Origin of the sequence: Weissella kandleri (assembly GCF_045504165.1) — a bacterium.
Classification (GTDB): Bacteria; Bacillota; Bacilli; order Lactobacillales; family Lactobacillaceae; genus Weissella; species Weissella kandleri_A.
Genome location: NZ_JBJJNY010000002.1, coordinates 55,125 through 170,467, shown reverse-complemented (window position 1 = coordinate 170,467; position 115,343 = coordinate 55,125). Strand labels below are relative to the sequence as shown.

Here is a 115,343-nt window from a genome sequence, read left to right as displayed (position 1 = left end):
TCGTTAATAAACGAATCATAATCATCCCACACATGACCATATAATTCAGGCTCTACAGGAGTAACGTTTTTTCCATGATGTCCATTAAAAAAACTGTCCTTATCAAACATATATTGAATAATAGGCCTTTTCATATAAGCAAAATCTAAAATAGCTGACGAAAAGTCCGTAATTGCTATTTTAGATCTTAAGAACAACTGATTATAACTAAGATCGCTCGTAATAACATGTTCACCATCTAATTGGAATAGATGCTCATATTTCTTGAATTCAGGATGAATTTTAAATATAATTTTAAAATTTTTTTCATCTAAAGCAGTTAGTAATTTTTTATCTTTCAAGAACGAGTTTACTTCTTTATAGTATTCAGTTTTTACAAATTCTTCATCAGTTAAATTTTTATATGGTGCACGCCAAGTAGGCATAAATGCAATCCAATTTTCTCTAGCTATCTTACTGTTTATCAGTAAGTCTTGTCTAGCCATTCCAGTTAATTTAACAACAGACTCGTCATAAAAATATTCAGGCTTAATAAATTCATTGAATTCGTAATTTGCACTTGTAATAATAATATTAAAGTTACGACGACCGATATTCCAAAAAGGACTCAAACTATGCTGTGCTCTAAAAACACCATGTTGTAGAAAAATATAATTCTTATTATTAATAGCAAATTTTCTACCATCAGCTTCTTTGAAATATGGGTTGTATATATTAGGTAAAATATGTGCAGTAACTATAGCATCACATACTGACCATAATAATTTATGCTCACGAGAACCCGCATCAACTACCTTACCAATTTTTGCCACCCGCTTAAAGTCTTCTGACTTTTTAGAAATAACGTAGTACGCATCTATTTCTGGATGATGTTTTGTTACATATTCAAACATAGCCTCTGCATTATCACCTGCGTCCAAACCACGATCTTCAAAAAGCCATGTTAATTTAGTTTTATGCTTCATTTTCAATTTATACATAAATAAGTCAATATAATTTTTCCCAAAAGCAAAATCAAGTAACATATCTTTAGACTCAGATGATTTCTTTAAAATTAAATTATTATGTCTCGTTATCCCCAAATTAACTTTATTTGAAATTTTTTGAATGGAGTTACTATTATTTAATTCAATAGCATTTAAATAATTATTAATAGAATTAACTTTCAATTTTAAAGTTCTAAAATCATCCTCAACATATATTTTAAACGGATTATTATATATATTTTCTTTGTCTTCTATAACAAATTGTACATATTCATAATACCTTATGTTACTATCTTGGTATTTAGGATTATTAACATTACTATTTACAATTTTATTAGGTGTCAATTCTGTATTTCCAATTTTTAACTTATACTGTAAGTAAGAATTTTCCCTAACATACGTTCCAGGAGCACTTATTTCAAAATTAATTTCAAATTGTGATCCTTTCTTATTAATAGTAATAAATCTAGTATGAATATCTTTAGCGTAATTAAAAACAACCACATTACCTCTAGTTAAAGTCATACCATTATTACGAATATTCCAACCTAATTCTTTACCCTTAATATCATACAAGTAATATTTAATAAATTTATCGTCTATATATCTATTTATAACCTGAAAATCAATATACCTAGAGGTTATCTCTTTTTCAACGTCTGATATACTATACTTATTATTTTCACGTATCTTATAATTAAGATATTTGACTAAACTATTTTGCAAAACTAACGGAACATTATCATACGATTTAAATAATTTGTTATAATATTCTTTATTTAAATCAAAGCTTTTAACAGGACCATCTACATTATCTTTCAAAACAACAATATTCATTTTATCTTTTATTGCGTCAGCAAATAAAGTAAAGTCATCAAAATACTTTTCACTAATACTATCATTTCTAACGTATATATTATTAAATAAATCTAACGTTAAATCATTTCTGTGAAAAAGACTAATAATCTTATTTGTTTCTTTAGTATGTTTACTGGTTGCAATAACATCTACATATTTATTTTTTGTTTTAAAATTAGTATAAACTAACTCCAGCATATTTTTTTCCAATTTCTTACTGAAATTATAAAAACTCACCAATTCACCTTTAGACAATTGCAGTGCTTTGTTTTTAAGTACAACTAAATCATTGTTATCTTCAACAACAGTAATATTAATATAATTACTAATTAAATCTTGTTCTTCTTCTGAGAGAACTTTGTCATTATCAGTATTTAATATAATAATTTCTAAATTACTAAATCCTATCGTTTGCTTCTGTAAAGATTGTATTATTGAAAATATAGACGTTTCTGCCATATTTTCAATTATTAAAGACATTTTATATTCGTATCCATCTAAGTTAGGATACATTGTATGCAATAGTCCTTTATATGAATAAAAAGACTTTTGTCTAGATGTCCCATATGCATTAATTAAAGAATTAATTTTATGCGCTTCGATTGATTTATAGCCCAGTTCGTTTTTAAAAAAATAAAGATATTTTCCTCTTGGCAAATCGTTTCTTTTAAAATATTCATCTATTAAACTAATCTTCAATTTAAAATTATTTGTTTCACCCAAATATATATATTTATTATCTTCTAATGTATTTTTTATGTATATTCTTTCTTCTTCATCAAAAATTAATTCATTATTCTTAATATCCAATAATTCCATTTTTCCTAGCCCACCTCTGACAATTATATATATATTTAAATTCCCAATTATTTGTATACTATGACAATTACACAAATAAAAATAGTATATTGTATCTCAAAGATTATAAAACATATTTTATCTCAATCCAATATATTTGAAATCTTTGTTTAAACGTCTTCATTTTCACTTAGTAAATATACTCCTTTTATTTTCCGAAAACAACTTTTAAATGCCCATATATTCCGATTATACATCAGTATATTATTAAATCTGAAATAAATTAAATTTAATGTATTTATACCAAAACATCTAACATGACTACATATTTTTCGGCTAACCTTTAAATAAAATCATAATAAATAAGATTATTATATTAAAAAAATATGATGCTAGATTTCTTATCCAACATCATACCATTTATACGTAATTTATTTGCTATCAATTTCTAAATATGAATTCCAAGACCATCAGCGACTTCAGCTGCGTCCATCACAGCTTCCCCCAAAGTTGGGTGAGGATGAATCGTCAATGAGATATCTTCGGTTGTTAAGCCATTTTCAATCGCCAATGACAACTCGGAGATTAAATCAGAGGCCCCCGGACCGACAATTTGCGCCCCTAACAAGGCATTCGTAGCTTTATCAGTAATCAAACGAATAAACCCTACGCCAGCATCCATCGCTAAGGCTCGTCCATTTGCGGCAAAGGGGAACTTCGTCATTTTAACATCTAATTGCTTAGCCTTTACTGACGCCAAATCTTCACCAGTCGTAGCGAGCTCATAATGCGTGTAGGCCACTGCGGGCAATGAATAGTGTAAATCATGCGCATTTGCTGCTCCACTAATTGCTGCGGCTGCAACCTTGGCTTCGAAACTAGCCTTATGCGCCAACGCTGGACCAGCGACAATATCACCAATTGCATATATATGAGGAACATTAGTTTGCATGCTATCGTTAACTTCCAACAGTCCATGCTCACCAACTTTAATGTCCGTATTATTTAGGCCCAACGTGTCGGTATTAGCTTTACGTCCAACTGATACCAAGAGATAATCACCCGTCACTGTTTGTTCTTTACCATCTACTTCAAAAGTTAAGGTTACATCATCCTCGGTTTGGACAGCTGACTTAGCCATAGCTGAAGTAAAGATTTGTCCACCATGAGCTTTAAAATCATCCAAAACAGGCTTGGTCATTTCTTTATCAAAACCATTTAAAGTATGGTCTAATCCTTCAACAATCGTAACATCAGCTCCTAAGTTCGCATAAGCTCCACCCAATTCTGAGCCAATCACACCACCACCGACAATGATTAAATGCTGTGGAACCTCTGGCAAACTCAGGGCGCCCGTTGAATCGACAATGCGCCCAGTAAATGGGAAGCCAGGAATCTCGACGGGGCGTGATCCCGTCGCAATAATACAATTTTCAAATTGTAATAATTGATGTCCATCTTCTTGAACCACATTTAGGGTTTCATTATCATTAAAACTCGCTTCCCCTTTAATAACATCCACATGATGTTTCTTCAACAACATAGCGACCCCACCAGTTAGCTTTTCAACCACTTGATGCTGTTTCCAATCTTGAGTCTGGGCCCAATCTAATGTTCCCGTCGTAGTTAAACCAAAAGGATTTTCTTCAACGCTATCGCGATAATGGTGACCTACATTAATCAAAGCTTTAGAGGGAATGCATCCAATATTTAAACAAACTCCACCAATTTCATCACGTTCGATAATAGTAACTTTTTGTCCCAGTTCTGCCGCCCGAATTGCGGCGACATATCCACCAGGCCCTGAACCAATCACCACAGTTCCTACTTCTGTCGCTTGTGCTCCCACAACCATGCTTACACCTCCATCAACATAAAGGCCGGATCAGCCAACAATTGCTTTAAGTAATTCAAGGCTTCTTGGGCTAACATTCCATCTATTAAGCGATGGTCATAACTCAACGATAATTTCATATTTTGACCAACGGCCAACTCACCTTCAGCATTTACAATTGGTTCTTGTATAATCGATCCAAGCCCCAAGATAATTGACTCATGCCCATTAATAATCGGTGTAAACCAAGTTCCCCGCGCGGAACCTAAGTTAGAGATAGTCATTGTTGCCCCTTGCATCTGAGCGGGCTTCAAAGTACCTTCACGTACTGCACTAGCCAATTCAGCAATTTCTTTGGCAATCATCATAATTGATTTGCTTTCTGCATGCGCAATAACTGGTACGTATAGTCCAGATGGCGCATTCACCGCAATCCCCATATTGACGGTGTCATGATATACAATCTCGCTCTTGTCCATATCCACAGAAGCATTTAGCTCTGGGAACTTTTGACCCACAGCGGCCATCGCCTTCACTGCATAAGCTAAATAAGTTAGATGAATATCCTGGTTCTTAGCCACGGCCTTAAATTGTTGACGATGATTAACTAACTTTGAGACTTCGACACTATCAAAATTCGTAACAGTTGGAATCGTTTTATTTTGCGTTTCCATTGCGTGCGCGATTGCTTTACGCACACCAGACATTGGCTGACTACCCGCCTTCATACTTGGGGCTGACTGCGCTTCCACCGGTGTTGCAACTACTGGTGTTTCCTTTTCTGGGCCCGTCACTGACTCTGCCATCACTGGTTTGGCATCTAATGCTTCTGGTGCTTCATTGGTAAAGTTTTGAACATCTTGTAACGTAATATGTCCATGCCGTCCCGTAGCTGGCACCTGACTCAAGTCAATCTGGTGCTCAGAAGCATAATGCCGTACAGATGGCATCGCCAACACATTCCCATTCGTAGCTGTATGCACACCAGGCTTAGCTTCAGTCGCTGTTGGCGTAGCCGGATTTGGCACGACTAATTGCTCACTAGCTTGAGAATGGGGCTCCGTCTTAGCTGGTTGAGCAGTTTTCGTAACATCCTCACTGCCATCCCCATCGAATTCAATCAAAGGCTCACCTACTGCCACGGTTGTATTTGGTTCTACAAAAAGCTTCGTTACAGTCCCTTCATATGGTGATAAAATTTCTTGCATGAGCTTATCATTTTGCACCTCTGCCACTGAATCATCAACGGCTACATGGTCACCAACTTTCACTAACCAATTGGTAATGTCTCCTTCAGCCATACCTTCACCAATATCTGGCATCTTAAATATTTCAGTCATAGTTTACAACCTCCTGTGCTTTAGCCACAACGTCGTCAGCCTTAATCATCCAATCATTTTCAGCCTGCGCAAATGGATAAATTGAATCAGGCGCCGCAACTCGCCCAATCGGAGCTTTTAAGCTTAAAATAAAGCGTTCTGCAATTTCAGCCATCACGGTGGCTCCTACTCCGGCCATACGTTGCGCTTCTTGAACAACCAAAACCCGACCAGTCTTTTCAACTGAAGCACCAATGGTTTTCAAATCTAACGGTGAAACCGTCCTCAAGTCTACCACTTCTGCATTAATCCCTTGCTTAGCTAATTCTTCAGCAGCCTTCAATGAAACGGGTACACCACCTCCGTAGCTAATGATAGAAATATCCTTTCCTTCACGCGCAATCGCTGCCTCATCTAATGGCGTCGTATAATAGCCTTCGGGAACTTCACCCTTCAAAGAGCGATAGAGGTGCAAGTTTTCTAAAAAGATGACTGGATCATTTGACTCAACTGAACTCAGCAACAGACCTTTAGCATCGGCTGGATTAGCTGGCATAACAACCCGTACTCCGGGAACTTGCGCCACCATTCCCTCTAAGTTATCCGCGTGCATTTCAGGAGTCTTAGTTCCTCCTCCATATGGCGAACGCACAACAATTGGCATTTCTTTAGTATTATTAAAACGGAACCGGGTTCGTGACATCTGCCCAGCAATAGAATCCATTACTTCAAACACGAAGCCGAAAAATTGAATCTCCATAATCGGCCGGTAATTTTGTGTAGCGAGCCCCATCGCCATTCCACCAATACCAGATTCAGCTAACGGTGTATTAAAAACCCGCTCTTCTCCATATTTAGCTTGCAAACCATCTGTTGCTCGGAAGACTCCTCCGTTTTTACCAACATCTTCTCCAAAAATCAAAGTGTTTTCATCATGTTCAAGTGCCAGATTCAACGCTTCTTGAATTGCTGCGATATAAGTTTTTGTAGCCATAATTACTTGCCCTCACTTTCAAAATGCGCAATTTGCTCTTGCATTGCTTGACCAGGTACTTCCAACGTATGCTTTAAGAAATCAGAGATTTTTTGCTTTTCAACCGCATCCGCAATCTTAATTTGCTCATCAATTAAAGTATTAACTTCGTCCACATACGCTTGTTCCTGCTTTTCATCCCAAATGCCTTTTTCGGTCATGAAATTACGCATTCGGATCAATGGTTCTTTTTGCCACCAAGCATCAATATCTTCTTGCTTACGGTACCGCAATGGATCATCACCAGCGGTTGAATGTGGCTCCAAACGATTTGTTATAGTCTCAATTAACACTGGACCATTCCCAGCAGCAGCCCAAGCACGCGCCTCCTTACTTGCTAAGTACATAGCAAGTGGATCATTTCCATCCACAACCATACTTGGCAGGCCAGCGGCCCACCCCTTAGCTGCTAAGTGTTGCGCGGCAGTTTGTAATTTTCGTGGTGTTGAAATCGCATAACCATTGTTTTGCACAAAGAAAACTGCATTAGCGTGATATGCTGAGGCAAAATTAATTCCCTCGTAGAAATCACCTTGCGATGAACCACCATCACCAGTATAAGCATATGCCACTGCATCCTGCTTACGTTTCTTCAAACCTAAAGCTGTTCCAGCTGCTTCAACGTATTGAGCACCGATGATAATTTGTGGCATCCAAGCATTAACTGGGCGCCCATCTTCGGTTGTCATCTCATTTCCTTTAGCATGCCCTCGTGACCACAAAATCGCCTTCCAAATTGGCCAACCTTTAACCACAATTTCAGGAATATCACGGTAACCAGGGAACAACCAATCTTCATCCTTAAAAGCATACGATGATGCCATCTGTGAAGCTTCTTGTCCAGCGGTAGGCGCAAAGAATCCAATGCGACCCTGCTTAGCCAATTTAGTAGAACGAATATCCAATTGCCGGCTCAATATCATCCGTTGCATAATTGCTACTAAATCTTCATCGGTCAATTCAGAACGTTTCAAGGCTTCAGCATCCACCACTTCTCCAGCATTATTTAAAATCTGCAAAGTCGGAAAAGCTTCATCTTGCGCTTGAATTTGATAATCAAAATCTAAAATTTGCCGATTTGTTTCTGTAATATTTGCCATCCCAGGCTCCTTTCTATTCTGCACCATCACCAGTAAAAAGTGCCGCTAATTCAGCTTGTGTAATATCACCGAAGTACTGTTGCACTTCTTCAGGTGTTAGTTGTTTTTCAATCGTGTGTGGATTAAACGGCTGACCGATTAAACGATTTTCAATATCACGCCAATCTCGAACTCCCAAAAAATCACCTGTTAAATTCAATTTTTTAATCAAACCATGTTCCACATTCGCTAATACATCAATGCTTCCACCCTGATATTTAGCATGATTTTGAAAATCAAACTTCGGGCTCTGCCCATAATTCCATTCCCAGGTTGAAAACTTATCTTTTCGCCATGCTTCAATCCCGGCTTTTTGCGCATCCGTTAAGACTAACTCACCATCGCGCCCTTCATCACTAAGGTAGTATGTCAGGGCTTCGATAAATTCATCTAAAGTTTTCGTCTGTGGAGCGTAATCTTTAATATTTCCAACCCGTGCACGTACCGATTTGGCCGCCTTCGTCATAAATTTCTCATCAGCTACATTTAGGGCATGCACCATCGCATCAACATCAGTATCCCAAAGTAATGTTCCATGATGCATCAAGTATCCGCCAACATAGCGCTGCGCATTCCCCGAAACCTTTTTCCCATCTACTTCAAGATCGTTGCGCCCGGTAATTTGCGCATCAATCCCAATCGATTGTAATGCATCCTGCATCGGTTTAACAAAGCGTTTAAAATTTACGGAACTACTTTGCTCGACCGGCACAAAGAAGGTAAAACAGATATTACCTAAATCATGATAGACTGCTCCACCACCAGAGACCCGCCGCACAACTTGCACATCATGCGTATCAGCGTATTCTTGATTAATTTCACCAAACGTATTTTGATTCTGTCCGACAATAATCGCCCGCTTATTTTGCCATAAAGCAAATACTGGCTCCGTCGGCTTCAAATTGTAAAGTAACCAACTGTCCATCGCAATATTTTCATACGCATCATCCCCAAAATATTTAATAAACTGCATCTAGATCAACTCCTTATCAGTCATCTATGTAAGCGCTTACTCGTCCTTACGAATTAAGTATAGCACATTTATAATAGGAAGGTACTCATCCCATTATCAATTTTACTTAATAATAATTTTATTCACAATTTGCTTGTGATATTTATCAATAATACGCCTGCAACAGAATGAACTCTAGAATGTTTACTTGTGCAGTTGCTTGTTTAAAATTAGTAAACCGTTTTTTATTGTGAAATATTATTTTTTAAATTTAATATCAAATCCATCAAAAAAGAAGCCGAGCCGCAGCCCTGCTTCTTCAACATTAAATTTTAATTTTTAAGCTAATACATACCTATGAATGGCTTCCGCTACACCTGCATGATTATTATCATTAGTAATTACATCTGCTAGTTGCTTAATAGCTGGAACTGCATTACCCATTGCAACTCCCAAACCAGCCGCTTTAATCATCGTGCGATCATTTTCCTGATCACCAATGGCCATTGTTTCACTTTGGTCCACATCCAACTGCTTAGCTAATGCTAATAAAGCATTTCCTTTTGAAGCAATTGGATTAACAAATTCCAAATTATTGGCAGTCGAGCGGATGACCGAGACTGACTGATGAATTGATTCAGGAATGATCTTTTCCACTCGGTCTAATTCATCCGCATTTGCATTCGCAATTCCCTTAATGAGCTCCACTTTCTCAAACGAAGCATCAGATTCTGCGACATGCAATGGTAAGTTAACTAACGAATTTTCAAAGCTAGCCCAAGGATCAATTAAATGCGTTGTGGTATAGGCTTGATCTTGACTTTCAGCTTGCAAATAAATTCCTTCTTGATGCATAAAAGCATTAATTTCTGACCATTGATCCAAAGTTAGTGCTTCGGAAAATAAAATTTTCGAACCATCTGTAGTCTGCATTAAGCCCCCATTATGGGTAATAACATATTGATCTGCTCCCACTAAGACCAATTCTTCTAAAATCGGCATCACACCTGTCAAAGGCCGACCAGTGGTAATTACAATTTTAACTCCTTGTTGACGCGCCTGGCTAATGGCTTCCGCTACATCTGGCATGATTTTATGTTGATCATCCAGTAAAGTTCCGTCAATATCAATTGAAATTATCTTAATTGCCATTTTGATCCCCCGTCTATCCTAATAAATTTATAGACTTAATTATAACAGATTATAACGCTCCGAGGTTCGCCATTACGACACCACCTAAGACCACTAAGATTGACCCAATAATTGCGTAGATCATTTGACGCTTGGACTTTTTCTCGCCTAAGATAAAGATTCCACCGAAAACGCCAACGACAACTCCCATTTGTGACAAAGTCGTGGCCGTCGCTTGACCAACGGCGGGGTTAGCAGCTGAAATAAACATGAAGACATTTCCTAAGGCCCAAACTAATCCAGTAATAATATTCCGCCAAGTTGCTCGCTCAAACATTGTGGCTTGTTCTTTCATAAAGAAGATGACAATCAAGAAAGTTCCAATGATTTGTCCAATTGATTGTGGTCCCACCACTGCCGTCATGTAATACAATCCTGATCCATCGGGTGCTCCATGCAAAGCATCTGAAATATAACCGGTCTTATACAAAAGATTTGGCAAAACAAAGTACATCATGTAGCCTAATGTTGAAATCAACATGGCCAACAAGCCACCCTTAAAGTCACGATTAACATTGACTTCTTTTGGTGCATTGGGGTCAGGTAGTGAGGTTAAAATCGCACCAAACACTACGCCTAAAATAGCGATTGAGCCAAACAACCACATTTTACCAGTTGTCCACTCGCCAAGCACCGCAGCGGCCATCAAAGCGTTCCCAATGATTTGACCCCCGGTTGAAATGGGGTTACCCACTGAAACCCCCATTTTCTTAAAGCCAATAAATTGACCGGCCGTTCCAATCGCCCATACTAGCCCAGAGACAATTCCGACGACCCAGATGCGAGAATTAAAGGCGAAATCAACACCAGCATTTGGCACTACGTAGAACAACATTGTAACCAAACCAAAAATCAGAGCCCCAAAGGTCATTCCTAATGATTGTTGTCCAGCAGACCCTCCCATTTTAGTTGTAACAACTCCAACTGATCCCCAAGCTAAAGCTGGGATTAACGCTATCAATATTGACATATGTTTTTTTATTTTCCTTTCGTCCCTTTATTAATATTACAAATACGATTTTAGCATATTTTATATGTAAGCGTTATCTTTTTTACAATGAATTTTGGATTTATGTAAATAATTTACATGTATATTTCTGACCCCGTCAGTGAAACTCGTTCGTCCGCAATGGTTTGGGCCTTTTAAACCGATTCATTAAATCGTTTTAATTTTTTTCGTTTTCTAACCCATTTGGATAAAATAAAGCAAATTTATCCAAAAAAAGCTCTACCTAAAAACTTAGGTAGAGCTAAATTTTTTGAGAGGAAGAAGCTTACTTAACAGCGTCTTTCAATCCCTTACCAGGCTTGAAGGCTGGTACCTTTGATGCTGGAATATCAATTTCATCGTTTGTACGTGGGTTGCGACCCTTACGAGCGGCACGCGTCCGTACTTCGAAAGTTCCAAATCCGATCAATTGAACCTTCTCACCTGCACTCAATTCTTCTTGAATTGCAGCGAAAGTAGCATCAACAGCAGTAGTTGCATCTTTCTTTGAGAAACCAGCTTCTGCTACCTTATTGATTAAGTCTTGCTTGTTAGCCATGAGACTATCCTCCTGATTTTTAAAATCAATGTTTTTTCATAAAGTAATTAACCTTATGTCGCTATTAAATTTATCATAATTTAGCATCAATAACAAGCATTTTTATGAAAGAAAGCGCAATAGAACGCCTTTTATAACACTTTTTTAATAAAATAAGGCTAAAACAAACCCCAAAACTTCTTTTTGACCACTTTTTCCGCTTAAGTCCGGGCGCGCTTAATAATGTGCACTGGTGTTCCTTCAAAGTCAAACGCCTTACGAATTTGGTTCTCTAAGAAACGTTCATATGAAAAATGCATCAATTCAGGGTCATTCACAAAGACCACAAAAGTGGGTGGTTGAATTGAAACTTGCGTTGCATAATAAACCCGAAGTCGTTTTCCATTCCGATTAGGGGCCGGATTCAAAGCTAATGCGTCCATAATCACTTCGTTCAACGTTGCCGATTGAATGCGCCGTTGATGGTTTTCGTTCACCTTTTTAATTAAAGCTGGTAAATTATTTAACCGTTGCTTGGTCTTAGCTGACACAAAAATAATCGGTGCATAGGCCAAATATTGGAATTCAGTCCGGATTAAATCCTCAAATTCCTTCATAGTATGGTTATCTTTTTCTAAAGTATCCCATTTATTGACCACAATAATCACTGCGCGACCAGCCTCATGAGCATAACCAGCGACGTGCTTATCTTGCTCACGAATTCCCTCTTCGGCATTCAAAACCATCAAAACTACATTCGAATCATCAATCGCACGCATAGCGCGCATTACTGAATACTTTTCGGTATTTTCATACACCTTACCACGTTTTCGAATTCCAGCCGTATCGACCATTGTGAACTCATCACCTTCATCAGTCACAAACTTTGTATCGACAGCATCACGTGTTGTTCCAGCGATATCTGAAACAATTACCCGGTCTTCGCCTAACAAAGCATTAACTAGGGATGACTTCCCCACATTCGGCCGTCCAATAAATGAAAAACGAATTGTATCGTCATCAGGCACGCCCTCATCAACTGGGAAATTAGCGACAACCGCATCCATCAAATCTCCCAACCCCGTTCCGTGTGATCCAGAAATTGGGTATGGTTCTCCCAATCCTAAGGCGTAAAAATCAAAAATATCATTGCGCATTTCGAAATTATCAACTTTATTCACGGCCAAAACAACTGGCTTTTTCGTTTTGTATAATAATTTCGCTACTTGTTCATCAGCGTCTGTCAAGCCTTCATGACCGGAAACCATGAAAACGATCACATCCGCTTCATCCATCGCAATTTCAGCTTGTTGCTTAATTTCGCTCATAAATGGTTCATTACTCATTTCAATTCCGCCGGTATCAATCAAACGGAATTCATGTGTAAGCCATTCTGCACGTGTATAAATTCGATCACGTGTTACTCCTGGCGTATCTTCAACAATCGAAATTCGATCGCCGGCAATACGATTAAAAATCGTGGACTTCCCAACGTTGGGTCTTCCCACAATTGCTACGACTGGATAAGCCATCCTTACCTCTTTTCTGCTGCAATAGCATCTTAATTTATTGTTGTTATTATAACACACAACGATAACGCAACCTAGAATGCCCTTGGTCTTTAAACGTCTCAGGCTTTAGAACGATGTTGTATTGCTTAGATACAAAAGAAAAAGGTCGGAGCAAACGCCCGACCTTTTTCAGCAAAGCTGATTTAGAGTTTAATCAAAATCCTTCAAGTTGAACAAATCACCCAAAGTAGCATTTCCTTCTTCTTCAGAAGTTGAATAATTCATAGGTGCTGAGTCACGACGATTATTCTTACGTCCACCGTTGTTGTTACGACGGTTGTTGCTGTTAGCATTGCTACGACGTTCATGATCACCATTATCATTGTTCTCACGTGCAGGTGCTTCAGTCAAAGCCTTAATTGACAATGACAAACGCTGACGATCTGGGTTAACATCCAAAACCTTCACTTGAACCTTGTCACCAGCCTTCAAAACATCAGCAGGATTGTCAACATGTTCATGTGAAATTTGTGAAACGTGAACCAATCCTTCAACACCAGGGAATACTTCCACAAAAGCACCAAAGTCAACTACGCGCTTAACAGTTCCTTCAAGAACAGTTCCTTCTGGAGCATTTTCAGCAGCAGATTCCCAAGGTCCTGGTTGTGTTGCCTTGATTGACAATGAGATACGTTCCTTTTCAGGATCCAATCCCAAAACCTTCACCTTAACGGTTTCACCAACTGACAAAACATCAGAAGGTTGTGAAACACGTTCGTATGAAATTTCAGAAACGTGAACCAATCCATCAACCCCACCAAGGTCAATGAAAGCTCCAAAGTTGGTCATCCGAGCAACCTTACCTTCAACAACGTCACCAACTGACAATTCGTCAAAGATACGCTTCAAAGCTTCTGAACGCTCTGCATTCAAAACAGCCTTACGTGACAAGATCAAACGTGATTCTGCAGCGTTAATTTCAATAATTTCCGCCTTAACAGTCTCACCCTTGTATTGGTTCAAATCTTGCACGAAACGGTTTTCAATCATTGACGCTGGGATAAATCCACGAACACCGGCAACATCTACAACCAATCCACCCTTAACGACTTGCGTAACAGGAGCTTCAACGATATCACCTTCATGATACTTGTTTGCAATTTCTTCCCAAGCACGACGAGCTTCCAATTGGCGCTTTGAAAGGATCCATGAATATCCTTCTTTTTCTGAAGTAATAGGCATTTTAACTACTGCTTCAATTTGATCACCAACTTTTACCAAGTCATTTACATCAGCATCGCGATCTGAAGTCAATTCGCGGGCAGGGATTACACCTTCAACCCCAGCTCCATCAATACCAACTACAACTTGGCGTGCGTCATCAATTGCCAAAACTTCACCAGTTACTACATCCCCAACCTTTACATCGGGTTGTGCATCTAGCGCAGCCAATAGCTCGTTGTTTTCTTCGTTCATTACAATAATTCCTCCTGGTCACACAAATGTGATAATACACTATATTATAAGCTAAGTACTTAATAATTGCCAGCGTTTTTTTAATATTTTTACATAAATCAGTTGCATTATGTGATATTTGTGATAATGTCTTGAATTTTTTGCACCACGGCATCAATTGTCATCCCCGTTGTGTCTACTTCAACGGCATCATCTGCCTTACGCAAGGGACTAATAGCCCGATTAGAATCTAATTCATCCCTACTTTGAACCCCATGCTCGATTTCCGCCAAAGTTTCATTACGCCCTTTAGCTTGATTTTCTTTAAAACGGCGTAAAGCCCGTTCGTGAACGGAAGCAACCAGAAAAATTTTTACCTGTGCTTGTGGTAAGACCGTCGTTCCAATGTCACGACCATCCATAACTACTCCTACATCTTGCGCAATCGACCGCTGCAAATCTGTCATAGCCGTGCGTACTGACGCATAAGAAGACACTGCAGAAACATTTGCCGTCACCGTAGCGCTACGAATCGCTTCCGTCACATCTTGTCCATTGTAATAAACCTTTTGTACAGGTTCACCCGGTGCAAATGTAATCTGAATTGTTGGCAAAAGTTGCGTCACTGCGGCTTCATCATTGACATCAATTTGTGCCTGCAAGGCAGCCAACGTCACCACTCGATACATTGCACCTGTATCAACATAGACATAGCCTAATTGATTTGCTAAAATTTTTGCAATTGTTGACTTACCAGCTGAAGCGGGTCCATCAATTGCAATTTGCATTGCTACCATATTTTAATTCCACCTGTACCTATCAATTTTTAACCTGCTTTAATTAATACCAAATTCTGGCGCATATTTCAATGTTCCTTCTAATTGAATATCTCCGTTCAATTTTTTCATGAGGAAATATTCATCTGGAATTTCAGCAGGTGCCAAAACGCCAAACTGGCTCGCCTGTTCATAACCGAAACGGCCATAATAATTTGGATCACCTAAAATACTAATATAAGCCCCATCATTTTGAATGGTCCAAACTTCAGCCTGTTCAATCAGACAGCCACCAATCCCCTGCTTTTGCAGCGTTGGCGTCACCGCCAGTGGGGCTAAGACGTAACCAACTTGATCTGCCACTTGTGATTGCGTCAAAAAGGCTTCACCAACCACTGTACGCTCAATATCTAAGGCAACCAATTCGACCTTTTGCCCTGTACTCTTTCGTAATGCATCAACTAATTCTGCTTCGCCATCATAACCGTGTTTAGTTTTACTAAAGGCTGCATGCAACAAAGTGGCAACTGTTTCCTGCATATTTGATTCAATTGGTTGAATCATAATCTTATTTTCGTTATTAGACATACATCCTTCTTTACTTTTAAGAAAAGGTATGAACTGAATGTTTGTTGCAAAAAATCATTCTTGTTCCATACCTTAAATTTATTATTTAATTTTAACTTCTTTACCAACCCACTGGGTATAGTTACTTGCGGTCAGGCCTGGATTCAAATTATATAATTGCTCAACTGAAATGTTATGCGCTGCGGCAAAACCAAACAAAGTTGGTCGATCAGCAGGCAATTCTAAGACCGTCTTACTATCAGCTTCGTCTTGCGAAGACTTAGCTGCTGCTTCTGAAGCCGCTTTTTCAGAAGCGGCTTTTTCTTCAGCGGCTTTGCGTTTCTTTTCCGCCTTAGCTTCCGCCTGCTTCTCCGACTTACTCTTGCCATCAACCTTGGAAGTTGATGTCTTCGTTTGATTATTGGTTAATGATGAAATTGCCGTTTGTGCATTTTGATTGGGTTGATTTAACTCTTTAAGATAGTTGTACACCGGAACAAAGGACAACACCAAAACACATGTCACTAATATTCCCACTACCAAACTGACCCGTTGTGACTTGCGTCGATTTTCGGTTCGTGAATATTTTTTTACTGCATCCGTTTCTTCAAAGGATGCTTCCCATGGTTTCTCTTGCTTTTGCTTGTCCATAAGGGGAACCCTCCATACCAGTTTTAATGCTCTTACGTTACCATATTTTACCTATAAAAATAAAGCATTTTAAAGCGGTCTTTACCTTATATTAAACAGTTGCTCTATTTTTTGTTGCCAATCTATTGAACTTGGATCATTTATGGCCATTGTTTGTTCACGTTTTAAATTTAATCGTTCTAAATCCACATCGTCCTGCGCACTTTCAAAAGTAGCATCAATTTTACTATCATCCGCAAAATAACGTAATAAATAAGCGCGTAACCCGGAAGTTAGTTGACTGTATTCCAACAAAGCATTTAACGCCTGATTCCGTTGCTTACGCCGTAATGCAAACTTTGCATTAATATCGTCAATCGACAGATTTTTTTGTGTATAATACTGCACTAACTGGTAAGCTGATTCCGACATCCCCGGTAATTGCTGGGAGGTTTGGCTTAAATTGCGCACCTCACTGGCATCTGGTAAGTCTAAATCAATCATACTTCGCTGTAGCTGCTCATCACCTAAACTATACAATAAAATCGCAATCGCCGTTTTACCATCTCGTCCCGCACGACCAAACTCTTGTAAATAATTCTCAATATCGGCAGACATTTGATAATGAATGACATAACGGATATCCGCTTTATCAAGCCCCATCCCAAAGGCTGAGGTAGCCGTAATCACATCGATTTGATCAAGCATAAATTGTCGCTGAATGCGATAACGGTCCCGAGGGTCTAAACCTGCATGATATGCAACTACTCGTAATCCAGTAACTTGCTGTAACCACAAGGCCATTTGGGAAGCTAAACGCCGCGATGAAAAATAAATAATGCCTGGTCCAATTATGGTTTGTACCAAAGTCTTTAAACGTTTACGCTTGGTATCTTCATCCGATACATTTTCCGTATGTAAATAAATATTAGGGCGGTCCACAGAACTCCGATAAAGATATGTTTGATTAGCTGGAAGCTTAAAAATTTGCATCATCGCTGTTAACATTTGTGAAGTCGCGGTCGCCGTTAACAATAACAATTGTGGCTGTCCTAACTGTGCTACAATTTCTGGCAATTTTAAATAATCAGGACGAAAATCCAAGCCCCAACTCAAAACGGTGTGTGCTTCATCGACTACCAACAAATTTAGCTGACATTGTCTTAGGCGTTGCAAAACATCCGGATTACCTAGCATTTCAGGAGAAATGAATAAAAAATGGTACTGCGGTAAAGCTTGTAAAACCTGCGCTCGTTCCGTTGAACTCAGCATGGAATTCAAAGCTACAACACGTTTTTCACCTAGATAGTTCAAGCGCGCAACTTGATCTTGCATCAAAGATAATAAAGGCGTCACGATAACGATTAAGCCTGGACGCAAAACTCCCATCATCTGGTAAATTAAACTTTTACCGCCTCCAGTTGGTAACAACGCGACGGTCGAGTGCCCTTGCATCAGTGCTTGTAAAATTTCAGCTTGGCCTGTTCGAAACTGGTTAAAACCGAAATGCTGTTGCATCATCGCTAATAAATCATCCTCATTCATTAACTTGACCCTCACTTTGTTCCACTTTTTTAAATTGTTGAATCGCATACAAACGAAAATAAAAAAATTCTTCTGCTGTCCCTTGCCTTTTAACTTGGTTAAAAGACCATTGCGTCAAGGGCTGAGTTAAGCGTGTTTGAAAATAGGCGACTACATCAGCATTTAAAATGCGATCATATGAAAATTGATCCAGAGGCACTAACATTGCACTTAACATTAAATGTTCGCGAATGGTACTAATTTTTAATCGCCGTTGCTTTTGAATCGCATTGACTGACATTCCCTGCTCAAAAGCTTGGTATGTTAATAAATTAGAAACACTCATCGTCCGACGTCGATACGGCACAAATAACTTACCAATTAAGGAATGGGGATTCGTTAATGCCCATTCAATCAACTGAGCATATTGGTCTAATTCCCACCAGTAATAATCTTCCTCATTCCAACTAGCAGGACCAGCTAATTGCTGATGAGTCATCCCCGGAACTTCATGCCCAATCCAAGTACTCGTCAACCAATCCGCATCTTGTTTGGGTAAGGTATCCAAATAAGTCCTCAATTGCTGGACCCACTGAAAAACGATATCGCTATATTTATTTGTATGATACCATTTTTTAACCCAATTTTTAGTCATGGCATCCGCCGGCAAGGGATAATAACTTTTACTTTCAAATGAAGTCTCCGAAATCACTTGATTCGCTAATAAAAAAGCGTCCCGAAAGCCACTAACGTCATACCGCTCAAACATCAACGCATGTTGCACCTGATAGTGATTTTGCCAATATGCCATTTGTTGTTTTAAGCCTAATGCGGTGACTTTCATCTGCCCTTTAGCTACTTCAGTCAACCACTGTGCTTGTATGAGTTGTTGTAAGGTTTGATCATACTCTTGCTTGGTAAGCCACGGCCTTTGTCCAATCAAAATCAACTGATGATACAGCATCCCATTATAAGCTGTCGAGACGGTCAACTGATTTTTTAAAAGGCCATATATAACCCGTTGTCGTCGAATTTGATTTACATCATATAACGTCAAAAGCCACTGTGCGTCCACACCCGGTCTCCTTTTAAACAAAACTAACTCTTATCATCAAATTTATGTTAATTTAATTCAATCCCAACATGCTTTTAGTTATCATAACCGGCCTGAGCTTTTCCGAACCTGTTTCCCGCGTTTCAATTGTTGAACTTCATTATGCGTTAAAGTACGGTATTCCCCAGAAACCAAATCATGTACTTCAAGCATCCCGTAACGCTCTCGGTGCAATTTCAAAACTGGATGTCCAACCTTTTTAAGCATATTTTTAACTTGATGGTTCCGACCTTCATGAATGGTCAACTCCAAGGTAGCCGTGTTTTTCTGTGTATCTGTTCGCAAAATTTCGGCTCGCGCTTCAGCTGTTTTTTTGCCATCGATGACCACACCCAGACGTAATGCTTTTAATTCATCATTGGTCGGAATCCCCTTGACCTTCGCTACGTATACTTTATCAATCCGATAGCGTGGATGCATTAACTGATTCGCTAATTCTCCATCATTGGTCAATAATAAAGCTCCTGTCGTATCATAATCTAAACGACCCACGGGATAAACACGCTCGTCCACATCAGATAACACATCCAAAACAGTTGCCCGGTTTTTATCATCTGAAACGGTTGTCACAACACCTCTTGGCTTATTCAATAAATAATAGACGTGCTTTTGTGAGCCTTCCAGCGGGCTTCCGTCAACCTCAATATGATCATGTGGCTCTACTTTGGTCCCTAGAGTCTTGACGACAACACCATTAACTTTCACACGACCTGCTTCAATCAATTTCTCAGAAGCCCGCCTTGATGCCACTCCTGCCTGCGCCATAATTTTTTGTAGTCGTTCTGCCATAAATTTCTCTTTTCTTTTGCTCAAAGCATTATTTTAATTTAAATTTTTGGTTTGATAAGCTTCCCATTGCCGCAAGATGGCTTGGGTTCGAATAGTTCCCATAATAAATGCTTTGGGGTAATAATTTTGAAGGGCCCCGTAAATTTCACCACCTACCAATTGCTGTTCATATGGTACAATTTCCGAGCCAAACGCAATTAAACGCACTAAAACACATTTACCAATCTCTTCTATCCCAATCACAGCTGTCATATGCCGTGTCATGGGATCTTTCCATAATAATAATTGTCGATGCTGATTTGCGTGATACCATTGGATTTCTCGTTGGACATCCGTATACGTTGCAAAATCATCAATATACGACATCAAGCCCATCGCAATTTTAGGTTGATTTTCAGTCACCGCCACTAACATCTAATCATCTCCTTTAGTGTGATTAACAAACTTAATCTGAAGATTCTTCTGATATTACTAATTCAATTCCCTGATCATTTTGCATAATCAGACGTTCTTTATATAAATGGCCCACAGCCCGCTTAAATTGTCCTTTTGACATTCCAAAATACTGCTTAATTGCCGCCGAATCGGAATGATCATTATATGGTAATTGATGGGTTTTCGTCCGTTGTAATAAAGTTAAAATCATCTTAGCATCGCCATTAATCACCTTATAAGCTAATGGCTTTAGCGAAAGATTTAAGACCCCATCATCTCGGACACCAATTACGCGCGCCTCAACCCGTTGACCTAAACGTGGCTCTTGATACCGCTCACTAGGATGGATAAACCCAACGTGGAAATCATCAGTCAACACTAACGTACCTACCATCTTTAAACGATAAACCGTCCCAACAACATGTTTTTGTCCCTTCATCGTAAGTTTAGCGGGAATTCGAATTGCATTAAATACTTCAACTGGCGCTAGTTCACCCCATAACCGTTGCTTAGCATCAACCCTTAGCGTAAGCAGTAACCGGTCACCGCGCTTAGGCCATAACTCATGAATCGTAGGAAGTTCATCTAACGAAACAACTAAATCTTTATTTGGCAAGCCTACATCGACAAAGACACCCAGATCACGCCGTGCATCCGTAACTGTTCCAAATGCATAGTGACCCTTAGTCACTTCAATCTTTTGCTTGGTGATTTGTAATTGACTGTTTTTATTTTCATAGGCAAAGCCCGTCACCATCCCACCAATTTTTAATGGCTTTAACAATTCACTTTTATCAATTTGGTAAGTTTGTCCATCAATTTGGGCGAAAAACGCCTGCTCATTTTCATCAGTTACCTGTGCCGTAACCATTTCTCCGACAATTTTACTCATTTTATATTCTCTCAATATCTTATTTTAATTAATTGTTTGTATGTCAATCTCCGGTGATTTTAAAATCGAATAATTTTTGCAACCGGCTTGACCATTGACATACCCTGAGTCTACTATAACAAACCACTTCTTGAATTGCTATGCCTAACAAAAAAATCGCTACACCGCTACAAAATCAAAATTTTGTAACCGTCTAGCGACATAAACTATTCATAATTAAAATATTACTGCTCTTTATTTGACTTAAATAAATTAGAAAATGGTGAATCACCAGTATTGGCAACTTGTGTCAAAAAAATCTTAATGGCCGTTTGGGTTGTTAAACCTTGCGCCTTAAAAATTTCATCGGCAGTATCTTTCACATTTTCCTCTACACGTAATTGGATTAATTTCTCTGACATTGATTTTCCCCTCTCAATTCGATTCAACTATTAATCGTGTTATTAACATATCATGCTATTTGTCATATAGTCAAAGATTTTTTAACTATTTTCACAAATCTTTTACATTTCATTGCACATACTTAACGATTTTGACTATCTAGAAGAATAGTAACTGGTCCATCATTGACAAAATCAACCTGCATATCAGCACCAAAACGACCAGTTTCAACAGCTATCTTTCCCATCCGCAAACCTTGATTAAATTTTTCATACAATTCCTTCGCCATTTGCGGTTCTGCGGCCTGCATGAAATTAGGTCGATTCCCTTTATTAGTATCCGCGTAAAGAGTAAATTGTGAAATAGATAAAATCGATCCAGCCACCTGCTGAATGTTAAGATTCATTTTACCAACTTCATCTTCAAAAACTCTTAAATTTAAAATTTTTCGAACCAAGTAATTCACATCTTCGACGGTATCATGACCACCGACCCCAACTAAAAGAACCAAACCTTGCTGGATTTTCCCTAAAATTTCTTTCTGGCTAGTCACTTGCGCTCTTAGAACACGCTGTAATACAACTTTCAATCCGCTTCCCCTTTAATTATAAGCCCGTTTGACAGAATGAACATCTTTAACGTTCTTAATTGCGTCCATTACACGCTCTAATTGTGTCAAATTGCGCACTTCGACGGTCATTGAAATTACAGCTTGATTATTTCCATCAACTCGCCCATTAATTGAATTCATCGTTCGTGCATGATTCCCAACCATTCGAATAATATCATTTAATAATCGTGGACGACTTTCGCCACCAATAATTAAATCAGCTCGATACTCTTTTTTACTATTTTTAGTATTAGGTCCCCACGCTACATCGACTAAACGTTGCCGCAATTCAGTATCACTGGCTAAATTCGGACAACCAAGACGATGCACTGAAACTCCACGCCCTTTGGTAATATAACCCACAATTTCATCCCCCGGAACAGGCGTACAACAACGCCCCAGACGAACTAACATTGAATCAATTCCTTGAATCATGATTGTGTCATCACGTTGATTTTCTTTTAAATGACGATCTTCGGAATTAGTCTCAACGGTGGCATGCTGCTCAAAGACTTGCGCTTCTTCTGCTTTTAGTCGCTGCTCTTCTAAGCGCATCCTCAAATCAGCGGTCAACTTATTAGCTACCCCTTGAACTGATTGCTCACCGTAACCAATGGCGGCAAGCAAATCATCAGCTGATCGATAATGTAAATTATCCACGGCCTTTTGCAGATTGCTAGGCTCCATCAAGGCTTCCAAACGATAACCCTGGCTGATTAAATAATTGCTTAATTCTTGCCGTCCAGCCACCACATTTTCAGAATAATCTTGCTTCCGGAAGTATTGACGAATTTTGTTTCGAGCTCGGCGGGTCTTAACTAGCTTTAACCAATCACGATTTGGCTGAGCATTTTGACTAGTGATAATTTCGACAATATCGCCAGTCTTGATTTCATAATCCAAAGGTACTAACTTACCATTCACTTTCGCCCCAGTAGTATGGTTTCCGACGTTCGTATGAATCGAATAAGCCATGTCCAAAGGTCCAGATTCTTGCGTCAATTCCACCACATCCCCGCGTGGCGTGAAGGCATAAACTCGATCAGTAAACAGGTCACTTTTAACGGTTTCCATAAAATCATCGGAATCCTTCGATTCATTTTGCAATTCCAGAATATTTTGAATCATATTCAATTGACGCTGGTCAGACGTTTGCACGTCCACCCCATCAAACTTACCTTCTTTATAAGCCCAGTGTGCTGCTACTCCAAATTCAGCCACTTCATGCATTTCATGAGTCCTAATTTGGACTTCCAAGGGTCGTCCCTCTGGCCCAATGACTGACGTGTGCAATGATTGATAGCCATTAGCCTTAGGCAAAGCAATATAATCCTTAAATCGTCCAGGCATTGGCGTCCAATGCGAATGAATCGCTCCCAAAACAGCGTAACAATCGCCAATAGAATTCACAATCACCCGAATGGCTAAGAGATCATAAATTTCTTCAAAGGCTTTATGCTTCTTTTGCATTTTTCGATAAATCGAATAAATATGCTTTGGCCGACCATAAACTTTCACATTTTCTAAATGCAAATCCGTAATGGCGGTTTTAATTTCTTGTACAGCTTGCTCAACGATTTCAATCCGTTCATCGCGCCGTAATTGCATGGCCTGGGCAATCGCATGGTATGCATCATAATCCAAGTAACGCAAAGACGTATCTTCTAGCTCCCACTTAATTGTCATGATTCCCAAACGGTCTGCTAAAGGTGCATAAATTTCCAATGTTTCGCCAGCAATCCGCTTTTGTTTTTCCGGATTCAAAGCGCCTAAAGTGCGGATATTATGCAACCGATCTGCTAATTTAACAAAAATAACCCGAATATCATGCGACATCGCTAACAATAGTTTCCGATGATTTTCTGCTAGACGTTCAGAATCTGATTTATACTCAATTTTTGAAATTTTTGAAACCCCATCCACGATTTGGGCCACATCGGTCCCAAAAGCAGCTTCCACATCACTCAACTCAGCCGGCGTATCTTCAACAACATCATGTAAATAACCCGCAATGATTGTATCGGGATCCATTTTTAAATCAGCTAAAATCCCTGCCACCTGAATCGGATGGATTATATACGGTTCACCCGATTTTCGTTTTTGTTCTTGATGTAATTTTTCAGCAAACGCGTATGCTCGGTCTACTGCTGCAACATGTTCAGCATTTAAATAACTCGCGTACATATCATGTACTTCTGCTTGTGAATAAACTTTTGCTTCTGTCATGTGGTTTTTTCCTGATTTCTCGATTTATCGCTTTTCGCAAAAAGCGGCCTAATCGCCCTTAATTACCTATAATTTAATTTACATTATAGCACGCTCATCAAAAATTCCTATATCATCATACTTCCTTACAAATTTCTAATTTTAAAAATCTATAAATACCTATCGCCATCGCCCGCGACAAACTTAACTTGCAGCGCTTGTAATTGTGTGCGTAAAATTTCACCAATCGCGGGGTCATCCTTTAAAGCTTCCGTGAGTGGCAATTTCCACTTGTGCTTGCGATCCTCGCTCACGATCACGACCGGGTTGAGGCCTCGATAAGGTTGTAATAATTGCCGCCATTCCGCTTGATAATCCGCAGCTAACGGCCAATGAGCAAACTGAACGAACCAAGTCCCTGTTGCCGGTGGAAGAAGTTGACTAGCGTTCACTTGAATTTCCTGCAGTTGATTAACTATCACTTGCCAGGAGCGACTGCGTTCATTAGGTGCTTCCAACTTACCATTAACTAATAAGAAAGCTTGCGTTTTTAAAACATTTTGATGTTGCTGATATTGTTTAGGGAAAAGCGTTAACGAAATTTTCCCTGTCAAATCCATAACATCTAAAAAGACCATTTGTTCGCCTTTTTTCGTACGAATTTGCTTGATATTTTCGACCATCACCAAAAGGCGTACCAAACTACCACCTCGATCAATCGCTTCTTGGATTGTCTGATACTGATCCTTTGGTACCTGTTGCATAGCTGCCTCAATAGGATGACCACTCAGATAAATCCCCAAACGTTGATATTCCCTAGCCAAACGTTCATTAACTGGATCATCTTCACTAGTTCGAATGAGCGGTTGATAAACTTCATATAAATGATGGGATTGTCCAGCTAACCGACGTGATTCGAGATATTTCGGCAAACTTTGCATTACCACTCGCCGATTCAAATTGAGCACATCTAAGGCACCAGATTCAATCAAAGGTTCATAACTTTCCGCCTTTTTAAATTGAGCCCCTAAACGCCAGATAAAATCACCCAAGTCGGTAAATATTCCATTAGCTTGCCGTTCTTCTAAAATTGCTTGCCGTAAATCACGCTGTAACCCTGAAATACTAGCTAACCCCATTTGTAATTGCTGCTGATAAATTGAATATCCTGCAAAGCTTTGGTTAATATTGGGACCTAACAGACGCAATTTCTGGGTCCTTAATTCTTCGACGTACCCCCGTACTTTAGTTTGATTACCTAACTCTAAATTCAGAATTCCTTTGTAAAAAGCGAGCGGATAATGGACTTTAATATATGCCAACTGCATGGCTAACTTTGAGTACGCTACCGCATGCGAACGATTAAAACCATACGCCCCAAACTTTTCAATATACTGATAAACAGCCTGTGCTTCACTCAAAGCATGACCTTGAGCTTTGGCGCGTTCTATAAAGGTTGTCTTTAATTCCGCCATCTGCTGCTGCTTTTTTTTCGAAATCGCCCGACGCAATAAATCCGCTTCAGCTAAACTAAAGTTAGCATATTGTTCTGCCACGCGCATGACTTGTTCTTGATAAACAATGACTCCATAAGTCGGTGCTAAGATCGAATCAATTTTTTGATCAACCACCGGGATGGCTTCTTGACCATGTTTTCGAGCGATAAAGGTCGGGATATTATCCATAGGTCCAGGACGATACAACGCGTTGGCGGCAACTAGGTCTTCAAAACGATCCGGTTGTAACTGGACTAATAAATTTTTCATGCCACCCGATTCAAATTGAAACACGCCATTCGTTCGACCAGCTTGAAATAGTTTCAAAGTTTGCACATCATTTAAATCAATATCGGCTAAGGTAAAGCTGTCATGTTTTTGAATTTCGTTTAACGCTATCGTCAATAAATTTAAATTGGACAATGCTAAAAAATCAATCTTTAACAAGCCAAAGGTTTCCACTGGATTTTTCGTCAGCTGCGTCACTAGGCGTCCATCATCACCGATTTGTACCGGAACCAGCTCAACTAGCGGTTGCGCGGATAACACAACACCGGCCGCATGCAACGATTGATTTCGCGGTAGTCCCGCCAACGCTTGCGCCGTATGTAATAATAACTTACCATCAACTGGCAAATCTAAGACTGCATTTTGAAACCTTTGATTACTTTGATAAGCTGTTTCTAAATTTTGAGTATCACGAGGCAATGCCTTAGCTAAAGTATCAATGGCATTTGGTTGTAAGCCAAAGACCCTGGCCACATCACGCAAACTCTGCTTCATCCCCAAGGTTGAAAAAGTGATGATTTGGGCCATTTGATTATGCCCGTATTTTTCATGCAAATAATTTAAAATGGTTTCCCGCTGATTATCTGGGATATCAATATCAATATCAGGCATTTGAGCTCGCTCTGGATTTAAAAAGCGCTCAAACAATAAATCTTCTGCAATTGGATCGACGTCAGTAATCATTAAGCTATACGCTACTAAGGAACCCGCTGCCGAACCGCGCCCCGGACCAGTTAAAATATGCTGATTATGAGCAAAATTGATAACATCCCGCACGATCAAAAAATATTGCGCAAAGCCAAGGGCATTAATGACTTGCAATTCATACGCTAAACGTTGTTGATAGACTGTTTGATCTAGATTTTGATTCGCCAAACGGGTCCGTAACCCTTTCGTGGCTAAATTTTCCAAATATTCAGCCGCCGATGCAAAATTTAAAGGAGTAATATCGGGTAACTCCACCCCCCGCTTGGGAACTTGCACGTCAATACGTGCAGCAAAAGCATCCGTCGCTTGGGCCGCAGTTAAAATACCACGCTCATCATACGCCGTTTCCCACAAATCTGGCGTGCGTAAATAATCAGGCCCACCTTCATTTTGTACACTTCCTAAATTAGCTAACGGCGTACCAGCCTTAATATGTCCCAAAACTCTTTGCAAAAAATAATCTTGTGGCTTTAAATAACTAATTTCATCAAATGCTAACAATGATAAATGATATGTTTGCGCCAATTGTTGATATTGCGCTAATAAGTCCTCAGACATTTGCAAATCAATCCCTAACCATACTTGCGATGCGGGGATGATATCCAATAAAAGTTGTAAATACTGCAGACCCGACTGCAAGTCAGCACTATTTTGAAGACTCAGACTCAACTCACTACGCGGTGGAATCACTAACATCAAGCCATCAAGTAAATCCTGTTGTTGCAAAAATTTGAAATTTAAATTGATCTGCCCGGTTGCTAGTAAGCTTGAAAGTTTTAAAAGGTGTTGGTACCCCAGCTTATTTTCCGCATATAATTGCATGTCAAACTGTGAAGCCTGATTCAAAATTCCCGCTGTGGGTGCTGTTAAGCCTAAAATTGGCTTTAAATTCAACTGTTGAGTACTTTGAAACAAGTCGGCCATACCATACAAGACCGTTTGATCAGCTAGTCCAACTGCTTGATAGCCTAAGTCTTTGACCGCTGAAACTAACTTTGAAACCATTAATGGACTTTCTAATAAGTTATAAGCACTTCTAACATTCAATGGTACCATTCGTCTCACCTTTCTCAGCCTCTTCAGCCCAACACCAAGTTTTTATAATTCCAACTAAACAAAAAGCACCGAGGCTAGCTAGCTTCAGCACTTTTTTGTAAATTACCTCGTTAAAATCGTTGAATTTAAACATCTTAACAGTAAAAGTAATTCACCATTATTAAATTAAGTTAAGCTTCTGCTTCAGATTCATCACTAGTCTTCACTTGTGGTGCATTATTCTTTGAAATAAAGTATGTCAAAATCGTTCCCAAAGATCCAGCGACCAAAGCAGCCACCATGGCTTGCTCGTAATTAACCGAAACGTTTGACAAAGCCCCACCAATATAGCCAATCAAAGCTCCTAAGATTCCTGTCCAGAAGAATGTCGTTACGTAACGCATATTGTTTTGCCTTGCCTCTCTTTTTATCTATGTTAACTATATTTTACGCCTATCCCGTTTGAAAGTCACATACATTTTTGAAATTAATTACGCCGATAATCAACTATTTCATAGGCATAATCATTTTCTACATCGGCGGGGCCCGCTTGGACAACCTTTCGTTGCCATTGGCCCAAATTAACTGGTTCCATTTTAACATCCCCTTGCAAGTCTGACTGCAAATATGTCACTAACAATTGATCCGCGATCGGCAAATATGATTCATAAATAGGTTTACCACCAATTATCATTAAGTCACTTTGTTTTTGTTGCGCAATTTCTTCCGCCGCTGCCATTGATAAAATCCGCTGAAACCCAGCCGGCATGGTTAAACCGGTATCATGCGTTAATACTAAATTGGTCCGTCCGGGCAACGGCTGGCCATGCATAGACTCCATAGTATGCCGACCCATGACTACCACCTGACCATACGTCGTTTGGGCAAAAAAACGCATGTCGGCATGCTGATGCCAAGGAATTTGACCATTTAAAGCAATTGTCCCATCCAAAGTTTGCGCCCAGATTAAAACTTTTTTCACCATGTCGTCTCCTCCTCTTACTCAGCCCGTTCAGACAGTTCTGCCCAACGATCCATTTTTTGATTTAATTCTTGATTGCAAGCGTCAAATTGAGCTTGCAATTCACTTAATTTTGCAAAATCTGATCCTTGTTTATTCATGGCATTGGTAATCGTTTCAAGTTGGCTTTCGAGTTTTGCAATCTCACCTTCAATCCCAGCAAATTCTTTTTGCTCCATGTAAGTTAATTTCTTTTTGGTTGGTGCTTGCTTAACGGTAGTCGCATCATCCACGGGCTTATCATTTTTAGTTAGGTTAGAATTGGCACTAACAGATGAGCTATTATTTTGTGCCACCTGGCCTAGATAGTCCGTAAACTTCCCATCATAGCGATCAATCTCGCCAAAGCCTTTAAAAATCAGCAAATGATCTGCCACCTTATCCAAGAAGTAGCGATCATGTGAAACAGTAATAATCGTCCCCTGGAAATTTTGTAAATACTGTTCCAAAACCGTCAAAGTACTAATATCTAAATCATTTGTCGGCTCATCTAGTAATAAAACATTCGGCTGTTGAATCAATAGTTTTAACAAATAGAGGCGCCGTTTCTCACCACCGGATAACTTTCGAATTAACGTGCCATGCATGAATGGTGGAAATAAAAATTGCTCAAGCAACTCTGTCACAGAAACCCGCTCACCATCAGCATTCGTCACGGTCTGAGCCACTTCGGATAAATATTCAATAACCCGTTTATCATCAGGAATTGGTTCGGTTTGTTGCGCATAGTACGCCAACTTAACAGTTTCACCAATTTCTAACATCCCACTATCTAAAGGTTGCTGTTGCGCAATGATATTTAACAATGTTGATTTACCAGTCCCGTTGCCACCAGTAATCCCTATCCGTTGCTGTGCTTGAATCAATTCATTAAAATCATTTAAAATAACTCGATTATCAAATTTTAAATTCGCATTTTCTAAACGAATGACTTTTTTGCCTAACCGTTGCTGCCCTAAATTCACCTCAACTGTGCCATCCAATTGTAAAGTGCCTTGTTTGGCTTCTAATTCAGCAAAACGCGTTTCACGTGCATGTTGTTTCGTACTCCGAGCCCGCGCGGATGTTTTCATCCAAGCCAATTCTTTTTTATATAATTGGTTGCTTTTATGTTCAGCCACTTGGGCAGCTGCCACCCGCTCCGCTTTTGCGCTAACATAATCTTGGTAATTTCCAACATATTCATATAAATGTCCAAAGGAAAGTTCAAATATTCGATTAGCCACATGGTCTAAGAAGTAACGATCATGAGTCACGGTCATCACAGCCCCTGGGTAATTAGCTAAATACTTCTCCAGCCAGGCGATTGAATCAAAGTCCAAATGGTTTGTCGGCTCATCTAACAACAAAAGATCAGGCGCTTGAATCAAAACTTGCGCTAATCCAACCCGCTTTTTTTGACCTCCTGATAAGGCTGAAATCGATAGGCCTAAATCAGGTAAATGTAATTGTGTCAAAATAGTTTTAATCGTTGCTTCCGCTTCCCATGCATCAGATTGCGTCATCTGTTGTTCTAAACGAGTATAACGCTCTTCAGCCTTACTATCAGCTGGATTAGCGGAATAAGCTTGTAGCGCATCTTCATATTCTCGAATTAATTGAAAAATCGGCTGACTTCCTGCAAAAATGGCGTCCATCACTTTTTTATCAGCATCTAAGACTGGATCTTGGGTTAAATAACCAATGCGGTAATCATTTGGTGTCTCAAGCTGACCTTGATCTGCCGGAACACACCCATCAATAGCATTTAATAAAGTTGTCTTTCCGGTCCCATTAACTCCAACGATTCCCACACGATCACCCGTTTCAATCAAAAAGGAAATTTGATCCAATAAGATTTTTTCCCCATATATGCTTTCCAAATTCGTGGCTCGTAATTGCTTCATCTAAGTCGAACCTCCTGTTTTCTATAATTCCTTAATTATACCATTGAATCATACATCACTTAAAAATTAATCACTTTATCCCAAATAAAAAAGACTGTTCTTTTCAAAACAGTCCGATTCTTATTAATTGGCTAGCTCATTTGACTTCTTAATCCAGCAAATTAGCTTGTAAGGCCGCCAAGTTTAAAATTTCCACTTGCCGTAGATGTTGCTTTAAATATTTCTTTTGGCTCAATCGTGCCAAATTACGTGATAAAGTCTCCGGCGTTAAAGCTAAATAGGTTGCCAGATCTTTTAACTTCATTGGCAAAGTAATTTGCTGTTGACCTTGACTTTCAACCTGATCAACCAAATATGTGCCTACTCGCCGTTCCTTATTATTAATACTTAAATAGCCTAGTTGTTGTTCCAATTGCTTCGTCTTTTGATGATATTGATCGAGTAGCTGTAATGCCATTTGTGGCTTAGTCGCAAGCAAGGCTTGAAAGTCATCCCCACTTAAGGTGCATATCTCACCAGCTTTGAGCACTTCACCATAAACTGTTGACGGCAAATCACCAAATAACAACTCTTCACCTTCAACATCTCCAGTCCCTAAAACTCGCAGAACTTGCTCTTGACCGTTAGCATTCAACTGATATACCTTAATTTTACCAGTGTGGACAATCACTAATTGCGATACCATTAATGGGCTGAAGACCAACGTTTTCGGTGTTAAATATTGATGCACTACTAAATTATTAATCTGCGCTAATTCCACGTTTGGTAGCCCTTGAAATAAGGGCACTTGTGTGACACACAGATGTTGTGACTGCTGGAGCTCTGCCATTCTTTCTCCTTTAACTATTCAATAAACTGCTGATTAAACTTTAACAGATACGTTAAAAGCATTTGCAGGTTAAACAAACTTTCTCGTTTTGCCAACTCAATGCCCCGCTCAATAAATAAATTAGCGGTCTTCAAGTCATCTTTGATCATATCAAGCTGTTCTGATGCATTTAAATACTTATCGCGCCCATTTAATTCCAGCATACCATATTCTTCAAATTCGGCAAAGGTCGTTGGCACAATAGCTGAAAGGGCTAATAAAGCTTGGGATACTTGCTCAAATTGAATCGTAAAGCTTGTTTCTAAACCAGTCATAACCGCTTGAACTGTCACATCCGATTGATAATAGCGAAATTGCCGTGCTTTTTGTTTCAATAGTTCGAGATTAGCTAGAATATGGCTCGTCATGGCCGCTGCCGTGGGAGTATGGTGATCAAGCTCACTCTGTTTTAATTCTTTTTGATACTGCTCATCGAGTGTCATTATGCGTCCCCTACCTTTCGTACTTGCTTGTCTAAAACTTGGTATCCTAGGTGCTCAACCACTCGGCTTAACACCTCCGCTTGCACTACCGCTGGTAAAAATTCAATTTTCACCTTGCCAGCATTAAACCGGACTTCCACATTTTGAGCCCCTTCTTGCTTTCGCACAGCTTTTTCAATTTTAATAAAACATGATGGACACGTTAATGCATCCAATTTAAGTGTTAATTCATTCTATTTACCTCATTTTGCTTTTTATAATCCGACTAGTGTCATTATCCTACAGAAGATAATAAAAAAATTGATGCCCATCAAGTTATTAATAGATTGCCAAACAAAAAACACCCCATTTTCAATGGCATGTTATCAGTTTAAATTCACATACAAAATTGGTTCCTACTTCTTGCCTCGATTAAAAAAATGTGCTTTTTTAGGCTTACGCTGGATCTTATTCGCATCAGTATCCGCAAAAAAACGATTCTTATCTTTTGGTAAATTTTGTAAAAAAGCTAGCTTATCTTGAGGATTTGCTAACTGCGTTAAATTTTTTTCAATCGTTGTAAATGAATACGTATTTTGATTAGTAAAAATAAATTCATCCCCATCGTGGCGCTGCCATTTTTCAGTATGCGCTGGTGTAAAGGCATGGACTGATGGTCGCATCCAAAAGATGCCTTCTTTCAGCTTTTTAGCTGGATTTCCACCAAAGGTTGTGTTAGATGGAACTGTTTTAGTTAGCAATGCTTCACCAGCGATGATACTACCAGAACCAATACGTACGCCTTTCAAAATATTAACGTTTTGGCCAATCCAAACATGATCACCAATATAAATACTTTTACTAGGATTCACCCGTTCCTTAGTGCTGGCTGAATAAATAAGATGTGGATCCGCGACTCTTAGAGTTAAACCATACGATAACATATTATCATCACCAATAAATATGTTTTTATACTCTGATAACTGGAACACCGCTTTTTTACCATTAATTGAGTTGTTTTCACCCATATAGAACACTGAATCATGAAACATATTTACTTGAAATGTGCACTGATATTTACTTTTAGAAATATACACCACTGAGTTATTACCTAAAAATTTAATAACAACATCATTTAAATGAACCCCCGGAGCTAAGAAGAGAATATTTCCCGTCCCGCGAAATAAAATTGACGAATTTTCCATCTCTGCATCTGGTGCAATTAATTCATTATCACCAATTTGTATATCCGTATCCAATTGTTTTACCCAATAATCCATTAATACTAATCTCCTAATTTTTTTATATCATTGTAGCATTAAAATTGTTAATATCATCATGAAAACAGTTTGTGCACCATCATCAATATTTACATCATTGGTCCTCTAAAGGATCCTGCTGACCATCAGGATAAAAATAAATATAATCACGTACACGTCGTTCTTTTCTAGATTTATCAAAACTAGGATTAATCATTTGTCCCTGAACCACCGTCGAAGTTGATCCACCACCATCTAAATTATACGCAAACTGGATGTGTTTGATTTTAGCTAATTCATGTAACATTTCTTGATAATCTAAGCCTTGATTTCCATCAAAACGGCCTGCGATTGATAAAATACCAAAATCACCATTTTTCAATTGATAAATAATCTGACGGGGATGTTGCATACTAGCCACCGTTAAATTTCGTGGCTGAGCCACTGATCGCCCGTGTTGAATTAACGGGAAAAATCCTGCAAGTACTTCTTGAAATTGACCATTTCGAAAAACGGTCCAATTAGGTTGTGAACCTAATGTTTTCCCATCATTTGCGATTGTTAAATAAGAACTGTAACTGTCAAAACGCTGATGCGCAATAATTCGTCCTTGATGAAGATGCGTCCCCCACATTTCATTTTTACCTAAATTATATCGAGATGCATTAATAACTAACGGTAAATTGTGGCGTTGCGCAAAATGTGAAGGTGTCTCTAAGGTCACCTTGCCTGGTGCCAAACTATCTTGGGCAAAGCCTACCCCAAGTTTGGCCTGTTTGATTTCAACATTCCACATTTGTGTACCATTATCAGCTTTCTTTTCATGCACCTGATAATTTAACTTTTCGCGCGTAGCATGATTCACCTGTTGGTTCTGCATAACCTGCTTTGTAGTCCTATTGTTAGAGCTACCTTGCGCACCCCACAGCGTTAAGCCCAGTCCAACCACTAGTATTAGCATTAATAAAATTTTCTGAAAAAGACCTAATTTGCGAAATTTTTGTGGCTTGTTCATAGTCATCACACCTCCTTTCAAACATTTTTACTACATAGTTACTTATTATAACTTATCTTGAAAAATCATTTTATTTTAATTATCAGGTATATTTATAAAAAGTGTCCTTCATCAGAACACTTTGAACGTTTCATTCGGTTTTGTTTGTCAAAATTGAAAATGCGTTAGTCTTAATGCATTTAAAATAACAATCATAATGCTCATTTCGTGGACAAACATGCCACTTGCCATGTAGATAAAGTTAAATATTAATCCTAACAACAAAAAAGCTACCGTCAACAAAGCAATCGTAATATTTTGCCATACAATCTTTTGTGTCTGCTGAGCCAATCGCCGGGCGTGCACTAAACGTTCTAAATTACTACGCATCAAAATAACATCACCTGTTTCAATCGCAACTTCAGCGCCACTTCCCATGGCTATCCCTACATCAGCTTGGGCTAAGGCTGGACCATCATTGACACCATCACAAACAAATCCCACTTTGTGCCCCGCCTTTTGATATGCTTGAATTAATTTCGCTTTGTCAGCTGGCAACAAATTTGATTCATATGCAAGAGTTAACGGATTGGCCACAGCCTCGGCAGCCGGTGCATGATCACCAGTCATCATTACCATTTTTTGAACCCCAATTCGTCTTAGCGTCCTTAATGCTGGCTTAGCTTCAGCCCGAATTTGATCAGCGATTCCATAGATTGCTAATACCCGCTGTTAATTAGAAAAAAGTACTAAGCTTTGCCCAGCATCCTCAATCACTTGAATAAATTTTCTTTGCTGTTCCGTAATCGAAATAGCTGCAATCTGAATTAGGCGCTCATTTCCTACGTACCATTTCTGATTGTCCCGCTCAAAAATCATACCTAAACCGTTTTTAACCGTCAACTGCCCCGCCAAAGTGGACATCGGTTGCGGTAATACCTGTAGTAAAGCTTGTGCCAGCGGATGGTTACTCCTTTGTTCAATTATTGCCAACATTTCTGCCTGCGTTTGTGTCAAATTTTCATCTAGTTTAGTCTGAACTTGGGGCTGTCCCACGGTCAGAGTCCCTGTTTTGTCAAATACAACCGTGTCAACTTGCGCCAAAGTTGCTAAAACATCTCCGCCTTTAACCATAATTCCATGCTTCGCCCCATTTCCGATTCCAGTAACCATCGCAATCGGGGCCCCTATGACTAAAGCTCCTGGGCAACCCAAAATCAAAATTGTAGTCGCCTGGACTAAATTATGATTCAGCACTCCTACCAATAAAGCTAACCCTAAAACTGTCGGCGTATACCAGCGCGCAAAGTGGTCAATCGTTTTCTCGATAGGACTTTTTTGATCTTGCGCCTCCTCAATCATCTCAACAATTTGCCCAAATGCCGTATCCTCACCTACTTTTTGTGCCTGTACTTCCAAGTTTCCCTCGACTAAATAACTTCCCGCGTAAACTGGCATACCTGATACGAGTGCCACTGGTATACTTTCACCCGTTAAATTTGCTTGATTTGCTGCTCCTTGTCCTTGTGTCACAATGCCATCGACTGGAATCTGGGCTCCATTTTTAATTAGCAAGGTTTCCCCTTTTTGAACTTGTTCAATTGAAACCGTCTTCCACTGATTCCCTTCACTTTTCACTACGGCCGTTTTAGGGGCTAAATTAGTTAAAGAATGCACGGCGATCCGCGTTTTTTGAATTGCACGTTGTTCTAAAAGATTCCCAAACAAGAATAAAAAACTGACAATTGCTGATTCTTCAAATTCACCTAGATACATAGCCCCAAGCATCGCTATTGTAACCAAAAGTTCAATCGAAATTACGCGATATCGAAGTGCCTGACCCGCACGCCAAGCAATGGGAAACAAACCAAGCACCGACAAAATCGCTAAGACCCATACGTTCACTATTTCCCAATCAATAATTTTAAAAATTCCGGCTAATATTAACCCTATCCCGAGTAAGATTGTTACCTTTGTTTCATTCAACCATTTTTGCATTTCTGTACTCCTCACTTGATAATACTTTTAGCTTAACGAATAAGAAACTTTCAAAAATTGTCGAACATCATTAAATATAATTAAATCTTCAAATAAAAAGAACTGACAGCGCTGCCACCTATGGTTTAGCCGCAGCATTATTAATCACCTCATTAGTAACTTTATTCATTACCGTTATTTTTTGATTTTGAGCATTAATCTTCTTAGATATCTTCTGCCTGTCACAGCACCCTAGTCTGCGCTACCGCTTGATTAATAGCATCTTGATTCTTAACCCTGCCTCTCGCTCTAACCGCTTCTCGAACATTTGTTGTTCGGTGAACCGATTATCCTTACAACGGTTCACCAGCTTTCATGATGGCATAATAATCATTAATTCTACTTATAATATAAAAATAACTGACACAAAAGAAGAACCAAAGACACTCGACATGCTCAATAATATTCTGTAATTTCGGTGCCAATTTTTTAAAACGGTGCCCAAATGGTGCCAATTTTTGGCGAATTATGATGTATAATAAAAAGCCACTTATCGTTGGTATACAGCCAACAATAGCGACTTAATAATATTTTATGGACGCAGACGAGTCATTGTCCGAGGGAACGGAATAGCTTCTCGAATATGTTCCTCACCTGTAATCCAAGTCACGGCTCGTTCTAATCCCAAACCGAATCCTGAATGTGGTACAGAACCATACTTACGCAAATCCAAATACCAAGCATATTCATCCATATCTAGGCCTTCTTCTTCAATCCGGGCCTTCAAATAATCATAATCAGTATCTCGTTCTGAACCTCCAATGATTTCACCATACCCCTCAGGTGCCAACAAATCAGCCGAAATGACAATGTCATCCCGTGTTGGATGACGCTTCATATAGAAGGCCTTAATCGCCTTAGGGAAATTAGTAATAAAGACGGGGCTGGCGAAATGTTCAGCCAAGAAGGTTTCTTCGGGCGAACCAAAATCAACGCCCCATTCAACATCAAAATTATTTTCTTGCAATAACTTAATCGCATCATCATATGAAACTCGTGGATAAGGTAACTTTGTATATGATGCCAACAAATTCTTATCACGTCCCAACAAGTCCAATTCATAATCATTACGATCCAAAACCGCTTGAATCAAATATGCAATATAACGTTCTTGAATTTCTAATGAGGCATCTTGATCCATCCAAGCCATTTCTGGTTCGATCATCCAAAACTCAGTGAGATGCCGTCGTGTCTTTGACTTTTCAGCCCGAAAAGTAGGCCCAAAAGTAAAGACTTTTCCAAACGCCATCGCCCCTGCCTCAGCGTACAATTGTCCAGTTTGTGACATATAAGCCTTGGTATCAAAATAATCCGTCGAGAACAATTCAGTGGTTCCCTCAGGCGCTGAGCCAGTCAAAATTGGGGCATCAACTTTAATAAAGCCTTCTTGATTAAAGAACTCATAAGTTGCTGCAATAATAGTATTGCGAATGCGGAGAACAGCAAAAGGTTGGATGTGCCGGAGATACAAGTGGCGATGATCCATCAAGAAATCAGTCCCGTGTTCCTTTGGTGTAATTGGATAACCTTCTGACTCTCCAACTACTACCAAATCCTTAACATCCATTTCGTATCCAAAATCAGAACGTGCATCTTCTTTAATCGTTCCAATTAAATACATACTCGTCTCTTGCTTAACTTCCTTGGCCTTGGCAAAAATTTCTTCACCAACATCCGCTTTCACAACGACCGCTTGCATAAAGGCCGTTCCATCCCGCAATTGTAAAAATTGAAGCTTCCCTGAACCACGCTTATTACGCAACCAGGCTCCAATCCGGACCTCTTTTCCTACATAATCTTTAACGTCTTCAATTCGAATTGTATCCATATTAGCATTCCTTTTCACTTAAATTTATAAATTATTAATTGTCCGCACAATCTTACCATTTTCAAACTGCACCGTAATAAAGTTCAAATTATCATCTTGGTCGATAAATTTAACTTCCCAAACGGGCACTTTTTTATAAATCCCCATTCCAATATTGGTAATTTTTTTAGGGGCGTATTTATTGATAATCAACTGCTTCACCGCGTCGTATGAAAGACCATCTTTCATCGCAATTGTCACCATTTTCTTTGACTGCTTTTCAACAATTACTCCCGTTTCCTGGTGTCGTTGATTTTTCCCAATCAAAGTATAGTATGTCTGATCACGGCTACTCCAATAAAAATGTTCGACTTTGGTTAATTTTTTAGCATTTACTACCAAAGCACTATATTCACGATTAGCCTTATTAATTGGTTGCACACTCCGGCCTAACACTCCGTACACATTAATCACAACAATTAACATAATCACCAATAATGTAATTAACGCTGTACGATATGGCTTTTTTTGTGGCTCCATTTGTCGCATCTGCATGCTCCAACGCTCCATCCATCTAAAATTATATGCATTTAACTCTTAATAAGAATAGCAAATTTAACTTCAGATTAAAAGGCTCTTAACAATAAAATCTCAGCATTAAAGCGCATTAATGCATATTAAACATTTAATCTGTCTGCTTTTTAAAAAAGTTCTGAACTTGCGCAGATAAATCGGTGGTTTTTAATTCAAGCTTAGGTAAAGCGGCTGGCAACATTTTTTGCATCGCTTTACCATATTGCTTATGCACAATTCGTGAATCAAAAATAATAATCATCCCCCGATCTGTTTTTGAACGAACGAGGCGGCCAACCCCCTGCCGCAAACGCAAAATTGCTTTGGGTAATTGCTTTTGGTAGAAATCATGTTCATTGCTTGCTTCGCCTAGCCGGGGCGTATTATAAGTTGCTAAGGCTTGGGGTTGTTCAAAAGGCAGCCGTGTTAATACCACCATTTCGACTTGATTTCCGGGTAAATCAACCCCTTCCCAAAAGCTTAATAACCCAAAAATCATCAACTTTGATTCTTTTTGTAGCCGCTTAATTAATTTGGTCCGTGTCCCAGAAATCCCTTGTGCCAAAATAGTCATCGGACTATTGCGATAAGCGCTTTGTTGTTGGAACCAAGTAAAGACCCGTTGCATCAACTCAGCCGAAGTAAACAAGACCAGCGTATTACGCGGCTCTATCACCAACAATTGTAGTAACTGTTGCTGCAAATAATCCACATATTCTGCTTTGGTCGGCGCCGGTGCATCCGTAAGCATAATTAATTCCGCTTGATTTTTGTAATCAAAGACCTCTGGAAACTTTTCCACTTCCGCAGTGGCGCGGCTCAATGCTAATCCATGATACAAATAATTCGATTTCGCACTATTAAATAAGGTTGCACCCACCATCAAAGGTGGCTGAAAATATGGATATAACTGTTGTTTAAAGTAATCTTCAGTCTCGACTAGACCCCCATTTAACTGCAAAGTATTTTCATTATTATTGAAACTTTCAGTAATCCAAAAAGTACTAATTTCAGCATAATCGGCTAAATTATTTTGAAATTGCCGAAATTGTTCCACCTGCCGATTTAACTGCATAAGGACATGCCTAAAATCAGCTAAGTTTTGCCGCTCGTCAATATTAAAGCGTTCTTGACTCGTGACAAATTGTTCCATCATTTGCTCTAATAAATTTTGGATGCTTTGATTCAATTGCCAAATTTGCGCTAAATCAGCATCATAATCCAGCATAAACTGTGCTAAATCAGCGGCCTGTATCGCAAAATTTTGTTGTCCAGTCGTCGCCATTGCATGATGATTCATGACAAAATGCCGATACAAACGTTGCTGTAGTCGTTGCAATAACTGCGCTAATTTATCAAAGGCCGCATTAAATTTAGGCTGCAATTTCCCTTCAGCGCGCAAACGTTGCATCACCGGCTGAATACTGGGCTCTCGTTGATTATTTAATAGTATTCCAGCTTGATGCACTTGTTGTTGCCAGCGACCTAAGTCCACATGCTTTTGACTTTTATTTAAAACCACTTCGGGTAGATGTTGCGCTTCATCAACTACTAGATATGGTCGGCGATCAAACGCCTCTTCTCCATGCAAAGCTTGAGTTAAATAACTATGATTGACGACTAAAAAGGTCGCTTGTTGTGCTAAAATCACCTGCCGTTGATTAAATTCAAAGGTTTCAAATTTGGAAGCATGCGGATTATTGGCTGTTTGCGTTAACTTTTGTAAAAATTCAAAACTTACATTATTCAAATTTAATTCATCCAAATCGCCCGTTAACGTTTCCGTCAGCCAAACTAAAACTTGCGCTTTCATAAATTGCAATGACACACTACCATCATCCCGATCAAGACTGCGCCGAAAGCTTTGTAAATTTAAGAAATTATCATGGCCCTTAAGCTGGACCCCACGGACTTCAAAAGGTAGTAAATCTTTCAAAGTTGTTTCAATTGTAGTCAAAACTTGCCGTTGCAAAACTTTTGTTGGCGTCGAGATTACAACCTGGCGCTGATGCTGCCGTGCCAAATAAGCTAACGGCAATAAATAGCCCAAGGTCTTTCCCATTCCCGTGGGCGCTTCCACTACCATTGCTTGTTCACCAGGAACGAATGTATCAGTCGCTTCCAAGGTTGTATAATGCTCATAAACTTGGTTCATTAATTTAACTTGATTCTCTCGATATTCCAACTGATCAGCAAATAACTGTTGTTTTGATCTTTCTTTTTTAGGAAAAGGTGGAATCACACTTTTGGGATTGATGGGAGTTGGTTGGTTAAAACGTCGCAACGCCAAGTGATCAATAATCATTAAATGTTCCGCTAGTGGCTTAGGGTGCGCTTGGTTTTCTTGTAAGGCTAACGAAAAAATTATTTTAGTTTGTTGAGGCAATACTAAGGGTAAAGCTTCTAACTGTTGCAAGGTCATCATCGGTAAAGCTTCAGCTTTTTGCATTGCCAGAATTAATAATGCTCCCGTTGCTCTAGCGTCACTGTCCGCACGATGTGGATTTTCATGCGCAATGCCTAACTGTTTCGTTAATTCGGGCAAACGATAGCTGTCCAAAGTCGGCCACAGAATTTGCGATAAGGTCACCGTGTCGACCGCCTCATTGTCCATGGGTGACATCCCCACTCGCTCAAATTCAGTATTTAAAAACGGCCAATCAAAATTAACATTATGCGCCACAATAACTGTATCCTCGAGCATCGCATGCAGTATTGGCGCTACTTCTTCAAAATAAGGCGCTTCCCGTACCATCTTTTCATTAATATGCGTTAATTTTTGAATTTCAGTTGGAATCGGTTGCCCAGGGTTCACCAAAGTTGAAAATTGATTAACAATTTCATTTTGACGCACAAAAACGACGGCGATTTGAATAATTCGCCCGACTTGTCTTTGATTATTAGTAGTTTCCAAATCCACTACCGCATATACATCATTTTTTTTCATGTTATTCGCCACTTATTCTCCAATATGATAAAACTATTGTAACATGTATCATATACATCACTGAGAATTTTCACTACAAACCTAGGCCGCGTAAAATCCAAAAAACGCCGCTCAATAAGTGTTTTATCACTGAAAAGTTTAATTAATTCATAAAATAACTTATTTTTTTAATGAAAGATTGGTAAAATACTTTATTAACGATACTTATTTAGAAATGGTGGTTAAGATTTTGAAAAAAACATCAATAGGTAAAAGTCATGCAAAGGTGATTTTAATGGGTGAACATTCTGTTGTTTATGGTCAACCGGCAATCGCTCTTCCTTTGCCTGACATTAGCTTTACAACGACCATTAAGCCGCGATTAGCTGGGCAAATGATTTTTACTCCTACTTATCAAGGTCCGCTCTCAAGCTTAGCGGAGAATTATGAAGGAATTCGTCAACTAATTTTGCGCTTACTAGATTTTTTTAACGCTAAAAAACAGCCCTTTACCCTACACATTAACTCAGATATTCCACAAGAACGGGGAATGGGCTCTTCGGCTGCCAGTGCAATCTCAATTGTCCGGGCATTCTATGATTTCTTTGATACGCCATTATCCAACGAACACTTACAAAATTGGGCCGCGGTAGAAGAACGTATTACCCACGGGTCGCCTTCTGGTTTAGATACCGCTACGGTAGCTAGCAACTCACCAATTTGGTTTATTAAAAATGAATTAACGCAACCCTTTGAATTAAATCTTAATGCCACCTTTATTATGGCTGATACTGGAATTCATGGACAGACCGGACTTGCTGTATCAGTCGTCCGCAGTCTCTTAGAAGAACAGCCGCACGCGACGAAAAAAAGTATTCAACATTTGGGAGAACTAACCACAGCAGCTCATCATACCCTTCAATCCAACACACTTTCTGAATTAGGTGTATTAATGAACCAAGCACAGGCAGAACTCCAAACCTTGGGAGTCTCTCACCCGCAATTGGACACCTTAATCCATGCGGCCCGTCAAGCCGGCGCACTAGGTGCCAAGCTGACTGGGGGTGGTATTGGGGGAACTATGCTAGCATTAGCGCCTGATCAAAAAGCCGCCGATCGCATTATCGAGGCATTAGAAAATGCTGGCGCAACTGAAGTTTGGACGCAAACGTATCCTACAAATTAAGGAGGCTTACATATGACGGCCTATACGGCACGGGCACATACTAATATCGCTTTGCTAAAATATTGGGGGAAAGCTGATGCCCAGCTCATTTTACCTACTACCACTTCCATCAGCCTGACTTTAAACGAATTTTATACAGATACAACCGTCGAATTCGATGCACAGTTACTGCATGATCAAATTATTTTAAACGGGCGAGTTTTAAAAGCGCATGAACGAAAAAAAATAGAGCATTTTCTCGATCTCGTGCGCCAGTTGGCTGGAATCAAGACGTATGCCCGGATGGTTTCCATTAATCACGTGCCAACCGCGGCGGGATTAGCTTCTTCGGCTTCCGCCTTTGCTGCTTTAGCTGGCGCGGCTTCTGCTGCAGCTCATCTTTCTTTAGATCCACGTGATCTTTCAAGGTTGGCCCGGCAAGGCTCTGGTTCAGCTAGCCGTTCAATTTTTGGTGGTTTTGTGCAGTGGAATCGCGGAACCGATTCAAATAGCTCCGTGGCACATGCTCTTCAAGACCCCGTCACTTGGCCAATTCAATTAATCACCGTAATTGTTTCCGATCAACCCAAAGCCGTAGATTCACGGAGCGGAATGCAAAATGCTCGTGCAAATTCACCTTATTATCAGACTTGGGTCCAGCACACGAATGCCGGTGTTCCTACAATGCAAGCCGCAATTGCTAACCATGATTTAGACACTTTAGGTCGTCTAGCCGAGCAAAACGCTTTAGAAATGCACGCTCAAAACATGGTTGCTAATCCCCCATTTAATTATCTAACGGATACTTCATGGGGTTTAATTAAAATGGTTCAAAACCTGCGCGAACAAGGACTTTCCGTCTATGCTACTATGGACGCAGGCCCAAATGTTAAAATTATCTCTCAACCACAAGATACTGCAACGATTATGACGCAGTTACAACAAACTTTTCCTGATTTAAAAACCCAAATCGCGACCCCTGGTCCCGGAATTCAGATTTGGGAAGAGGTTTAGTAATGACTACAATTAAAGTGCCAGGTAAATTATTTCTCGCCGGCGAATTCGCGGCTACGTATAGCGGGCAGGCTAGTATTGTTTTAGCGGTGAATCGCTTTATGCGTTTTACCATTCAACCGCATGATAATTATCAAATCACAAGTGATCAACTGGGCATCTATCCTGGATTACTTTTTGAAAAGGAAAACAACCCGCTCAATGATGATGCTTGGCAAATTGTCACTCAAGCTTGTCGTACCATCGCTGCATACTTACCAGCTACGAAAATAAAACACACTCAGCCCTTTCAACTCCAAATTACAAGTGGATTGGAGTTAGATGGACAAAAGATTGGGCTCGGTTCTTCTGGAGCCACCGCAGTCGGCGTCTGCCAAGCTTTGCTGATGTATTATCAAATTCCTTTTACCAAATATGAACTTTTTAAATTAGCCACGTTGACCCTCTTTCAACTTCCTCATTTTCAAAAGGGATCAATGGGCGATGTCGCAGCAGCGGTCTTTGGTGGCATTGTCTATTATGAAAAATTTGATACAAATTGGCTGACACATCAATTAAGCACTACTCCGCTCTCAAATATTGTCCAAAATAATTGGCCACAATTACAGTTGAAAAATCTACACCAACCAAAAACTTGGGAACTATTAGTTGCTTGGACTCAATCACCAGCAGATACACAAAACAGCTTACAGCGTTTACCTGTTGATCCGACCACGTTTTTATCAGCCAGTCAAACCACCGTCAAACAAGTGGCTACCGCCTTAGAAAATGAAAGTTGGACCGCTTTTCAACAAGCTCTAGCTCAAAATCAAAGTGAAATTATTACCTATACTAAAGCTGCCAACATTAATTACCAAACATCACAGTTGGATCATTTTCTCCAACTCATCCAAACATTTGCGATACCTGGTAAAATTTCCGGTGCTGGTAATGGTGACAATGCTCTTGCTTGGACTAAACTGCAAGATACAACCAAGCGACATGCCTTCATTCAAGCCTGTATCAAAGCCGATTTACGACCACTACCACTTACTATTTATCATGAATAACCTATCCAGGAGGAACCACAGATGGAATCAGAACATGCCCACCGTAAAGATGAGCATCTTGCCCTTGCTGAAGCAGAATACCGTAAGATGCAGCCCACTTCTTCTTTAAACCAAGTTCGCTTAATTCATAACGCGTTACCTGAAGCTAGTGTCAATCAAGTTAATCTTGCGTCGAACAATCCTGACTTTCCTTGGCCATTTCCGTTTTATATCGAAGCGATGACCGGTGGCAGCGAAAAATCAAGCCAAATTAATGGTCAATTAGCTGACGTTGCCAAAGAAACTGGATTAGCCATGGCCGTTGGTTCGCAAAGTATTGCTTTGAAAGATTTCGAGGCCATCCCATCATTTGAAGTTGCTCGTAAAAAAAATCCTAGTGGCTTTTTGATTGCAAACCTCGGGGCTGGTCACACGGCCTATGAGGCACAACGGGTGATTAATATGATTGATGCCAATGCATTAGAAATTCATATTAACGCCGCCCAAGAAATTGTCATGGCTGAGGGCGACCGTAACTTTCACTGGCAGGAATCTTTAGCAGAAATTATCGCGACTAGCCCGGTCCCCGTCATTATTAAGGAAGTGGGTTTTGGTATGGATTTGCATGTTATTCAAACGCTAGAAGCTCTTGGTGCGAAGTATATTAATGTTGGCGGCCAATCCGGGACGAACTTTGCTCGCATTGAAGACCGCCGTAACCATACCGCCTATAAGGAACATGCCCACGCCTATCTTTACGATTGGGGACAAACTACCGCCGAATCCTTATTAGAAGCGCAAACCGCACAGCAGCATATTTTTGCGACGGGGGGAATTCAATCACCTTTGGATGTGGTTAAAGCACAAGTCCTCGGTGCAGAAAATGTTGGTGTGGCAGGTTATTTCCTCCATATTTTGTTAAATCAAGGCACTGATGCCTTAGTTGATGAAATTCAACTTTGGCAACAACATTTACCAAAGATTTACACCTTGTTAGGGGCCAAAAACCGAACCGATTTACAAAAAGTTCCCTTTGTGGTGGATACTGAATTAGCTAACTATGCCCAACAACGGCACCTTAAATTAAGCCATATACAAAATTTTTAATTTTATCTTAAGTTCTCTACAAACTAATAAAGAATACTAAACTATCCTCATATTTTGCAGCGATGCTCTAATGCAGCGCTGCTTTTTTGTATACTGGAATTATGAAAAACATTCAAACTGAAAGCATCCGCCAACAAACGGATGATCAAATTATTGATGCAACTTTAACGCTCCTTCAAAGCCAGTCCTATGACCAACTTGCGGTAACTGATATCGCCCGTAAGGCAGGCGTGTCTCGAATGGCTTTTTATCGGCACTTTGGTACCAAAGAAAGCGTTATTGCTACCATTGTTGAACAATTGACGTCTGACTTTGCGCATGAAGCTCAACATTTACCCAATGAATCTCGTGCTGTCGCAACTGCCTTTTTTGAATTTATTCAATCTAATGCCGTTGTGATTGCAATTCTTTTAAATGCTGGTTTGCGTGAACAATTCTATCCACCTTTACGTGATATTTTACATGGACTTTATTCTAATATCTTGCGCGACCATGCTACCAATGCAGCCATTGTCGATTATATTTCTGACTTTACGGCCTCAGGGATGCTTGCCATTGCGATTCGCTGGATCTCGACAGGGATGCAAGAAACTGTCAAAGAGCTTGCAGAAATGTCAAAAGAAATGACGGATGCCCAAGAAGAATTTTTATAATTGTTAGCGTGTGTATGCACATACTGTTCTGACCTAACAAATGATTTAAATAGAAAGCCATGCAATTTTAATATTGCATGGCTTTTTATTGATTGCACCAATGATAATTATCGTTTTAAAAACAATCAAAAATGATCGTCGTAACTTTACTTGCGACGATCATTTTTATAACGATTAATACTGATTACTTCTTGGTTTGTGCTGCTTGGGTATAGCTAGTGAGTGCGTCCTTCAAGTCCTTGTCTGAGATATTAACCTTGGCCTTGTCCAATTGTTGTCCAATAAAGCTTTGCATGGCCGTACTATCCTTAGCCAACTTTTGATCAACTAAGACATCCTTCATCTTACCCTTCAAACTTTGGAAACTGCCCTTAGCATCCCGGTCGTTTAATTTAACAATATAATAAGAATCACCTGTGGCTCCTGTAGAAGCATTAGCAGCTACTTTAACGGGGGTCTTAGTATAATTCCCCTTCTTCAAGCCAAAGGCCGCCTTTTGGATTTCAGAACTCACCACCGTAGCATCGACCGTTGAATCAAAGGCGTCTAATTTTCCACCTTTATCCTTGCTAGTTGTGTCGGTTGACTTATCTTTAGCTTCTTGGGCGAAGTCTTTACCATTATTCAAATCATCAATAACTGACTTGGCATCATCTTCAGAATCAGTCTTAATTACTGAAACCTTCACGTTAGGTGTGTAAGTTTTATAAGCTTGCTTTAAATCTTTATTTGAAAAATGTTGATTATCCTTAAACGCCGCTTTTTCCAGCGCAGATAAATACAAATTATCACGATAAGTTTCCGTAGTCATTCCACTTTGAGCTAAAGTAGATTCAAAACTATCGCCGTATTGCTTTTTTGCTTTATCATATTGCTGATCAAGATCCTTTTGATCAACATCTTTATTATAGTCTTTCTCCAAGACCTTTTTAATCATCATATTCGCAAAAGTCTGCTTACCTTCTGGAGTTTTCTTTAACTTTTGATACAGCTCTTGTTCAGTCACTGATCCACTATTAGAAGTTGCCACATTCTTACCGTTTGACATTCCAAACGCGATTAATCCACCTGCCAAAACAACAATCACGCCACTAATTAACCAACCTTTTTTCATTTAAAATGCTCCTCTTTTCTATTGAACTTTATTATTGTATACCTTAATTCATGAAATATCTCAAGATGTATAATTTTCCGCCGAATCAACTTCCTGCTCGAGGGGCTCAATATGCGCTCCCATCGCTAGTCTTCCATTATCAATCTGGTGTTCATGCACATTTAAATGTGTCATAAAATCAGGATGCGTATAGACCAAACGACCTGCCTCAGTTGACCATTGATAATCAACCCAATGCTCAACTAAGTGCGTATCCGCCTCGCTTTGTCGTCCCGTCATATAACGAACCATCATCCGTAACCAATTTACACCGGTAATTTTTGCCAAAAATGCCATATGCGTAAAAGGCATTGGGCGCAAATCGTCCGCCGTAACTTCACCTTCAATTGGCCAGTGATCAACCATCAATTGATATAAACCGGCACGCGTCACTGCCAACTTAGGGCGGGGTAAAGCCGCATATAATGATGGTGTCATGGCTCGTTGATCAATCACCATTTCATCATTATCCTGTTTTTCCATCGCCAAAGGGTAAGTTTTTTGACCATCCCAAAAGTAATCAATGACAATTTTTTCATGTGCTTCGTAGAGCGTTGATGGTAAATATTTTTCCTTAGCAATCACATACACTGGAATGTTCATTTCCCGCAGCTTTCTGATTAACTTAATTCGATTACCAGGAATAAAAATATACTTAGGATGTTCAATTTCCAAAATGTTCATCACATCGGACAACTCAAGCGGCTCGTAATAATGTTTATCCGCACTCTGCGGAATAAACAAGAGCCCATGCGGATTATTATTCACCACAATCGTTGGAATTCCGAGCCGTCGCAGTTCTGATGCAACTGATGCCATGGTATAAGAAGCGGCTGCGCCATCCCCTAAGCGAAAGGCTCCCGTTCCAACGACCAAAGCTGACTCAATATCTAATTGCTTTGTCTCATTCTCACTTTCAAACGTACTGTAATAATGTGAATTTTCTTCATCAAATTCACCCGCAGACGGGTCAAAGGCCTTATAAGTTGGCAGAATATTATGGTCCCAGCGGAAACGCCGTACCTTTTCATATGGTTCATTCCATAAGCGCGCCAATAATCCATCACTTAGGCCATAATACTTTGCCTCACGTAAAATAGTCTCATCCCATGGATTTTTAGCCACTGAATCTTCTAATTCCATTATTCGCTTTAATTTATAAAAATAAAATGGCGCAATTTTTGTCATCTCAGCTAATTCATCAACTGTATAACCGCGGCGCAAAGCTTCCATCAACACCAAAATTCGATTATTCCGGGGATGAATGATTCGTTCAATCAAGTCGTCCTCAGTCAAAGAATTCATAATTGTTGGTGAAAAATCACGACTATTAAAGTGCGCCGCTCGTAAAGCCTTTTCAATGGCTTCTTCAACACTGCGTCCCACTCCAATCGTCGCCCCGACTGATTTTTGAACGGTATTCAGACGATGATCAGTTACAATCCAATTCGCTTCAAATTCTCCGAAATTAAAAACGGGAAAACGTGTAACCACGTGGTCCATCACTGGCTCCAACAAAGCCGAATTACTACTAAATTTGGCGGGCAAATGAATTTGTTCAAAAGTTTTACCCAAGATTAAATTCGTAACGACTGGCACTAATGGATAACCCGTGGCAACCATAATCAAAGATGATTGGCGGTCAAAATAAGGAGTCAATCGCGTTACGACATATTCATCTGTTTCGGGATTCACCGCAAAGCGCACCTGCGCCATCCCCATAATTTGAAACTCATGTAGTATTTTAATCGTCGTTTGCCGCAACTTTTGAATAATGGGGTCTGAAAGGCTTTGAATTGGTGTAAAAGCAATAGAGTCCGCAGTATGAATCCCTACCGGATCCATATCTTCAATCCCACCCACAATCAGGGTATTGCCCACGCGGTCGCGCAAGGCAACGATGGTAATTTCGTGATGCCCACGAATACTTTGGTCGATATTGACTTGATGAATTTGCGAACGCTCTAGACCTTTTTCAACTGCTTCCTCTAACCGTTCAGCATCATTCACGTTAAACCGCAAAAGACCTCCATTTGGAGCAATCGGCCGTACTACTACTGGGAAATTAATTTCGCGCACCACCTCAAATGCTTCAGAAACATTATTTGCTAAGCGCGCGGCCACCGTTTTTTCTCCTAACCGATTCAAATGGTTACGTAAAATCGTCGTATCTTGGGCGGCCTCTAGGGCATCTCTAGACAAGCCTAAAATCTTGGGCGCCGCTGTCCCCAAAGTTTTTTGAAGCTGACGACCTAGATTCATTGACACCAACCCACCAGCGGTCGTTACAACGGCGGTAATTTGATTCTGTTCAATAATTGCTAAGAGATTATCTAAAGTTAAAGCACAAAAAATCGGCGTAATATCCGTTCGTTCAATCGTAAACGCATACGGATTATCATCCACCATAAAAATTTCAGCTTCATTTTGACGTAAAGCTGAGACCATCTGATAACTGGCTAAATCACTTTCCGTTTCATGGTCAAAATCATTGGCTGAACCACCAATCATTAATATTCGTTCAACCATTGTCGACTCCCTCCTCGGCGTGCAGACACAATTTCCATATATTCTGCAAAAATATCTGTGGCTTCAATTGGACCAGGCGCAGCATCCGGGAAAAATTGAACCCCAAATGCTGGGTAATCTCGATGCCGCACGCCTTGCACTGAGTGATCCATAAGATCCATATGCGTCACCATCAGGGCTGTTGCTTTGAGTGAAGCTCGGTTAATCACATAACCATTTCCCTGGTTTGCAAAAATAATTTTACCAGTTATTTGCTCACGAATCGGATGGTTCATACCATGCCGTTCAAAAGTTAGTTCTTCTAATTCAGCCCCATTAGCTAAGGCGAACAATTCATACCCTAATCCAATTCCCAAAAGTGGAATTTCACTTTGCACAGTCCGAATTAATTTCAATAATGGTTCGCTTAAAATATGCGGATCACCAGGGCCTGATGACAACACAATACCGTCCGGATCTAAATTAACCACTTGCTCTAAGGTTGTATCATGTGGCAAGACCGTAATATTGGCATCATAATCACGCAAATTACGTAAAATCCCATTTTTCAGACCTAAATCAATGATAATAACATTCGCTCCTCGCCCAGGATTAGCATAGGCTTTAGGCGTTGAAGCCTGTGCCACTTGATTCGTTGGCAATACCATCGCTTTTAATTGATCAAACGCGTGATCATCTGGCACATCAACGATACTTGCTTTTTGCGTCCCTGTTTGCCGTAAATGGCGGGCCAAGGCACGCGTATCGATCCGCGCAATTCCTGGAATATTATGACGTTTCAAAAAAGCATCCAAACTCATCCGCTGTAACCGATTTGTGGAAACGTCCGCGATTTCTCGGGCAACTACCCCTTTAATCGTGGGTACAATGGCTTCATCTGCTTGATGGTTAATACCAGCTGCCCCAATCGTGGGGGTAGTAAACATCAAGATTTGATTATGATAAATTGGATTGGTAATTATCTCTTGATACCCTGACATGGCGGTATTGAAAACAATCTCACCAAAAGTCGTCGCTGGTGCCCCAAAGGCTTCACCTGGATAGACACTTTGATCTTGTAAAATTAAATATCGTTGGGTCATTTAGCAACTCCCCTCACTACCTTATGAGTGAATTTCAACGGAATCTTGCCCATCTAATTCACGGACATTAACTTTAATCCGTTCTGAAATTGCTGTTGGAATATTTTTACCAACAAAGTCAGCTCGAATCGGTAACTCCCGATGACCACGATCTACCAAAACAGCTAAATTAACCACTGCTGGTCGACCATTATCCATCAACGCATCCAAAGCTGCCCGAATCGTTCGTCCCGTATACAAAACGTCATCGATTAAAACAACCCGTTTCCCATCCAAATCCAAATCAATTTGGGGTTGACGTTGGTCTTTTGGCTCACGATCATCACGATAAGCTTCAATGTCTAACGTCAAAACTGGAATCGCAACATCCTCTAATTGTTGCAAACGCTCACCAATCCGTTGTGCCAAGTAAACACCGCGCGTTTTAATCCCAACTAAAACTAGATTACTAACTCCTTTATTACGTTCAATAATTTCATAGGTAATCCGCGTTAATGCCCGTTGCATTGACATTCCATCTACAATTTCTTTACTTGCCATATTAATCCTCGCTCATCTCATTATAAGGTTCTAATTGACTCAACATTGCGGTGAAGTAGTCCGGCAAGGGCGCTTCAAAAATTAATTCTTCGCCCGTTGTCGGCTGTGTTAACCCCAAAGTATGCGCATGCAAATACTGTCCATTACCTGGTAAAGTTTTCTTAGGGCCATATAAAGGGTCCCCCGCTACTGGATGTCCGATATAAGCCAAATGAACGCGAATTTGATGGGTTCGACCTGTCTCCAATGTAGCGGATAATAAGGTATAGCCGACATAGCGTCGCAAAACTTTAAAATGGGTCACTGCTTCCCGTCCATTAGCCACCACCGCTTGCTTTTTACGGTCTTTATTCGAGCGACCCAACGGTGCATTAATCGTTCCACTATTTTCTTTAAATTCACCGTGAACCAAAACCAGATACTCGCGCAAATTCTTTTTTGCTTTCAAGTTCTCTGACAAAGTCTCGTGCGCATGATCATTTTTAGCAACCATTAATAAGCCAGATGTATCTTTATCAATCCGATGAACAATCCCAGGACGCAAGACTCCATTAATATTTGATAAAGGCGTATGATACATTAAAGCATTGACCAAAGTACCATCGGGATGCCCTAGTGCGGGGTGTACCACCATCCCTTGTGGTTTGTTCACCACTAATAAATCATCATCTTCATAAATGATGTCAAGCGGGAGATTTTCAGCTTTCAAATCCAAAGTAATGGGGTCTGGAATATCCACTTGAATTTCATCTCCTAGCTTAGCTTGATATTTAGCCTTTTTAACTTCGCTATTGACTAATACGCGTTCTTCCTTAATCCATTCATTTGCTTGGGAACGGGAATAATCCGGCAAATATTGTGCGATAACTTTATCTAGCCGACCAACTTGTTCATCTACTGTAAATGTTGTCTGTCCCATTCTATACTCCCAATTTTTTTAAAATTTGTGTCCGTACTTTTTTTGAAATTATCATATTATATGAATTATCATTATAATCAAATATAATGCCATGCCGCGTTGGTTGAACATGTTCCATCCCATCAAACCGAATTGATAAGCGATTAAAGCTAAATAATTGCCGAAAATGAATATAATTTGCGTTTACATCAATCCGCCGCCGCACAATCACAAAAGCAACTAGAAACACAAATAAAAGCGTGACCAATATTGTCCACCAATTAAATGTGATAAATTCCAATTGTAAAATTAAGGCTAGCAATCCGACCATTAAAATCCAGGCCCAATTCACCAAGCCACTTAAGCCCGCTGGTTGATACAATCCACGCATAATTTGTCCCCCATTTGCTTTAACTATATAATTAAATTATAGTATAACAGAAAACGAGGTGTGATAGTATGCTCATCCAGCTTTATTCTGATGCGGCGACCGATTTTAAACAACAAACCAATGGCGCAGGTCTCTTAATTTTACAAGCTCAAAAACAAATTCAATTACATCAGCCGCTCCCCAAACATCTCAATAATCATCAGGCTGAATTTCAGGCTGCCATTTGGGCCTTTCAACAGCTCTTAAAAATTTGTCCAATTCCTGAGCAAACAACGGTCCAATATTTTACTGACTCGCGCCTACTTAGCGATAGTATTGGAAAAGCATATGCTAAACAATATACAACGGAACTAAGCCAACTCTTAGCCCTCCAAGATTATTTTCAACTGGTTATCACCCAGTGGATTCCGGATCGATCCAACCAGGGTGCTCACCAGCAAGCTTTACAGGGACTTCATCAAAATTAACTTAAGCAAAAGGACTGGTCGCCAACCACGGTGCCAGTCCTTTTATAAATCTATTATCAATCTAACTGTAATTTTAATTCCATCACAGAATCACGCAAATTAGCAGCGTCTTCAAAGTCTAGGCGCTTAGCCGCCGCCCGCATCTGTTCCTCCAAATTTTTAATCATTGCTTCTTGGTCTTCATGAGCCATATCTTTAAAGGCTACCTCAGTAAATGACTGCGGTTGTTCTTTTTCATCAGTCGGATGTGAAGCCGAAATCAAATCCCGCACCGGCTTAATAATCGTATGCGGCGTAATGCCATGCGCTTCATTGTAGGCAATCTGCAATTTCCGCCGCCGCGCGGTCTCCTCCATCGCAGCTTTCATCGATGCAGTTTCATGATCCGCATACATAATTACATGCCCATTCTCATTACGAGCCGCCCGTCCAATCGTTTGAATCAAGGAACGCGTATTTCGTAAAAAGCCTTCTTTATCAGCATCTAAAATCGCCACTAATGAAACTTCTGGCACGTCAATTCCCTCACGTAACAGATTGATTCCAATTAAAACGTCAAATTTACCTAACCGTAAATCACGAATAATTTCCGTCCGTTCCAAAGTTTTGATATCTGAATGCAAATATTTAACTTTGACCCCCACATCTTCCAAGTAATCCGTCAAGTCTTCAGCCATTTTTTTCGTCAAGGTAGTGACAAACACGCGCTCATTTCGCTCCGCCCGGGCATTAATTTCACCCAACAAATTATCAATTTGCCCATTGACCGGCCGCAATTCAATCTCAGGATCCAACAACCCGGTTGGCCGAATAATCTGTTGAATTATCTCATTTTCAGGAACCCGCTCGGTTTCATAATCACCAGGAGTCGCTGACATATAGATAATTTGGTGTACATGCTCTTCAAATTCTGCTAATTTGAGCGGCCGATTATCGAGTGCTGAAGGTAAACGGAAGCCAAAGTCAACCAAGGTCTGCTTCCGCGCGCGATCGCCGTTATACATCCCTCGGATTTGCGGCATTGTCACGTGTGACTCATCGACAACAATTAGGAAATCATCCGGGAAGAAATCGAGTAACGTAAAAGGCGGTTCACCCGGTTTACGTCCATCCATATGCCGCGAATAATTCTCAATTCCAGTGGTAAAGCCCATTTCACGAATCATTTCAATATCATATTCTGTCCGCTGCTTTAAGCGTTGTGCTTCAAGTAGCTTTCCTTCTGATTCGAATTTTTTTAACTGTTCATCTAATTCAGCTTGAATAGTCTTAACCGCCCGTTCCCGAATTTTCTCATTCGTCATAAAGTGTGTGGCTGGGAAAATAGTGACCGTATCTAAATCAGATACAATTTCACCTGTCAAACTATCAATTTCGCGAATCCGATCAATCTCATCACCAAAAAATTCAATTCGTAGCGCCTTCGCATCAGAAGAAGCTGGGAAAACCTCTAAGACATCACCCCGAACTCGGAAGCGACCACGCTGAAAATCAATATCATTCCGTTGAAATTGAATATCAATCAAGTCTCGCATCAAACCATTACGTTCCACTTCATCGCCCACATGCAAACTAATCACATGATCACGATACTGCTGTGGATCTCCCAATCCAAAAATTGATGAGACCGAAGCCACGACAATCGTATCATTACGTGACAACAATGAAGAAGTCGCCGAATTTCGCAATTTATCAATTTCATCATTGATGGAAGAGTCTTTTTCAATATACGTATCTGATGAAGGAACATAGGCTTCCGGCTGATAATAATCATAATAAGAAACAAAATATTCAACCGCATTGTTAGGGAAAAATTCTTTAAATTCCCCATATAATTGCCCCGCTAAGGTTTTGTTATGTGAAAGTACTAAAACCGGCTTATTAGCATTAGCAATCACTTCGGAAATGGTGAAAGTTTTCCCCGTCCCGGTTGCCCCTAATAGAATCTGTTCCTTCACTCCATTTTTCAACCCTGTGGTGAGCTTTTCAATGGCATCCGGTTGATCACCAGTAGGCTGGTATTTAGAAACCACCTCATATTCACGATCTGCTTGTTGCGTAATCATCTATCTTCATACCTCACTATCTGGTCTCTACTACCAAATCACTTTTCCTTGCGTCAAAAAAAGACGGTGTTTAATAATTTCATTATACGCCATCTTTCATTAAGTTTAAACTAATTTTTCTTCATCATCCGCTTGATCAATGCCTTGGTTAAAAATACCAATATAAATTCGTTGCAAGCGTTCTGATCCGGGAAATTCCTCAGCTAACATTTCCGGTAAAACTTCATGAATAAAGTATTTAGTGCTATTCATGTCTCGAAAAGCATAAATCGTTTCCAAGCTTTCTTTATAAATGTCTAAGAAAACGGGTTCAGGGTTTCCTTTTTGCAATTCGCCAAAGGCTTCATACAAGAGATCAACTTTGTCCGCTACTGATAGGATGCGACCCTCTAAAGTATCATCCTTCCCTTCTGACAAGCGTCGATGGTAAGCATCCCGATAACCTGCTGGAATTTCCATTCGAATAAAATTATCAGCCAAAGACTCCTCCACGTCCGCCAACATATGCCGCAATTCTGAAGAAGCATATTTCACCGGGGTTCGAATATCACCGATAAATCGTTCATTAATATCGTGATTTAAAGCCTTTTCATACAACAACTGCCAATCAACGGTCTCCCCCTGCTTTTCCTCAATATCACCTAAAAATTGAGCAACTTGGGTTACTTTCCACGAATGTGCTGCTACGGAGTGTGGGAAATACTTAAAATAGCCTGGAGCCCGATTAATCATTTCTAATTCCGTTAAGCCTGACAAATATTGATGAAATCCCATTTCCTAACCCTCGTCTTTCTAAAATTGTTTCATCTACTATATCAGAAGATGGTTCCACTCACAAGGGCTAGTCTACTTTCAATTAACGGTTATTATGTTTTTTACACTTTATATTTAAAATCTATCGTTTCACCTACAATAACTTCTCCATAATTAATCTTAACGCCCCTATAACTTTAAAATTTTAGGCTATTTGCAGAAATTTCATTATTCTTGTACTCGCTTGTATACTTTCCAATGGCAATGAACCCAAAATTAGAATTCCATAACATAAGTATGCAAAAAAGTTTTTGTTACAAATAAGATGGCAGGCGGGGAGCAGCATGGCCATCTCTCTCAATTGAACTTACATAACGTCAAAATCGTGCCTTCCCTCTAACTGCGATTACCATAAAAAAATCCATTGCACACACCTAGTACATTGTTAAATTAAGCTGACAAATATGAAAAATTCAAGCCTTGATGCTTAGTTCATAATCAAAACTAAAATAAAAAGAGCCCCATTTATGGAACTCTTTTACCAAGCATGCACTTTAACTTTAATTAGTTGTACCTAATTGAATGACTTCATACGACTTACCATTGGCTTTTTGTACCAGCACAGCTTGAACTCCATTCACCGTCTTGACGCGAATCTGGACATCCACATCCGTCGGTAACATACTAGGTGCGGTTTGTGCCAAATAATTCGTAAAGCTATTCATTTCTGTTTGTGAATAGAACTGGGTTGTAACATCCACTTTCAAACTAGCTAAGGTTTTATCATGATATTGAGCCTGCGCGGTTATATAAGACAGATTTGGGAAGAACCCTTGAACCGTATTTTGGAAATTAATAAAATCACCATTCAAGTTCGCGGCAATTTCATTGTAGTTAAATGTGTTCTCCTGCATTGGCAATACTACATTGATATCATTCACAGGGGTAAATCCACTGATTTTATCTCCATTATTTGATTCCGTATAACTATAGAAAGTTCCGCCAGTCAGGCTATCACTAGGGGCTTCGGTAAACAATGCGACCACAATTGGTGTATTGGAATTCACACCCTCTAATTTACGATAACGCTTGACTACCTCAGCCGCTAATTCTTTCCCTTTCGCAATACGCGTGTTATCGTCAATCTTTTGCGTATAGTTAGCACCATATTCTTCCTTTTGATAAATATCTTCGCTATTCATCGCTAGGCCCAACATAATCCCCTTCAATTGTAAGGCATCACTAGACTGTACCATGAAGTCTTGCTCTTCAATCGCCTGCAAATACAAAGGATTACGTCCATCATCTTTCTTACCATTATCTTCTGGATTCAACCCATCCGGATTAGAATCAGATTTCCGATCCAACCACTTTTTAGCAGTCGATGCATCTAAATATTGACCTTCTTGGAAAATATATGATTTTGGTGAAAACTTATTCTTAGCTAAATTTAATAATCCATTTTCAAAGCTTTCAGTATTGTATTGGTTGTCATTTTGACTAGCCGTGATTCCGCGCGCTTTTCCAACAAGATAATTTCCGTCTTTAATGACCGACTTATAATTATCTTGCGTGGCGGTTCCGGTCAACTTAATTCCTTTTTTAGAAGTGACCTTATTATTCACAGTTGTTTTAGTGTTTTTAGACGCCACCTCCGCTGAATTTTTAGAATAATAGTTCCCAAAAAACAGCAAAGCGCCCCCTAATACAATCACACCGATGGCCGCTCCAATCCATTTTATATAGCGCATGTGTATTCCTCTTTTACCTTGATTTTTGCTTATTCTTTCATATTCTAACAAATCACTGATGTTTTTGCATTAAAGCTTGTAAATCAGCTTCTGACCAAATTGGCACATTTAAACTTTCCGCCTTCGTTAGCTTGCTTCCCGCATCCGAACCGGCAATCAAAATATCTGTTTTTTTAGAAACCGAACTACTCAATTGGGCTCCATGTTGTTCCAGCCAATGCGTCGCCTCGCTCCGGGTCAAATCAGCTAATTTACCAGTTAAAACAACCTTCTTATCCGCCAATTCGGTTAGCGTTTCACGCGGTGCTTCTTGTAGATAATCTGTATTGACACCATACTTTTGTAAATCTTGAATCATTGGGGCCACTTCAACTTCTTGGAAAAATTGCACCACATTTTTAGCAATAATCGGCCCGACCCCATCAATCGTTGCAATATCATCAACGCTGGCGTTCATCACTTGCTCAATCGTCAAAAAACGCACCGCGATTAACCGGGCAGCCTTAGCGCCCACCGTGCGAATACCGAGGCCAAACAACAATCGCTCCAATGAATTTTGTTTTGAATTTGTCAAAGCATCTAATAAATTCTGCGCTGCTTTAGGACCGAATTTATCCAAGGTTAACAAATCATCTAAATTAAGATGATACAAATCAGCAACACTATTAACTAATTGGCGCTGTAATAATTGTTGAATAATTTTAGGACCAAGGCCATCGATGTTCATCGCATTTCGGGAAGCAAAATGGGTTAACTTTTCTTGAACTTGGGCCGGACAAGCGGGATTAATACAACGTAAGGCCACTTCGCCATCAACGTGCACTAAAGTCTCGCCACATTCCGGACATTGCGTTGGAATTATATAAGTCGGTGCCTCAGGTGCACGCTTACTTAAAATTACTTGCCCAATTTCTGGAATAATATCACCGGCTTTATGCAAAGTCACCGTATCTCCAAGACGTAAATCTTTTGTTTTTAAATACTCCGGATTATGCAATGAAGCTCGTGACACTAATGTCCCCGCCAAAGTTACCGGATCCATAATTGCTGTGGGCGTCACGGCACCCGTCCGACCAACCGTCCATTCAATTTCACGTAAAATTGTTTCTTTTTCTTCCGCAGGGAATTTATATGCAATCGCCCAGCGTGGCACTTTCACCGTATTACCTAATTGTGATCGTAAAGCTAAAACATTGACTTTAACTACAATTCCATCAATTCCGTACGCCAGTTCATCTCGACGCGCTGTCTGATCGGTAATATACGTTTGGAGCTCATCCAAATCATTAACAACCTGATTATCGCGATTCACTGGCAAGCCTAATTCGGCAAAACGTTGTAACAGTTCCGCTTGGGTGGCCACTTGTAAAACATTTTGCGAATCGACTGCTTGATACATAAAACCAGCTAACTGCCGCTGCTTTGTAATCTTAGAATCTAATTGTCGCAAAGACCCCGCGGCAGCATTACGTGGATTTGCAAAAGGCGTCAGACCATCACGATCACGTTGCTCATTTAAGGCCAAAAAGGCAGCCTTTGGCATATAAATTTCACCACGCACCTCGACCGTCAGAGCTTCACTTAACTGATGTGGAATGTCTTGAATTTGCCAGACATTATTGGTCACATCTTCCCCAACCATCCCATTACCACGCGTAGAAGCTTGTACTAATTTTCCATTTTCATATTGAAGACTAATGGCCAGACCATCAATCTTTAACTCGGCATTGTAGTCCAAAGGAGCACTAAATTGATTTTGGACGCCGTGCATCCAAGATCCTAACTCATCCCAAGAAAAAACATCCCCTAAGGACAACATTGGCACAGCATGTGTCACCTTCGATAATTCAGCCTTAACTTGATCTCCGACTTGTTGTGTAATCGAGTCTGGACTAATTAAGCTCGGAAACTGGTCTTCAATTTCCACGACTTCTTGATAGGCGGCATCATACACATGATCTTCCACTGAAGGGTTATCATTTTGGTAATATTCGGTTGCCCATTGATGTAACTGCGTTTGTAATTGTTCTAAGCGCACTTCGGCTGCTGCCAAAGTCGAACTTTCATCGGACATGGTTTCTAACCTCCTACTTTTAATCCCAATTATTATTCCTTTGTAATCGGTGCAAAGGCCGCTAACAAACGCTTGATACCCATATTTTCAAAAGCGATATCAAGTTCCATATCATTGCCACTACCTTGCACCTTCACAACGGTACCAACACCCCACTTACGATGGTTGACGTGATCACCCACGGTCCAAGTTACAGCTTCTGACACCGTATTTTGTGGTGCTTGATGGACCTGCACACTCGACGTCTTCTTAGGGTCCTGATTAGCATTATGACGGGACCGTCCGCTAAAAGTCGTTCCTTGTGCAGGCGTTTGACGACGGGCAAAAGGCAGACTTGCTTCAAGGTTTTCAAAATGATTTAACTGACCGGTGGCATCGCGTTTTAGATATTGGTCAGAAATTTCATCAATAAACCGCGATGGTAAATTATTATTCATTTTCCCATATAACATCCGAGAATAAGCATTAGTCAAATATAGCTTTTCCTTGGCCCGCGTGACTCCCACATAGGCCAAACGCCGTTCTTCTTCCATCTGTTTGGGGTCCATAATGGCCCGATAAGAAGGGAAAATTGACTCTTCCATTCCTACTAAGAAGACAACCGGGAATTCCAGTCCTTTAGCAGCATGCAAGGTCATGAGCGTCACATTGTTGTCGTCTTCGTTTACATTATCAATGTCTGAAACGAGAGCTAATTCACCCATAAAATCAACATATTTTGAGATACTTTCCTCAGTCGGCTGATAATTTTTATCAAACTGCTCTGTCACAGTTAAAAACTCTTCCAAATTTTCAATTCGTCCCGTATTTTCAGGTGTTGGTTGAGCTTTTAAGGCGGACAAATAACCACTGTCTTCGAGAATCATTTGCGTTAATTCTGTTAAATTCATCTCGTCTTGAGTCGCTTGCACAAACTTATTTATCAGCGCTGCAAACGCTGCCAGTTGATTTTTGGCTCGGCTTTGTAAATTATTAATTAAATCTGCATTCGTAGCGGCTTGAAGAAGGGGCCAGCCTTGTTCACTCGCAAAGACTTGCAGCTTCAAAATTGAAGTATCACCCAAGCCACGTTTTGGTTCATTGACTACACGCAAAAAGCTTTCATCATCAGCTGGATTCGTCACTAACGACAAGTACGCCAAAATATCACGAATTTCTTTACGCTCATAAAACTTTGACCCGCCCACCATGGTGTACGGAATATTCGCCTTAACGAAGGCCTCTTCAATTCCACGTGACTGCGCATTCGTCCGATACAAAACCGCAAAATCTTGATAATTTCGACTTTCAGCTTTCACTGCCTTTGTAATTTCGCTCACCAAATAAACGGCTTCATCACGATCACTGTTCGCTTGATGATAGGTAATCAAATCACCTGCCCCATTATCCGTCCAAAGATTTTTGGCAATTCGCCCATCATTATGCGCAATCACATCATTGGCCGCGTTCAAAATATTTTGCGTTGAACGATAATTTTGCTCCAACATTACCCGCTTTGCGCCAGGATAATCTTGCTCAAAATTCAAAATAATTTCAAGATTAGCTCCACGCCAACCATAGATACTCTGATCTGAATCCCCGACAACCGCTAAGTTTTTCCATTGAGCAGCTAGCATTTGAATTAAACGATACTGCGCATCATTCGTATCTTGATACTCATCCACGTGAATATATTGGAACTTATCTTGATAGTATTTTAAGACATCCTGATCCGTTTCAAATAGTTGAATCGTCAACATGATTAAATCATCAAAATCAACGGATTGGCTTAGATGTAATTGTTTTTGATATGCTTCATAAGCCTCAGCCACAATTTTTTCAAAAACACCCTCTGCATGTTGCTGATAATCTTGTGGTGTTTCCAACGCATTCTTAGCATTCGAAATCGCTCCTAGAACTGAGCGTGGGTCAAATTTTTCAATATCGACATTTTGACTCTTTAAAATCCGTTTTACCAAGCTTTTTTGGGCACTGGCATCAATAATGGTAAAATCCCGCTTGTAACCAATCTTATCGATATCACGGCGTAAAATGCGCACGGCCATCGCGTGGAAAGTTGAAGCCCAAATTCGACTCGCATCGGCCCCTCCAACTAAAGCGGCAATTCGCTCTTGCATTTCACGTGCGGCTTTATTAGTAAAAGTAATCGCTAAAATATTCCAAGGGGCAACATGCTTTTCTTGAATAAGATAAGCCACCCGATGCGTCAAAACACGCGTTTTACCTGATCCCGCGCCAGCCATAATTAATAATGGTCCTTCTGTAGTGGTGACGGCTTGGGCCTGTTGTGGATTCATGCCCTTTAATAAATCAGTTTCCATATAAATTAACGTTCCTTTCGTCCCCAATATTGATACAAGTCAACCTTTAAGGCTCCATTATAGAGTTTGCGCTTTTTAGTTGCTTTTTGTCCATACGCGGCTTCAAACCCTTCATCACTAGTCAAAATATATTTTGACCAGGTTGGCATTTGTTGATAAATGTAGCCCATTTCATGATAAAGTTTTCGGACTGATTCGGTATCACCTAAACGTTCACCATAGGGCGGGTTAGCCACAATTACACCATTCTTTTCCGTCGTCGACCAGTCTTTAGCGGCCAACTGCTTAAACGTAATGTCTTCTCCCACTCCCGCTAAATCAGCATTGGCTTGCGCAATTTGAATCATATTTTCATCAATATCATAACCTTGAATATTAAGTTCAACATTAAAGTCAATCATCGTCCGCGCTTCTTTTTTTAATGCTTGTCCAATCTTTGAATCAAATTGATCCCAATATGAAATATCAAATTCACGGTTCAAACCAGGCGCAATCTTACGCCCCATTAAGGCCGCTTCAATCGGAATTGTGCCAGAACCAGTCACTGGATCCACAAACGGATTATCTGTAAACCAATGCGCCAGAGTTACCAAAGAAGCTGCCATTGTTTCCTTCAAAGGCGCTCCTCCTTTTTCGGTTCGGTAGCCACGTTTAAAGAGCGAGTCACCCGTCGTATCGAGTGTCAGCATCACATGGTCACGGTCAATCGCTGTTTCAATCTGATAGCGTGCTCCAGTTTCTGGTAAATGTCCTCGCGTCTGATACGTCGCCGCTAAACGCTCAACAATGGCCTTTTTGGTAATACTCTGGACAGCTGGCACAGAATGTAGGATTGAATTTTTAGAACGACCATCGACCGGAAACTTTCCATCATATGGAATTAAGTCCTCAAAGGGATAGGCCTTAACCCCTTGAAATAATTCTTCAAAGGTCGTTGCCGTAAATTCAGCTAATACAATTTTAATGCGATCCGCAGTGCGTAACCATAAATTAGTGCGATAGATATCGGTCAAATCACCTTCAAAAAAGACCCGCCCATTTTCCGTCTGAACTTGGTACCCCAAGGCTTTTAATTCTTTGGCGACAATGGCTTCTAGCCCTGCCCCCATCACTGCCATTAATTTGTATTTGGTTGTTTCCATGCTAAACGACCTCCATTTAATTGTGTCTGATTGTTTAAAGTTATTATAGTATGTTTTGCCAGCTTGTTTACGTCTAAATTTAATGAAAGTTAGTCTTCTGAATTGCTGGAAACACTTTTTAAGCAAAAATAAAAGCCGACACCCTAAAGTGTCGGCTGCCGGATGTGTTAGCTGTGAGCCATGTTTTGTTCTAAAAGAAACGTGGCAAGTTTCTTTTAGCGGTAATCATCTATCTCAGGCATCACTGCCTCCCCGACCATCGCTTCATTTTGCTAGATCAAGCGCCCCTACCAAAGTTTGGGTTGCCCGCTCGTGGGGTTTACCGCGTTCCACGCTGGTTATTTCTAACCAACTTCGTCACTGTGGCACCTTAACAACTACTAAACCATGGTTACCTTTAGGTCTTTCGTTGGCCGTCAATCACTGCTGATTGCCTAGCCTTATTTTTTCAGCTAGCACGAACACTACTGACATCGCAGCCAGTGCGAGCATGGACTTTCCTCATGCCGCATAAGCGACACGCAATTACCCACTAACACAATAACGTTAAGTATACACCTAATCCGTGTTAAATCGCAAGTAGCTTATTATGTCTATTTATCCTCTGGCGCTCCAAACACCTTACGCTCTAAATTAGAAATTCGCTTCAAGATATCCATATTAGTATTGGCTGAAGAAGTCACTTGATTACTTGTGGCTGCTGCGGCCGTATTAGCGTTCACTTGCTTAGTTAATTCAACAATTTCACGCTTTTGATTTTCAATCGTTTCTTGCAATTCTTTAATATTACTCTCGTAGGTCTGATAATCGGCCATTAATTCATCTAAATAACTATCCACGTCATTTGTATTATACCCTTGAATTGCGGTCTTTTTAAAATCTTTGTTGAAAATCTCTTCTACCGTATGCCGTACTTGTTCCATCAGTGAAACTCCTTTATTTCATCTTCTTTAACCCTATTTTACCAGTTACTTGTCAAATTTTCATTAATAACTATCTTTTTTCACCAATAACTTATCATAGAATTAATTTTTTTATGCATTAACTTTGCAAAATCAATACGTTTTATTCCCAATCGTTTAAAGTTTCGGCATACTCGTCAGAATATTCTTGCAAACGATCAAAATCGATTAATGTTAGCCCGTAATCGGTATGCTTTTGATAATTTTGAATGGCTTGAACCGTAAATTTCACCTTGGAAGCTTCAACCTGCTGATCGTAGACGACAATCGCCCGCTCAGTATGTTGTAACATAAAATTTTGATAATTTTTAAATTGACCGGGGTCTTGGTATGGCTTTTGGCTGACCGCCTGGGTAAAATCAACAGATGCTTGTAAAGTACCTAACAACGCTCGATTATTTTCATTCCAATTTTGACCGAAATCTTGAAACGGGGTCATCAAAGCAGTTTTAAATTCCGGATACTCGGTCCGCAATTGATTGCCGACTTCTAACGCATATTGTTCGATACCCAATTGCCCACCGGTAATGAGCCAGGTTACCCCCTCCTCAATTGCTGTTGTTAATTGCTTTTTCAGCGCAAATTTTAAAACCGTCACTTTGGGGTCTTTTGCTCCAAAAATCCCTAATTCAAAACTACGAAAGCCCGTGATCCAAATTCTTTCCATCTTTTTTAATCCTTTCTGCATGATCAGTCCTACTAAGGATCCTTCAGCTGATTTGACATTATTAAGGCATTATACGCCAAGGTTTGGTATAATTATATCGATTATCACAGAAACGAGGCATAATTGTGGCAATTAAATATCCAAACGGGCAACCATACCACGATTCAACTCAGCAACCGTTGCCACAAAAGGTTACAGGTACTAAACCTGTCCAACATGGGCATCGGGGGATGTCGCTCGAACAAGAACTTAACCGAGCGAACGAATTTTATTTACAACGGGGGATTGCTAATATTCATAAAAAGCCCACGCCAATTCAGATTGTACATGTCGACTACCCCAAACGGGCAGCCGCCAAAATTACCGAAGCATATTTTCAACAAGCTTCTACGACTGACTATAATGGTATTTATCAAGGGCGCTACCTAGATTTCGACGCTAAAGAGACAACCAGTTCTACGGCCTTCCCGCTCAATAATTTACACCAACATCAGGTGACACATTTATTAGATACCCAACGGCTGGGGGGAATTAGTTTTCTCATCATTCGTTTTACTAAATATCAAGAAAATTATTGTGTCCCGATTAATGTAATTAATTATTTTTGGGAACGGCGTAAAACTGAACGGCAATCAATTCCTTATCAGGCCGTCATCCAACAGGGAATTTTAATTCAACCGAGTATTTATCCATCACTGCCTTATCTTGAGGCCGTCGATCGTATTATTTAATTTTTATTTCTAAGGAGAGTAGATCAAAATGTCTGGTCAAAAACTTTCGCGCACTAAGCGGACAAACAAAAAACGTGTTAATAAATCGAATAATAAGCATTCTCGCCTGACTAAAGGCTTACAAATTGGTGGAATTATTATTGGGGTACTAGTTATCATCACTTCCATCATTTGTTTTTACTGGGCAGCCACTGCACCAAAAGTGACTAATGCCCAATTAACGGGAACTTCTCAGTCAAGTATTTTAGATAGTAAAGATAATGTCATCTGGACTAGTGGTAGCGAAAAACGTGAGATCGCCCAACAAGATGAATATCCCAAAGTTTTGAAAGATGCAGTCGTCGCCATTGAGGATCGGCGCTTCTATAAACACGGCGGCGTTGATATTCGCCGCATTTTCGGAGCTGCCATGGCTAATTTCACCGGCTCATCCTTAGGTCTGCAAGGTGGTTCTACCTTGACTCAACAATTAGTTAAGCAAACGGCCTTCTCTTCAGCAATTACCGACCAAACTTTAAAACGGAAAGTTCAAGAAGCTTGGATTGCCATGCGTATTGAAAAACAATATTCAAAAGCCCAAATTTTAACGCTCTATATGAACAAAGTTTATATGGGAAGCGGTGCTTACGGAATGAAGACGGCGGCTAATTTCTACTATAATAAAGACATGAAGGATTTGACGATTCCTCAGGTTGCTTTGATTGCTGGTTTGCCTCAATCACCTTCTGGCTATGACCCCTATTCAAATCCTAGTGGTGCTAAATATCGACGAAATCAAGTCCTCGATGCTATGGTCGAATATGGTTCAATTACCAAAGAAGAGGCTAATCAATATAAAACCACACCTATTGATGATGGTCTAGTTAATGACCATACGGAACAAAATAGCGAAGCTGAAACAGCGAAAATTGATGACTCATATATTACTTCAGTCTTAGCTCAAGTTAAAGCGGCTAAATACAACATTCATCAAGATGGTTTGACTATTAAGACTAATTTGGATTCAGACGTTCAAAACAAGGCCTACGATGTCGTCAACTCATCAACTAATAATAAGTATGGCATCAGCTACCCTGACGACGAAGTTCAAGCCGCGGTTACAATTACTGATCCACAGTCAGGAAATGTCATCGCGCAAATCGGTGGTCGTAATCAAGATACCCTACAAGGTCTCAACTTAGCCACTTCGACCCAACGTTCTGGTGGTTCTACGGTTAAGCCTCTCATTGATTACGCCCCGGCAATCGAAAACTTTAATTGGCCAACTTATCGAGCCTTGGATGATTCATCATCATTTAAGTACTCTGGAACTAATCTATCAGCCGGTGACGCGGGGATGACTAATTCACAACCATATTCAAAGAGTACTGGACAACCATATGTTTCAATGCGAAACGCCTTGACTCGTTCTTTGAATGTCCCAGCATTGCATACCTTAGAAGGTCAAAGTCCAATTTCAGCTACTGAGCATGACGAATACGTCGGACACGCAAAAGCTAGTGACTTCCTCAAAAAGTTAGGGATGACCCCTAAGCTCTCTGGTTCATCCGCAATCGGCTTTAATGTTTCAACCGAACAAGAAGCAGCCGCCTTCTCTGCCTTTGCGAATGGTGGAATTTACTATAAGCCTTCTTATGTTAAAACTATTACGACGCAAGATGGAACCGTTAAGTCAATGGATAGTAAAGGTCAACGTGCTATGAAGGATTCGACTGCCTTCATGATGAATGACATGTTGCAGTCCGTTATCACCGCTACAGGAACCTGGAGTCTTGGCTTTAACCAATATAAGACAGATGCATACGTTCAAGGAGCTAAGTCTGGAACGGTTGCTTACCCAGCTGATTCTGATTATCCATCGTCTGCTGCCCAAGATTTGTGGTTTACTGGCTTTACCAAGTCAGCGGCAATCTCGGTTTGGACGGGTTATAATGAGCCGATGTCTGTCTCAAAGCCATTGGATGGCTTGACCGGTCCCACAGCGCACTTACCAAACGAAATTTATAATACATTGATGCAATACGTTATGACTAATGATGATCTTGATGGGAGTGATTGGAAGAAACCTTCTTCCGTCCGCAAGGTAACTAAGAATGGTCAAACTGAATATGAAGTGGCGGGTGCAGACTTCAATGATCCGTTCTCTAACCGCTTGCCACGAATTGCTTCAAACAACAGTTCATCTTCAACTACAACGATTGCCAACTCATCAACAATCTATTCAAGCATTAGGTCAGCCTCGAATCAGACGCCAAATGCCAATACAAACGCAACTACTCCTTCATCAACCACAACACGTGGTTCTAACCAAGGTGGCGGAAATAACTCCGGCGGTGGTAACGCTACACAGACCCCCAAGAGTAATTAAAAAGTGTACAATTCAAAAGGCATCAGTTTTAATAGCTGGTGTCTTTTTTGTGCCCTCATATCATGCATTTTATTTTTACCAAAAATAAAAAGCCCAGAAATATTTCTGAACTTTGTTTCTTTTAAAACTAAGCTATTATTAATTGCAATATCATGAGTGTAACCATCAGTTATTTCACCTACAACCGCTCCAAATGGAAAATGTAAGTTCCATCAGCATCTAATGTAATATTAAGAGCAGCTTCATCTTCACCATACCAAGAGAAAGTCTTGTTTTTCACAGTTAGCTTCGCTTGATAATTCAAAAAGTATATCACTCTGAATATTATGATTTCTTCCTGCATACTTTGTATCTACTTATTAAATAACCATTTTTGTATCTACTTATTAAATAACCATTTTAATAGTTTTTCATGCTCATATCGTACAATTTTAGTATATTTTTCGCCTACTTTATCTAGAAAAGGCTTATAACATTCATTTTTATACAATAAAAATCCATATTCAAGAAGAGATAACATTTCTCTTGAATACGAACTTATCCTAAAATCATTTTTTAGACCGATGACCAATGACAAAAGCCGTCGCAATGGTTGCAATAACTCCAAAAATCGTAAATATACCGCCAGTTAATTGATGTTGAATAATCATATAAGCAGCTAAGCCCAAGGCCATCACTACAATCAACATACCAAATAACAAGCCTAATAAGCTATCCCGTCCGCTCAGTTTCAAAGCTTGATCATGACGTAAAGCATCCTGCCGTTCGATATACTGCCGATGCTCCGCTTGCTTTTCAGCCATTGTCACCACGCGCTCCGCAAAAGTAGGATCAATTTCATTAAACCGTTCTAATTCTGTTGAAGTCGGCAGTAAATTTTGACTTGATGCCATGGACACTAATTTTTTAACGTCATCACCGTTATTAATCGAGCTCATCAGCACGTCGACCTAACGCAAAGGATAAATCATTATTAACCGTTTGCCAATCAGAACGGATTGCTTCAGTATCATTCTTCATATCTATCCTATGTGCTAAATGATAATCAACTTTAAAATTATTCAACGTACTCCCAAAATCAAATAGGCGTCCATAAGCCTGCAACACTGTACAGAATCGGTCTTGTAAAGTTTTAGTTAAATGCCTCATTGTAACCTCCACCAGCTTATTAAATGTAATTAAAATGACAATCACCGTTTTTCTCTAATCGAATTATAACCTTAGTGAACTTCACTTGCAACTACTAAATATTTGTTTAACCGTAAAAATTTTATTTAAAGAAAAAGGAAACTGCCCCAACAATTCCCTCCGTCAATCTAGAATTTTAACTAATTAGGCTTGCGTCCACCATAATTTGATCAGCGCTTGCGTTCCAGCATCCCCAAGATCAGCCTCATCAACTAGTTTCTCATACAATTGCTTAGCCAATTGGGTCATTGGCAAATCGACATGTAACTTCTCGGCTTCTGTTAGCGCAATTCGCAAGTCTTTCAGTAAATGTTTGGCATAAAAGCCCGGCTTAAAGTCGCCCGCCAAAATCCGGGGACCATAATTTTCTAAGGACCAATTCTGAGCACTTCCTGCATTGAGCGTTGTTAAGACAGCCGAAAGATCAAGCCCCGCTTCCCGCGCATAAACCAACGTCTCTGTCATCCCCAACATTGTCCCAGCAATCATAATTTGATTAGCCATTTTGGCGTGTTGGCCCATTCCGGCCGCACCAAAGCGATTGACTCGGCTAGCAATAGCATCAAAGACAGGTTTCAAGGAAGTGTAATCCGCTTTTTCACCGCCGACCATCACCGTTAAAGTTCCTTCCCGCGCGCCCACGTCCCCACCTGAAACCGGTGCATCGAGGACTGTGACCCCTTGTTTGCGACCTGCTTGTGCTAGCTCTTGAGCTAATGTCGGCGTCGAAGTCGTCATATCCATCAAGATCTGGCCATTTCGTGCACCGGCAAACAAACCATGTTCACCATAATATTGGGCTTTCACATCATCGGGATATCCGACCATTGTTATAACCAAGTCATTTTGTTCAGCAAGCTTTTTAGGTTCATCAACCCATTGTGCGCCCAAATCTAGTACCGTTTGTGCATGAGCCTTCGTTCGGTTATAAACTTCCACTGAAAAACCGGTCTTTAACAAATTAGTAACCACACCGGTTCCCATCACGCCAGTCCCAATAAATCCAATTTTCATCACACCCATCCTTTCTGATTATAACTAAATTCCAGCCCAACAATTTTTTTAATGATGTGGGTATTGTGCCCCCCGCTCATAAACCAGTTCTGGTTCTTGACTAATCCGTTTAAATTGATTTAAATCATCCAATGCCTGCATGTCTTCACTCGTAATTTCAAATTCAAAGACATCCATATTGGCTTGCACCCGTTCAACATGACTTGATTTTGGAATCAAGGCAGTTTGATTTTGTAAATGCCACCGAATCACAATTTGAGCCGGGCTTTTTTGATACTTTTCGGCTAACGCAACTACTAATGGATCGCTCAACTCACCACCCCGTCCAAGCGGAGCCCAAGCTTGCGTCACAATACTATGTTCATTTGCAAAAATCTGTAACGGCTTTTGGGTTAAATATGGATGTACTTCAACTTGGTTTACCACCGGCATCTCATTGGCTTTGGTTGCTAAATATTCCAAGTGAATTTGTCCATAATTTGACGTTCCAATGGAACGAACCATTCCCTCAGCCTTGGCCCGTTCAAACGCTCGCCAAGTTTCAAAGAAATGTTGGTGTAATGGCCAATGTACCAACAACAAATCAACATAGTCTAGTTGCAAATCTTTCAAAGATTGTTCTAGTGATCGCAATGTGGCATCATAGCCTTGATTATTTTCAGCAATCTTAGTCGTAATAAAAAATTTATCCCGTTGCACGGGTAATGCTTGCAGAGCACGCCCAATCATGGCTTCATTTTGATACATCTGGGCTGTATCAAAAAGTCGATAGCCTGTTTCATACGCCCCAGCTAATAATTTTTGCATCACTACTTCATCCGTAACTTTATACAAACCTAAGCCCAATTTTGGCATCTGATGCCCATCGGCTAATTGATAGCAATCTTGTTTTGTTAAATTCATTGAATTTACCCCCTCTTTGTCCGAATCACTTTACTTCTATTATAACATTATCTATTTTTTTAATTCGCTATTAAAAACAACCGCCGGTCTGAAGCCTGGCGGTTGTTTAGTGTAAATATTAAAAATTAAGTTCTAAGCGACTGTTTATCGATTTGATCCTTCAGCTTCAATTTCTTCCAATGTCCGCCCAAATGTTTCAGGTACCCGATACTTAACGAACAAGACCGCAATAATTGAAATGATTCCAAAAATTGCAAAGACCATTTCCTGCGACATTGTTGCTGTCATGATAGGGAACAACAATCCAACTAAGAACGAACCAATCCAGTTGAATGATGAAGCCAATCCAGAAGCGCGACCACGAATGGACAATGGGAACAACTCACCTACTAAGACCCATGTCAAAGGTGCCCAAGTAAATGAATAGAAAGCAACGAAAATCGAAAGGAAGACAACAATCATCATTGGTGGGAATTTATCAGCGCCAACTACCATATTCAAAAGAGCTGGCATCAAGAATGACAATGCCATCATTGAACCACCCAAAACCAACAAAGTCTTGCGCTTAAACTTTTCCGCAATCGCCATATACAAGATAGCACCCAATACTAGAATTACCCCTTGTACAATCGGCCACAACAATGCATCCGATGCGGCTTGACCAGTAGCTTTTTCAACAATCAAAGGAATGTAGTAGAAAATCGCATTTGCACCCATAAATTGTTGGAAAGCAGCAACACCAATTCCCGCCGTAACCAAATACCGGTACTTTGAAGAAAATAGTGTACCCAAATTAACATTCTTTGCTGCGGATGATTCTTTAGCAACCGTTGCTTGAATATCATTTAATTCAGGTTGAATCTCATCATCACTTCGAATATATGACAATACTTTTCGTGCTTCATCATTTTTACCTAATTTAACCAAGAAACGTGGTGATTCAGGTAAACGCAAAACACCTAAGAATAAGATGATAGCTGGTACAGCAGCTAACCCTAACATCAAGCGCCAAGCCAAACCATGGGTCAAACCCTTCAAGATAAAGTCAACGATGTATGACAACAACATCCCAGAAACAATCATCAACTGATTTAATCCAGACAGACGTCCTCGTGAACGAGCTGGAGCCATTTCTGACATATAAGAAGGCACCAAAGCCGAAGCAGCTCCAACTGCCAATCCTAAGAGCACCCGAGCAAATAGAAGCCACGCTACCGCATTATGAGGTGATAGTCCCGCCATAATCGCACCAACCGCGAAAACAAACGATGCCACCAAAATCATTTTACGTCGTCCAAATTTGTCTGATAACTGTCCTGCTAATGCACCACCAAAGATTGCTCCTAGCATCAATGATGATGTAATCCAACCAATTACGGAAGCATTCGTTAGATTCCAATCATGTTGCAAAAATGGTAACGCCCCAGTCATTACCCCAATGTCATATCCAAAGAGGATACCACCAAATGCTCCAAAAAAGTAAATGAATCCACTGGGAATCTTTTTTGTTTCTTTATTCATAACTCCATACTCACAGCTTTCTTTTAAATATTAATTACTTAATATCAACAAAGGTCAAATCAAACAACTTAGCCAAATCTGATAATTGTTCAGTATCAACATTAAAGCTCAAGGTCGTGTGGTGTCCACCACCAACTGTTAACCAACCTTCTGCTCCGGCCTTCAAACCAGCCTTAGGTGTCCAAAGCTGCTTAGCAACTGGCAAGAATGGTGTTTTAGCTTCTGGCTTATTTCCAGATACTTCATAACTAATCAACTTAAACTCATCACCGAAGTCGGCCATCGTCACATCAACTGCATCACCAACTTGTCCGGTAAAGACCAAACGTGCTGGATCATCTTTACCACCGATATCCAATGGGTGAACTTCAACACGTGGCTTATCGGAAGCAATTGTTGGGTCCACTTCAAGCATATGTGAACCTAAGATAGCTTCGTGCCCCTTCCGCAAGTCCAAAGTGTAATCTTCCATGAATGCGGTGGCCTGATTATGTGAAACAATCTTCAGCAAACGAGTCAAAGCCGCAGTCTTCCAATCACCTTCACCCGCAAATCCATAACCTTCAGCCATCAACATTTGAACTGCCAGACCAGGCAATTGTTCCAAACCTTCAAGGTCTTCAAAATTAGTTGTAAATCCGCTGTAACCCTTATCATCCATGAATTTCTTAAGAGCCAAGTATTCGCGCAATTGATACTTCACATTATGTTCATACTTTTCTGCTGAGTTATCACCTTGAACAAATTCGTACTTATCATGCAAATCATTATAAAGGGCATCAACATCCGCCGCATCAACCGCATTAACGTACGCTACCAAGTCAGCAACACCCCAATAGTCAACAGTCCAACCAAACTTAATTTGGGCTTCAATCTTATCACCATCAGTTACGGCAACATTGCGCATTTTATCAGCAAAGGTCACGATTTTAATCTTATAAGATTCGTTGTACGCAACCGCTACATCCATCCATTTACCAATTTGGTTTTGAATCTCTTCATCTTCATAGTGACCAAAGATAATCTTATTATTAATTCCTAACCGCGCATTGATGAAGGCATATTCACGATCCCCGTGGGCTGATTGGTTCAAATTCATATAATCAAAGTCAATTGTGTCATATGGAATCTTATTTAACATTTGAGTAGCCAAGTGCATCAAAGGCTTATTCAATAATTGAGTTCCCCGAATCCAGTTCTTGGCTGGTGAGAAAGTGTGGGCCCAAGTAATTACTCCCGCCACTTCGTCATTAGCATTTGCTTCCTTCATAGTTTCAGTAATATTTTCAGCAGTTACTCCCACCGTCTTAAATTCAATTGGGTAAGGTAGCTTGCCAGAGGCATTCAAAACTTCCACTAAGTGCTTTGAATCTTCCTCTACTTGCTTCAAAACTTCAGGACCATAAAGGAATTGTGAACCTGTAACGAACCAGAACTTATAATTTGCAGTTTCTAACATGATATTTCTCCTCGATTTATATATAACTTAATATAACAACTACGAACAATTAAACGACCTAATGCTTTTGCCCATAATACGCATTAACACCATGCTTACGGTAATAATGCTTGTCGAGCAAGTACTGTGGAATCCGCAAATCACCATGCGGATTCAATTGCATTGCATGATAATCCATTTCAGCCACGACTTCCAATACCTTGGCGTTATGCACGGCATCATGAGCATCTTTTCCCCAAGTGAAAGGTCCATGTTGCCGGACTAAGACTGCTGGTACGGCCATGGGGTCTAACTGGCGCGCTTTAAACTCACGCTCAATAACTACCCCCGTATTTAATTCATACGCAGATTCAACTTCTTCTTGCGTTAATGCCGAAGCTGCTGGCACATCACCATAAAAGGTATCCGCGTGCGTTGTTCCCATCGCTGGAACATCCATCCCTGCTTGTGCATAGGCCACTGCCCATGGTGAATGCGTATGAACAATTCCCCCAATTTCTGGGAAAGCATTGTATAAATGCATGTGAGTTGGTGTATCACTACTTGGATTTAAGTCTCCTTCAACCACATGACCTTCCAAATCCACCACGACCATATCGTCAGGCGTTAATTTATCATACTCAACCCCAGAAGGCTTAATTACAAACAATCCCTTCTCACGATCAATTTCACTAACATTTCCCCAAGTAAATGTTACTAAATCATAAGCTGGCAATAACATATTGGCGTCATAGACCCGCTTCTTCATGTCTTCTAACATTTGTTACCCTCTTTTCAATTTTTTAACGTGGCTACCGCATGAGCTTCAATTGGCAAACCAGCTTTATAACGTTCCATAAAGCGGTTAAATCCATTCACATCTTTGACATCTGGCTCAATAGTTGACCGCTCTTGATCAAAGAACACTTCTTCTTCTAAATAAGTTGCTAGGTCTTGATCAGTTTTCGTTGCCGCGTAGGTGGCTAAAATTGCCATTCCCCAAGGACCACCTTCACTCGCCGTCTTCATCACCGTCACTGGGGCTTCCATTGCAGCGGCTAACATCTTTTGCCCAACAATTGGCGTCTTGAAAATTCCACCTTGCGCTACAATGGAATCGGTTTCTACTTGCTCTTCATGCAAAATATCCATTCCAATCTTCATGGCTCCAAAGGCTGAATAAAGATTAGTTCGCATCAAGTTACCAATATTGAATTTACTATTTGGCATGCGCGCTAAGACTGGTCGTCCTTCGCTCATTCCCGTAATATTCTCACCTGAATAATAACCATATGTGAGGATCCCAGACGTGTCTGGGTCAGCATTTAAAATGCTGTTGAATAAGTGTCCGTATAGTTCATTTGGACTTAATTCCACCCCCAACATTTGCGCAAATTCATTAAATAGCCCAGCCCAGGCATTAATATCTGAGCTTGAATTATTCGCATGGACCATCGCCACCGCTGAACCATCGGGCGTCGTAACCATATCAATACTGGTATGTAATTTCTTCAATGACTTTTCCAAAACAATCATCGCAAAGGCTGAAGTTCCAGCCGAAACATTTCCCGTCCGTTGCTTAACAGAATTAGTTGAAACCATGCCAGTTCCTGCATCACCTTCAGGCGGAGCCATCACTGTCCCTGGTTGTAACTTCCCCGAGATATCCAACAATTTGGCTCCTTGTGCCGTTAGCTTTCCAGCCACTTCACCAGCAACCTTCACCTGTGGCAAAATTTCTGGTAATGACCAATGGTACTGTTGAATGGCTTTCAAACCATTAAATTTATCCATCATATCTTGGTTATAGTCATGACTTAATTCATCAATTGGAAAGACCCCTGAAGCATCCCCCACTCCTAGGACTTTTTCACCGGATAATTTCCAGTGAACATACCCAGCTAATGTTGTAATGAAGTCAACGTCTTTAACATGTGTCTCTTGATTCAACACCGCTTGATAAAGATGAGCGATACTCCAACGTTCTGGAATATTAAAATTAAACAAATGCGTTAATTGCATCGCCGCATCTTCCGTCATCGAATTACGCCAAGTCCTAAATGGTACTAATAACTCACCCTGCACATTAAATGGCATATATCCATGCATCATCGCGGCAATTCCCAATGAACGCAATTGAGTTAAATCCACACCATATTCTTTTTTAATTTGTCCAGACAACTTACTATAAGCGTCTTGTACCCCTGTCCAAACATCTTCTAGGGCATATGTCCAAATACCATTCTCCAATTGATTCTCCCAACCATGTGATCCAGTTGCAATCACGCTATAATCAGAAGCAATCAACACTGCTTTAATATTAGTTGAACCAAATTCTATTCCCAATGAAGTATTACCTGCTTGAATTTCTTCAATAATTTGTACTTTCTCCATAGCCATACTTCCTTTAATTTATTCGTTATGAAATCGTTTACATTGAATATTGTAAAATATTGTTACGTATAAATCAATAGTTAATTTAAATATTTATTTTAAAATTGTATTGCTTATTACAAGTGATAACAAAAAAAGGCGCCTAATCACCCCATTAGACGCCTTTTATTTATCTGGAAAATTTACATTTTTGGAATTGTATTTGGATCAGTGTGCTCCTTATCCAAGAAAAGCGTAGCCATAATAGTAATAATCAAAACGACTCCCCCCATGATCAAATACGTATGTTGGAATCCAATATTGTCATACATAGTTCCAGCTAATGCTGAGAAGATAAAGACTGACACTTGCTTCATAAAGTTTGCAGCCAATGCGTAAACAGTAGCGTACAAACGATTGTCAAATGTTAAACCAATATACTTCATAATTGAAACCAAAACCAATGGCATTTCAAATCCGGCTAATAACCGCAAAACCACAATGAAAATCCAATTAGGTGCTAATGCCGTTCCAATAATCCGCAACGCAGTAATAAATCCATAAATTAATAATCCATTCCGTGCCCCAATTTTATTAATAATGTAAGGCATTGGAATCATCAAAATCATTTCAATAAACATCTGAACCGTTACTGTATTGGAATAAACCGTTGTTGCCTGTGAAACAGTATGGAAGAAACTTTGGAAAAAGATTACGAATTGTTGATCAAAAACATCATATAAAGCCGAAGCTCCCATATAGAAAATTCCTAAAATCCAAAAGTTACGAACTTTAAAAAGGGCTAAAACGTCCTTCATATTAACCCGATCACTTAAATTATCGGTTGCTAAAGCAACATTATTATCCGAAATTTTATCAAAGAACAAAAACATCATGAAGGCAATGACAGCCGATAGACTTGCTGCCCAAAAAATTGCGTTTGGTTGCCATAAGAATAGTCGTCCACCAATGAAGGAAGCAACTGCTCCCGCAATTGAACCACCAATTCGAGAATGACCGAATTCAAAATTATTAGTGACTGACGCCCGTTGAATGTATTGTTCAATAACCGAAACCCCACCATTCAAAACAAATGATAAATAGATTCCAGTTACAATCGCAACTACCATGGCGTTTGTTGAATTTAATAATGGCAAGAAAGCCCATTGAAAGAAAGGTCCAATTAAAGTTCCAGCTAATAGGATCACAAAAACCAATGTCTTTTTCATGACCAATCGATCAGAAACATATCCGAAAATTGGTTGGAAAATTAATGACATCACTGCCATCATTGAAAAAATAATTCCAGCTTGACTACCGTTTAAGTGTGTAACTTGCTCTAACCACAGGGTTAAATAACCATTAACGATTGCCCATATGAAAAAATAAGAAAAGTGCGATACCGGGAATGACCAAAACATTCCTTTCTCTTCTGTTGTCGTATTCATAATATTATCTACCTCTTAATTTTATAAATCTGTAAATTGAACTGGGCTACCAAAGACTGGGAAACCGTCTGCATCATAGCTAAATTCCTGAACCATCGTATGCCGGTTCGGATCATACAAAGGATCACCCTTTATATCAGCATAGTTACGAATGTGATAAACTAACAAATCTTTTTTCCCGTCCTCAGACACAGTAAATGAATTATGCCCAGGGCCTAAGAGATTATGTTCAACATCCGAAGTAAATACGGGATGATCAACTTTGGTCCAACTAGCTGCATCTAATAGGTCGCTATTTTCATCAGCATACAACATCCCCATACAATAATTTTCATCCGTAGCACTCCCAGAGAAAGTTAAGAAGAATTTACCATTCCGATGCAAGATAGCAGGGCCTTCATTAACCGCAAAAATTTGCGTTTCCCAATCATACTCAGGCTTAGTTAGCAGAATCGGTGCGGTTTTAAGCGTCCATGGATTCTCCATTTCAGCAATATAAATATTTGTATTTCCGAAAATTTCTGGATTCTTTTGCGCCCAAACATAGTACAAGTGCTCTTTCCATTCAAAAACGGTTGCATCTAAAGCAAAAGTATCCAATGGCGTTTGCACACGCCCTTTTTCAATCCAATTATCCTCTGTTTCCATTGGATCTACAGCATCACATTCGATTACATACATACGATGTTGAAACATTCCGTTCGCATCAAATTCTGTTGTATGAGATGCTGCATAGTAGACATACCATTTTCCATTAATAAAATGGATTTCTGGTGCCCAAATTAATTCACTCTCTTCCCCCGTTCCTGTTGCATGTTTACGCCAAATCGTACGCGGCATCGCATGCGCTAATCCGGCAATCGTCTTTGAACGTCGTAACTCAATTAAGTTATACGCAGGAACCGAAGCACTAAAATAATAATAGCCATCTGTATGCTTATAGATATAAGGGTCTGCTCGTTGAATAATTAATGGATTATAATTTTCCATAAAAAACACTCCTTGGTTTTGTTATTTCTAACTTAAATTTACTTACACATCCCTGTAAGCGATTACAGTTAAGTATAATAAAGTGTTTTTACGTATAAATCAAGCGTAAATATTTTTAAAACCGTACAAATTACTAACAAATTTGTTTGTTGCCAACTTATAACGCTTCACTATCCCTTTTTCACCCTCATTTCAGTATATTTAAAATAGTATTGATACAAAAAAGCCCTAGCATTAAAAATTTAATCCCAGAGCTTTATTAATTTAACGTTCTTCTAAATCTGATTTTACGGTAGCTTCCATTTTTTTCAAACTTACGATCTGCTAGCATAATTACTTCACCGATGATAAAGCATATTACTAGAACTAAAATAAAAGAAATTTTAATTCCAACTAATGCTGAATATGTTTGAACATGATTAGCAATGTAACCGGTTTGTTCCAAGATTAACGATGATAAAAAATCCTCCTAATATTGTTCCGTCATTAAAGATAAATTCAATTTTATATTCTCCTAAGTCTGAAGATATGAATTCTAATTTATAAATATAACCTTGTACCTGATTAATATTTAACAAAATATTTAAACCAGGTTTGGTTGTCCACTTTTACCACTGACACTTCTGATTTGATTTCATTTATGTCCATTTGTATCAAGCTTGATATGCATATTTTGACTAATGAGATTTATATAATCATATTCAACTATTGGCTGCCTCATTAATCCAACTTGTTTTTTTCAATCTTCATCATTATCATTTTTGCACATCGCATAAAGCCAATTACGCTTTTCGTTCACCTGCAATATTATGGCATAACGATCATAAATCTAATCATTTGTGTTTAATTCTTTTTCATAATCACCAGCTAAAATTAATTATTAACCTTTCTCCAAATTTATTTACAAACATATTTTATCATTTAAAAAACAGCGCTAACATTGCTTAACGCACACAAAAGTTATTCAATTATACACAATACATTTATAATTAAAAAAACTTAGTCCCATTCATGGGCTAAGTTTTGGTTGCGTTATTAAATTAATGGTCTTCTTTAATATCCCGCACGCTCTCCCGTTCAATAAAAGTCGGTTCGTAATTCACAGACGTAACCTTTTCGCCATTCAACGCCTGAATTAGCAGATTAGCGGCGTCCCCACCCATCCGCTCTTTTTCATGTGTCATGGTGGTTAATTTAGGGGTAACATACTCATCTAACAAATAATCATCAAAGCCGACAATCGAAATGTCATCGGGCATCTTCAGCCCCATTTCATGAATCAAATCATAAATTTCAATAGCCAGTTGATCATTATACGCAACAATCGCGGTAATCTCTTGATTCGCCCTCAGATATTGCTCTATTTTACCTAGAACCATATTAATGGGATCCGACGAACGATACATAATGGTTGATGAATTTAATGCCAATTCTGGCTTAGCCTGATAAGCGCCAATAAAGCCATTCATCCGGCGGACTCCCTGCAAATCGTCTACTTGAAAGACCCCTAAAATTTTGTTGTGACCTTGATTAAATAAATATTCAACTAAATGTTTTTCTGCAACTTCATCAGCCTGTTTTACCACTGGGTAATCTAAGCCTTCATAAATCGCATTGATAAAAACAATTGGAATATTTAACTCATCAATGTGCCGGTAGATATCCAAATTCTCTTTATTAAAAGCACTTTGTGTCGGCTCAATAATCAACCCCGCCACATTATTATCCAACATTGATAACAAGGCTTTCCGCTCGCGCACCGGATCATTGTGTGTATTGGCAACTAACATGGTATATCCTTGTTTTGAAACCGCCCGATCTACACCACTAATAATATTTGGAAAAATATAATGCGCAATATGAGTCGTCACCATCCCAATTAACTTCGTGGTCCCACTCGTGGCTACCGGCACCCGCCAATTATCGACGAACATTCCCCCACCTTGCACTTTATACACATAATTTTCGTTTTCTAAATCCGTAATTGCTCGTCGAACCGTAAATCTGGAAACCGAAAAACGAGCCATTAATTCAGATTCAGTTGGTAACTTCGCCCCAATACGATAGTCCCCAGCTTCTATTTCCTCTTTAATTTTATTTTTAATCAACTCGTACTTGGCCGCCATAGTTTTCCTCTTTCTCATCCATATCTTAACTCAATAATTATACCATCAACCCGTACACCTTCGCGGATATTTTAACATTTATTCAAAAATTGTTATTTCCATGCCTACAAAACCCGGCATTTGTCCGAATAATTAATCCATATTTTAGATTGCCTGCTTTAAAAGCAATCCTACAGTAAAAAACGCCCGTCCCACCAAGGAACCGGCATTTGACCCGATTGTTAAATTTACTTCGTAGTTCCACGACCGACATACCCATGTGGCAAAATCATATCATGTGTATCCAACTCTTCACCATTCATCAACTTGGTCAACATTCGCATTGAGACGGCCCCAATATCATAGATTGGTTGCGTTACTGAACTTAATTGTGGCCGTGTCAATAAAGTAATGTGCGAATTATTAATCGTCACAATTTCAAAGTCATCTGGCGTTACAACATCTTGATCAGTCATATAGTTCAAGACTCCCGCTGCCATTTCATCATCGACAACCACGGCCGCGGTGGCACCTGCATCATGGATCATCAATCCTAATTGGTAGCCACTTTGATAATTATAATCACCTGAAACTAATAGATCATCTGTATAATCCAAACCTACCTCAGCCAAAGCTTTTTGATAACCCTTAAATTTAAACTCAGTATTAATAGTTTCATCTAATGGGCCTGAAACAAAGGCAATTTTTTGATGACCATGTTCAATCAAACGCTTAGTAACATCATACACCGCTGAGATATAGTCAATATTCACGGATGGCAGTTGCTTTTCAACATCGACTGATCCTGACAAAACTACTGGTATATTATTCTTTTCGATTTTTTCACGAAGACTATCATCAATAATGTTACCCATATACAAAATACCATCTACTTGCTTACCCAACAATGATTCAAACACATTTGAAGTATTTTTTTCATCTGAATTAGTCAAAATAATTTGATAATTATACATCTGCGCAACATCATCAATCCCGCGTGCTAATTCTGAGAAATATACATTCGTTACATCAGGTACAATGATTCCAATCGTCGTACTCTTACGTGATGCTAAGCCCCGAGCGACCGCATTTGGCCGATAATCTAGGCGTTCGATCACAGCTTCCACTTTCTCTTTAGTCTCGGCGCGAACATTCGTATTTCCATTCACAACGCGTGAAACAGTGGCCATTGAAACGCCAGCTTCACGTGCAACATCATAAATCGTCACGGTTTGTTTTTCCATAATCGCGTATCTCCATTTTCCACTTATTAATGTTTAACAATTATAGCAAGTTATGAAAACATATACAACCGTTTTCATTTGCGAATCAATGCGAATAATATCACATTGATTATTTTTTTATCATTGGCTATTATCAATTTTTAGTTGTACAATTAATAACAATTACTTTAGATTGGAGTACTACGATGAATCAAAAAATCCATGCCATTCAGACCTGGCTAAATCAAAATGAACTCGATGCGGCTCTCTTAACTGACTACCACACCATTGCATATTTAACCGGTTTTGAATCAGATCCGATTGAACGGATTTTAGTTTTAGCAATTTACGCCCAAAATGAGCCTTTGATGTTTGCGCCCGCCCTTGAAGTCGAAGCGGTGCGGCAAACTGGCTGGTCAGGTCGTGTCACTGGTTACCAAGATCAAGAAGATGGTTGGGCTTTACTAGCTACGGCACTTTCAGCGCCTAAAGCGCCCCTTGCCCACCTGGCAATTGAAGAAAATCAACTTACCTTAGCACGTGCCAAGGCACTCCAAAATGTCTTACCTCAAGCTCACTTTGAGGCTAACATTACTGAATTAATTCAAAACATGCGGCTTCACAAAAACGCCGATGAAATTGAAAAAATGCACCAAGCTGGACGCGATGCCGATGCCGCTTTTGAAGCTGGCTTCGCTGCATTAGGTGCTGGAACGACTGAATTAGCTGTAGCCGCTGCCTTAGAGTATGATACTAAGAAGCGTGGCATTCCTGGTATGTCATTTGAAACATTGGTTCAATTTGGTGCCCACGCGGCTAATCCACATGGTGCCACAGGTAATAATGTTCTAAAGCCTAATGAAATGGCCCTCTTTGACCTCGGAACCATTTATGAAGGTTATGTTTCTGACGCCACGCGAACTGTTGCCTTCCAAGGAGTAACTGATCACCAACGCGAAGTCTACCAAGTAACCTTAGAGGCACAATTAGCCGCGCAAGATCAAGTAAAGCCAGGGATGACCGCTGGAGAATTAGATCAAATTGCACGCGATATTATCACCAAAGCTGGTTATGGTGAATACTTCGTGCATCGTCTTGGTCACGGTCTTGGCTCTTCCGTTCACGAATATCCACAAATTATGGCTGGCAGTGACTTAGTCTTAGAACCAGGAATGGTCTTCTCCATTGAACCAGGAATTTATATTCCAGGCGATATGGGGGTTCGAATTGAAGATTCTGTGGTCTTAACTGAAAATGGTGCTGATTCATTCACGCATCTTTCAAAGGATCTGCGTATTATTGACTAATAATTACTTAAAAAGCACCGTGTCTTCCGGAAATTCCAAGGACACGATGCTTTTTTGCTATCTACAAATTATTGTTTTATATCATTCAAACCATACAAATAGTCTTGATCTTCCATGGCTTCAACTTGTCCCAAACGATACCCATTTCCTACTTGTGAGAAAAAGTCGTGATTTGATGTTGTAGTTGAGATTCCATTCATCACAATTGGATTAACATCATCAGCCCCATCAGGAAACAATGGATCTTGGCCCAAATTCATTAAGGCTTTGTTCGCATTATATCGAATGAAAGTTAAGACTGATTCCGTCCACCCCACTGCATCATATAATGTATGCGTGAAGTATTCTTCATTTTCATACAGCTCCAATAGAAATCCGTACAACCATTCTTTTAATTCAGCTTGTTCATCTTCTGCTAACTCATTAAAGCCAAGTTGGAATTTATACCCAATATAAGTTCCGTGTACAGACTCATCGCGCAAAATCAATTTAATAATTTCCGCCACATTATTTAGCTTATTATGACCAAGGTAATACAATGGTGTGTAAAATCCTGAATAGAATAAGAACGTTTCTAGGAACACAGAAGCCACTTTTTTCTGCAAAGGCGCCCCATTTTGATAAACGTCATTAATCTTTTGTGCTTTAAATTGTAGGTGCTCATCCGCTTGAGTCCATGCAAAGATTTCATCGATCTCTTGGGCAGTATTCAACGTTTCAAAAATCGATGAATATGATTTTGCATGCACCGATTCCATAAATTCAATGTTATTTAAAACAGCGGTCTCATGCTGCGTCCGAACGTTTTCTTTCAAAGAACGCATTCCATCTTGAGACTGCAACGTATCTAACAGGGTCAAACCACCAAAGACATGCCCCACTAATTGATGTTCCTCAGCCGTCATTTTCCGCCAATCATCTAAATCATTTGACAAAGGAATCCGAGTATCGAGCCAGAATTGTTCCGTTAGCTTTTCCCATGTTGCTTTATCAACCTGATCTTCAATTAAGTTCCAATTAATTGCTTGATATGCGTCACTCATTTATTATCTCCCATCTGCTTAAATTGAGCATGCTTCACATTCATTAACGCTCAATTCTCCATCATCATCCGTATAGGTCCGCACATAATAGACCGACTTGATATTTTTATGATAAGCATACATCCGTAAGATATTTAAATCACGTGTCGTCATCTTATTAGTGCGACCTTGTTTCCATTCATACAGACCTTCTGGCAAGGTTGAACGCATAAAGAGCGTCAACGCCATCCCTTGATCAATATGCTTTTGGGCGGTCGCGTACACATCGATGACCTTGCGCATATCCATATCATAAGCTGAATCATAATACGCGATAGTATCATTTTGCAAGTAAGGTGCTGGATAATAAATTTTACCAATTGTCTTTTCTTGCCGCTCCTCAACCTTATTAATAATAGGGTGCAGTGAAGCAGTTGAATCATTCACGTATGAGATTGAACCCGTTGGCGCAATGGCCAAACGATATGCATTATAAAGTCCATCTTTTTGAATGGCTTGCTTCAATTCAACCCAATCATGCACATTTGGGACATGGTGTTTTGCAAAAATTTGTTGCACTTTTGGTGTTTTCGGTTGAATGTTTTCATCCAGATATGTTTGAAAATAACTACCATCAGCATATGCTGAATCTTCAAACCCCATAAATGTGGTTTTTCGTTCTCGTGCCAGTTTATTGGACGCCTTCAATGTATAGTAATTAAGCATCATGAAATAAATATTAGTAAAGTCCAGTGCCTCAGCATCTCCATAGTGCATTTGATTTTTAGCAAAAAAGGCGGCTAGTCCCATCGCACCCAAACCAACCGCATGCAAAGCTTGATTTCCAGCCTGAACTGTTGGTACCACGTTCAAATTTGAGCTATCTGAAACGTATGACAAAGCGCGCAACATGGTTTCAACTGATTTTTCAAAATTAGGAGTCTCCAGCATATTGACAATATTAGTTGAGCCTAAGTTACAAGAAATATCATGTCCCATTTGATCATACGTTTGTTCGTCATTAATCCTACTTGGGGTTTGAACTTGCAAAATTTCAGAACAAAGGTTTGATGAGATCACTTTTCCAGCCACTGGATTAGCCCGATTAACCGTGTCAATATTAATTACATATGGGTAACCCGACTCTTGTTGCAGCTTTGAAATTTCATTCTCTAAATCACGCGCACGAATAGTCGTCTTATGAATCGCTGGATTAGCAATCATATAATCATATTCAGCTGTAATATCCACGTAATTGAAAGGTTGTCCGTATTCACGCTCGACATCATAGGGCGAAAATAGGTACATCGTGGCATCTTGTTGAACCAATTCATAGAATTTATCGGGCACAGTTAAGCCTAACGATAACGTTTTAACCCGAATCTTTTCATCGGCGTTTTCCTTCTTTGTCGCTAAGAATTGCATAATATCTGGGTGAAATACTGACAAATAGACAACCCCAGCTCCTTGCCGTTGCCCCATTTGATTTGAGTACGTGAATGAATCTTCCAATAACTTCATCACAGGTACGACGCCCGACGCTGCATTGGCTACACCTTTAATCGCCGCGCCAGCTTCACGTAAGTTAGATAAATTAATCCCAACGCCCCCGCCTTTTTTAGAAAGCTGTAAGGCCGAATTAACCGTCCGCCCAATCGAATTCATGTCATCGGTTGCCTGTAAAACAAAACATGAAACCAACTCACCACGTCGAGCTCGTCCAGCGTTTAAAAAAGATGGGGTGGCTGGTTGATAACGTTGATGTACCATTTCATCAGCCAAGTCCAACGCTAATTGTTCATCACCATGGGCAAAGAATAGCGCATTCATCGCCACCCGATCAATATAATTTTCAACATAGAAGCGCTTATCATTCGTTTTTAATGCGTATTGCGCATAAAACTTATAAGCAGCCATAAAGGATTTAAAGTGAAAATCAGCATCTTCCAAAAATTGATATAATTCCTCAATAAAAGTAAAGCGATATTGATCAACCATCTTTGCATCAACATAACCTTCGGCTTTCAAATAATCAAACCGTGCTTGCAAGTTATCAAAACGTAAAGTATTCGGTTGTACATTTTCACGTAAGAAGGCCGCCAAAGCCTCCTGGTCTTTTCCAATTTGAATCGTTCCATCTTTTGGAATGTTTAATTCATTATTTAAGTCAAAGTACGTCACCGTATCTTGATTTAATTCATCTAATGCCATCACTTAAACTCCTTTATTTTTGGCTAGTACCATTCGGCAAATACTAGATTTTAATTGCCGCCTAATTTTTGGTTCCCATTCGGTTAAAATGCGCTTAATTTCAATCAAAAATCATCGGTCTAGTCCATCAAACCAATAAAAAAAGGCCCTGCACCATTCCATCGAATCCTACTTGCCTTTTTTGACCGACTGCATCTGATATAAGCCTGCATCTTACTTAATCGGGGCCAATTAACATATCCAAAATCCTATTAAATTGCCACCTTCAATTGCTTTAATAAATCAGGTCGGAATCCTTTAATAGGTTCAACTTGGTCCGCAAACACAACCGGCACTGCTTGATAACCTTGATTCTTCAAAGTGGTCATTGATTGTGCGTCCTCTTCAATATTTTTCTCTACAAAATCAATTCCGTATTGCTCCAAAGTTTTCTTAGTCATCTTACATTGCACACAATTATTTTTCGTATAAACTGTTACTGCCATCACTATGTCCTCTCTTTCTCTTAAAAATTATCTTCTTTTGCTTGGCCTGTTTCTATGTCCTTTAGTATACTCACGTAAATAACAGAATGCAATATTTAAATTTATTTATCATACCCATCTCCCCATTCAAATAGCTTTAAAATGCCATTTATAGCCGTTTTATATTTTATAACTAAAATAACGGAGTGTTATATTTATTTTTGTTTTCTGATAAACTAGTCTTATGACTTTTAAAATTTATAACTTAATTGCCAAATTATTCATTACTCTCGAGGTTTATTATGCAAATTAAACTACTATATATATCCGTTGCCGGAAATACCAAATCATTTATAAATAACTTAGTTGCTTTTAGCCAGAGCCAGGCCGATAATTTAGAATTAATCCCCACTGAGCTCACTACTTCCGCCGAGAAACTTCAGTTAACTTTGCCAACCATTATTTTCGTTCCAACTTATTTAGATGGCGGAAATGGAATCGATCAAGGCGTGCGTGAAATTATGACAACTGATTTGTATGACACGCTAACCGATTTACCCAATTTCGACAACATTATTGGTATTATTGGTTCTGGAAATAAAAATTTTAATGCTCAGTACCTCTTAACAGCCCGCCGCTATAGTCTTGCTTTTAATGCTCCCTTAATTGACAACTATGAATTACGTGGTACCCAAACTGACATCAAACGCGTCTATCAAACAATTTTTACATTGGCTAATCATAACACCGTCAAGACCAAACAACCCGTCCAACAGATTTACCGGTCTTTCAACGCTCAACAGCAGCCAACTTACTTATTAGTTAATCACGAGGTCAAATGGGTTTCACCCTTACTAAAACAACTACCCAATCCACAAAACGTGCCCACCATTACCGCTTTAGATCAACTTAATCAGCTCTATAGTAAGCAAATTAGCTTCTTAGGCAACCAACATTATCAAATGCATTTAGCCTCTGAATTTGGCTAAATACGCACTTATCTATCCAATTACTAAATAACCAGTGCTTCGAATTAAAGCCAAATAAAAAATAATCTTTGCAGTTAGAAATGAATTTCCTAATTACAAAGATTATTTTTTATTATTATTGATTTAAATTACGTAAATATTGTTGTAGCCGCCCAAGCGCAGTTTGAATATTTTGATTAGCCGTTTCATCGGAACTACTTAACAAGGCTTTGGTTAATTTACGATGAAACTCCGCATGCATCTCACAAACCTTTTGTCCTGATTCAGTAAGCGTAATCAACACAACCCGTCGGTCATCTTGGTCACGTTCACGTTGAACGTAATTCTTACGGACTAATTTATCAATTGCACTGGTCATCGTACTCGGTGTTACCCGAATAATTTCGGCTAAACGTGATGCGGTAACCTGCTTTTCATCCCCAATGGCAGCAATAATATGCATATCTTTTAACGTTAAATCATTATATGCTGAATCTCCCAAAACCGCTTCTTCAATCCACATTGCATTGTTAAAAACGTCTACCAATTCGGCATTGGCTTCTTCAAAAGCGTTTTTATTTTCCATATTTTATTCCCCTAATCATTTCAAAACTCTCACTATTTATCTGGGGGCAATCAAGCTTATTCTAATCCTTCAGTTAATGCTTCTGGATAGTTTTCACGAATAATTTGGGCTTCGTGAGCTGACAACATTGGGAAGTCTGGATCAGATCCCAAATCGGTATGGTACATCCGATCGCGTGGTGACATCTCCCCCTTAGCATGTTCAACTTGAATTAAGAATTCGTCAAACATTTGTGCCTCACCTGATGCTTCATCAACCTTGTGTAAGGTTAATTGCGACACCATCAAAACTACTCGAATATCTTGTTGCAATTGCGAAACCATATGCGCTTGTGCATCTGTGAGATACAAAGTTAAGGCGGCTTCTGCAGGCTTACCAATTAATTCTTGGTTCCGAGCAGATTCCAAAGCCTTATTGACCGCTGAACGCAAGTCCATAAACGCCGTCCAGTTCGCTAATAATTCAGACACATCCCCAAGATCTTCTACCGTTGGCATTTCCGTCAAATAGGCAAAATCACCTACCTCAGCTGGCAAATATTCAAAAATTTCTTCAGCCGTGTGCGGCAAGATTGGCAAAATCAACTTATCCAAAGCAACGACCAACTTATAAAGCACCGTTTGCACTGAACGTCGAACTTGGCTCGCCGGTGCTTCAACATACAAGACATCTTTATTGAAATCCAAATAGAATGCTGACAAATCCGTATTGATAAAATTCATCAATACTTTGTTAACCGTCTGGAAATCATATGCATCATAAGCCGCCAAAATTTCGGCCACCACTGCATTAAAGTGAGCATAGAAATATTGGTCAACAGGGCTTAAATCAGCAAACGCTAAAGTATCCTTCTTTGAATTAAAATCATTCGTGTTAGCCAAAAGGAACCGCATGGTGTTACGAATCTTACGGTAAGCCTCTGAAGTTTGTTTGAAACCGTCCATGGATACGCGCACATCTTGAGAAGTATCAACTGATGAAACCCACAAGCGAATAATCTCAGCTCCCATACTATCGGTAATCTCGCTTGGTACAATTGTATTACCTAATGACTTTGACATCTTCTCGCCATTACCATCCAAAGTGAAGCCCTGTGATAAGACATTCCGGTATGGTGCTTGACCAGTAACCGCTACAGATGTGATCAATGATGAATTAAACCATCCACGATATTGATCAGACCCTTCTAACACTAAATCAGCAGGGAATGACAAATTATCGCGAGTCGCCAAAACACCTTGGTGTGAAGTTCCAGAATCAAACCACACGTCCATAATGTCGCTTTCTTTGGTAAACTCACCATGCGGCGAATGGGTATTGGTATAACCTGCTGGCAACAAGTCCTTAGCATCTTGTTCAAACCAATACGTTGAACCGTGCTCAGCGACTAAATCAGCCACATGATTAATAATTTTAGCATCTAAGATTGGCGTACCATCTTCAGCGTAAAAGATTGGCAGAGGAACCCCCCAGACACGTTGCCGAGAAATAACCCAATCACCACGATCCTTTAACATATTGTAAAGGCGCTTTTTACCCCATGCCGGTGAAAAATTGACATCATCCAATGAATTCAATAACTCCGGCCGAAAATCAGATACTGAAGCAAACCATTGTGGCACTGCTCGATAAATAACCGGTTTTTTCGTGCGCCAATCAAATGGATATGAGTGTGTAATTGGTTCTTCTTTTAACAAGACACCCTGTGCTTGTAGCTTCTTTAAAGCAACTTCATTCGCATCTTCATAGAACAAACCAGCAAAATCAGCCCCGGCTTCTGGCAACATTTTACCTTGGTAATCAACTGGCACAGCCACTTCTAGCCCATACTTTTGACCAACAAAGAAATCATCTTCTCCAAAACCAGGTGCCGTGTGAACTAAACCAGTCCCAGCATCCAAGGTTACAAAGTCAGCAAGCATCACTAATAACTCAATCTCTGAGTCAAATGGGTGCGTAGCCGTCATATACTCTAAATCAGTTCCCTTAAATTCAGCTAAAACTTCATACTCGTCCCAACCAAACAAAGCCGCATCATCCGCTAACAAGTCTTTTGCTAAAATATACTTTTTCGTTGACCCGGATGGTTGTACTTGCACGTAGGTGAAATTGGCGTTAAGCGAAATTCCGCGTGAACCAGGGATTGTCCAAGGAGTCGTAGTCCAAACGACGAAATAAGTCTCATCATCTAACAACCCTTTCCCGTCTTTAACCTGTTCAGCGTAAAAGGCCGTTGGAGCGGTCACATCATGATACTCAATTTCAGACATTGCTAAAGCTGATTCAGACGACCATGACCAAAAGACTGGCTTCTTACCACGATAAATATAGCCTTTGTCCGCCATCGTCGCAAAAACGCGAATTTGTGCGGCTTCAAACTCAGGCATCAAAGTCAGATAAGGATGATTCCAATCTGCTGCAATACCCAAGCGCTTAAAGTCGTTCATCTGCTTTTTAACTTGCTTATGTGCAAATTCATCCGCCATCTTACGCCAAATAACTGATCCGACCGCTTTACGATCTTTTCCCATTTTGGTTAATTGTTGCTCAATGGGCAATCCGTGAGTATCCCAACCTGGAATAAAGGGCGCATTAAATCCACTCATCGACTTATAACGAACAATGATATCTTTTGAAATCTTGTTCATAGCATGTCCAATATGGATATTTCCATTTGCATATGGAGGTCCATCATGCAAAATGAAGGAAGGCTTACCCGCATTTAACTTTTGCCGAGCCTCATAGACCTTATTATCAGCCCAAATTTTTTCTCTTTGTAACTCCGTCGTCGGTAAATTACCTCGCATGGGAAATTTGGTCTTACCAATGTTTAGCGTATTTTTAATTTTCATGCGCTTGAATTTCCTTTCAATCTTTTTATCTACAAAACGGGCGAATCAACATAGGTTAAAACAAAAAAATTCCGCATCGAATTTCAAATTCAATGCGGGACGTTTAAGTAACGTGGTACCACCCGAGTTTACCATTCATCATGGCCTCTTAGAAAAATTAAATTTAATTACTTAGTGATAAACGTTTAAACTTAACCTCTCGGCTTCCACCATTTCCGAGTCGCTGTAAAGTGTTTTTTAAACGCATTTTGTTAAGTAAGCCTATTCTTTATTCAAGATTTGATCTCGGTTAGATTCATCTTCAGGAAGAACCACTACGGTATCAACATCCTTGCTATTATCAGCCGACGTATCTTTATTTGAAAATTCTGCTAATTTAGCTTGCACCGCTGCCTCAAAATCAAATGCATCATCTTTTTCAGATTTCACTTCAGCTTCAGAGTCGTTCACAGTGCTTGCTTCAGATGCAGCCATTGAAGCTGGCTCCCCATTATCAGCCAACTCTGACTCAGCTGTCGTATTTGAAGCAGGCATTTCGCTTCGGCCAATTTTTTGCCAATCAGGGTTACCATTAACCAAATCAATTTGGTTTTGCAAAACGCCAACCAAATGTTCTTTAAATGCAGCCATTTCTTGCGTCAAAGCATCTTTTTCAGCAGTCAATTTTTGAATCTCTTGATCAGACTCTTGCTTAGTTTGTGCAGCCTTTTGGTTAGCATCCGTCAAAACACTGTTAGCTTTCGTTGTCGCATCCAAAACAATCTTTTGAGCTTGTTCTTCTGCTTGATTACGTGTAGCTTCAACTTCTGATTCGGTTTGCTTCTTTAAACGTTCCGCTGCTTCTTGTGCGATTAAAATTGAAGAATTGACTGATTGCTTCATTTCTTCAACTTGTTGGGCGTTAGCTTCCGCATCAGCCACCTTGGTTTTTAGCGTTTGATTTTCATTAATTAAATTTTCAAAATCAATGACAATTTGATCCAAAAAGTCATTGACTTCGACTTTATCAAAGCCACGTCCACGACTGGTAAAATCTTTTGAATGAATTTCTTGTGGTGTCAGTGCCATGTGCATACCTCTTCCTATTTTCTGATAATTCTCAAGCTTAAGCGCCATTTATCTTTTTTAGTTTGTCCGTTCACCGTATCGATAATCAATCGACCGTAATGCCGAACTGATATTAAGTCATTAATTCCCACCTGCAAATCAGGCTGTTCCCTAGTGACCCAGTTCACACGCACCTGTCCTCGTTCAATGAGTTCCTTTGCTTGTGACCTAGGTATATTATAACCATTTGCAACCAGAATATCCAACCTTAATGCCGATATAAGTAAATCTTTCAGCTCACCATCTAAACTACTGGGCAACTGCTTTTCAAGCGGAATCGCTTCAAATTGAATTTTCACATGTCCAATCCGTGTAAGCTCTAATTCCAAAAATGCAACCAATGGCTTACTAATTGCCAGTTGCCAATGCTGATCAGCATAGATTAAATCACCAAATGATTCGCGCTTTAGCCCAGCGTGAATTAATGCGCCTAAAATACTACTATGCCGTAAAGTTTCAAACCGCTCGGCATACTTAATTTCCAATAATGTTACCTGGAAATCATCAAATTGCACCGCATAATAATCAGGATAAATTAAAGCCCGTTGACTTTCAGCTTGATCAAAGCCGCCATGAAATGTTACTTTAATATCCGCTTGCCGGTTGACCAAAGTTTGTAAAATATAACGCTGACGCGGATTTAAAAAATTTGATAAAACCGGCCGATACTCATTAGCCGCTTGATTCACTAGTCCTTGGGCTTGATCGACAAATTGGGCCTCTTCCGGTCGAAAATGCTGTTTAATAGCATCACTTCCCATAATCGTCCCCCTAACTTATCACCCGTGCCAAAACTCCTAAACCAGTTGCTGCCGCTTGCAAGAGTAAAATAGCAAAAATCGGTGAAAAGTCTAAAAAGTTCGTTTTAGGCAAAAGCTTGCGAATCGGTTCAACGACAATGTCAGCCAACTGAATTAAGGTCTGACCAAATTTGTTTTCGGCAGCACCTGGAATCCATGACATAAAGGCGACGATGACGATTATTAATTCTAACGCTTCAATGAGCATCCTTAAAATTGCAAAAATCAACAACATTTATTTACCTCTCTGGTTAATCAAACGCGTTGCCCAAATTTTGTGAAATTGTCCCAGAGATTTCAAAATTATGTGGAGTAGCTAAGAAAATTGATTCACCAATTCGTTGAACACTTCCATCAACGGACTGTGCTGCCCCAGCTAGATAATCTACAATCCGCATTGATTGCGCATTATCAATTGAGCTGAAGTTCACTAAAGCCGCATTTCCATCTAAAATTTCGTTGACAATTTCTTTAACGTCTGAATAAATCCGTGGTTCGAAAACAATAATTTTAGCCACGTCATCACTATTACGACCGTCCATAGCCAACACATTCGCGTGCTGATTATTAGCCTTTGGGCGTGAGTCAGGGATTGGCTCCCGCTCAGTTCCTTGTTGATCATCTACGTCTGATCCATTGTAGTAACCTTGCGATGATGCACTATACTCATAATCTTCTTCATCTGAATTGAAAAATTTTTTAAATGTATCCATGAATCCCATTTCCTATTCTCCGTTAGTTGTTGCTACGGTTTTTCCATGAAAAGAATGGTGGCCGTTCAACTTCGTCCTCATCCACTTGCACGTTATCATTTGAAAAATTATCAAATGATTCTGTTTCATCTGAAACTGATTCAGTGGCTTGTCCGTTCCGACTATCCCGTTCTTCTGGTGTACTTTGAGTCTGATCAAAAGCATTCCAGCCAGCGAATGGATCATTCGTTTTAACTTGTGATTGAACACGGGCGGTCGTTTCACCCTTAGCCCCATTAGCTTTCAAATTCAATTCAGACTTAGCAGTCGCTTGACGATCAATTCCAGTTGCCACAACGGTAACCACAATATCTTCACCCAAAGACTCATCCAAGGTGGTTCCAAAGATGACGTTTACATCATCACCAGCAGCTTCCTTAATTGCATCAGCAGCTTCTTGTGCGGCAAACAATGGCATACTATAACTTCCCTTTACTGAAAGCAAGACATCTGTTGCGCCATCAATCTTTGATTCTAACAAAGGTGATTTAATAGCCGCCTTTGTTGCTTCAGTAGCAGCTCCCTCGCCACTCGCTGAAGCAATTCCCATTACCGCAGTTCCCTTATTAGCCATGACCGTTTTAACGTCCGCAAAGTCGACGTTAATCAAACCAGGATTAGTAATTAGCTGTGAAATTCCACTCACACCATTAACCAGAACCGAATCCGCCATCTTAAAGGCATCAACCATCGTTGTATTCCGATCAAGAACTTGTAATAAATTATTATTTGATACAACAATCAAAGAATCAACGTTCTTTTTTAGATTGGCTAACCCTTCAGCAGCTGCCGTTCCACGCTTAGGTCCTTCAAAACTAAATGGACGTGTTACCACTCCCACCGTTAAGGCACCAGCTTCTTTGGCGATTCGTGCAATAATCGGCGCGGCACCCGTTCCAGTTCCACCACCCATTCCGGCTGTCACAAAGACCATATCAGCACCTTCAAGAGCTTCTGAAATTTCAGCTTCTGACTCGGTGGCTGCTTCAGCCCCAACTTCCGGCAAAGCCCCGGCACCAAGTCCCTTCGTGGCCTTGGCTCCGATTTGAATTTTCACTTCGGCCGGTGAACTAGCCAAAGCTTGTGCGTCAGTATTGGCAACAATAAATTGAACACCTGTGACGCCACTTTCGACCATCTGGGCGATCGCGTTACCACCACCACCACCAACACCAATCACCTTAATTGCTGCACCAATTGGTTGATTTTCCATTTGCATTTCCATGGGGTTAAACCTCTTCTATACTTTCATTAATTTAGTTAAATAGTTCATCGCTAAACCAGTTGCGAATACGTTGCCACCAACTCTGCTGAGACCGCGGACCAGTTTCAACTGGTTGATCATAGTCATAATCTCTGTCAGGAACTGATTGCGTTGTTTGTGGTTTAACTTGCCTAGCATTGTTTTGTGAACCCTCAATGAATTGCTGATCGATTGGTTGCTGATTAATCGTCAAAGGCAACCCATATAGCGATTGCTTAATTAATAAGGCCACATTACTTTGTTTCGCGGCATAGTGAACTAATGACCAAGCTCCAACATATGCTGGATTTTGTAATCCAATTTCACGGGGCATAAATAGTTTAACATTAATTCCATAAGCCATCTGTAAGACATCTTGCATATTGCGCAATGATGCCCCACCACCGGTCACAATCATGCCTCCCGGTAAGCTAAACGCTCCAGCGGCATCTAAACGCTCACCAATTTTATTCACAATTTGTTGTACGCGAGCACCAATGATTTCGCTTAATTCTTCTTCTGAAATCCGTTGATCGTCCTTCCCAACAGGCTGAATCGTCAACATATTTTTCGCATTGGCAAATTGCGGAGCCACCACCCCTGAATCCAACTTCAACGTTTCAGCATCTTTTTCACTAATGCCTAAGACGGTACTAATATCTTTTGAAATATTGGTCCCACCCGCTGAATAGGTTGTGATTTGCCGTATTTGATGTTGATGTACGATTGTCGCAGTTGTTTGTCCGGCACCTAAATCTAACAAAATCGCTCCAAACTCTTGCTCGCCATCTGACACAATCGTTTGGCTCATAGCCAAAGGTGCCAAAACCATATCATGCAAGTGTAAGCCTGCTCGTTCAATCGCCGCTTGTAAATTCGAAATTAACAAACGCGGACCTATATAGGCAGTAGCATCAAAGCCAAGGTGATTTCCAACCATATCATTAGGATCTAAAACACCTTGTAAATCATCAACACTAAATTCAGAATCGGTAATATCCAAAATTGCTTGATCATGTTCCAGAGGTATCTTCGTTGCAGCACGGACTACTGTATTAACATCATGATATGAAATATGTTGCGAATCTTTTACCGCAACACTTCCGTGCAAGTGTCGCATTTTAATCGCAGTAGCCGGAATGCTAGCAATCACTTCATGAAATTTTTGATTCGTCTGTTCTTCGACTTGGGTCAATGCCGTGCGAATATCCTGAGCCACTGCATCAATATCAACTACTATTCCCCGCTTGACACCATGCGAAACAGAACGTCCCACAGCAATCACATTGACTTGCTGGTTTCGAACATCGGCAACTAAGATTTTAACAGTATTAGTTCCGATATCTAATCCAACAACCATACCGTGATTAGCCATTTCAGCTCCTCCTTAATGTTCAATCATCCTATAATAAATAAGATTAATTTTATACTTAAAATAATACCATAAAAGCAAGGCAAATTACCATTTAAATTACATAAACGAGTTGATATTCTTACTTTTTTGGCATCTTGTCACATTTGTTACCCAAAAGCGCATTTCAACTAAATTCATTAATATGGCTTAAAAAATGAACCAACTTGGAAATCAAATGTCCCATTTTGATGCGTTTGTACAACCATCCCCGGATAATACTTTAGTTTTTTATCAATCTGATTAGCATTAACTAACACTTTATTTCCATCATTCATAATGAGAATCACTCGCTGATTATTTTCAGCAACTGGTGACCAAATTACCTCTGAAACACTACTACGCAATGCTTGTGATAAATGTCCAAACTGTTTGGCAACCAACAATAAATCATTCTGATGTTTAAAGCCATTATAAGTTGGTAAGTTGCGAATCGTATTGGCATCCTTTTCAACCGGCATCGTCTGTCCATCGGCTAATAGATACTTCTCTTGTTGCTTTTGCTGGATAATTCCCACCTTGACATTTTCTTCAATTTTGATTTGAGCAATTGTTGGGGTTAAAAACTTAATATGCATGGCTTGAATCGCCGGATCTTTTTGCGCTTCCTGTATAAAATATTGCTGTTCACTAAATAATTGCCAAGCAAACATATGCTCATTTTTAACATTGGCGGCTCTTAATACATCTTTTTTCGTTAAATCACGATTCCCAACGACTGTCACCTTTTTTACCGTAGCGACCGGTGAAATCAGCAAAGCTAAAAAGCCACTCAATAAAACAAATATGACTAACATATGTACACTATTACGTTCAACGTTGGTTAATTGTTTACGACGCTTACGCTTTTGCGCCGGCGTATCAACAATTGCATCAGCATCGGGCGTAATGGTTTGAAAAGAGTTCAAATGTCGTCCTAAATACTGTTTCACCCATTTTTGGATACTGGCGAATTTTGATAATTGAGGCATCTTAAACTCCTTTCAATAAAAATTTAACCGCTACTTCGCTGCTAAGGTGGTTTGAATTAAAGTAATAAATTGATTAGCGGCATCTGGAATTCCCAAAGCTTGTGAACTTTGAGCCATTGCCTGACGCTTAGTGGGATTTAACATAATTTCATCTAAAGCATCAGCCAAATGATTGCCATCTAGCTCCGCTTCCCGCAAAAGGGTTGCTGCCCCAGCATCCGCCATACTTTGCGCATTTTTAGTTTGGTGATCATTTGTCACATATGGACTAGGAATTAAAATCATTGGCTTTCCCAAAGCGGTTTGTTCCGCCAAGCTAGTCGCTCCGGCGCGTCCAACAACCACGTCAACCAATGGCATCAATTCTTGCATGTTGGAAATATATGGCACAATTTTAACCTGATGTCCAACAGTAATTTTTTGCTGAGTTAATTCATCTTGTAACGCAGCATACCGATTTTTACCAGTCGCAAAAATCACTTGATATTGTGCCTGATTTAAACGCGGTAACGCCTCTACGACCGCTTGATTAAGTTTAGGGGCGCCTTGCGATCCTCCAAAAATCAAAGCAGTTGGTTTATCATTTACCAATTCGAATGCTTCCAAAGTAAAATCATTTTGTCCATTAGCGGAAGCCACTTGTTGCGCACGCGGATTTCCAACGACGGTAGCATTTTTAAAGGCTGATAATGCTGCCGGGAACGCCACACCCACCTTAGTTACGTGTCGGCTTAAAAACTTATTAGTAATTCCAACTACCGAATTTTGTTCATGAATAACCGTGGGAATTTTAAGTAATTGGGCCGCATAAAGTACCGGCCCAGAAACATAACCCCCGGTCCCCACAACGACATCCGGTTGAAAATCGCGCAACATCCGCTTAGCTTTTTGCACCGCTTCTAAAAATAAATATACAGTTTTGAAATTTTCCAATGACAGTTTGCGGACAAATCCTTGAATTTTCACTGCCTTAAACGCAACTCCAGCCCCAGAAACGATTTCTTTTTCTAAACCGCGCTCGCCACCAATATACAAAACTTCTAATGTAGAATCTTGCTGTTGCCAAGTCTCAATTGTCGCCAAGGCGGGGTAAATGTGACCACCTGTCCCTCCACCTGAAAAAACCACTTTCATGTTTACTCTCCTTTTTGTGCCTGAATCGCTGCCATAAAGCGATCACCACGCTCTTCAAACGTATGATACTGGTCCCACGAAGCAGCCGCTGGTGATAGCAAAATCACATCGTCCGGCTGACTTAACGCTAAAGCAACTGGAACAGCCGTTGCTACATCTTGAGTAACTTGCCCGGGAATACCTAACGCTTGGGCCACCTTAGCTAATTTAGGCCCCGTTTGACCAAAAGTAATTAAAGCCTTCACGTGCGCTTTAAAGTCAGGTGCTAATCGAGATAAATCATCACCACGATCTAGGCCTCCTGCTAATAAGACCACATTTTGCCCAAAGCCAGACAAAGCCTTTTGTGTTGCTTCAATATCAGTCGCTTTAGAGTCATTATAAATTTTGCGCCCAGCTAATTGAGTCACATACTGAAGCCGATGTTCAACACCTGTGAAGTGGCTAAGTTTTTGAGCAATCAATGGCGCTGGTACCTCATTTAACCGGGCCACGGCAATCGCTGCTAAAGCATTTTCTATATTATGCTCACCCGGAACCGCAAGCTCTGAAGCCGGCATAATTGCTTCTTGTCGGAAATATAGCCATCCATCTTGCATGTAAGCCCCCGTCTGAATCCGATTTAACCGTGAATAAGGTACCACTCGAGCTTGCGTCGTTTGCGCTAGCTCCACCCATTCATCATTATCCCAGTTAACAATAAAATAATCATCAGCCGTCTGTTGGCGCGTAATTTTCATTTTAGTTTCAACATATTCTGCTCGATCGCGATGCCAATTCAAATGCGATGAAAAAATATTGGTTAACACCGCAAAATGCGGATTGACAACAGGCATATCAAATAATTGAAAACTCGATAACTCCGTAATTAAAGTATCATGTGCAGTTAGGTTCGGTACCACTTCGCTCACTGGCACCCCAATATTACCAGCTACAACTACTTTAGTATGGTCAGATGACCCAGCGCGCAATAATGCCGCAATCATTTCCGTCGTAGTCGTCTTACCATTAGACCCCGTAACCGCAATCCAATTACCTTGAATATATTTTTGCGCCTCAGCCACTTCTACTTCAATGGGGATATTCAATTTTTTAGCTGTTTGTAAAATTGGAATTGAATGCGGTATCCCTGGATTTTTAATAATTAAATCAACTTGACTCAGCAACGCAGCATCCTGTTCAGTCGTAAACTGCACACCTTTTGCTTCCAACTGCTTCACCAATGGATTCGTCCAATCTAAATTATTATCAGAAACCGTTACTTGGGCCCCTTGCCCTAACATCATTTTCGCTGCTGCTGCGCCCGAACGTGCGAAACCGATAACTAATACTCGCTTTGTCATCAAATCATCTCTCCCAATTGAATCAATTGTTTATCTGTTTATAACCAAATTAATAAATAAAGTAATGCTACTAGCAACCCAACCGTCCAAAAGAGTCCATCGACTTGCCACTCATTCCATGGATATTTGGGATCCATGCGCCAACCACCTTTTTCAAAAGCATGATGAATCGGGGTCATCAAAAAGACTCGCTTACCGCGCCAGTGATAGCTACCAACTTGAATCATAACTGATAATGCTTCTAAAGCAAAAACTAATCCAATCACAACCAATGACCACTCAATCCCAAGGGCGAGTGAATTCATAGCTAATCCAGCCCCTAAAGCTAATGAACCCGTGTCACCCATAAAGATTTTAGCGGGATTTTGGTTCCAAAAGTAAAAGCCAAACAAGGCTCCGACCACTAAGGCATCTAAGGCCGCCACATCATAATTACCGTGTTGCAATGCAATGATTAAATATGCACTATAAGCGATGATTGTCAACCCGGTCGCCAAGCCGTCTAATCCATCAGAAAGATTCACGGCGTTTGACCAACCAACTAACCAAATAACCGTAAAGATACCAAAGACAAAGATATTTTCTAAATTAAAGAAGCCAAAATGCAACGTGTATTCAAAATCACCCATGAATAATAATGAAAAAGCAATGAATGCCGCAATGATTTGAACAATCAATTTAGGCCAAAACCGAAAACCTTCATCACGATGTTCAAAAATTTTCACACTATCGTCAAATCCTCCGACAAACGCATATAGTAAAATTGCGACAAGAATAGCCCAGCTCGTTGGGTTCATACCACCAAAGAAGAATTGCTTTACCAAAAAGGCGACAGTCACCACCGCAATAAATCCAGCGCCCCCCATCGTGGGCGTCCCAGCTTTAGCTTGATGGTCTGGGCCCTTGCCATTACTGCGCATCACTAATTGCTGTACCTTGATTTTCAAAAACCACTTCCGTAAGAGGCCCGTGACTACTAGTGAAACCACAAATGCCACAACTAACTCAGGCAACCATTTATCAAACATTCTTTCTCTCCCTTATCTCCTCAATCTTTTCATTAAACACAATTATCACTCAGATTATGGAATCTCGTATTTAACAGTAATTTCATGAATTCCATCAGACAATGCCGTATCCGGTAAGACTGACTGTTCCGTCAAATACCCTTCACCACTGGCATGAATTTTAATATCAACCATTTTACTCCAAGCTAAGACATCACGCTTTGACCAACCATGCATATCTGGCACTTTAATATTGCCACCAGTTTGCAAAAAGACGCGTTCGTTCGCCAAATTACTTTGTCCCCCTTCTGGATATTGACGTTTAACTAGCTTTCCGTCACCAATCGTTTCAACTTTAAGATGGTTCGCTTCAATTTCTACCTTGGCCTTATTCACAGCCTCATTTGTCACGGTCGGCATTTTAATTTGTTGTCGATCACTGACTACCACTTTTTCGTCATCACTATTTAATTGCAAAGCTTGTTGCATTGTTGAAATGAAGACATCTGACATATCTTTAGCTAAATTATCAGTATGCGTCTGCGGCTCTTTCACCAAAATGTACATCATATACCGAGGTTTGTCGGAAGGCGCCATACCCATCCACGAATGAATTTCGTTCCGATTATCACCGGGTTGTGAATATCCACTCGAAGTTGCGATTTGGGCTGTTCCGGACTTTCCAGTCGTCCGCACATCTGGAATTGCATACATTGATCCAATTCCCTTAGGATTATAAATCACGTTCTCTAATTCTTGTCGCGTGGCAGCCGCTGTTGAAGCTTTAATGGGCTTACCAACTTTTTCGCGTTTAGCATTATAGATGACTTTTTTCGTATTCGGGTCCACGATTTTAGAAATCACATGGGGCTTCAATTCATCACCATTTCCAGCAATCGCCGAATAGGCTTGCAGCATTTGAATGGGTGTCACCTGAATTCCTTGTCCAAAAGCCGTACTGGCTTGTTCAATCGGATAGCGGAAATTCATCGATCCCGCAGCTTCTGACTTGAATCCGACATCAGTAGGTCGTAAGAATTTAAACCGGTCGATATACTTACCCCAAGTTTTAGACCCCATCTTTTGTTCCGTCAAAACCATAGCCACGTTGGAAGATTCAGCGATTCCATCTGAAAACGGAATCCGCCCCCAGCCTTTTCCATTATTCCAATCCTTAACCAATTTATCACCGATTTGAATCTGCCCAGAATTATAAGTAGCATTACCATCCCAGTTATTCGTGTCAATCGCCGACGCTAGGGTGATTCCCTTCATAACAGATCCTGGTTCATACGGTTCCTGTGTTAAAATATTCGACCAAAAATCCCCAAAGCCTTCATTAGTTGTTGCATTATATGTGGGCCGTTGAGTCTCCGCTACAATATTACCATTCGTTGTGTCCACAATGGCCGCAAAAGATTGCTTTGGGTTTAAATCACTTTGCAACACATTCATCTTATCTTCCAAAGTTGACTGAAGCTTAATATTTAACGTGGTATAAATATCATTACCGTTCTTGGCTTCCACCGCTTTTTCGTTAGTATTCGTTGAATTATTACGAATACTTAACGCACTAAGACCGGCGCGCTCTTGCAATTGCTTATCCCAAGAACCTTCAATTCCAGAAATCCCTTTGATGTTATCAGATCCCTTCGCACTGACGGCTCCAATCAAATCTGAAGCAAATTGGCCATTTGGATAAAGTCGGGCCGGATGGGCTTCATAAATAATCCCGGGAATCTTAGCTGCCTTCATCTTTTTATATTTATCTTGGCTAATATTAGCTCCTTTAGCCCCAAATTGCACTTGAAAATAATTCTGCTTTTGTCCATTACGAATTACTTTTTGGTAATTTTTCGCTTCGCCACCCAAAGCTTGTGCTAATTTTTCGCTCACCTCTGAGACTTGATCAGTTTTAACATATGAAGGCTGATCTTTTTGCAAAACTGCAATCACAGTATAAACTGACGCGTTCTCCGCTAAAATATTTCCTACTGAGTCATAAATTTGGCCTCGTTTTACGGAAGCCTGGCCTTGGTTTTTATATAGATTCTGTGCCCGCTTTTCAAGATTGACTTGATCCACCGTTTTAGTTACCGAAATACTAAAAAAACGGTAGCTAATATACAGAACAATAACCGTCAAAACACACAAAATAATAATAATTGCGCTATGAGACCGTTTTAAGTTCCTCTTATTTAACATCCGTTTGGTTTCCCTTAATTTATTTGACATTCTTAATGTTTTGATTATTTAGCGTCATCCCCGATTTTTCCGCAATTTTATTCAAACGACCTTGACTAGTTAAATTACTAACCTGTTCTTTAACATCGTTATTTTTATTGCGCAGATGATCTAATTCTGTCGCTTTTTGTTGTGAAATTTCGTTATACATCGTTGCTCGATTAGATAGCCAGACACTACCTACTCCAAAAGCCATCATCACAACAATTGCCACAATTATGTGCCCTACTTCACGGCGCCAAGAAACTGGTGACAAATGAACAATTTGTCGCGGTAAAGGTCGCTCTTTAGGTTGTGTCGGATTACTTTGAACCGGGCGTGCCTGCCGCTGTACATTTTGTACCATTCATCTAGTTCCTTTCTGTTTTTATTCAAGCTTTCATTTTATCCGTTCAATTACTCTTAATTTAGCGGAATGCGCCCGATGATTAGCTGCTAATTCTTCATCGCTTGCATAAATTGGCTTACGCGTCACTAATTTAAAATTAGGCAACATTTCATCAGGAATCACTGGTAATCCAACCGGCATATCAGGTAAACTCGTCTTCTCTTTAAACATCGTTTTGACCAACCGATCTTCTAAACTATGGAAAGTAATGACCGCGATACGCCCATGAACATTCAATAGATCTAAAGCTTGTTGCAGCGATTCTTCCACCGCTCCTAATTCGTCATTCACTGCAATTCGAATAGCCTGGAATGATTTCTTAGCTGGATGACCACCCGTTCGTCGAGCCTTCATCGGAATTGCCGACTTAATAATATCAACCAATTCAAACGTAGTTTCAATCGGTGCTTCTGACCGCTGCCGTTCAATCGCTCGCGCAATTGACTTAGCAAACTTTTCTTCCCCATAGCGGGACAAAATACGCACCAAATCATTAAATGACCATTCATTCACCACCATCTTAGCGGTTAAAGTTTGACTTTGATCCATTCGCATATCCAAAATTGCATCATAATTATAAGAAAAACCGCGTTGGCCATCATCGAATTGTGGAGAAGAAACCCCCAAATCATAAACAATCCCGTCAATACCGGACACGTTCCGTGCGGCTAAAGCCAGCGTTAAATGTCTAAAATTATCTGGAATTAATTCAATTTTATCCTCCGCAATTTCTTCTTTTAGATGTTCTTGATTATAAGTAATGGCGGTTTGATCTTGGTCAAAAGACCATAATTTACCGTGCTCTAAACGACTAGCCAATAGTTTCGAATGACCACCGCCACCTAACGTTGCATCAACATAAGTGCCATCCGGCTGTACTGCTAAATTATCAATTGCTTCTTGTAATAATACGGTGACATGTTTAAATTCTGTCATTATTTCTCCACCTTTAAACTTCAAAGCCTAAGTCAGCTAAATCAGCTGAAATATCATCAAAGTTTTCTGTTACTTCAGTATTGTATGCCGCAAACTTAGCCGCATCCCAAATTTCAAATTCTTGCTCACCGTATCCAATAATCACGACGTCTTTATCCAAACCAGCATGTTCTTTGAGCGCTACTGGCACGACAACCCGTCCTTGCTTATCAAACTCAGCTACCGTAGCCCCAGCCAAAATCGCCCGTTTATATTGACGCACTTTGGGATTATTTGAGGGCAACTCGTTTAGCTTAGCTTCAAATTGTTCCCAACCTGCTTCCGTATAGGCATGTAACGAATTTTCATGCCCTTTTGTTATGACAAAACTGTCACCTAATTGGTTTCGAAATTTAGCAGGAATAATTAAGCGGTTCTTAGTATCTAATGTATGTTGATAAGATCCCATGAACATAAAAGATTCCCCCTTTCGTCAACCTGATCAGCATGGTATATGAACAATTTACTATGTATAATTTACCACTTTATCCCACTTAATACCACTAACCCCCACCATTTTGTCCCACATCCCCATTTTTGGGCACAAAAAAAGCGCGTAATGACGCGCTTAATTTTTTATTCCGCAAAAGTTAAAAAAAGTTTAAGAATTACATTTTTCTTTAAAAATTAATCAATTTAGTATAAAAGTGTCTTTTGTTACCATCTGACTTTTAAATCTTACTAACTAAAAATCAGTTTAAACGCCTTTGATTCCTCCATCAATCGGAATTTGTTTTTCGATATCGACGTCATCTTCTTGTCCAGCTGTATATGCAAAAATGCTCAAAACAAAATATAAAACTGCAAAAGCATAACCATAAATGGCTGGGACATAACCTAACAAAATCGAAATTAGAAAAATTAAGGGCCAAATAATTAATAGATACCAAAATGACCCATTTTTTCGTAAAAAGCTTCCAGCATAGACGCTAAAAATACTGTTTAACGCAAAAAGGGAAATAATCACACTATATGGTTGAGCCGATGATCCACCTTGCTTAAACACCCAAGGGATTAAAAGGCCAAAGATTAACATCATGCCCCAAAATTTCCAATTAAGGACTTTTCTTAATTCACGCATCATGATCTCCTTTTTAATTCATTAATAACTCTGTCGCATAACTCACCGCACTCAATAAATATAACGGGGCCGTTTCAGCTCGTAAAATACGTGGGCCTAAGCCCGCGGCCGTAAAGTCATTTTCTTGCAACCATGCTAACTCTTCACCCGACAACCCGCCTTCAGGCCCAATCACCGCCGTTAGACGACCTGAATGCATCGCTGCTTCTATCATTTTTACAAATTGCCGCTTTTCGCCTTGTTTTGCTGACTCTTCCCAAGCAACCATCCGCACAGATTGTTCATCAACTGGCACTTGTTTTAAACTAGCATAGTATTCTACCGTTGGTACGCTTAATCGATGACTTTGTTCAGCCGCTCCCTCGGCAATTTTCTGCAACCTTACTAATTTACGCTCTGCTTTACTCCCCCAATGGACGACTGACCATTGCGTTTCTGTAAAGATTATCCTTTGAACGCCTAATTCTGTCGCTTTTTGGACCACTAATTCAGGTTTGTCACCCTTAGCTAAGCCTAAAATTAAAGTCACCGCTACCGGCAGCTCTAATTGAGCAACTTCCGAAGTTAAAGGCTTTTTAATTTTAACCATCGTATCTGTCGCTGCCACTTCAACAACTTCAGCTAAGTATAAATTTTGTTGATTATCAACCAACTCTAATTTGGTGCCCACCTGCCCTCTTAATACCGTCATTAAATGGTGTCGATTTTTTTCGTCTAGTGGAAACGGCTCATTTTGGGCCGTTTGATTTAAAAAATAACGTTGCATATTAACGCTCCGCTTCTGGTTTTAATCGGCAAACAAGTCCATACCAATCTCCACGATGCAAAGTTTCTTCAACCTGATACTTAGCTTGTTGCAAAGCGTCTACAATCGCGTCAATTTTGTCATAGTAAATTCCTGATAACAAGAAATAACCTGTAGGGCTTAAGTAATGTTCAACATCGGGGATAAGCGGTAACAACACTTCCGTCAACATATTGGCGACTACAATATCAAATTGCTGGGCGGGAACATCCTGCAATAAATCGCTCGCAAAAACTTGTACATCCTGTGCGACAGGATTCAAATCTAAATTCATTTGGGCAGACTTAACGGCGACTTCGTCAATGTCAGTGGCTACTACAGCCTTAACGCCCATTAATTTAGCGGCAATGCTCAAAACGCCTGAACCCGTCCCCACGTCTAGTAACCTTTCATTGCCTCGCACAACAATTTCTAATGCTTGCAACATTAATTGCGTTGTGGGGTGCGTCCCAGTTCCAAATGCCAGTCCAGGGTCTAGAACAATCTGCTGTTCTAAAGGATTTTCTGGTTGATAATGTTCCCATTTAGGGACAACTGTCAATTGACGTGTGACCCGCACTGGATGATAATATTTTTGCCATTCAGTCGCCCAGTCTTCATCTCTAACCAATTGCACCGTCACCGTGCCCGGACGCGAATCTAAACCAAATGTCGTTAAATTTTGCACCCGATTTTGAATATCCAACGCCAATTCATGGACAGGGACACTTTGTTCAAAATAACCGATAATTCTCGCTCCGGATGTTCGGTGGTCCACCGTTGACCAATCAATCATCACCGTCGCATCATTAGGTTGAAAATTTTCGACATCGGCGGCATCTTCAATCTGAATACCTTCCGCCCCGGCTTCCATTAAAATATTACCGACCGCTTCTACCGCTTCGGTTCGACTTTCAACCGCAATCGTATGCCAACTCATTCAAACAACCACCTTTATTATTAATTATGTCTAAGAATACCATATTCTTTTAGGCCGTCGCAATCATCTTAATTCATTTGATAACAAAAAAGCCGCCGAGGCAGCTGAAAATTTTAATTTACTATTTTTTCGTCAATGCGCCTAAATCAATTTCTTCTAACGACCGCAAATGTGAATGGTGTCGCCATTTATAGCCAAAATACAAGATTAGGAATAACGGGATTGCCATATAAGTGGTAATAATCCCTTCCCAATTCCATTGCGAAATTGATCCTCGGAAAGCCGCTAAATCTTGCCCCAACACCACTACAATGCTCAAAACCAAAGCTAACAGCGGACCAATTGGAAACCACTTAGCATGATATTTCAAATCTTGTGTTGAATAACCTTGCTTAACCAGTGCGCGACGGAAACGATAGTGAGACAAGGCAATGCCCATCCAAGCAATGAAGCCCGACAAGCCGGAAGCTGCCACCAAATAATAATAAACATGTGGGCCTAAAATGGCTGTCAAAAATGTTAGTAATCCCACAAAAACAGTGGCTAGTACCGCTGGAACCGGAACCCCCGTTCGATTATTAACTTTCCCAAAAATTTTAGGTGCTAAACCGGATTCACCCATCGACCATAGCATCCGTGAAGAGGCATAGACTCCTGAATTTGCAGAAGAAATGACTGCGGTCAAAATCACAGCATTCATCAAGGAAGCCGCAGCTGCAAACCCTGCGCGCTTAAAGACCAAAGTAAATGGTGATACGGTAACATTATTTTCTGATGCATTTAATAGGTTTGGATCTTTATAATAGATAATTGCCCCAATAATAAAGATTGAGCAGATATAAAAGAGGAGAATCCGCCAAAAAACTTGCCGAATAGCTTTAGGGATTGATTCACTTGGATTTTCAGACTCACCTGCTGTAATCCCAATTAATTCTGTCCCTTGAAAAGAAAAGCCCGCAACCATGAAGACAGCTAAAATTCCATTAATGCCACCGACAAAGCCACGCTGCCCTCCCGCGCTCAAATTACGTGCCACATCTGGTTGATACGTAAAAGTGCCAAAAATCATCAAAACCCCAATTGCTAAGAAGGCCAACACAGCTATCACTTTCACCATAGACATCCAAAATTCGGTTTCTCCATACGTCCTAGCCGACGTTAAATTAATCGCGGTAATTAAGGTCAACACTAATGCCGACCAAATCCACGTTGGGATGTTGGGATACCAAAAACTCATGACCACCCCAACCGTTGAGGCTTCGACGGCCACCGTAATTGCCCAGTTAAACCAATAATTCCAACCCATCGCAAAGCCAAAGGCGGGTTCAACATAATCATTAGTGTAGACAGAAAACGAGCCCGATACCGGATTATTAGTGGCCATTTCGCCTAAAGAGGTCATTAAGAAAAAAACCATCATCCCCATTACAGCATAAGCCACTAAAGCCCCCATTGGTCCTGCCTGTGAGATTGTCGCACCAGACGTCACAAATAATCCAGTTCCCAACGTTCCACCTAACGAAATCATGGCTAAATGCCGCGTTTTCATCGTTCTCTTTAACTTTCCCCCGCCATGATCAGCATTTTGTCCCATTTGATTTCCTCCCTTACGGACCATCACATTGTTTCATCAACTCAATAAACAAAAAAACGCGGCCTGAAAACACACAGACCGCGGACTAAAAATGTCAAAATCATTTTATCGATAGCGCTCCGCAATGTTTTCCATTACGACAATCCAACCGTTCTTAGCGTCTGGACCAACAAAAAGATATATCTACCCTCTTGTTTCGGCAATGTTCCCTTTCACTGGCTTCCTCATCTATCGACTCCACTAGCTAATCTTGTCCACTGCGACCTCTATTCTTTATTTATTAGAATTTAATTATAATAATATATTGACTGGCTGTCAAGGTACTAATTCGTTTTATCCATATTTATCAATACAATATCCATGGCTTTACGACCGACCCTTGCATATTGTAAAATTGAAATTTAATTAAGCTGCTTTTACCCCAAATAAAATAGCAATCAACAAGATCACCAATACAATACTCGTGATTAAGACATAACGCCAATCTTTAACTTGCGCAAAGACAAAGATAGAACTAATCACTCGTAAAACGGGAGTTAAAATCAAAGTCAACATCCCTCCCATCAACCAAGCATTAGGTTGTAACTGCATCATTCCTTGAAGCAGGCTTCGCAAACTCAGATAATTAAAGTACGGCAGAACCACATTTCGATTTTTAAACACTAACAAAATTGCACCAACTACCATTAATATCAAAGAAATAGCAACTCCAATGCGCAAAATTTTTCCAATTAAAATATCTAAGCGTTCGATTTCATCCTTCATTAATCTAAACCTAGCCCTTTCAAAATCAACTGCAATGCCATCAGCAAAACTACCGGAATAAAGATTTGTCGAATTCTTTTCGCTGGTAAATATTGCATCAAACGCGCACCAATTGATGATCCGCCGATAATTCCAATCGCAATCGGGACTGCAATAACCGGTTGAATCATCCCGCTAAAGAAATAGATGACGGCTGAAGCAGCAGCAGTAACCCCCATCATCAAGTTCGAAGTTGATGTTGAAGGCTTCAGAGGCATTTTCATAACTCCATCCATTGCCATCACTTTAAACGCTCCCGAACCAATTCCTAACAATCCTGAAGCAATGCCCGCTCCAAACATAACCGCTGCACCACCAGGTACGTTTTGTAAATGATATGTCACTTGTTTGCCTAGATTTTTGTCATAGTAAGAATTATCTAGCTGAAGCTTTTTGGCAATTGGATCAGATTTCACTGCTGCTACATCTACAGCTGGGCGGAATAATTTACGCCACATATTCCAAGCTTGAAATACCAATAAGGCCCCAAATAAGAAATATAAAACCGTCCCGTCGACCTTACCAGTTAGCATGGCTCCAATCAACGCTCCCACAGTCGTAAAGATTTCCAAAAACATTGCAACCCGCAAATTCAAAACATCATCTTTCAAAAAGGCTATTGCCGAACCCGAAGAAGTCGCAATGACTGCAACAATCGAAGCAGCAATCGCGTATTTAATATCAATCCCCATTAACGTTAAAACGGGAGTAATAATAATTCCACCACCTAAGCCTAAAATTGAGCCCAACAAGCCGGCAAAAATTCCGACCACCAACATAATGACTGCTTGCGTTATCATTTTTATCTCCTAGTCCTTCATTTATGCAAATAAAAAGTCGATAAAAATCGACCCTTTGTAGAAAACAAGTTATTCTAAATTAACTCATTTTAAATTTTCAATTATTTAGGAATCGCAACTGATACCATGGGAATGTTGTTAAAATCAGTTGAAGGTTTAATATAAATCTTCTTTGACAAACCATAATCATTAGCTTCAACGGAGCTAACTTCACCAACATAAAGACCAGCCGGAGTTACTCCACCCAATCCTGAGGTAGCAACTTTATCACCTGGTTTAATATCTGCGTCCGAAGTAACATATTCCATTAAAATTTTATTTTTACCTTGATCAAAGCCAGTAATTAAACCATCAACAACTTTATTGTCGCCGGCAACAATCCGAATGGCAAATCGATCAGCCGTTTGATTATTATCAGACAACAATTCAACTTTAGAACTGGTAGTATCAACTCTTGAAATACGGCCAATCAAACCACCTGACCCCATCACTGGCATATTTTTCTTAATTCCAGCGTTTGAACCTTGATTAATAATCAACTGTGATTGCCAATTAACTGGTGAACGTGAAATCACCGATGCATTCACAACGGAATAGTCGGTTAGCGTATCATCCAATTTTAATTGTTCCTTTAAAGCTTTATTTTCAGCTTTAGTTACTTGTAATTGTACTTTCGCTTGCGCCAATTCATCCACTTTAGAATTCATTTGTTGATTTTCTTGGTACGTGCTCATTAAGTTACCGACGCTATCAAAACCGTGACTAACACCACCTAATGGTATAGCGGCCACGTTTGAAATCCATCCCGTAATGTCATTGACAATTCGGTTAGGTAACGAAGGACTTTTATCTGAACGCAATGAATATGAACTTAATGTCAGGACCCCAACGGTAATCATTGCAATCAGCACCCCAACGACCAATCGACGTGCAGTAAATACTTTTTTCATATTAAATGCCCTTACTAGCCTTTACGTCCAACCAAATTTCAGCTTATTTCTAATAGTTATTTTTCAATACTTCAATTGATTTCAAGGCTTCACCAGTTCCAACGGCAACGGCTTCAAGTGGGTCTGAAGCCACAAAGACTGGCACTTTGGTTTGCTCTGAAATAGTCGTATCGATATGCTTCAACAGAGCACCACCACCGGTCAAAACAATTCCATGATCAATTATATCAGCCGCAATTTCTGGAGAAGTCTCCTCCAAGGTTTCTTTAATCGCAGTTACAATATCTGCGATGACATCACGCATCGCCGTGGCCACATCAATAGCAGTCACTTCAAGTGTCTTTGGCAATCCAGTTACCAAATCACGACCACGAATATTACTTGAAGGCATCTCATTTGCTGCTTCAATGTCAGCAGAACCAATTTCAATCTTCAAGCGTTCCGCAGTTTGCTCACCGATTAATACAGAGTACTTTTGACGGATATAAGTTGAAACTGCTTCATCTAACCGATCGCCAGCCATCCGAATTGATCGTGATGATACAATTCCGCCTAATGAAATCGTTGCAACATCAGTAGTTCCACCACCCATATCGACAACCATTGATCCCGTTGGTTCCATTACTGGTAAACCAGCTCCAACCGCAGCAGCATAAGGTTCTTCAATGACATAAGCATCCTTAGCTCCAGCCACCCGGGCCGCATCAATAACTGCACGCTTTTCTACGGCAGTTACACCAGAAGGCACACCGATTGTCACATAAGGCTTTCCTCCATGTCCAGCCAAAGCAGTGCCTAAGTAATGCTTTAACATTTCAACTGTTGTATCGTAATCCGCAATCACCCCATCACGCATTGGGCGAATTGCTGTAATTGAACCAGGAGTTCGTCCTAACATATCTTTAGCAGCTGCGCCTACAGCTACAACCTGGTTTGTTTCTTTATTTCTGGCTACCACCGTGGGCTCGCGTAGCACAATACCTTTACCCTCGATGTAGACAAGTGTATTCGCAGTCCCTAAATCAATTCCTACATTTCGAGTTCCAAATGAAAACACAGCACTCACCCACTTTTCTTATATTTATTTCTATATTCAATAATATTCTAAATTTTAGCACAATAGTTCGTGTAAATGCAATGCCTGAAAGCGCAGTCATTCTCGAATTTTGTATCTTTTTATGACCTATTGTTTTTTCAATATTTCCTGTTCGTGAAAACTATAATAATCATGAGCAGTTAATATCCAAAAATCGCAAAGATGAATTTGCATAATTTCACCGCAAACCATCAATTGACGTGCTACTCGCAAATCCGCCGCTGAAGGAGCTTTATTTCCGCTGGGGTGATTATGCAAAACGATGAAGCAATAGGCGTTAATAGCTACTGCACCCCGAAAAACATCACGCGGGTGGACGGTCACATGTGTTAAATCGCCCCGCGCAATTAATTGCCGTCCCAATACATGCATTTGGGAATTTAAAAATATAATCCAACATTCTTCTTGGGGATAATAACCAAGTTGCTTTTGATATTCCTCAATAAGGTGCATAGTTATCGTCATTTGAAATCCTCCATAATTTGGTGGTTTTACTAAATAAAAAACCTTTTATGACTTAACACCACAAATTAATTTTTGATTATCACCTGAGAACGCTAGATAAAAAGCCAGAAATGCTTCTGGCTTTTTATCGAGTAATTTAAAACTGCATGTGAAATTTTCAGCCAAACAACCTAACCCATATTTTTGTTAGTAACTAATTTAATCTTAATCACGTCCGATTAATTTTTTCAAGAACCGATAAACTCGATAACGCATTGGACGAACCGGTGCCTCAAAGCTACCTAGCATCAACTGCGCATAACCACCAAACCGCGTTTTAAATTCAAATACACCATCAGAGCCATCAAATTTACCAGCGATACCTAAGAAATTATATAGTGGAATTTGACGCCGGACTCCTTCACGAATCATGTAATCTTGAATTAATTGAGGACCATAAAAATCGGCATACTCTTGATATGATCCGCCGAAAAGATAACTAACTTCTTGCGGAGTAATGATAAACATGGCAGCTGATATTACGGCGACATCCGTGACACTATCATCCAGCATCTTTCTCGCCGTCGCCACCCTTTTAACCAACGATTTAAGCTGATTATCTAAATTAAGAACCTTTTTTTCATTATCTGGTTTCAAAGCTAATTTATCGCGCTTATTTTGAACCGTTTGTAATTCTTGTTCTACTTTCGTCAAATAATCTCTTAAATTCACTTCTGCAACTAGGAAATAAGCATCGTCTTTATAAATATCATAAGCATGTTCATAATACGTTAATGACTTATTATGAAATCCTCGCCGATTACTGGTATCTTCTGTAATTTGATGAAACATTGGTAACTCATCACGTTGAATCGAACGGACTTTGACGCCGTATTTATGGGCTTTCTTAACATTTTTTTGCACTTGCGTATGATAAAATTTCATGACATTATCCTCTGTCAAGTCTTGCAAATCTTTAACATATTGCCAACTGGCCACTCCATCGGTCGTCATTCCGGTCTTAAAAGGTTGATGTTTAAGCCCAGCATTTTCATACAAAGCTATTAAATCATCATTAGGTTCATTCAAGGCTTTCCCATGATTATCAAAATTTTGATAATACATATCCGGAGTCATTTTTAAAAACAATCCATT

At 39.9% G+C, this 115,343-nt stretch carries 100 protein-coding genes, 1 other RNA gene, 1 pseudogene and 1 riboswitch (2 of these 103 cut by a window edge); of the genes and pseudogenes, 10 read left to right on the top strand and 92 right to left on the bottom strand.

The features are described 5' to 3' along the window. From ACJQWY_RS02025 to ACJQWY_RS01855, 35 genes and pseudogenes are all read right to left on the bottom strand, one after another. Positions 1-2,663, bottom strand: the 5' portion of a protein-coding gene (locus ACJQWY_RS02025) for a CDP-glycerol glycerophosphotransferase family protein (protein ID WP_407076090.1). It extends 133 nt beyond the left edge of the window; 2,663 of the gene's 2,796 nt are visible here — the first part of the coding sequence; the start codon lies at positions 2,661-2,663; the stop codon falls past the left edge of the window. Between the two features lie 427 nt (positions 2,664-3,090). Further along, a complete protein-coding gene (lpdA, locus tag ACJQWY_RS02020; protein WP_407076089.1) occupies positions 3,091-4,497 on the bottom strand; it encodes a dihydrolipoyl dehydrogenase in 1,407 nt (468 codons plus the stop codon). Between the two features lie 2 nt (positions 4,498-4,499). Beyond that, on the bottom strand, positions 4,500-5,816 hold the full coding sequence (locus ACJQWY_RS02015; protein ID WP_407076088.1) for a dihydrolipoamide acetyltransferase family protein: 1,317 nt from the start codon (positions 5,814-5,816) through the stop codon (positions 4,500-4,502). Continuing rightward, complete coding sequence (locus tag ACJQWY_RS02010; protein WP_407076087.1) at positions 5,809-6,789, bottom strand: alpha-ketoacid dehydrogenase subunit beta; 981 nt, start codon at positions 6,787-6,789, stop codon at positions 5,809-5,811. Before ACJQWY_RS02010 ends, ACJQWY_RS02015 begins: the two co-directional genes overlap by 8 nt. Before the next feature lie 2 nt (positions 6,790-6,791). After that, entirely contained in the window at positions 6,792-7,928 is a 1,137-nt protein-coding gene (locus ACJQWY_RS02005) for a thiamine pyrophosphate-dependent dehydrogenase E1 component subunit alpha (protein WP_407076086.1), read from the bottom strand. Between the two features lie 13 nt (positions 7,929-7,941). After that, positions 7,942-8,940, bottom strand: coding sequence for a lipoate--protein ligase (locus tag ACJQWY_RS02000; RefSeq protein ID WP_407076085.1), 999 nt, complete (start codon positions 8,938-8,940; stop codon positions 7,942-7,944). Between the two features lie 318 nt (positions 8,941-9,258). Beyond that, positions 9,259-10,071 (bottom strand): Cof-type HAD-IIB family hydrolase, encoded by an 813-nt coding sequence (locus ACJQWY_RS01995; RefSeq protein WP_407076084.1) that lies wholly within the window; start codon positions 10,069-10,071, stop codon positions 9,259-9,261. 49 nt (positions 10,072-10,120) lie between these two features. Next, positions 10,121-11,080 carry a GRP family sugar transporter gene (locus tag ACJQWY_RS01990; RefSeq protein ID WP_407076083.1) on the bottom strand — a complete coding sequence of 320 codons (960 nt, stop codon included), beginning with the start codon at positions 11,078-11,080 and terminating at the stop codon, positions 10,121-10,123. Positions 11,081-11,384: 304 nt separating this feature from the next. Continuing rightward, entirely contained in the window at positions 11,385-11,657 is a 273-nt protein-coding gene (locus ACJQWY_RS01985; protein WP_057753762.1) for an HU family DNA-binding protein, read from the bottom strand. A 200-nt stretch (positions 11,658-11,857) separates the two neighbouring features. After that, entirely contained in the window at positions 11,858-13,168 is a 1,311-nt protein-coding gene (der, locus tag ACJQWY_RS01980; RefSeq protein WP_407076082.1) for a ribosome biogenesis GTPase Der, read from the bottom strand. 189 nt (positions 13,169-13,357) lie between these two features. Further along, positions 13,358-14,623 carry a 30S ribosomal protein S1 gene (rpsA, locus tag ACJQWY_RS01975; RefSeq protein ID WP_407076081.1) on the bottom strand — a complete coding sequence of 422 codons (1,266 nt, stop codon included), beginning with the start codon at positions 14,621-14,623 and terminating at the stop codon, positions 13,358-13,360. 107 nt (positions 14,624-14,730) lie between these two features. Continuing rightward, the gene (gene cmk / locus ACJQWY_RS01970; RefSeq protein ID WP_407076114.1) at positions 14,731-15,390 is read right to left on the bottom strand and encodes a (d)CMP kinase; all 660 of its coding nucleotides are present in this window, start codon (positions 15,388-15,390) and stop codon (positions 14,731-14,733) included. A gap of 48 nt (positions 15,391-15,438) precedes the next feature. Then, positions 15,439-15,966 (bottom strand): GNAT family N-acetyltransferase, encoded by a 528-nt coding sequence (locus tag ACJQWY_RS01965; protein ID WP_407076080.1) that lies wholly within the window; start codon positions 15,964-15,966, stop codon positions 15,439-15,441. A gap of 81 nt (positions 15,967-16,047) precedes the next feature. Further along, positions 16,048-16,596, bottom strand: coding sequence for a hypothetical protein (locus ACJQWY_RS01960; protein WP_407076079.1), 549 nt, complete (start codon positions 16,594-16,596; stop codon positions 16,048-16,050). A gap of 81 nt (positions 16,597-16,677) precedes the next feature. Beyond that, entirely contained in the window at positions 16,678-18,120 is a 1,443-nt protein-coding gene (locus tag ACJQWY_RS01955) for a RecQ family ATP-dependent DNA helicase (RefSeq protein ID WP_407076078.1), read from the bottom strand. Beyond that, entirely contained in the window at positions 18,113-19,174 is a 1,062-nt protein-coding gene (locus ACJQWY_RS01950; RefSeq protein WP_407076077.1) for a helix-turn-helix domain-containing protein, read from the bottom strand. The genes ACJQWY_RS01955 and ACJQWY_RS01950 overlap by 8 nt, the downstream gene beginning before the upstream one ends. Before the next feature lie 81 nt (positions 19,175-19,255). Continuing rightward, entirely contained in the window at positions 19,256-20,002 is a 747-nt protein-coding gene (locus tag ACJQWY_RS01945) for a pseudouridine synthase (protein WP_407076076.1), read from the bottom strand. 33 nt (positions 20,003-20,035) lie between these two features. Beyond that, a complete protein-coding gene (locus ACJQWY_RS01940) occupies positions 20,036-20,416 on the bottom strand; it encodes a hypothetical protein (protein ID WP_407076075.1) in 381 nt (126 codons plus the stop codon). 31 nt (positions 20,417-20,447) lie between these two features. Then, positions 20,448-21,329, bottom strand: a complete 882-nt coding sequence (locus ACJQWY_RS01935) for a CvfB family protein (protein ID WP_407076074.1) — start codon at positions 21,327-21,329, stop codon at positions 20,448-20,450. Between the two features lie 224 nt (positions 21,330-21,553). Next, positions 21,554-21,730 carry a type II toxin-antitoxin system RelB/DinJ family antitoxin gene (locus ACJQWY_RS01930; protein WP_057753730.1) on the bottom strand — a complete coding sequence of 59 codons (177 nt, stop codon included), beginning with the start codon at positions 21,728-21,730 and terminating at the stop codon, positions 21,554-21,556. A 122-nt stretch (positions 21,731-21,852) separates the two neighbouring features. Beyond that, positions 21,853-22,299 (bottom strand): D-aminoacyl-tRNA deacylase, encoded by a 447-nt coding sequence (gene dtd / locus ACJQWY_RS01925; protein WP_407076073.1) that lies wholly within the window; start codon positions 22,297-22,299, stop codon positions 21,853-21,855. Between the two features lie 12 nt (positions 22,300-22,311). Then, a complete protein-coding gene (locus ACJQWY_RS01920) occupies positions 22,312-24,546 on the bottom strand; it encodes a RelA/SpoT family protein (RefSeq protein WP_407076072.1) in 2,235 nt (744 codons plus the stop codon). A gap of 149 nt (positions 24,547-24,695) precedes the next feature. Continuing rightward, positions 24,696-28,073, bottom strand: coding sequence for a DNA polymerase III subunit alpha (locus ACJQWY_RS01915; protein WP_407076113.1), 3,378 nt, complete (start codon positions 28,071-28,073; stop codon positions 24,696-24,698). Positions 28,074-28,243: 170 nt separating this feature from the next. Beyond that, the gene (locus ACJQWY_RS01910) at positions 28,244-28,456 is read right to left on the bottom strand and encodes a YjzD family protein (protein WP_407076071.1); all 213 of its coding nucleotides are present in this window, start codon (positions 28,454-28,456) and stop codon (positions 28,244-28,246) included. Positions 28,457-28,539: 83 nt separating this feature from the next. Next, entirely contained in the window at positions 28,540-29,037 is a 498-nt protein-coding gene (locus ACJQWY_RS01905; protein ID WP_407076070.1) for a dihydrofolate reductase, read from the bottom strand. A gap of 14 nt (positions 29,038-29,051) precedes the next feature. Continuing rightward, complete coding sequence (locus ACJQWY_RS01900; protein WP_407076069.1) at positions 29,052-30,959, bottom strand: ABC-F family ATP-binding cassette domain-containing protein; 1,908 nt, start codon at positions 30,957-30,959, stop codon at positions 29,052-29,054. Between the two features lie 148 nt (positions 30,960-31,107). Beyond that, complete coding sequence (locus tag ACJQWY_RS01895; protein ID WP_407076068.1) at positions 31,108-31,788, bottom strand: Crp/Fnr family transcriptional regulator; 681 nt, start codon at positions 31,786-31,788, stop codon at positions 31,108-31,110. A gap of 14 nt (positions 31,789-31,802) precedes the next feature. Next, the gene (locus ACJQWY_RS01890) at positions 31,803-32,270 is read right to left on the bottom strand and encodes a ferritin family protein (RefSeq protein ID WP_407076067.1); all 468 of its coding nucleotides are present in this window, start codon (positions 32,268-32,270) and stop codon (positions 31,803-31,805) included. Beyond that, on the bottom strand, positions 32,270-32,485 hold the full coding sequence (locus tag ACJQWY_RS01885) for a heavy-metal-associated domain-containing protein (protein WP_407076066.1): 216 nt from the start codon (positions 32,483-32,485) through the stop codon (positions 32,270-32,272). Before ACJQWY_RS01885 ends, ACJQWY_RS01890 begins: the two co-directional genes overlap by 1 nt. Positions 32,486-32,665: 180 nt before the next feature. Then, positions 32,666-33,529 (bottom strand): acyltransferase, encoded by an 864-nt coding sequence (locus ACJQWY_RS01880; protein ID WP_407076065.1) that lies wholly within the window; start codon positions 33,527-33,529, stop codon positions 32,666-32,668. A gap of 94 nt (positions 33,530-33,623) precedes the next feature. Continuing rightward, positions 33,624-34,523, bottom strand: coding sequence for a phosphodiester glycosidase family protein (locus ACJQWY_RS01875; RefSeq protein ID WP_407076064.1), 900 nt, complete (start codon positions 34,521-34,523; stop codon positions 33,624-33,626). Between the two features lie 147 nt (positions 34,524-34,670). Beyond that, positions 34,671-36,278: pseudogene (locus ACJQWY_RS01870) on the bottom strand (heavy metal translocating P-type ATPase). A 793-nt stretch (positions 36,279-37,071) separates the two neighbouring features. Then, positions 37,072-38,367 carry an asparagine--tRNA ligase gene (gene asnS, locus ACJQWY_RS01865; protein WP_407076063.1) on the bottom strand — a complete coding sequence of 432 codons (1,296 nt, stop codon included), beginning with the start codon at positions 38,365-38,367 and terminating at the stop codon, positions 37,072-37,074. 24 nt (positions 38,368-38,391) lie between these two features. Further along, positions 38,392-38,901 (bottom strand): cell wall elongation regulator TseB-like domain-containing protein, encoded by a 510-nt coding sequence (locus tag ACJQWY_RS01860; protein ID WP_407076062.1) that lies wholly within the window; start codon positions 38,899-38,901, stop codon positions 38,392-38,394. Between the two features lie 130 nt (positions 38,902-39,031). Continuing rightward, positions 39,032-41,866: a helicase C-terminal domain-containing protein gene (locus tag ACJQWY_RS01855; protein ID WP_407076061.1), complete on the bottom strand. Its 2,835-nt coding sequence runs from the start codon at positions 41,864-41,866 to the stop codon at positions 39,032-39,034. Positions 41,867-42,080: 214 nt separating this feature from the next. Between ACJQWY_RS01855 and mvk the strand changes: the two genes are divergently transcribed. The 5 genes from mvk (at position 42,081) to ACJQWY_RS01830 (ending at position 46,812) form a co-directional block, all read left to right on the top strand. Then, complete coding sequence (mvk, locus tag ACJQWY_RS01850; RefSeq protein ID WP_407076060.1) at positions 42,081-43,031, top strand: mevalonate kinase; 951 nt, start codon at positions 42,081-42,083, stop codon at positions 43,029-43,031. A 12-nt stretch (positions 43,032-43,043) separates the two neighbouring features. Next, positions 43,044-44,024 (top strand): diphosphomevalonate decarboxylase, encoded by a 981-nt coding sequence (mvaD, locus tag ACJQWY_RS01845; protein WP_407076059.1) that lies wholly within the window; start codon positions 43,044-43,046, stop codon positions 44,022-44,024. Between the two features lie 2 nt (positions 44,025-44,026). Further along, entirely contained in the window at positions 44,027-45,073 is a 1,047-nt protein-coding gene (locus ACJQWY_RS01840) for a phosphomevalonate kinase (RefSeq protein ID WP_407076058.1), read from the top strand. Between the two features lie 21 nt (positions 45,074-45,094). Next, the gene (fni, locus tag ACJQWY_RS01835; protein WP_407076057.1) at positions 45,095-46,159 is read left to right on the top strand and encodes a type 2 isopentenyl-diphosphate Delta-isomerase; all 1,065 of its coding nucleotides are present in this window, start codon (positions 45,095-45,097) and stop codon (positions 46,157-46,159) included. Between the two features lie 101 nt (positions 46,160-46,260). Next, a complete protein-coding gene (locus ACJQWY_RS01830; protein WP_407076056.1) occupies positions 46,261-46,812 on the top strand; it encodes a TetR/AcrR family transcriptional regulator in 552 nt (183 codons plus the stop codon). A 184-nt stretch (positions 46,813-46,996) separates the two neighbouring features. Here the strand turns inward: ACJQWY_RS01830 and ACJQWY_RS01825 are convergent, their stop codons facing one another. Genes ACJQWY_RS01825 through ACJQWY_RS01800 form a run of 6 tightly spaced genes read right to left on the bottom strand, consistent with a single transcriptional unit; the run spans position 46,997 to position 53,405 of the window. Beyond that, positions 46,997-47,926, bottom strand: a complete 930-nt coding sequence (locus tag ACJQWY_RS01825) for a peptidylprolyl isomerase (RefSeq protein ID WP_407076055.1) — start codon at positions 47,924-47,926, stop codon at positions 46,997-46,999. Between the two features lie 60 nt (positions 47,927-47,986). Further along, positions 47,987-50,494 (bottom strand): ATP-binding protein, encoded by a 2,508-nt coding sequence (locus ACJQWY_RS01820; protein WP_407076054.1) that lies wholly within the window; start codon positions 50,492-50,494, stop codon positions 47,987-47,989. Continuing rightward, a complete protein-coding gene (locus ACJQWY_RS01815; protein WP_407076053.1) occupies positions 50,476-51,576 on the bottom strand; it encodes a carbamoyl phosphate synthase small subunit in 1,101 nt (366 codons plus the stop codon). Before ACJQWY_RS01815 ends, ACJQWY_RS01820 begins: the two co-directional genes overlap by 19 nt. Positions 51,577-51,597: 21 nt before the next feature. Further along, the gene (gene pyrR, locus ACJQWY_RS01810) at positions 51,598-52,116 is read right to left on the bottom strand and encodes a bifunctional pyr operon transcriptional regulator/uracil phosphoribosyltransferase PyrR (RefSeq protein ID WP_407076052.1); all 519 of its coding nucleotides are present in this window, start codon (positions 52,114-52,116) and stop codon (positions 51,598-51,600) included. 1 nt (position 52,117) lies between these two features. Continuing rightward, positions 52,118-53,035 carry an RluA family pseudouridine synthase gene (locus ACJQWY_RS01805; protein ID WP_407076051.1) on the bottom strand — a complete coding sequence of 306 codons (918 nt, stop codon included), beginning with the start codon at positions 53,033-53,035 and terminating at the stop codon, positions 52,118-52,120. Position 53,036: 1 nt separating this feature from the next. Further along, positions 53,037-53,405: an EbsA family protein gene (locus ACJQWY_RS01800; protein ID WP_407076050.1), complete on the bottom strand. Its 369-nt coding sequence runs from the start codon at positions 53,403-53,405 to the stop codon at positions 53,037-53,039. A 68-nt stretch (positions 53,406-53,473) separates the two neighbouring features. Here ACJQWY_RS01800 and ACJQWY_RS01795 point away from each other — a divergent pair, with 68 nt between their 5' ends. Next, positions 53,474-53,872, top strand: coding sequence for an RNase H family protein (locus tag ACJQWY_RS01795; RefSeq protein WP_407076049.1), 399 nt, complete (start codon positions 53,474-53,476; stop codon positions 53,870-53,872). A gap of 56 nt (positions 53,873-53,928) precedes the next feature. Here ACJQWY_RS01795 and uvrB read toward each other — a convergent pair whose 3' ends face one another. From uvrB to ACJQWY_RS01750, 9 genes are all read right to left on the bottom strand, one after another. Then, positions 53,929-55,938, bottom strand: coding sequence for an excinuclease ABC subunit UvrB (gene uvrB, locus ACJQWY_RS01790; protein WP_407076048.1), 2,010 nt, complete (start codon positions 55,936-55,938; stop codon positions 53,929-53,931). Positions 55,939-56,043: 105 nt separating this feature from the next. Further along, entirely contained in the window at positions 56,044-56,712 is a 669-nt protein-coding gene (locus ACJQWY_RS01785; RefSeq protein ID WP_407076047.1) for a YfbR-like 5'-deoxynucleotidase, read from the bottom strand. Between the two features lie 539 nt (positions 56,713-57,251). Then, complete coding sequence (locus tag ACJQWY_RS01780) at positions 57,252-58,442, bottom strand: CamS family sex pheromone protein (RefSeq protein WP_407076046.1); 1,191 nt, start codon at positions 58,440-58,442, stop codon at positions 57,252-57,254. Between the two features lie 52 nt (positions 58,443-58,494). Next, positions 58,495-60,516 carry an NAD-dependent DNA ligase LigA gene (gene ligA, locus ACJQWY_RS01775; protein WP_407076045.1) on the bottom strand — a complete coding sequence of 674 codons (2,022 nt, stop codon included), beginning with the start codon at positions 60,514-60,516 and terminating at the stop codon, positions 58,495-58,497. 32 nt (positions 60,517-60,548) lie between these two features. Continuing rightward, positions 60,549-62,837 (bottom strand): DNA helicase PcrA, encoded by a 2,289-nt coding sequence (gene pcrA, locus ACJQWY_RS01770; RefSeq protein WP_407076044.1) that lies wholly within the window; start codon positions 62,835-62,837, stop codon positions 60,549-60,551. 5 nt (positions 62,838-62,842) lie between these two features. After that, positions 62,843-63,979, bottom strand: coding sequence for a THUMP domain-containing class I SAM-dependent RNA methyltransferase (locus ACJQWY_RS01765; RefSeq protein WP_407076043.1), 1,137 nt, complete (start codon positions 63,977-63,979; stop codon positions 62,843-62,845). A 169-nt stretch (positions 63,980-64,148) separates the two neighbouring features. After that, an RNA gene (gene rnpB / locus ACJQWY_RS01760) (RNase P RNA component class B) lies at positions 64,149-64,516 on the bottom strand. A 56-nt stretch (positions 64,517-64,572) separates the two neighbouring features. Continuing rightward, positions 64,573-64,902: a cell division regulator GpsB gene (gpsB, locus tag ACJQWY_RS01755; RefSeq protein ID WP_407076042.1), complete on the bottom strand. Its 330-nt coding sequence runs from the start codon at positions 64,900-64,902 to the stop codon at positions 64,573-64,575. A gap of 142 nt (positions 64,903-65,044) precedes the next feature. Next, positions 65,045-65,608 carry an SLOG family protein gene (locus ACJQWY_RS01750; protein WP_407076041.1) on the bottom strand — a complete coding sequence of 188 codons (564 nt, stop codon included), beginning with the start codon at positions 65,606-65,608 and terminating at the stop codon, positions 65,045-65,047. 125 nt (positions 65,609-65,733) lie between these two features. Here ACJQWY_RS01750 and recU point away from each other — a divergent pair, with 125 nt between their 5' ends. Beyond that, a complete protein-coding gene (gene recU / locus ACJQWY_RS01745) occupies positions 65,734-66,339 on the top strand; it encodes a Holliday junction resolvase RecU (protein ID WP_407076040.1) in 606 nt (201 codons plus the stop codon). 28 nt (positions 66,340-66,367) lie between these two features. Continuing rightward, positions 66,368-68,707, top strand: a complete 2,340-nt coding sequence (locus ACJQWY_RS01740; protein WP_407076039.1) for a transglycosylase domain-containing protein — start codon at positions 66,368-66,370, stop codon at positions 68,705-68,707. A 178-nt stretch (positions 68,708-68,885) separates the two neighbouring features. On the opposite strand, the gene ACJQWY_RS01735 is transcribed toward ACJQWY_RS01740, so the two are convergent. The 13 genes from ACJQWY_RS01735 to ccpA all read right to left on the bottom strand — a co-directional run bounded on the left by ACJQWY_RS01735 (position 68,886) and on the right by ccpA (position 82,931). Then, complete coding sequence (locus tag ACJQWY_RS01735; protein ID WP_407076038.1) at positions 68,886-69,011, bottom strand: hypothetical protein; 126 nt, start codon at positions 69,009-69,011, stop codon at positions 68,886-68,888. Between the two features lie 244 nt (positions 69,012-69,255). Then, on the bottom strand, positions 69,256-69,645 hold the full coding sequence (locus tag ACJQWY_RS01730) for a DUF2335 domain-containing protein (protein ID WP_407076037.1): 390 nt from the start codon (positions 69,643-69,645) through the stop codon (positions 69,256-69,258). Next, positions 69,632-69,856, bottom strand: a complete 225-nt coding sequence (locus tag ACJQWY_RS01725) for a hypothetical protein (RefSeq protein ID WP_407076036.1) — start codon at positions 69,854-69,856, stop codon at positions 69,632-69,634. Before ACJQWY_RS01725 ends, ACJQWY_RS01730 begins: the two co-directional genes overlap by 14 nt. Positions 69,857-70,039: 183 nt before the next feature. Beyond that, entirely contained in the window at positions 70,040-70,909 is an 870-nt protein-coding gene (locus ACJQWY_RS01720; protein ID WP_407076035.1) for an NAD(P)-dependent oxidoreductase, read from the bottom strand. Between the two features lie 48 nt (positions 70,910-70,957). Further along, positions 70,958-71,812, bottom strand: coding sequence for an aldo/keto reductase (locus tag ACJQWY_RS01715; protein ID WP_407076034.1), 855 nt, complete (start codon positions 71,810-71,812; stop codon positions 70,958-70,960). Positions 71,813-71,956: 144 nt separating this feature from the next. After that, positions 71,957-73,333: a sugar porter family MFS transporter gene (locus ACJQWY_RS01710; RefSeq protein WP_407076033.1), complete on the bottom strand. Its 1,377-nt coding sequence runs from the start codon at positions 73,331-73,333 to the stop codon at positions 71,957-71,959. A 34-nt stretch (positions 73,334-73,367) separates the two neighbouring features. Next, positions 73,368-74,792: an L-arabinose isomerase gene (araA, locus tag ACJQWY_RS01705; RefSeq protein ID WP_407076032.1), complete on the bottom strand. Its 1,425-nt coding sequence runs from the start codon at positions 74,790-74,792 to the stop codon at positions 73,368-73,370. A 58-nt stretch (positions 74,793-74,850) separates the two neighbouring features. Further along, positions 74,851-75,552, bottom strand: a complete 702-nt coding sequence (locus ACJQWY_RS01700; protein ID WP_407076031.1) for an L-ribulose-5-phosphate 4-epimerase — start codon at positions 75,550-75,552, stop codon at positions 74,851-74,853. Between the two features lie 14 nt (positions 75,553-75,566). Continuing rightward, a complete protein-coding gene (locus tag ACJQWY_RS01695; RefSeq protein WP_407076030.1) occupies positions 75,567-77,165 on the bottom strand; it encodes a xylulokinase in 1,599 nt (532 codons plus the stop codon). A 182-nt stretch (positions 77,166-77,347) separates the two neighbouring features. After that, complete coding sequence (locus ACJQWY_RS01690; protein WP_407076029.1) at positions 77,348-78,592, bottom strand: oligosaccharide MFS transporter; 1,245 nt, start codon at positions 78,590-78,592, stop codon at positions 77,348-77,350. Positions 78,593-78,613: 21 nt separating this feature from the next. Next, complete coding sequence (locus tag ACJQWY_RS01685) at positions 78,614-79,582, bottom strand: glycoside hydrolase family 43 protein (RefSeq protein ID WP_407076028.1); 969 nt, start codon at positions 79,580-79,582, stop codon at positions 78,614-78,616. A gap of 1,040 nt (positions 79,583-80,622) precedes the next feature. Further along, positions 80,623-81,708 carry a GntR family transcriptional regulator gene (locus ACJQWY_RS01680; protein WP_407076027.1) on the bottom strand — a complete coding sequence of 362 codons (1,086 nt, stop codon included), beginning with the start codon at positions 81,706-81,708 and terminating at the stop codon, positions 80,623-80,625. A gap of 227 nt (positions 81,709-81,935) precedes the next feature. After that, positions 81,936-82,931 carry a catabolite control protein A gene (gene ccpA, locus ACJQWY_RS01675; RefSeq protein WP_407076026.1) on the bottom strand — a complete coding sequence of 332 codons (996 nt, stop codon included), beginning with the start codon at positions 82,929-82,931 and terminating at the stop codon, positions 81,936-81,938. Positions 82,932-83,116: 185 nt separating this feature from the next. Between ccpA and ACJQWY_RS01670 the strand changes: the two genes are divergently transcribed. Next, positions 83,117-84,217, top strand: a complete 1,101-nt coding sequence (locus tag ACJQWY_RS01670) for a M24 family metallopeptidase (RefSeq protein ID WP_407076025.1) — start codon at positions 83,117-83,119, stop codon at positions 84,215-84,217. Positions 84,218-84,285: 68 nt separating this feature from the next. Here ACJQWY_RS01670 and nrdF read toward each other — a convergent pair whose 3' ends face one another. The 3 genes from nrdF to nrdH all read right to left on the bottom strand — a co-directional run bounded on the left by nrdF (position 84,286) and on the right by nrdH (position 87,938). Continuing rightward, positions 84,286-85,260 carry a class 1b ribonucleoside-diphosphate reductase subunit beta gene (gene nrdF, locus ACJQWY_RS01665; protein WP_407076024.1) on the bottom strand — a complete coding sequence of 325 codons (975 nt, stop codon included), beginning with the start codon at positions 85,258-85,260 and terminating at the stop codon, positions 84,286-84,288. 18 nt (positions 85,261-85,278) lie between these two features. Beyond that, positions 85,279-87,450, bottom strand: a complete 2,172-nt coding sequence (nrdE, locus tag ACJQWY_RS01660) for a class 1b ribonucleoside-diphosphate reductase subunit alpha (protein ID WP_407076023.1) — start codon at positions 87,448-87,450, stop codon at positions 85,279-85,281. A 251-nt stretch (positions 87,451-87,701) separates the two neighbouring features. Beyond that, positions 87,702-87,938 carry a glutaredoxin-like protein NrdH gene (gene nrdH, locus ACJQWY_RS01655; protein ID WP_407076022.1) on the bottom strand — a complete coding sequence of 79 codons (237 nt, stop codon included), beginning with the start codon at positions 87,936-87,938 and terminating at the stop codon, positions 87,702-87,704. A gap of 278 nt (positions 87,939-88,216) precedes the next feature. Here nrdH and ACJQWY_RS01650 point away from each other — a divergent pair, with 278 nt between their 5' ends. Beyond that, positions 88,217-88,903, top strand: coding sequence for a class Ib ribonucleoside-diphosphate reductase assembly flavoprotein NrdI (locus ACJQWY_RS01650; protein ID WP_407076021.1), 687 nt, complete (start codon positions 88,217-88,219; stop codon positions 88,901-88,903). Between the two features lie 115 nt (positions 88,904-89,018). Here the strand turns inward: ACJQWY_RS01650 and ACJQWY_RS01645 are convergent, their stop codons facing one another. The 26 genes from ACJQWY_RS01645 to ACJQWY_RS01520 form a co-directional block, all read right to left on the bottom strand. After that, positions 89,019-89,468 carry a MarR family winged helix-turn-helix transcriptional regulator gene (locus tag ACJQWY_RS01645; RefSeq protein WP_407076020.1) on the bottom strand — a complete coding sequence of 150 codons (450 nt, stop codon included), beginning with the start codon at positions 89,466-89,468 and terminating at the stop codon, positions 89,019-89,021. A gap of 56 nt (positions 89,469-89,524) precedes the next feature. Next, positions 89,525-92,320: an isoleucine--tRNA ligase gene (ileS, locus tag ACJQWY_RS01640; RefSeq protein WP_407076019.1), complete on the bottom strand. Its 2,796-nt coding sequence runs from the start codon at positions 92,318-92,320 to the stop codon at positions 89,525-89,527. A 261-nt stretch (positions 92,321-92,581) separates the two neighbouring features. Next, positions 92,582-93,388: a DivIVA domain-containing protein gene (locus tag ACJQWY_RS01635; protein ID WP_407076018.1), complete on the bottom strand. Its 807-nt coding sequence runs from the start codon at positions 93,386-93,388 to the stop codon at positions 92,582-92,584. Between the two features lie 14 nt (positions 93,389-93,402). After that, positions 93,403-94,188 carry a YlmH family RNA-binding protein gene (locus ACJQWY_RS01630; RefSeq protein ID WP_407076017.1) on the bottom strand — a complete coding sequence of 262 codons (786 nt, stop codon included), beginning with the start codon at positions 94,186-94,188 and terminating at the stop codon, positions 93,403-93,405. A gap of 10 nt (positions 94,189-94,198) precedes the next feature. Next, positions 94,199-94,462 carry a YggT family protein gene (locus ACJQWY_RS01625; protein ID WP_407076016.1) on the bottom strand — a complete coding sequence of 88 codons (264 nt, stop codon included), beginning with the start codon at positions 94,460-94,462 and terminating at the stop codon, positions 94,199-94,201. A gap of 16 nt (positions 94,463-94,478) precedes the next feature. Then, the gene (locus ACJQWY_RS01620; protein WP_407076015.1) at positions 94,479-94,940 is read right to left on the bottom strand and encodes a cell division protein SepF; all 462 of its coding nucleotides are present in this window, start codon (positions 94,938-94,940) and stop codon (positions 94,479-94,481) included. A gap of 22 nt (positions 94,941-94,962) precedes the next feature. Beyond that, a complete protein-coding gene (gene ftsZ / locus ACJQWY_RS01615; protein WP_407076014.1) occupies positions 94,963-96,204 on the bottom strand; it encodes a cell division protein FtsZ in 1,242 nt (413 codons plus the stop codon). Positions 96,205-96,235: 31 nt separating this feature from the next. After that, on the bottom strand, positions 96,236-97,597 hold the full coding sequence (gene ftsA, locus ACJQWY_RS01610; protein ID WP_407076013.1) for a cell division protein FtsA: 1,362 nt from the start codon (positions 97,595-97,597) through the stop codon (positions 96,236-96,238). Positions 97,598-97,773: 176 nt separating this feature from the next. Then, the gene (locus tag ACJQWY_RS01605; protein WP_407076012.1) at positions 97,774-98,604 is read right to left on the bottom strand and encodes a cell division protein FtsQ/DivIB; all 831 of its coding nucleotides are present in this window, start codon (positions 98,602-98,604) and stop codon (positions 97,774-97,776) included. Positions 98,605-98,634: 30 nt separating this feature from the next. After that, positions 98,635-99,738 (bottom strand): undecaprenyldiphospho-muramoylpentapeptide beta-N-acetylglucosaminyltransferase, encoded by a 1,104-nt coding sequence (gene murG / locus ACJQWY_RS01600; protein ID WP_407076011.1) that lies wholly within the window; start codon positions 99,736-99,738, stop codon positions 98,635-98,637. 2 nt (positions 99,739-99,740) lie between these two features. After that, positions 99,741-101,081, bottom strand: coding sequence for a UDP-N-acetylmuramoyl-L-alanine--D-glutamate ligase (gene murD / locus ACJQWY_RS01595; protein ID WP_407076010.1), 1,341 nt, complete (start codon positions 101,079-101,081; stop codon positions 99,741-99,743). Positions 101,082-101,119: 38 nt separating this feature from the next. Then, positions 101,120-102,109, bottom strand: coding sequence for a phospho-N-acetylmuramoyl-pentapeptide-transferase (mraY, locus tag ACJQWY_RS01590; RefSeq protein WP_407076009.1), 990 nt, complete (start codon positions 102,107-102,109; stop codon positions 101,120-101,122). Between the two features lie 54 nt (positions 102,110-102,163). Then, positions 102,164-104,293: a penicillin-binding transpeptidase domain-containing protein gene (locus tag ACJQWY_RS01585; RefSeq protein ID WP_407076008.1), complete on the bottom strand. Its 2,130-nt coding sequence runs from the start codon at positions 104,291-104,293 to the stop codon at positions 102,164-102,166. Between the two features lie 19 nt (positions 104,294-104,312). Further along, entirely contained in the window at positions 104,313-104,678 is a 366-nt protein-coding gene (gene ftsL, locus ACJQWY_RS01580) for a cell division protein FtsL (RefSeq protein ID WP_407076007.1), read from the bottom strand. 33 nt (positions 104,679-104,711) lie between these two features. After that, positions 104,712-105,656, bottom strand: a complete 945-nt coding sequence (gene rsmH / locus ACJQWY_RS01575) for a 16S rRNA (cytosine(1402)-N(4))-methyltransferase RsmH (RefSeq protein ID WP_407076006.1) — start codon at positions 105,654-105,656, stop codon at positions 104,712-104,714. A gap of 13 nt (positions 105,657-105,669) precedes the next feature. Continuing rightward, positions 105,670-106,110: a division/cell wall cluster transcriptional repressor MraZ gene (mraZ, locus tag ACJQWY_RS01570; RefSeq protein ID WP_407076005.1), complete on the bottom strand. Its 441-nt coding sequence runs from the start codon at positions 106,108-106,110 to the stop codon at positions 105,670-105,672. A gap of 282 nt (positions 106,111-106,392) precedes the next feature. Continuing rightward, a complete protein-coding gene (locus tag ACJQWY_RS01565; protein WP_407076004.1) occupies positions 106,393-106,776 on the bottom strand; it encodes a hypothetical protein in 384 nt (127 codons plus the stop codon). Between the two features lie 13 nt (positions 106,777-106,789). Beyond that, positions 106,790-107,542: an RsmE family RNA methyltransferase gene (locus ACJQWY_RS01560; RefSeq protein ID WP_407076003.1), complete on the bottom strand. Its 753-nt coding sequence runs from the start codon at positions 107,540-107,542 to the stop codon at positions 106,790-106,792. A gap of 1 nt (position 107,543) precedes the next feature. Continuing rightward, on the bottom strand, positions 107,544-108,500 hold the full coding sequence (prmA, locus tag ACJQWY_RS01555) for a 50S ribosomal protein L11 methyltransferase (RefSeq protein ID WP_407076002.1): 957 nt from the start codon (positions 108,498-108,500) through the stop codon (positions 107,544-107,546). Positions 108,501-108,621: 121 nt separating this feature from the next. Next, on the bottom strand, positions 108,622-110,094 hold the full coding sequence (locus tag ACJQWY_RS01550; RefSeq protein WP_407076001.1) for an amino acid permease: 1,473 nt from the start codon (positions 110,092-110,094) through the stop codon (positions 108,622-108,624). A 104-nt stretch (positions 110,095-110,198) separates the two neighbouring features. Then, positions 110,199-110,371: riboswitch (Lysine riboswitch) on the bottom strand. Positions 110,372-110,499: 128 nt separating this feature from the next. Next, positions 110,500-110,859 carry a DUF1634 domain-containing protein gene (locus ACJQWY_RS01545; protein ID WP_407076000.1) on the bottom strand — a complete coding sequence of 120 codons (360 nt, stop codon included), beginning with the start codon at positions 110,857-110,859 and terminating at the stop codon, positions 110,500-110,502. Next, positions 110,859-111,698 carry a sulfite exporter TauE/SafE family protein gene (locus ACJQWY_RS01540; protein ID WP_407075999.1) on the bottom strand — a complete coding sequence of 280 codons (840 nt, stop codon included), beginning with the start codon at positions 111,696-111,698 and terminating at the stop codon, positions 110,859-110,861. The genes ACJQWY_RS01545 and ACJQWY_RS01540 overlap by 1 nt, the downstream gene beginning before the upstream one ends. A gap of 101 nt (positions 111,699-111,799) precedes the next feature. Further along, positions 111,800-112,648 (bottom strand): rod shape-determining protein MreC, encoded by an 849-nt coding sequence (mreC, locus tag ACJQWY_RS01535; RefSeq protein WP_407075998.1) that lies wholly within the window; start codon positions 112,646-112,648, stop codon positions 111,800-111,802. A 49-nt stretch (positions 112,649-112,697) separates the two neighbouring features. Next, positions 112,698-113,705: a rod shape-determining protein gene (locus ACJQWY_RS01530; protein ID WP_407075997.1), complete on the bottom strand. Its 1,008-nt coding sequence runs from the start codon at positions 113,703-113,705 to the stop codon at positions 112,698-112,700. 126 nt (positions 113,706-113,831) lie between these two features. Continuing rightward, positions 113,832-114,209, bottom strand: coding sequence for a JAB domain-containing protein (locus tag ACJQWY_RS01525; RefSeq protein ID WP_407075996.1), 378 nt, complete (start codon positions 114,207-114,209; stop codon positions 113,832-113,834). Positions 114,210-114,413: 204 nt separating this feature from the next. Further along, positions 114,414-115,343, bottom strand: the 3' portion of a protein-coding gene (locus tag ACJQWY_RS01520) for a peptidoglycan bridge formation glycyltransferase FemA/FemB family protein (protein ID WP_407075995.1). Its footprint extends 306 nt past the window's final position; only the last 930 of its 1,236 coding nucleotides appear in the window; the start codon falls outside the window, past its right edge — the gene reads right to left on this strand; it ends in the stop codon at positions 114,414-114,416.

Excerpts from the sequence above, each read along its gene's own strand:
- lpdA (WP_407076089.1), bottom strand. The coding sequence starts at position 4,497 with ATGGTTGTGGGAGCACAAGCGACAGAAGTAGGAACTGTGGTGATTGGT.
- ACJQWY_RS02015 (WP_407076088.1), bottom strand. The coding sequence starts at position 5,816 with ATGACTGAAATATTTAAGATGCCAGATATTGGTGAAGGTATGGCTGAA.
- ACJQWY_RS02010 (WP_407076087.1), bottom strand. The coding sequence starts at position 6,789 with ATGGCTACAAAAACTTATATCGCAGCAATTCAAGAAGCGTTGAATCTG.
- ACJQWY_RS02005 (WP_407076086.1), bottom strand. The coding sequence starts at position 7,928 with ATGGCAAATATTACAGAAACAAATCGGCAAATTTTAGATTTTGATTAT.
- ACJQWY_RS02000 (WP_407076085.1), bottom strand. The coding sequence starts at position 8,940 with ATGCAGTTTATTAAATATTTTGGGGATGATGCGTATGAAAATATTGCG.
- ACJQWY_RS01995 (WP_407076084.1), bottom strand. The coding sequence starts at position 10,071 with ATGGCAATTAAGATAATTTCAATTGATATTGACGGAACTTTACTGGAT.
- ACJQWY_RS01990 (WP_407076083.1), bottom strand. The coding sequence starts at position 11,080 with ATGTCAATATTGATAGCGTTAATCCCAGCTTTAGCTTGGGGATCAGTT.
- ACJQWY_RS01985 (WP_057753762.1), bottom strand. The coding sequence starts at position 11,657 with ATGGCTAACAAGCAAGACTTAATCAATAAGGTAGCAGAAGCTGGTTTC.
- der (WP_407076082.1), bottom strand. The coding sequence starts at position 13,168 with ATGGCTTATCCAGTCGTAGCAATTGTGGGAAGACCCAACGTTGGGAAG.
- rpsA (WP_407076081.1), bottom strand. The coding sequence starts at position 14,623 with ATGAACGAAGAAAACAACGAGCTATTGGCTGCGCTAGATGCACAACCC.
- cmk (WP_407076114.1), bottom strand. The coding sequence starts at position 15,390 with ATGCAAATTGCAATTGATGGACCCGCTTCAGCTGGTAAGTCAACAATT.
- ACJQWY_RS01965 (WP_407076080.1), bottom strand. The coding sequence starts at position 15,966 with ATGTCTAATAACGAAAATAAGATTATGATTCAACCAATTGAATCAAAT.
- ACJQWY_RS01960 (WP_407076079.1), bottom strand. The coding sequence starts at position 16,596 with ATGGACAAGCAAAAGCAAGAGAAACCATGGGAAGCATCCTTTGAAGAA.
- ACJQWY_RS01955 (WP_407076078.1), bottom strand. The coding sequence starts at position 18,120 with ATGAATGAGGATGATTTATTAGCGATGATGCAACAGCATTTCGGTTTT.
- ACJQWY_RS01945 (WP_407076076.1), bottom strand. The coding sequence starts at position 20,002 with ATGGCAGAACGACTACAAAAAATTATGGCGCAGGCAGGAGTGGCATCA.
- ACJQWY_RS01940 (WP_407076075.1), bottom strand. The coding sequence starts at position 20,416 with ATGTTAGTGGCGGTGACTGAAAATCAACCTAAAATTGCGATGGGCTTG.
- ACJQWY_RS01935 (WP_407076074.1), bottom strand. The coding sequence starts at position 21,329 with ATGAGTAAAATTGTCGGAGAAATGGTTACGGCACAGGTAACTGATGAA.
- ACJQWY_RS01930 (WP_057753730.1), bottom strand. The coding sequence starts at position 21,730 with ATGTCAGAGAAATTAATCCAATTACGTGTAGAGGAAAATGTGAAAGAT.
- ACJQWY_RS01920 (WP_407076072.1), bottom strand. The coding sequence starts at position 24,546 with ATGACAGAAGCAAAAGTTTATTCACAAGCAGAAGTACATGATATGTAC.
- ACJQWY_RS01915 (WP_407076113.1), bottom strand. The coding sequence starts at position 28,073 with ATGGTACCATTGAATGTTAGAAGTGCTTATAACTTATTAGAAAGTCCA.
- ACJQWY_RS01910 (WP_407076071.1), bottom strand. The coding sequence starts at position 28,456 with ATGCGTTACGTAACGACATTCTTCTGGACAGGAATCTTAGGAGCTTTG.
- ACJQWY_RS01905 (WP_407076070.1), bottom strand. The coding sequence starts at position 29,037 with ATGGTGAAAAAAGTTTTAATCTGGGCGCAAACTTTGGATGGGACAATT.
- ACJQWY_RS01900 (WP_407076069.1), bottom strand. The coding sequence starts at position 30,959 with ATGAAGCAATTACGAGCCACGAATTTGGAAAGCATATATGGGGAAAAA.
- ACJQWY_RS01895 (WP_407076068.1), bottom strand. The coding sequence starts at position 31,788 with ATGGCAGAGCTCCAGCAGTCACAACATCTGTGTGTCACACAAGTGCCC.
- ACJQWY_RS01890 (WP_407076067.1), bottom strand. The coding sequence starts at position 32,270 with ATGACACTCGATGAGCAGTATCAAAAAGAATTAAAACAGAGTGAGCTT.
- ACJQWY_RS01880 (WP_407076065.1), bottom strand. The coding sequence starts at position 33,529 with ATGGATTATTGGGTAAAACAATTGGATACGGATATACAAATTGGTGAT.
- ACJQWY_RS01875 (WP_407076064.1), bottom strand. The coding sequence starts at position 34,523 with ATGAACAAGCCACAAAAATTTCGCAAATTAGGTCTTTTTCAGAAAATT.
- asnS (WP_407076063.1), bottom strand. The coding sequence starts at position 38,367 with ATGGATACAATTCGAATTGAAGACGTTAAAGATTATGTAGGAAAAGAG.
- ACJQWY_RS01860 (WP_407076062.1), bottom strand. The coding sequence starts at position 38,901 with ATGCAGATGCGACAAATGGAGCCACAAAAAAAGCCATATCGTACAGCG.
- ACJQWY_RS01855 (WP_407076061.1), bottom strand. The coding sequence starts at position 41,866 with ATGAAAAAAAATGATGTATATGCGGTAGTGGATTTGGAAACTACTAAT.
- mvk (WP_407076060.1), top strand. The coding sequence starts at position 42,081 with ATGGTGGTTAAGATTTTGAAAAAAACATCAATAGGTAAAAGTCATGCA.
- mvaD (WP_407076059.1), top strand. The coding sequence starts at position 43,044 with ATGACGGCCTATACGGCACGGGCACATACTAATATCGCTTTGCTAAAA.
- ACJQWY_RS01840 (WP_407076058.1), top strand. The coding sequence starts at position 44,027 with ATGACTACAATTAAAGTGCCAGGTAAATTATTTCTCGCCGGCGAATTC.
- fni (WP_407076057.1), top strand. The coding sequence starts at position 45,095 with ATGGAATCAGAACATGCCCACCGTAAAGATGAGCATCTTGCCCTTGCT.
- ACJQWY_RS01830 (WP_407076056.1), top strand. The coding sequence starts at position 46,261 with ATGAAAAACATTCAAACTGAAAGCATCCGCCAACAAACGGATGATCAA.
- ACJQWY_RS01825 (WP_407076055.1), bottom strand. The coding sequence starts at position 47,926 with ATGAAAAAAGGTTGGTTAATTAGTGGCGTGATTGTTGTTTTGGCAGGT.
- ACJQWY_RS01820 (WP_407076054.1), bottom strand. The coding sequence starts at position 50,494 with ATGGTTGAACGAATATTAATGATTGGTGGTTCAGCCAATGATTTTGAC.
- ACJQWY_RS01815 (WP_407076053.1), bottom strand. The coding sequence starts at position 51,576 with ATGACCCAACGATATTTAATTTTACAAGATCAAAGTGTCTATCCAGGT.
- pyrR (WP_407076052.1), bottom strand. The coding sequence starts at position 52,116 with ATGGCAAGTAAAGAAATTGTAGATGGAATGTCAATGCAACGGGCATTA.
- ACJQWY_RS01805 (WP_407076051.1), bottom strand. The coding sequence starts at position 53,035 with ATGGGACAGACAACATTTACAGTAGATGAACAAGTTGGTCGGCTAGAT.
- ACJQWY_RS01800 (WP_407076050.1), bottom strand. The coding sequence starts at position 53,405 with ATGCGTGGATTGTATCAACCAGCGGGCTTAAGTGGCTTGGTGAATTGG.
- ACJQWY_RS01795 (WP_407076049.1), top strand. The coding sequence starts at position 53,474 with ATGCTCATCCAGCTTTATTCTGATGCGGCGACCGATTTTAAACAACAA.
- uvrB (WP_407076048.1), bottom strand. The coding sequence starts at position 55,938 with ATGATTACGCAACAAGCAGATCGTGAATATGAGGTGGTTTCTAAATAC.
- ACJQWY_RS01785 (WP_407076047.1), bottom strand. The coding sequence starts at position 56,712 with ATGGGATTTCATCAATATTTGTCAGGCTTAACGGAATTAGAAATGATT.
- ACJQWY_RS01780 (WP_407076046.1), bottom strand. The coding sequence starts at position 58,442 with ATGCGCTATATAAAATGGATTGGAGCGGCCATCGGTGTGATTGTATTA.
- ligA (WP_407076045.1), bottom strand. The coding sequence starts at position 60,516 with ATGTCCGATGAAAGTTCGACTTTGGCAGCAGCCGAAGTGCGCTTAGAA.
- pcrA (WP_407076044.1), bottom strand. The coding sequence starts at position 62,837 with ATGGAAACTGATTTATTAAAGGGCATGAATCCACAACAGGCCCAAGCC.
- ACJQWY_RS01765 (WP_407076043.1), bottom strand. The coding sequence starts at position 63,979 with ATGGAAACAACCAAATACAAATTAATGGCAGTGATGGGGGCAGGGCTA.
- gpsB (WP_407076042.1), bottom strand. The coding sequence starts at position 64,902 with ATGGAACAAGTACGGCATACGGTAGAAGAGATTTTCAACAAAGATTTT.
- ACJQWY_RS01750 (WP_407076041.1), bottom strand. The coding sequence starts at position 65,608 with ATGGAAAGAATTTGGATCACGGGCTTTCGTAGTTTTGAATTAGGGATT.
- ACJQWY_RS01740 (WP_407076039.1), top strand. The coding sequence starts at position 66,368 with ATGTCTGGTCAAAAACTTTCGCGCACTAAGCGGACAAACAAAAAACGT.
- ACJQWY_RS01730 (WP_407076037.1), bottom strand. The coding sequence starts at position 69,645 with ATGAGCTCGATTAATAACGGTGATGACGTTAAAAAATTAGTGTCCATG.
- ACJQWY_RS01725 (WP_407076036.1), bottom strand. The coding sequence starts at position 69,856 with ATGAGGCATTTAACTAAAACTTTACAAGACCGATTCTGTACAGTGTTG.
- ACJQWY_RS01720 (WP_407076035.1), bottom strand. The coding sequence starts at position 70,909 with ATGAAAATTGGATTTATTGGGACTGGCGTGATGGGAACCGGTGTGGTT.
- ACJQWY_RS01715 (WP_407076034.1), bottom strand. The coding sequence starts at position 71,812 with ATGAATTTAACAAAACAAGATTGCTATCAATTAGCCGATGGGCATCAG.
- ACJQWY_RS01710 (WP_407076033.1), bottom strand. The coding sequence starts at position 73,333 with ATGAATAAAGAAACAAAAAAGATTCCCAGTGGATTCATTTACTTTTTT.
- araA (WP_407076032.1), bottom strand. The coding sequence starts at position 74,792 with ATGTTAGAAACTGCAAATTATAAGTTCTGGTTCGTTACAGGTTCACAA.
- ACJQWY_RS01700 (WP_407076031.1), bottom strand. The coding sequence starts at position 75,552 with ATGTTAGAAGACATGAAGAAGCGGGTCTATGACGCCAATATGTTATTG.
- ACJQWY_RS01695 (WP_407076030.1), bottom strand. The coding sequence starts at position 77,165 with ATGGAGAAAGTACAAATTATTGAAGAAATTCAAGCAGGTAATACTTCA.
- ACJQWY_RS01690 (WP_407076029.1), bottom strand. The coding sequence starts at position 78,592 with ATGAATACGACAACAGAAGAGAAAGGAATGTTTTGGTCATTCCCGGTA.
- ACJQWY_RS01685 (WP_407076028.1), bottom strand. The coding sequence starts at position 79,582 with ATGGAAAATTATAATCCATTAATTATTCAACGAGCAGACCCTTATATC.
- ACJQWY_RS01680 (WP_407076027.1), bottom strand. The coding sequence starts at position 81,708 with ATGGCGGCCAAGTACGAGTTGATTAAAAATAAAATTAAAGAGGAAATA.
- ccpA (WP_407076026.1), bottom strand. The coding sequence starts at position 82,931 with ATGGAAAAACAAACCGTGACGATTTATGATGTTGCACGTGAAGCTGGC.
- ACJQWY_RS01670 (WP_407076025.1), top strand. The coding sequence starts at position 83,117 with ATGAATCAAAAAATCCATGCCATTCAGACCTGGCTAAATCAAAATGAA.
- nrdF (WP_407076024.1), bottom strand. The coding sequence starts at position 85,260 with ATGAGTGACGCATATCAAGCAATTAATTGGAACTTAATTGAAGATCAG.
- nrdE (WP_407076023.1), bottom strand. The coding sequence starts at position 87,450 with ATGGCATTAGATGAATTAAATCAAGATACGGTGACGTACTTTGACTTA.
- ACJQWY_RS01650 (WP_407076021.1), top strand. The coding sequence starts at position 88,217 with ATGCAAATTAAACTACTATATATATCCGTTGCCGGAAATACCAAATCA.
- ACJQWY_RS01645 (WP_407076020.1), bottom strand. The coding sequence starts at position 89,468 with ATGGAAAATAAAAACGCTTTTGAAGAAGCCAATGCCGAATTGGTAGAC.
- ileS (WP_407076019.1), bottom strand. The coding sequence starts at position 92,320 with ATGAAAATTAAAAATACGCTAAACATTGGTAAGACCAAATTTCCCATG.
- ACJQWY_RS01635 (WP_407076018.1), bottom strand. The coding sequence starts at position 93,388 with ATGGCACTGACACCACAAGAAATTCATTCAAAAGATTTTACCAGTCGT.
- ACJQWY_RS01630 (WP_407076017.1), bottom strand. The coding sequence starts at position 94,188 with ATGGGAAGTGATGCTATTAAACAGCATTTTCGACCGGAAGAGGCCCAA.
- ACJQWY_RS01625 (WP_407076016.1), bottom strand. The coding sequence starts at position 94,462 with ATGTTGTTGATTTTTGCAATTTTAAGGATGCTCATTGAAGCGTTAGAA.
- ACJQWY_RS01620 (WP_407076015.1), bottom strand. The coding sequence starts at position 94,940 with ATGGATACATTTAAAAAATTTTTCAATTCAGATGAAGAAGATTATGAG.
- ftsZ (WP_407076014.1), bottom strand. The coding sequence starts at position 96,204 with ATGGAAATGCAAATGGAAAATCAACCAATTGGTGCAGCAATTAAGGTG.
- ftsA (WP_407076013.1), bottom strand. The coding sequence starts at position 97,597 with ATGGCTAATCACGGTATGGTTGTTGGATTAGATATCGGAACTAATACT.
- ACJQWY_RS01605 (WP_407076012.1), bottom strand. The coding sequence starts at position 98,604 with ATGCCTCAATTATCAAAATTCGCCAGTATCCAAAAATGGGTGAAACAG.
- murG (WP_407076011.1), bottom strand. The coding sequence starts at position 99,738 with ATGAAAGTGGTTTTTTCAGGTGGAGGGACAGGTGGTCACATTTACCCC.
- murD (WP_407076010.1), bottom strand. The coding sequence starts at position 101,081 with ATGACAAAGCGAGTATTAGTTATCGGTTTCGCACGTTCGGGCGCAGCA.
- mraY (WP_407076009.1), bottom strand. The coding sequence starts at position 102,109 with ATGTTTGATAAATGGTTGCCTGAGTTAGTTGTGGCATTTGTGGTTTCA.
- ACJQWY_RS01585 (WP_407076008.1), bottom strand. The coding sequence starts at position 104,293 with ATGTTAAATAAGAGGAACTTAAAACGGTCTCATAGCGCAATTATTATT.
- ftsL (WP_407076007.1), bottom strand. The coding sequence starts at position 104,678 with ATGGTACAAAATGTACAGCGGCAGGCACGCCCGGTTCAAAGTAATCCG.
- rsmH (WP_407076006.1), bottom strand. The coding sequence starts at position 105,656 with ATGACAGAATTTAAACATGTCACCGTATTATTACAAGAAGCAATTGAT.
- mraZ (WP_407076005.1), bottom strand. The coding sequence starts at position 106,110 with ATGTTCATGGGATCTTATCAACATACATTAGATACTAAGAACCGCTTA.
- ACJQWY_RS01565 (WP_407076004.1), bottom strand. The coding sequence starts at position 106,776 with ATGCGTGAATTAAGAAAAGTCCTTAATTGGAAATTTTGGGGCATGATG.
- ACJQWY_RS01560 (WP_407076003.1), bottom strand. The coding sequence starts at position 107,542 with ATGCAACGTTATTTTTTAAATCAAACGGCCCAAAATGAGCCGTTTCCA.
- prmA (WP_407076002.1), bottom strand. The coding sequence starts at position 108,500 with ATGAGTTGGCATACGATTGCGGTTGAAAGTCGAACCGAAGCGGTAGAA.
- ACJQWY_RS01550 (WP_407076001.1), bottom strand. The coding sequence starts at position 110,094 with ATGGGACAAAATGCTGATCATGGCGGGGGAAAGTTAAAGAGAACGATG.
- ACJQWY_RS01545 (WP_407076000.1), bottom strand. The coding sequence starts at position 110,859 with ATGAAGGATGAAATCGAACGCTTAGATATTTTAATTGGAAAAATTTTG.
- ACJQWY_RS01540 (WP_407075999.1), bottom strand. The coding sequence starts at position 111,698 with ATGATAACGCAAGCAGTCATTATGTTGGTGGTCGGAATTTTTGCCGGC.
- mreC (WP_407075998.1), bottom strand. The coding sequence starts at position 112,648 with ATGAAAAAAGTATTTACTGCACGTCGATTGGTCGTTGGGGTGCTGATT.
- ACJQWY_RS01525 (WP_407075996.1), bottom strand. The coding sequence starts at position 114,209 with ATGACGATAACTATGCACCTTATTGAGGAATATCAAAAGCAACTTGGT.